Origin of the sequence: Nocardioides marmoribigeumensis, from assembly GCF_031458325.1 — a bacterium.
Lineage (GTDB): Bacteria > Actinomycetota > Actinomycetes > Propionibacteriales > Nocardioidaceae > Marmoricola_A > Marmoricola_A marmoribigeumensis.
Genome location: NZ_JAVDYG010000001.1, coordinates 57,672 through 170,389 on the forward strand (window position 1 = coordinate 57,672; position 112,718 = coordinate 170,389).

Annotated in this window: 109 protein-coding genes and 1 riboswitch (1 of these 110 only partly in view); of the genes, 48 read left to right on the top strand and 61 right to left on the bottom strand. The window is 71.2% G+C overall.

What is annotated here, in order from left to right; translation table 11 throughout:
• Positions 1-62: 62 nt before the first annotated feature.
• Genes miaB through J2S63_RS00240 form a run of 3 tightly spaced genes read right to left on the bottom strand, consistent with a single transcriptional unit; the run spans position 63 to position 3,628 of the window.
• The gene (miaB, locus tag J2S63_RS00230) at positions 63-1,541 is read right to left on the bottom strand and encodes a tRNA (N6-isopentenyl adenosine(37)-C2)-methylthiotransferase MiaB (protein WP_310297022.1); all 1,479 of its coding nucleotides are present in this window, start codon (positions 1,539-1,541) and stop codon (positions 63-65) included.
• A 24-nt stretch (positions 1,542-1,565) separates the two neighbouring features.
• Positions 1,566-2,093, bottom strand: a complete 528-nt coding sequence (locus J2S63_RS00235) for a hypothetical protein (RefSeq protein ID WP_310297025.1) — start codon at positions 2,091-2,093, stop codon at positions 1,566-1,568.
• Positions 2,094-2,149: 56 nt separating this feature from the next.
• Positions 2,150-3,628: a flavin-containing monooxygenase gene (locus tag J2S63_RS00240; RefSeq protein ID WP_310297026.1), complete on the bottom strand. Its 1,479-nt coding sequence runs from the start codon at positions 3,626-3,628 to the stop codon at positions 2,150-2,152.
• 46 nt (positions 3,629-3,674) lie between these two features.
• On the opposite strand from J2S63_RS00240, the gene J2S63_RS00245 reads away from it, so the two are divergent.
• Positions 3,675-4,061: a pyridoxamine 5'-phosphate oxidase family protein gene (locus tag J2S63_RS00245; protein ID WP_310297029.1), complete on the top strand. Its 387-nt coding sequence runs from the start codon at positions 3,675-3,677 to the stop codon at positions 4,059-4,061.
• A 175-nt stretch (positions 4,062-4,236) separates the two neighbouring features.
• Here the strand turns inward: J2S63_RS00245 and J2S63_RS00250 are convergent, their stop codons facing one another.
• From J2S63_RS00250 to J2S63_RS00300, 11 genes are all read right to left on the bottom strand, one after another.
• Positions 4,237-4,659, bottom strand: a complete 423-nt coding sequence (locus J2S63_RS00250; RefSeq protein WP_310297031.1) for a hypothetical protein — start codon at positions 4,657-4,659, stop codon at positions 4,237-4,239.
• Between the two features lie 144 nt (positions 4,660-4,803).
• Positions 4,804-5,583 carry an SDR family NAD(P)-dependent oxidoreductase gene (locus J2S63_RS00255; RefSeq protein WP_310297033.1) on the bottom strand — a complete coding sequence of 260 codons (780 nt, stop codon included), beginning with the start codon at positions 5,581-5,583 and terminating at the stop codon, positions 4,804-4,806.
• A gap of 10 nt (positions 5,584-5,593) precedes the next feature.
• A complete protein-coding gene (locus J2S63_RS00260; protein ID WP_310297036.1) occupies positions 5,594-6,067 on the bottom strand; it encodes a hotdog fold domain-containing protein in 474 nt (157 codons plus the stop codon).
• Between the two features lie 46 nt (positions 6,068-6,113).
• The gene (locus tag J2S63_RS00265; protein WP_310297039.1) at positions 6,114-6,716 is read right to left on the bottom strand and encodes a regulatory protein RecX; all 603 of its coding nucleotides are present in this window, start codon (positions 6,714-6,716) and stop codon (positions 6,114-6,116) included.
• A 2-nt stretch (positions 6,717-6,718) separates the two neighbouring features.
• Positions 6,719-7,768: a recombinase RecA gene (gene recA / locus J2S63_RS00270; RefSeq protein WP_310297042.1), complete on the bottom strand. Its 1,050-nt coding sequence runs from the start codon at positions 7,766-7,768 to the stop codon at positions 6,719-6,721.
• 249 nt (positions 7,769-8,017) lie between these two features.
• A complete protein-coding gene (locus tag J2S63_RS00275; protein WP_310297045.1) occupies positions 8,018-8,824 on the bottom strand; it encodes an S-methyl-5'-thioadenosine phosphorylase in 807 nt (268 codons plus the stop codon).
• Positions 8,825-8,833: 9 nt separating this feature from the next.
• Positions 8,834-10,090, bottom strand: a complete 1,257-nt coding sequence (locus tag J2S63_RS00280; protein WP_310297048.1) for an MFS transporter — start codon at positions 10,088-10,090, stop codon at positions 8,834-8,836.
• Positions 10,087-10,281, bottom strand: coding sequence for a DUF3046 domain-containing protein (locus J2S63_RS00285; RefSeq protein WP_310297052.1), 195 nt, complete (start codon positions 10,279-10,281; stop codon positions 10,087-10,089). Before J2S63_RS00285 ends, J2S63_RS00280 begins: the two co-directional genes overlap by 4 nt.
• 22 nt (positions 10,282-10,303) lie before the next feature.
• Positions 10,304-11,092 (bottom strand): ABC transporter permease, encoded by a 789-nt coding sequence (locus J2S63_RS00290; protein ID WP_310297055.1) that lies wholly within the window; start codon positions 11,090-11,092, stop codon positions 10,304-10,306.
• Positions 11,092-11,937 carry an ABC transporter permease gene (locus J2S63_RS00295; RefSeq protein WP_310297057.1) on the bottom strand — a complete coding sequence of 282 codons (846 nt, stop codon included), beginning with the start codon at positions 11,935-11,937 and terminating at the stop codon, positions 11,092-11,094. Before J2S63_RS00295 ends, J2S63_RS00290 begins: the two co-directional genes overlap by 1 nt.
• Complete coding sequence (locus J2S63_RS00300) at positions 11,937-12,944, bottom strand: ABC transporter ATP-binding protein (protein WP_425573314.1); 1,008 nt, start codon at positions 12,942-12,944, stop codon at positions 11,937-11,939. Before J2S63_RS00300 ends, J2S63_RS00295 begins: the two co-directional genes overlap by 1 nt.
• 125 nt (positions 12,945-13,069) lie before the next feature.
• Here J2S63_RS00300 and J2S63_RS00305 point away from each other — a divergent pair, with 125 nt between their 5' ends.
• Both J2S63_RS00305 and J2S63_RS00310 read left to right on the top strand, forming a co-directional pair.
• On the top strand, positions 13,070-17,821 hold the full coding sequence (locus tag J2S63_RS00305) for an ATP-dependent helicase (protein ID WP_310297060.1): 4,752 nt from the start codon (positions 13,070-13,072) through the stop codon (positions 17,819-17,821).
• Between the two features lie 14 nt (positions 17,822-17,835).
• Positions 17,836-18,609: a DNA-formamidopyrimidine glycosylase family protein gene (locus J2S63_RS00310; RefSeq protein WP_310297062.1), complete on the top strand. Its 774-nt coding sequence runs from the start codon at positions 17,836-17,838 to the stop codon at positions 18,607-18,609.
• Positions 18,610-18,624: 15 nt separating this feature from the next.
• Here the strand turns inward: J2S63_RS00310 and J2S63_RS00315 are convergent, their stop codons facing one another.
• The 13 genes from J2S63_RS00315 to J2S63_RS00375 form a co-directional block, all read right to left on the bottom strand.
• Entirely contained in the window at positions 18,625-18,972 is a 348-nt protein-coding gene (locus J2S63_RS00315; RefSeq protein ID WP_310297065.1) for a helix-turn-helix domain-containing protein, read from the bottom strand.
• Positions 18,973-19,047: 75 nt separating this feature from the next.
• On the bottom strand, positions 19,048-19,545 hold the full coding sequence (locus J2S63_RS00320; protein WP_310297068.1) for a CinA family protein: 498 nt from the start codon (positions 19,543-19,545) through the stop codon (positions 19,048-19,050).
• Between the two features lies 1 nt (position 19,546).
• Complete coding sequence (pgsA, locus tag J2S63_RS00325) at positions 19,547-20,179, bottom strand: CDP-diacylglycerol--glycerol-3-phosphate 3-phosphatidyltransferase (protein ID WP_310297072.1); 633 nt, start codon at positions 20,177-20,179, stop codon at positions 19,547-19,549.
• Entirely contained in the window at positions 20,176-21,699 is a 1,524-nt protein-coding gene (rimO, locus tag J2S63_RS00330) for a 30S ribosomal protein S12 methylthiotransferase RimO (RefSeq protein ID WP_310297075.1), read from the bottom strand. Before rimO ends, pgsA begins: the two co-directional genes overlap by 4 nt.
• Before the next feature lie 33 nt (positions 21,700-21,732).
• Positions 21,733-23,217: a sunset domain-containing protein gene (locus tag J2S63_RS00335; protein WP_310297077.1), complete on the bottom strand. Its 1,485-nt coding sequence runs from the start codon at positions 23,215-23,217 to the stop codon at positions 21,733-21,735.
• The gene (locus J2S63_RS00340; RefSeq protein WP_310297080.1) at positions 23,214-23,462 is read right to left on the bottom strand and encodes a hypothetical protein; all 249 of its coding nucleotides are present in this window, start codon (positions 23,460-23,462) and stop codon (positions 23,214-23,216) included. The genes J2S63_RS00335 and J2S63_RS00340 overlap by 4 nt, the downstream gene beginning before the upstream one ends.
• Positions 23,463-23,468: 6 nt before the next feature.
• On the bottom strand, positions 23,469-24,221 hold the full coding sequence (locus J2S63_RS00345) for an OmpA family protein (protein ID WP_310297083.1): 753 nt from the start codon (positions 24,219-24,221) through the stop codon (positions 23,469-23,471).
• A 94-nt stretch (positions 24,222-24,315) separates the two neighbouring features.
• On the bottom strand, positions 24,316-26,097 hold the full coding sequence (locus tag J2S63_RS00350) for a helix-turn-helix domain-containing protein (RefSeq protein ID WP_310297086.1): 1,782 nt from the start codon (positions 26,095-26,097) through the stop codon (positions 24,316-24,318).
• Positions 26,098-26,116: 19 nt separating this feature from the next.
• The gene (locus J2S63_RS00355) at positions 26,117-28,714 is read right to left on the bottom strand and encodes a DNA translocase FtsK (RefSeq protein WP_310297089.1); all 2,598 of its coding nucleotides are present in this window, start codon (positions 28,712-28,714) and stop codon (positions 26,117-26,119) included.
• A gap of 72 nt (positions 28,715-28,786) precedes the next feature.
• A complete protein-coding gene (locus J2S63_RS00360; RefSeq protein WP_310297092.1) occupies positions 28,787-29,230 on the bottom strand; it encodes a response regulator transcription factor in 444 nt (147 codons plus the stop codon).
• Complete coding sequence (locus tag J2S63_RS00365; protein WP_310297095.1) at positions 29,220-29,852, bottom strand: nitrogen regulation protein NR(II); 633 nt, start codon at positions 29,850-29,852, stop codon at positions 29,220-29,222. The genes J2S63_RS00360 and J2S63_RS00365 overlap by 11 nt, the downstream gene beginning before the upstream one ends.
• Before the next feature lie 185 nt (positions 29,853-30,037).
• Positions 30,038-30,544, bottom strand: a complete 507-nt coding sequence (locus tag J2S63_RS00370) for a response regulator transcription factor (RefSeq protein WP_310297097.1) — start codon at positions 30,542-30,544, stop codon at positions 30,038-30,040.
• On the bottom strand, positions 30,541-31,311 hold the full coding sequence (locus J2S63_RS00375; protein ID WP_310297101.1) for a hypothetical protein: 771 nt from the start codon (positions 31,309-31,311) through the stop codon (positions 30,541-30,543). The genes J2S63_RS00370 and J2S63_RS00375 overlap by 4 nt, the downstream gene beginning before the upstream one ends.
• 543 nt (positions 31,312-31,854) lie before the next feature.
• On the opposite strand from J2S63_RS00375, the gene aroF reads away from it, so the two are divergent.
• The 4 genes from aroF to J2S63_RS00395 are packed head-to-tail and all read left to right on the top strand — an operon-like array spanning position 31,855 to position 35,429.
• Complete coding sequence (gene aroF / locus J2S63_RS00380) at positions 31,855-32,898, top strand: 3-deoxy-7-phosphoheptulonate synthase (RefSeq protein ID WP_310297104.1); 1,044 nt, start codon at positions 31,855-31,857, stop codon at positions 32,896-32,898.
• Positions 32,899-32,952: 54 nt separating this feature from the next.
• Positions 32,953-33,570 (top strand): hypothetical protein, encoded by a 618-nt coding sequence (locus J2S63_RS00385; protein ID WP_310297107.1) that lies wholly within the window; start codon positions 32,953-32,955, stop codon positions 33,568-33,570.
• A 15-nt stretch (positions 33,571-33,585) separates the two neighbouring features.
• The gene (locus tag J2S63_RS00390; protein ID WP_310297109.1) at positions 33,586-34,641 is read left to right on the top strand and encodes a hypothetical protein; all 1,056 of its coding nucleotides are present in this window, start codon (positions 33,586-33,588) and stop codon (positions 34,639-34,641) included.
• Positions 34,642-34,688: 47 nt separating this feature from the next.
• On the top strand, positions 34,689-35,429 hold the full coding sequence (locus J2S63_RS00395; RefSeq protein ID WP_310297111.1) for a YwaF family protein: 741 nt from the start codon (positions 34,689-34,691) through the stop codon (positions 35,427-35,429).
• Here the strand turns inward: J2S63_RS00395 and J2S63_RS00400 are convergent.
• Positions 35,401-36,756, bottom strand: coding sequence for a class II 3-deoxy-7-phosphoheptulonate synthase (locus J2S63_RS00400; protein WP_310297114.1), 1,356 nt, complete (start codon positions 36,754-36,756; stop codon positions 35,401-35,403). The two genes, J2S63_RS00395 and J2S63_RS00400, sit on opposite strands and share 29 nt — an antisense overlap.
• Positions 36,757-36,828: 72 nt before the next feature.
• Here J2S63_RS00400 and J2S63_RS00405 point away from each other — a divergent pair, with 72 nt between their 5' ends.
• Both J2S63_RS00405 and J2S63_RS00410 read left to right on the top strand, forming a co-directional pair.
• Positions 36,829-37,311, top strand: a complete 483-nt coding sequence (locus tag J2S63_RS00405; RefSeq protein ID WP_310297117.1) for a hypothetical protein — start codon at positions 36,829-36,831, stop codon at positions 37,309-37,311.
• Positions 37,289-38,581: a glycosyltransferase 87 family protein gene (locus J2S63_RS00410; protein ID WP_310297119.1), complete on the top strand. Its 1,293-nt coding sequence runs from the start codon at positions 37,289-37,291 to the stop codon at positions 38,579-38,581. Before J2S63_RS00405 ends, J2S63_RS00410 begins: the two co-directional genes overlap by 23 nt.
• Before the next feature lie 48 nt (positions 38,582-38,629).
• Here the strand turns inward: J2S63_RS00410 and J2S63_RS00415 are convergent, their stop codons facing one another.
• Positions 38,630-39,658 carry a 6-phosphofructokinase gene (locus J2S63_RS00415; RefSeq protein WP_310297120.1) on the bottom strand — a complete coding sequence of 343 codons (1,029 nt, stop codon included), beginning with the start codon at positions 39,656-39,658 and terminating at the stop codon, positions 38,630-38,632.
• Between the two features lie 75 nt (positions 39,659-39,733).
• Here J2S63_RS00415 and glpK point away from each other — a divergent pair, with 75 nt between their 5' ends.
• Complete coding sequence (gene glpK / locus J2S63_RS00420; RefSeq protein WP_310297123.1) at positions 39,734-41,218, top strand: glycerol kinase GlpK; 1,485 nt, start codon at positions 39,734-39,736, stop codon at positions 41,216-41,218.
• Here the strand turns inward: glpK and J2S63_RS00425 are convergent.
• The 4 genes from J2S63_RS00425 to J2S63_RS00440 all read right to left on the bottom strand — a co-directional run bounded on the left by J2S63_RS00425 (position 41,215) and on the right by J2S63_RS00440 (position 44,783).
• Entirely contained in the window at positions 41,215-42,078 is an 864-nt protein-coding gene (locus J2S63_RS00425) for a hypothetical protein (protein WP_310297126.1), read from the bottom strand. The two genes, glpK and J2S63_RS00425, sit on opposite strands and share 4 nt — an antisense overlap.
• The gene (locus J2S63_RS00430; protein ID WP_310306543.1) at positions 42,078-42,722 is read right to left on the bottom strand and encodes a response regulator; all 645 of its coding nucleotides are present in this window, start codon (positions 42,720-42,722) and stop codon (positions 42,078-42,080) included. The genes J2S63_RS00425 and J2S63_RS00430 overlap by 1 nt, the downstream gene beginning before the upstream one ends.
• A gap of 68 nt (positions 42,723-42,790) precedes the next feature.
• A complete protein-coding gene (gene macS, locus J2S63_RS00435; protein ID WP_310297128.1) occupies positions 42,791-44,032 on the bottom strand; it encodes a MacS family sensor histidine kinase in 1,242 nt (413 codons plus the stop codon).
• A 4-nt stretch (positions 44,033-44,036) separates the two neighbouring features.
• The gene (locus J2S63_RS00440) at positions 44,037-44,783 is read right to left on the bottom strand and encodes a lysophospholipid acyltransferase family protein (protein ID WP_310297131.1); all 747 of its coding nucleotides are present in this window, start codon (positions 44,781-44,783) and stop codon (positions 44,037-44,039) included.
• Between the two features lie 90 nt (positions 44,784-44,873).
• On the opposite strand from J2S63_RS00440, the gene J2S63_RS00445 reads away from it, so the two are divergent.
• The 4 genes from J2S63_RS00445 (at position 44,874) to J2S63_RS00460 (ending at position 48,594) form a co-directional block, all read left to right on the top strand.
• Complete coding sequence (locus tag J2S63_RS00445; RefSeq protein ID WP_310297133.1) at positions 44,874-45,629, top strand: alpha/beta hydrolase; 756 nt, start codon at positions 44,874-44,876, stop codon at positions 45,627-45,629.
• 13 nt (positions 45,630-45,642) lie between these two features.
• Complete coding sequence (locus J2S63_RS00450) at positions 45,643-46,131, top strand: hypothetical protein (protein WP_310297136.1); 489 nt, start codon at positions 45,643-45,645, stop codon at positions 46,129-46,131.
• Positions 46,132-46,369: 238 nt separating this feature from the next.
• Positions 46,370-46,762, top strand: a complete 393-nt coding sequence (locus J2S63_RS00455; RefSeq protein WP_310297139.1) for a TadE/TadG family type IV pilus assembly protein — start codon at positions 46,370-46,372, stop codon at positions 46,760-46,762.
• On the top strand, positions 46,759-48,594 hold the full coding sequence (locus tag J2S63_RS00460; protein WP_310297142.1) for a TadE/TadG family type IV pilus assembly protein: 1,836 nt from the start codon (positions 46,759-46,761) through the stop codon (positions 48,592-48,594). Before J2S63_RS00455 ends, J2S63_RS00460 begins: the two co-directional genes overlap by 4 nt.
• A gap of 10 nt (positions 48,595-48,604) precedes the next feature.
• On the opposite strand, the gene J2S63_RS00465 is transcribed toward J2S63_RS00460, so the two are convergent.
• The 3 genes from J2S63_RS00465 to J2S63_RS00475 are packed head-to-tail and all read right to left on the bottom strand — an operon-like array spanning position 48,605 to position 50,600.
• Positions 48,605-48,961 (bottom strand): hypothetical protein, encoded by a 357-nt coding sequence (locus J2S63_RS00465; RefSeq protein WP_310297146.1) that lies wholly within the window; start codon positions 48,959-48,961, stop codon positions 48,605-48,607.
• Positions 48,958-50,160 (bottom strand): ArsA family ATPase, encoded by a 1,203-nt coding sequence (locus J2S63_RS00470; RefSeq protein ID WP_310297149.1) that lies wholly within the window; start codon positions 50,158-50,160, stop codon positions 48,958-48,960. Before J2S63_RS00470 ends, J2S63_RS00465 begins: the two co-directional genes overlap by 4 nt.
• The gene (locus J2S63_RS00475) at positions 50,157-50,600 is read right to left on the bottom strand and encodes an SRPBCC family protein (RefSeq protein ID WP_310297152.1); all 444 of its coding nucleotides are present in this window, start codon (positions 50,598-50,600) and stop codon (positions 50,157-50,159) included. The genes J2S63_RS00470 and J2S63_RS00475 overlap by 4 nt, the downstream gene beginning before the upstream one ends.
• 114 nt (positions 50,601-50,714) lie before the next feature.
• On the opposite strand from J2S63_RS00475, the gene J2S63_RS00480 reads away from it, so the two are divergent.
• The 10 genes from J2S63_RS00480 to J2S63_RS00525 all read left to right on the top strand — a co-directional run bounded on the left by J2S63_RS00480 (position 50,715) and on the right by J2S63_RS00525 (position 61,848).
• Entirely contained in the window at positions 50,715-52,535 is a 1,821-nt protein-coding gene (locus J2S63_RS00480; protein ID WP_310297154.1) for an AMP-dependent synthetase/ligase, read from the top strand.
• A gap of 221 nt (positions 52,536-52,756) precedes the next feature.
• Positions 52,757-53,488 carry a Flp pilus assembly protein CpaB gene (gene cpaB, locus J2S63_RS00485; protein ID WP_310297159.1) on the top strand — a complete coding sequence of 244 codons (732 nt, stop codon included), beginning with the start codon at positions 52,757-52,759 and terminating at the stop codon, positions 53,486-53,488.
• Positions 53,489-53,492: 4 nt separating this feature from the next.
• Complete coding sequence (locus J2S63_RS00490) at positions 53,493-54,710, top strand: CpaE/TadZ family protein (RefSeq protein ID WP_310297162.1); 1,218 nt, start codon at positions 53,493-53,495, stop codon at positions 54,708-54,710.
• A gap of 3 nt (positions 54,711-54,713) precedes the next feature.
• Positions 54,714-56,108, top strand: coding sequence for a TadA family conjugal transfer-associated ATPase (locus J2S63_RS00495; RefSeq protein ID WP_310297166.1), 1,395 nt, complete (start codon positions 54,714-54,716; stop codon positions 56,106-56,108).
• Complete coding sequence (locus tag J2S63_RS00500) at positions 56,108-58,066, top strand: type II secretion system F family protein (RefSeq protein WP_310297169.1); 1,959 nt, start codon at positions 56,108-56,110, stop codon at positions 58,064-58,066. Before J2S63_RS00495 ends, J2S63_RS00500 begins: the two co-directional genes overlap by 1 nt.
• A 16-nt stretch (positions 58,067-58,082) precedes the next feature.
• Positions 58,083-59,009 carry a type II secretion system F family protein gene (locus J2S63_RS00505; protein WP_310297171.1) on the top strand — a complete coding sequence of 309 codons (927 nt, stop codon included), beginning with the start codon at positions 58,083-58,085 and terminating at the stop codon, positions 59,007-59,009.
• Entirely contained in the window at positions 59,006-60,556 is a 1,551-nt protein-coding gene (locus J2S63_RS00510) for a sensor histidine kinase (protein ID WP_310297175.1), read from the top strand. The genes J2S63_RS00505 and J2S63_RS00510 overlap by 4 nt, the downstream gene beginning before the upstream one ends.
• Before the next feature lie 20 nt (positions 60,557-60,576).
• Positions 60,577-61,224, top strand: a complete 648-nt coding sequence (locus J2S63_RS00515; protein ID WP_310297178.1) for a response regulator — start codon at positions 60,577-60,579, stop codon at positions 61,222-61,224.
• Between the two features lie 185 nt (positions 61,225-61,409).
• Positions 61,410-61,610 carry a Flp family type IVb pilin gene (locus J2S63_RS00520; protein WP_310297182.1) on the top strand — a complete coding sequence of 67 codons (201 nt, stop codon included), beginning with the start codon at positions 61,410-61,412 and terminating at the stop codon, positions 61,608-61,610.
• A gap of 34 nt (positions 61,611-61,644) precedes the next feature.
• The gene (locus J2S63_RS00525; RefSeq protein ID WP_310297185.1) at positions 61,645-61,848 is read left to right on the top strand and encodes a Flp family type IVb pilin; all 204 of its coding nucleotides are present in this window, start codon (positions 61,645-61,647) and stop codon (positions 61,846-61,848) included.
• Positions 61,849-61,895: 47 nt separating this feature from the next.
• On the opposite strand, the gene J2S63_RS00530 is transcribed toward J2S63_RS00525, so the two are convergent.
• The 4 genes from J2S63_RS00530 to J2S63_RS00545 form a co-directional block, all read right to left on the bottom strand.
• Entirely contained in the window at positions 61,896-62,882 is a 987-nt protein-coding gene (locus J2S63_RS00530) for a glycosyltransferase family 4 protein (RefSeq protein ID WP_310297188.1), read from the bottom strand.
• A complete protein-coding gene (locus J2S63_RS00535) occupies positions 62,879-64,123 on the bottom strand; it encodes a M48 family metalloprotease (protein WP_310297191.1) in 1,245 nt (414 codons plus the stop codon). The genes J2S63_RS00530 and J2S63_RS00535 overlap by 4 nt, the downstream gene beginning before the upstream one ends.
• A complete protein-coding gene (locus J2S63_RS00540; RefSeq protein ID WP_310297193.1) occupies positions 64,120-65,316 on the bottom strand; it encodes a gluzincin family metallopeptidase in 1,197 nt (398 codons plus the stop codon). Before J2S63_RS00540 ends, J2S63_RS00535 begins: the two co-directional genes overlap by 4 nt.
• Positions 65,317-65,447: 131 nt before the next feature.
• Complete coding sequence (locus J2S63_RS00545; RefSeq protein WP_310297196.1) at positions 65,448-66,437, bottom strand: C40 family peptidase; 990 nt, start codon at positions 66,435-66,437, stop codon at positions 65,448-65,450.
• A 7-nt stretch (positions 66,438-66,444) separates the two neighbouring features.
• Positions 66,445-66,583, bottom strand: a riboswitch (cyclic di-AMP (ydaO/yuaA leader).
• A 284-nt stretch (positions 66,584-66,867) separates the two neighbouring features.
• Here J2S63_RS00545 and J2S63_RS00550 point away from each other — a divergent pair.
• Positions 66,868-68,700 (top strand): LTA synthase family protein, encoded by a 1,833-nt coding sequence (locus tag J2S63_RS00550; protein WP_310297198.1) that lies wholly within the window; start codon positions 66,868-66,870, stop codon positions 68,698-68,700.
• Between the two features lie 284 nt (positions 68,701-68,984).
• On the opposite strand, the gene J2S63_RS00555 is transcribed toward J2S63_RS00550, so the two are convergent.
• Positions 68,985-69,233, bottom strand: coding sequence for a hypothetical protein (locus J2S63_RS00555; protein ID WP_310297201.1), 249 nt, complete (start codon positions 69,231-69,233; stop codon positions 68,985-68,987).
• Positions 69,234-69,361: 128 nt separating this feature from the next.
• On the opposite strand from J2S63_RS00555, the gene J2S63_RS00560 reads away from it, so the two are divergent.
• From J2S63_RS00560 to J2S63_RS00600, 9 genes are all read left to right on the top strand, one after another.
• Entirely contained in the window at positions 69,362-71,101 is a 1,740-nt protein-coding gene (locus J2S63_RS00560; RefSeq protein WP_310297204.1) for a DEDD exonuclease domain-containing protein, read from the top strand.
• A 40-nt stretch (positions 71,102-71,141) separates the two neighbouring features.
• Positions 71,142-71,420, top strand: coding sequence for an Lrp/AsnC family transcriptional regulator (locus tag J2S63_RS00565; RefSeq protein WP_310297207.1), 279 nt, complete (start codon positions 71,142-71,144; stop codon positions 71,418-71,420).
• A 291-nt stretch (positions 71,421-71,711) separates the two neighbouring features.
• The gene (locus J2S63_RS00570; RefSeq protein WP_310297210.1) at positions 71,712-75,059 is read left to right on the top strand and encodes an Ig-like domain-containing protein; all 3,348 of its coding nucleotides are present in this window, start codon (positions 71,712-71,714) and stop codon (positions 75,057-75,059) included.
• A 116-nt stretch (positions 75,060-75,175) separates the two neighbouring features.
• Positions 75,176-76,108, top strand: coding sequence for a glycosyltransferase family 2 protein (locus tag J2S63_RS00575; RefSeq protein WP_310297214.1), 933 nt, complete (start codon positions 75,176-75,178; stop codon positions 76,106-76,108).
• Positions 76,109-76,203: 95 nt separating this feature from the next.
• Positions 76,204-77,652, top strand: coding sequence for a DUF2142 domain-containing protein (locus tag J2S63_RS00580; RefSeq protein ID WP_310297216.1), 1,449 nt, complete (start codon positions 76,204-76,206; stop codon positions 77,650-77,652).
• On the top strand, positions 77,649-78,227 hold the full coding sequence (locus J2S63_RS00585) for an acyltransferase (RefSeq protein ID WP_310297219.1): 579 nt from the start codon (positions 77,649-77,651) through the stop codon (positions 78,225-78,227). The genes J2S63_RS00580 and J2S63_RS00585 overlap by 4 nt, the downstream gene beginning before the upstream one ends.
• Positions 78,228-78,250: 23 nt before the next feature.
• The gene (locus J2S63_RS00590) at positions 78,251-79,324 is read left to right on the top strand and encodes a DegT/DnrJ/EryC1/StrS family aminotransferase (RefSeq protein ID WP_310297222.1); all 1,074 of its coding nucleotides are present in this window, start codon (positions 78,251-78,253) and stop codon (positions 79,322-79,324) included.
• On the top strand, positions 79,317-80,303 hold the full coding sequence (locus tag J2S63_RS00595; RefSeq protein ID WP_310297224.1) for a Gfo/Idh/MocA family oxidoreductase: 987 nt from the start codon (positions 79,317-79,319) through the stop codon (positions 80,301-80,303). The genes J2S63_RS00590 and J2S63_RS00595 overlap by 8 nt, the downstream gene beginning before the upstream one ends.
• 12 nt (positions 80,304-80,315) lie before the next feature.
• Positions 80,316-81,296 (top strand): glycosyltransferase family 2 protein, encoded by a 981-nt coding sequence (locus J2S63_RS00600; protein WP_310297227.1) that lies wholly within the window; start codon positions 80,316-80,318, stop codon positions 81,294-81,296.
• A gap of 20 nt (positions 81,297-81,316) precedes the next feature.
• Here J2S63_RS00600 and J2S63_RS00605 read toward each other — a convergent pair whose 3' ends face one another.
• From J2S63_RS00605 to J2S63_RS00620, 4 genes are read right to left on the bottom strand one after another with little or no spacing between them, the layout of a single operon-like run.
• Complete coding sequence (locus J2S63_RS00605; RefSeq protein WP_310297230.1) at positions 81,317-83,089, bottom strand: hypothetical protein; 1,773 nt, start codon at positions 83,087-83,089, stop codon at positions 81,317-81,319.
• On the bottom strand, positions 83,086-84,126 hold the full coding sequence (trpD, locus tag J2S63_RS00610; protein ID WP_374725093.1) for an anthranilate phosphoribosyltransferase: 1,041 nt from the start codon (positions 84,124-84,126) through the stop codon (positions 83,086-83,088). The genes J2S63_RS00605 and trpD overlap by 4 nt, the downstream gene beginning before the upstream one ends.
• Before the next feature lie 19 nt (positions 84,127-84,145).
• The gene (locus tag J2S63_RS00615; protein ID WP_310297235.1) at positions 84,146-84,565 is read right to left on the bottom strand and encodes an Rv3143 family two-component system response regulator; all 420 of its coding nucleotides are present in this window, start codon (positions 84,563-84,565) and stop codon (positions 84,146-84,148) included.
• Between the two features lie 10 nt (positions 84,566-84,575).
• The gene (locus J2S63_RS00620) at positions 84,576-85,526 is read right to left on the bottom strand and encodes a cytochrome c oxidase assembly protein (RefSeq protein WP_310297238.1); all 951 of its coding nucleotides are present in this window, start codon (positions 85,524-85,526) and stop codon (positions 84,576-84,578) included.
• A gap of 98 nt (positions 85,527-85,624) precedes the next feature.
• On the opposite strand from J2S63_RS00620, the gene ctaE reads away from it, so the two are divergent.
• From ctaE to qcrB, 4 genes are read left to right on the top strand one after another with little or no spacing between them, the layout of a single operon-like run.
• Complete coding sequence (gene ctaE / locus J2S63_RS00625) at positions 85,625-86,275, top strand: aa3-type cytochrome oxidase subunit III (protein WP_310297241.1); 651 nt, start codon at positions 85,625-85,627, stop codon at positions 86,273-86,275.
• Between the two features lie 52 nt (positions 86,276-86,327).
• On the top strand, positions 86,328-87,203 hold the full coding sequence (gene qcrC / locus J2S63_RS00630; protein ID WP_445376097.1) for a cytochrome bc1 complex diheme cytochrome c subunit: 876 nt from the start codon (positions 86,328-86,330) through the stop codon (positions 87,201-87,203).
• Positions 87,200-88,255 (top strand): cytochrome bc1 complex Rieske iron-sulfur subunit, encoded by a 1,056-nt coding sequence (gene qcrA, locus J2S63_RS00635; RefSeq protein ID WP_310297244.1) that lies wholly within the window; start codon positions 87,200-87,202, stop codon positions 88,253-88,255. Before qcrC ends, qcrA begins: the two co-directional genes overlap by 4 nt.
• The gene (gene qcrB / locus J2S63_RS00640; RefSeq protein ID WP_374725094.1) at positions 88,255-89,997 is read left to right on the top strand and encodes a cytochrome bc1 complex cytochrome b subunit; all 1,743 of its coding nucleotides are present in this window, start codon (positions 88,255-88,257) and stop codon (positions 89,995-89,997) included. Before qcrA ends, qcrB begins: the two co-directional genes overlap by 1 nt.
• A 390-nt stretch (positions 89,998-90,387) precedes the next feature.
• Here qcrB and J2S63_RS00645 read toward each other — a convergent pair whose 3' ends face one another.
• The 4 genes from J2S63_RS00645 to ctaC all read right to left on the bottom strand — a co-directional run bounded on the left by J2S63_RS00645 (position 90,388) and on the right by ctaC (position 94,750).
• Positions 90,388-91,617: a L,D-transpeptidase gene (locus tag J2S63_RS00645; RefSeq protein ID WP_310297249.1), complete on the bottom strand. Its 1,230-nt coding sequence runs from the start codon at positions 91,615-91,617 to the stop codon at positions 90,388-90,390.
• Positions 91,618-91,820: 203 nt separating this feature from the next.
• Positions 91,821-92,231: a cytochrome c oxidase subunit 4 gene (locus J2S63_RS00650; RefSeq protein WP_310297251.1), complete on the bottom strand. Its 411-nt coding sequence runs from the start codon at positions 92,229-92,231 to the stop codon at positions 91,821-91,823.
• Entirely contained in the window at positions 92,232-93,899 is a 1,668-nt protein-coding gene (ctaD, locus tag J2S63_RS00655) for an aa3-type cytochrome oxidase subunit I (RefSeq protein WP_310306547.1), read from the bottom strand.
• 56 nt (positions 93,900-93,955) lie between these two features.
• Positions 93,956-94,750: an aa3-type cytochrome oxidase subunit II gene (gene ctaC / locus J2S63_RS00660; RefSeq protein ID WP_310297254.1), complete on the bottom strand. Its 795-nt coding sequence runs from the start codon at positions 94,748-94,750 to the stop codon at positions 93,956-93,958.
• A 217-nt stretch (positions 94,751-94,967) separates the two neighbouring features.
• Here ctaC and J2S63_RS00665 point away from each other — a divergent pair, with 217 nt between their 5' ends.
• Entirely contained in the window at positions 94,968-96,080 is a 1,113-nt protein-coding gene (locus tag J2S63_RS00665; RefSeq protein WP_310297255.1) for a cysteine desulfurase family protein, read from the top strand.
• Positions 96,077-96,310, top strand: a complete 234-nt coding sequence (locus J2S63_RS00670; RefSeq protein ID WP_310297256.1) for a sulfurtransferase TusA family protein — start codon at positions 96,077-96,079, stop codon at positions 96,308-96,310. Before J2S63_RS00665 ends, J2S63_RS00670 begins: the two co-directional genes overlap by 4 nt.
• Before the next feature lie 40 nt (positions 96,311-96,350).
• Here J2S63_RS00670 and J2S63_RS00675 read toward each other — a convergent pair whose 3' ends face one another.
• Positions 96,351-97,337 carry a carbohydrate kinase family protein gene (locus J2S63_RS00675; protein ID WP_310297259.1) on the bottom strand — a complete coding sequence of 329 codons (987 nt, stop codon included), beginning with the start codon at positions 97,335-97,337 and terminating at the stop codon, positions 96,351-96,353.
• 75 nt (positions 97,338-97,412) lie between these two features.
• Here J2S63_RS00675 and J2S63_RS00680 point away from each other — a divergent pair, with 75 nt between their 5' ends.
• Together J2S63_RS00680 and J2S63_RS00685 are read left to right on the top strand one after the other, a co-directional pair.
• Positions 97,413-97,643, top strand: coding sequence for a hypothetical protein (locus tag J2S63_RS00680; protein WP_310297261.1), 231 nt, complete (start codon positions 97,413-97,415; stop codon positions 97,641-97,643).
• 75 nt (positions 97,644-97,718) lie between these two features.
• Positions 97,719-98,192, top strand: coding sequence for a hypothetical protein (locus J2S63_RS00685; RefSeq protein ID WP_310297264.1), 474 nt, complete (start codon positions 97,719-97,721; stop codon positions 98,190-98,192).
• A 62-nt stretch (positions 98,193-98,254) separates the two neighbouring features.
• Here J2S63_RS00685 and erpA read toward each other — a convergent pair whose 3' ends face one another.
• From erpA to J2S63_RS00700, 3 genes are all read right to left on the bottom strand, one after another.
• Positions 98,255-98,605, bottom strand: coding sequence for an iron-sulfur cluster insertion protein ErpA (erpA, locus tag J2S63_RS00690; protein WP_310297266.1), 351 nt, complete (start codon positions 98,603-98,605; stop codon positions 98,255-98,257).
• A 131-nt stretch (positions 98,606-98,736) separates the two neighbouring features.
• On the bottom strand, positions 98,737-99,834 hold the full coding sequence (locus J2S63_RS00695) for a glycerate kinase family protein (protein WP_310297268.1): 1,098 nt from the start codon (positions 99,832-99,834) through the stop codon (positions 98,737-98,739).
• A complete protein-coding gene (locus J2S63_RS00700; RefSeq protein WP_310297269.1) occupies positions 99,831-100,772 on the bottom strand; it encodes a 2-hydroxyacid dehydrogenase in 942 nt (313 codons plus the stop codon). The genes J2S63_RS00695 and J2S63_RS00700 overlap by 4 nt, the downstream gene beginning before the upstream one ends.
• 23 nt (positions 100,773-100,795) lie before the next feature.
• On the opposite strand from J2S63_RS00700, the gene nadA reads away from it, so the two are divergent.
• Complete coding sequence (gene nadA, locus J2S63_RS00705) at positions 100,796-101,977, top strand: quinolinate synthase NadA (protein ID WP_310297271.1); 1,182 nt, start codon at positions 100,796-100,798, stop codon at positions 101,975-101,977.
• Between the two features lie 20 nt (positions 101,978-101,997).
• Here the strand turns inward: nadA and pspAB are convergent, their stop codons facing one another.
• The 4 genes from pspAB to J2S63_RS00725 are packed head-to-tail and all read right to left on the bottom strand — an operon-like array spanning position 101,998 to position 104,634.
• Positions 101,998-102,558: a PspA-associated protein PspAB gene (pspAB, locus tag J2S63_RS00710; protein WP_310297274.1), complete on the bottom strand. Its 561-nt coding sequence runs from the start codon at positions 102,556-102,558 to the stop codon at positions 101,998-102,000.
• 2 nt (positions 102,559-102,560) lie between these two features.
• Entirely contained in the window at positions 102,561-103,541 is a 981-nt protein-coding gene (htpX, locus tag J2S63_RS00715) for a zinc metalloprotease HtpX (RefSeq protein WP_310297277.1), read from the bottom strand.
• Between the two features lie 14 nt (positions 103,542-103,555).
• Positions 103,556-103,834, bottom strand: a complete 279-nt coding sequence (pspAA, locus tag J2S63_RS00720; protein WP_310297280.1) for a PspA-associated protein PspAA — start codon at positions 103,832-103,834, stop codon at positions 103,556-103,558.
• Positions 103,831-104,634 carry a PspA/IM30 family protein gene (locus tag J2S63_RS00725; protein WP_310297283.1) on the bottom strand — a complete coding sequence of 268 codons (804 nt, stop codon included), beginning with the start codon at positions 104,632-104,634 and terminating at the stop codon, positions 103,831-103,833. Before J2S63_RS00725 ends, pspAA begins: the two co-directional genes overlap by 4 nt.
• Positions 104,635-104,794: 160 nt before the next feature.
• Between J2S63_RS00725 and J2S63_RS00730 the strand changes: the two genes are divergently transcribed.
• Entirely contained in the window at positions 104,795-105,379 is a 585-nt protein-coding gene (locus J2S63_RS00730; protein ID WP_310297286.1) for a DUF3043 domain-containing protein, read from the top strand.
• A gap of 13 nt (positions 105,380-105,392) precedes the next feature.
• On the opposite strand, the gene J2S63_RS00735 is transcribed toward J2S63_RS00730, so the two are convergent.
• Positions 105,393-105,644, bottom strand: coding sequence for a hypothetical protein (locus J2S63_RS00735; protein WP_310297288.1), 252 nt, complete (start codon positions 105,642-105,644; stop codon positions 105,393-105,395).
• A gap of 10 nt (positions 105,645-105,654) precedes the next feature.
• Positions 105,655-106,764, bottom strand: a complete 1,110-nt coding sequence (gene gcvT / locus J2S63_RS00740; RefSeq protein WP_310297291.1) for a glycine cleavage system aminomethyltransferase GcvT — start codon at positions 106,762-106,764, stop codon at positions 105,655-105,657.
• A gap of 42 nt (positions 106,765-106,806) precedes the next feature.
• On the opposite strand from gcvT, the gene J2S63_RS00745 reads away from it, so the two are divergent.
• The gene (locus J2S63_RS00745; RefSeq protein WP_310297295.1) at positions 106,807-108,357 is read left to right on the top strand and encodes a leucyl aminopeptidase; all 1,551 of its coding nucleotides are present in this window, start codon (positions 106,807-106,809) and stop codon (positions 108,355-108,357) included.
• Positions 108,358-108,607: 250 nt separating this feature from the next.
• Here J2S63_RS00745 and J2S63_RS00750 read toward each other — a convergent pair whose 3' ends face one another.
• On the bottom strand, positions 108,608-108,952 hold the full coding sequence (locus J2S63_RS00750) for a hypothetical protein (protein WP_310297299.1): 345 nt from the start codon (positions 108,950-108,952) through the stop codon (positions 108,608-108,610).
• Positions 108,953-109,167: 215 nt separating this feature from the next.
• Between J2S63_RS00750 and sucB the strand changes: the two genes are divergently transcribed.
• Positions 109,168-111,051 carry a 2-oxoglutarate dehydrogenase, E2 component, dihydrolipoamide succinyltransferase gene (gene sucB, locus J2S63_RS00755; protein ID WP_310297300.1) on the top strand — a complete coding sequence of 628 codons (1,884 nt, stop codon included), beginning with the start codon at positions 109,168-109,170 and terminating at the stop codon, positions 111,049-111,051.
• Between the two features lie 85 nt (positions 111,052-111,136).
• Complete coding sequence (locus tag J2S63_RS00760; RefSeq protein WP_310297303.1) at positions 111,137-112,048, top strand: TIGR01777 family oxidoreductase; 912 nt, start codon at positions 111,137-111,139, stop codon at positions 112,046-112,048.
• Here J2S63_RS00760 and J2S63_RS00765 read toward each other — a convergent pair.
• On the bottom strand, positions 112,008-112,577 hold the full coding sequence (locus J2S63_RS00765) for a hypothetical protein (RefSeq protein ID WP_310297306.1): 570 nt from the start codon (positions 112,575-112,577) through the stop codon (positions 112,008-112,010). The two genes, J2S63_RS00760 and J2S63_RS00765, sit on opposite strands and share 41 nt — an antisense overlap.
• A gap of 117 nt (positions 112,578-112,694) precedes the next feature.
• On the opposite strand from J2S63_RS00765, the gene lipB reads away from it, so the two are divergent.
• Positions 112,695-112,718 carry the 5' portion of a lipoyl(octanoyl) transferase LipB gene (gene lipB / locus J2S63_RS00770; RefSeq protein WP_310306550.1) on the top strand. Its footprint extends 654 nt past the window's final position, so only the first 24 of its 678 coding nucleotides appear in the window; it begins with the start codon at positions 112,695-112,697; its stop codon lies off the right edge, out of view.

Genomic DNA, 112,718 nt, shown 5'->3' on the forward strand with positions numbered 1-112,718 from the left:
GACGAGTCCTCGACGAGGCGGCTGTCCTGAAGATCCCCGACGCGGTCGAGGGCCCCCCCTGCCTAGCCGCAGCCGTTGACCGCCGAGAGCGGGGCCGGCACCCCGACGGTCGGCAGTCCCAGCAGGACGCCGGGCGCGGCCAGGCCCTCGCGGGCCCCCCACGCGTCGCCTGAGCGTGTCCGCCGCACGGACCGCACGGGGGCGTCGGAGACCAGGTGGTGCGGGGCGGCGTAGGTCACCTCGACCTCGACGACGTCGCCGGGGCGGACCTGCTCCTCCGGTGCCATGAAGTGCACCAGCCGGTTGTCCCGGGCGCGCCCACTGAGCCGTCGGGTCGCCGCGTCCTTGCGGCCCTCGCCCTCGGCGACCATGAGCTCGACGGTCCGGCCGACCCACTTCTTGTTCTCGGCCCACGCGATGTCCTCGACCAGTGCGACCAGCCGCTCGTACCTCTCCTGCACCACGGCCTTGGGCACCTGGTCCTCGAGGACGGCGGCGGGCGTGCCGGGGCGCTTGGAGTACTGGAAGGTGTAGGCCTGCGCGAAGCGAGCCTCCTCGACCACCCGCAGCGTCTCGGCGAAGTCCTCCTCGGTCTCGCCGGGGAAGCCGACGATGATGTCGGTGCTGATCGCGGCGTCGGGCATCGCGGCGCGGACGCGCTCGAGGATGCCGAGGTACTTCGACTGGCGGTAGGAGCGCCGCATCGCGCGCAGCACCTTGTCGGAGCCGGACTGCAGCGGCATGTGCAGCTGGTGCATCACGTTGGGGGTCTCGGCCATCGCCGCGATCACGTCGTCGGTGAACTCCGCCGGGTGCGGCGAGGTGAACCGCACCCGCTCGAGGCCCTCGACCTGCCCACACGCGCGCAGCAGCTTGCCGAACGCGAGCCGGTCACCGAACTCGACGCCGTAGGCGTTGACGTTCTGCCCCAGCAGCGTGACCTCGCTGACGCCGTCGGCGACGAGCGTCTCGATCTCGGCCAGGATCTCGCCGGGCCGGCGGTCCTTCTCCTTGCCGCGCAGGCTCGGGACGATGCAGAACGTGCAGGTGTTGTTGCAGCCGACGGAGACCGAGACCCACGCGGCGTACGCCGACTCGCGCTTGGTCGGCAGCGTCGACGGGAAGACCTCGAGCGACTCGAGGATCTCGACCTGGGCCTCCTCCTGCACGCGCGCCCGCTCCAGCAGCGTGGGCAGGGAGCCGATGTTGTGGGTGCCGAACACCACGTCGACCCACGGGGCGCGGCGGGTGATCTCGCTGCGGTCCTTCTGCGCCAGGCAGCCACCGACCGCGATCTGCATGCCCGGCCTGCCGGCCTTGACCGGGGCCAGGTGACCCAGGTTGCCGTAGAGCCGGTTGTCGGCGTTCTCCCGCACCGCGCAGGTGTTGAACACGACCACGTCGGCCTGCTCGCCGGCGGGGGTCGCGACGTAGCCGGCGTCCTCCAGCAGCCCGGTGAGGCGCTCGGAGTCGTGGACGTTCATCTGGCACCCGTAGGTGCGGACCTCGTAGGTGCGGGGCTGGGTCTGCGGGCTGCTCATGACCGCACCAGGGTACGTCGGTCATTAGTCGAGGGTCCGCTTGGGCATCGCGTCGTGCCGCGTGCCGAGCCGTGAGAACGTGTGGAGCTCGAAGGGTCGTGCGGCGGGCTGCGAGGCGCGCAGGCACGAGGCCGGCACGACCGCGCTCACCCGGTCGACCCGGGGGCGCCAGGAGACCTGCAACCCCGGGCACCGGGTGCGGGTGGCGACCGGCTTGTCGCTGTCCTCGAGGTCGTTGTCGACGAAGTAGACCCGGGCCACCGTCCGGCCGTCGACCCGCCTGATCGCGATGCGGTCCCAGGCGGAGGTCAGGGGCCAGATCTCGAAGGCGACGAAGGTGCGCGAGGTCAGCTCGCGCACGGTCGTGCTGAAGGTCGCGCGCTCGCGCGTGATCGAGTAGGTCGAGGCCTTCAGGTCGATCACCCTGGGCGCGTCACCCACCTTGTCGGTCACGGTGGCGCGGTTGGGGAGGTCCGCCTGGGCGGCAGGGAGCGTGGAGAGCGCGAGGCCGGCGCTGAGCAGGACGGCCGAGAGCGTGCGTGCTGGCGTCATGCGCGTGACGCTAGCCCGCCCGCAGGCCGCACCGGGCGGGACGGAGGTCCCGCGACTCAGGCGTAGTCGTAGGCGTCCAGCGGGAACCGGCCGGCCTCGCGCAGGGCGTTGAGCGTCGAGGTCGGGCGCAGCAGCGTCGCCTCGCCGTGCTGGTTGAAGTAGTAGCTGTGGGCGCCCTCGCAGGACCCGAGCGCGAACACCGTGTCGGCCACGCGGTCGGTCATCCGCTCGAGGAACTCGTCGTTGGCCTCCTGCGTCACCTCGAACACCGTCGCGCCGCGCTCGCGCATGCCGGTGAAGAGCCGCTCGACGTGCTTCATCTGGCTCTCGATGGTGGTGAAGTAGGACAGGCCGCTGTAGGAGTAGGGGCTGTTGAGCGAGACCAGGTTGGGGAACCCCGGCACGGTCACGCCCTCGTAGGCCTGGAAGCGGTGGTCGCGCCACCACTTCCCGAGGTTGCGCCCCTCGCGGCCGAGGACCTCGAACGCCGGGAAGTTCACGTCCCACAGGTTGAAGCCGGTCGCCAGCACCAGGGTGTCCACGTCGGTGCGCCGGCCGTCGGCCGTGACCAGCCCGCGCTCGTCGACCCGGGCGATCGGCTCGGTCTCGAGCGTGACGTCGGGGCGGGCCAACGTCGGGAACCACTCGTTGGAGAACGTCGGCCGCTTGCAGCCGAAGGAGTACGACGGCGTCAGCCGACGGCGCAGCTCGGGGTCGCGCACCTGGCGGGCCAGGTGGGCCCGGCACATCAGCTCGGCCGCGCGGTTGAACGCCGAGAGGTTCTTGTAGTGCAGGACCCCGCCGACCATGAGCGCCTCGAGCAGCGCGCTGCCGCCCCAGCGGACCAGCCGCTGGGTCAGCGGGAGTGCGGCGAAGACCCGACGGGCCACCGACGGGACGGGGTAGTCGGGCTTGGGCGCGACCCAGATCGGGGTGCGCTGGAAGACCGTGAGGTGCTCGGCGACGCGTGCCAGCTCAGGCACGAGCTGCACGGCGGTGGCGCCGGTGCCGATCACCGCCACCCGCTCCCCCGTCAGGTCGGCGCTGTCGTCCCAGTCGGCGGTGTGGACCAGGCGGCCGGCGAAGGACTCGATCCCCGCGATCTCGGGCAGCCTGGGCTGCGAGAGGAAGCCGGTGGCGGTGAACAGCCAGCGGCCGGAGTGGACCGACCCGTCGGAGGTCGAGACGTGCCAGCGCTGGGCGTCCTCGTCCCACACCGCGGCGCTCACCGAGGTGCCGAACACCATGTGCCGACGCAGGTCGTAGCGCTCGGCGACGTGCTCGGCGTACGCCTTGAGCTCCTTGCCCGGCGCGAAGAGCCGCGTCCAGTGCGGGTTGGGCTCGAAGGAGTAGGAGTACGTCGAGGACGGGATGTCGACCGCGAGTCCCGGGTAGTGGTTGACGTGCCAGGTGCCGCCGAGGTCGTCCTCGCGCTCGAGGATCACCAGGTCGTCGATGCCCAGGCGCTTGAGCTGGATCGCGGCGCCCATGCCGCCGAACCCGGCGCCGACGATGACCGCGTCGTGCATGTCCATGTGGGATACCCCCGGTATCTGAGTGGGCCCACCATAGGGTCTCCCCGTGCCACGCGTCCACGACCTCACCGACGAGATGCTCGCCTTCTGGGCCGAGCGCCACCTGTGCACCGTCACCACGCTGCGCGCCGACGGGCGGCCCCACGTCGTGCCGCTGGGGGTCGCCCTCGACCCGGTCGCGCACGTGGCCTGGGCGATCACCTCGCCCTCCAGCCAGAAGGTCGCCAACCTGCGCCGCGACCCTCGGATCGCGGCCTGCCAGGTGGACCGGGCGCGCTGGGCGACCCTCGAGGGGCGCGCTGAGGTGCGCACCGACGCCGCGTCGGTCGCCGAGGCGGTCGAGAGGTACGCCGGCCGCTACCGCCAGCCGCGGGACAACCCGGACCGCGTGGCCCTGCGCATCGAGCTGGACCGGGTCATCGGGAACGTGTGAGCCCGCGGCCTCCTGCACGTGGCCACGGGCTCACCTGCGCGAGTCCGGACCTACCGAGCTCGCGGATCGAGGATGCGACCCGCCCCGAGATGCGCGTCGCCACCAGACCTTGTGTACCCGGCGCCACAGGCGTGAACCTCACCCCCAGGGGTGCATCAGTGGGCCGGGCTCGACCTCACGCCTCGTCGCTGGAGGTGCTGTAGACGACCCGCTCCTCGACCTCGACGTGACCCTCGTCCTCCAGCGGCGCGAGGGGCTCAGCGGCCGAGGCGTCCGCGCGGAGCGCCTCGCCGACCACGTCGACGGGCGGCTCGACCTCCCGAGCGGGACGGTCGAGGGTGAGCACGACCTCGGGCTCGTGCGCCTGGGGCTCCTCCGCGAGGTCCGGCGCCGCTTGGTCGTGGGTGGGCTGGGCGGTCGGGCGCTCGTCGGCGGCCGCCTGATCCCGGTCGCCGTGCAGGTGCTCGACGACCTGGCGCGGGACCCAGGTGAGGGTCGAGACAGCCAGGTGGACGGGACCGGCGAGCGGACCGGGCAGGTGAGCGGTCACCGACGCCGTCACGGTGTCGGTGAGGTCGATGGCCTTGGACAGCAGCATGGTGCTCCTTCGCGCGGGGTGGACGGGCGCCTGCAACAAGCGGCCCCGTGCACCACGTACCCGTGCCCCGGTCCGGCAAGCCACCCGGAGGGGGGCAATGCCGGGCCGGGGCACGGGGCGGAGACGCTCAGGACAGCGACGGCGTCACTTGGGCTGCATGCGGATGCCGCCGTCGACGCGGATCGTCTCGGCGTTCATGTAGCTGTTGGTCACGACCTCGACCACCATCGAGGCGAGCTGCTCGGGGTCGCCGAGCTTCTTGGGGAACAGCACGCCCTTCTCCAGGTTGGCCTTGAACGCCTCGCTCGCCTCGCCCTCGCCGTAGATCGGGGTGTCGATGAGGCCGGGCGCCACGGTGTTGACCCGCACACCGATCGCCGACAGGTCGCGGGCGATCGGCAGCGTCATGCCGACGACACCGCCCTTGGACGCGGAGTAGGACGCCTGGCCGATCTGGCCGTCGAAGGCGGCGACCGAGGCGAGGTTGACGATCGCTCCGCGCTCGCCGGTATCGTCGAGCGGCTCGGTGCGGCTCATCGCGGTCGCGGCGAGCCGGATCGCGTCGAAGGAGCCGACCAGGTTGATCGCGATGACCTTCTTGAAGGCGTCGAGGTCGGCGGCAGAGTCGTAGCTGCCGTCCTTGCCGACGGTGCGCTGGGCCCACCCGATGCCGGCGCTGTTGACCAGCACCCGCACGGGGCCGAGCTCCTCGGCCTTGTCGACGGCTGCCTTGAGGTCGTCGGTCGAGGTCACGTCGACCTTGACGAACGCGCCGCCGATCTCCTCGGCGACCTTGCCGCCGAGCTCCTCGTTGAGGTCCGCGACGACGACCTTGGCCCCACGGGCGGCCAGCTGGCGGGCGCATGCGGCGCCGATGCCCGAGGCGCCGCCGGTGACGACTGCACTTGCTCCGGTGATGTCCATGGCGGGGAGGCTACTGGTCCCGGGCCGGCTTGGGGGTGACCCACAGCCGGATGACCCCCTCGATCACCACGGTGCCGTCCTGGCGGACGCCCTTGACCCGCACGGGCAGATCGGGGTCCTCGCTGTCCCACTGCTCCTGGTCGGTCTCGGCGATGCAGCGGATGTCGGTGGTCGCCTTGGCGGTGTAGGTGACCTCCATGCCCTTGGGGATCCATCGCTTGTCGCGCGGGATCGTCACCTCGGCCAGCGCCCCCATCGCGGCCTCGAGCCCGTTGCACAGCGCGATCGCGTGCACGGTGCCGAGGTGGTTGTGGACCGCACGGCGCTTGGGGATGACCAGCTCGGCGTAGTTGGGCCTCAGGTCGATGAAGCGCGGCTTGATCGTGGCGAAGTAGGGCGCCTTGCGGGCGAAGGCCAGCGAGAACAGCTGCTGGCCACGCGGCACCTTGGACAGGCCCTGGTACATCTCGAGGACGGACGGCATGCCGCGATGCTACTGGCGAGTAACTAGGCGCGCCAGAGCGCCTGCGTCACGTCCAGTCCTCGGGATCCGGCTCGTCGCCGGCCTGTGCCGCGCCCACCACCTCGCGCACCACCGCGAACGCCAGCCCCGGCGAGTAGCCCTTGCGCCCGAGCAGGCCGACCAGCCGGCGCACCTGGGTCTGTTCGTCGAGGGTGGACATCGAGCGCAGCTTGCGCTGCGCCAGGACACGGGCCGCCTCACGCTCGCTGTCGTCGCTGACGCCCTCGAGCGCCTCGTCGATGACGTCCTGGGCCACGCCCTTGCGCCGCAGCTCGACCCCGAGCGCCCGCCGGGCCAGCCCGCGGCTGGCGTGCCGGGACTGGGTCCACTCGCGGGCGAAGGAGGCATCGTCGACCAGCCCGACCTCCTCGAACCGGTCGAGCAGCGGCCCGGCCACCTCCTCGGGCACCTGGCGCTTGGCCAGCTTGCCGGCCAGCTCGGCGCGGCTGCGTGCCTGGCCGGTCAGCTGGTCGAGCAGGATCTTGCGGGCGACCGCCTCGTGGTCGGCCTCCGGCCCGCGCTCCTCGGCGTCGGCCGGGGCCTCGCGCGGCGGCGGGGTGAAGGGGCGCGAGCCGCGCGAACGGCCCGCTCCCCTGCCACGACCTGCCACGCTCAGAAGGTGACGTTGGTCGGCTCGCCCGGCACGTCGGCCACCTCGTCGGTGAGCTGGGGCCCGACTCCGAGCTTCTCGAGGATCTTCTTCTCCAGCTCGTTGGCCAGGTCGGGGTTGTCCTTGAGGAAGGTGCGGGCGTTCTCCTTGCCCTGGCCGAGCTGGTCGCCCTCGTAGGTGTACCAAGCGCCGGCCTTGCGGACCAGGCCCGCCTCGACACCCACGTCGATCAGGCCACCCTCGCGGCTGATGCCCTTGCCGTACATGATGTCGAACTCGGCCTGCTTGAAGGGCGGGGCGACCTTGTTCTTCACGACCTTGACCCGGGTGCGGTTGCCGACCATGTCGGTGCCGTCCTTGAGGGTCTCGATGCGACGCACGTCGAGGCGGACCGAGGAATAGAACTTCAGCGCCCGGCCACCGGTCGTGGTCTCGGGCGAGCCGAACATCACGCCGATCTTCTCGCGCAGCTGGTTGATGAAGATCGCGGTCGTGCCCGAGTTGTTGAGCGCACCGGTCATCTTGCGCAGCGCCTGGCTCATCAGTCGGGCCTGCAGGCCGACGTGGCTGTCGCCCATCTCGCCCTCGATCTCCGCGCGCGGCACGAGGGCGGCCACGGAGTCGATGACGATGAGCGACAGGGCGCCGGAGCGGATCAGCATGTCGGCGATCTCGAGCGCCTGCTCACCGGAGTCGGGCTGCGAGACCAGGAGGGCGTCGGTGTCGACACCGAGCGCCTGGGCGTAGTCGGGGTCGAGCGCGTGCTCGGCGTCGATGAAGGCGACGATGCCGCCGGCGGCCTGGGCGTTGGCCACCGCGTGGAGGGCGACCGTCGTCTTGCCGGAGGACTCCGGGCCGTAGATCTCCACCACTCGGCCGCGCGGCAGGCCACCGAGACCGAGGGCCACGTCGAGCGAGATCGCACCGGTCGGGATCACCTCCAGCGGCGCGCGGGTCTCGTCACCGAGGCGCATGACCGAGCCCTTGCCGAACTGCTTCTCGATGTTGGCCAGGGCCATGTCCAGGGCCTTGTCGCGGTCTCCCACTGCCATCGCTGTCATCCCGTCTGGAGGTCCGCGCGACCTGTGGCGCGGAGCTGGTGTGCTGTGTCGTGGTCGACCCTAGGAAGCCCCGCCGACAGATTCCGTCGGCGCTCGCGGCCTGGGGAGAAGTCGGGGGTCCCGCCCTCGGGTCGGTGACCTGTTCGCCACCCTAGCCCGAACACGTGTTCGACTCCGGCACCCGCCGATCGGCGTGTCGACGGCTCGGTGCAGGCGGCCGGAGCCCGGGTCGGTCCCGGGTCAGTCCCGGGTCAGTCCCCGGTCCGGGCGGTGCCGCGGGTCGACGGCGTCGAGCCACGCGACGCACCCGTCCGCAGCGGGCAGCGGCGCGCGTGCCACCGCGTCGGCCAGGACACCCTTGAGCCGCTCGAGGTGGGCGGCGAACGACGCGAACACCGCCGCCTGGTCGACCCCTCCCCCGGTCTCGACCCCCGCGTCGAGGTCGGTGACCAGCGCGACCGTGGCGTAGCAGAGTCCCAGCTCGCGGGCCAGGACGGCCTCGGGGTGCCCGGTCATGTTGACCAGCGACCACCCCTGCGCGGCGTAGGACCGCGACTCGGCGCGCGTGGAGAAGCGCGGCCCCTCGATGACCACCATCGTCCCTCCGTCGACGGCGCCGGGCGCCGCGTCGAGGAGGGCCGAGCGCAGCGTCGGGCAGTAGGGGTCGGCGAACGGCGCGTGGGCCGCGCCGCTCTCGACGAAGGTCTGGACCCGGCCGGAGGTGCGGTCGACCAGCTGGTCGGGCACGACCAGCGCCCCTGGTGGGGTGGTCTCCTGCAGGCCGCCGACCGCGCACGGGGCGAGCACCTGCCGGACTCCGAGCGAGGCCAGGGCCCAGAGGTTGGCGCGGTAGTTGATCCGGTGGGGCGGGAACGCGTGGCCGGCACCGTGGCGCGGGAGGAACGCGACCTCCCGGCCACCCACCGAGCCCAGGGCGAGCGGGGCCGACGGGGCGCCGTACGGCGTGTCGACCTCGACCTCGCGCGGCTCGTCGAGGAAGGAGTAGAAGCCGCTGCCGCCGATCACGGCCAGGGTCGGTGAGCTCACGCACGCACCCTAGGAGATCGGCGCGGGCACGGGCCGGACCCGGAGCCGGACCGCCGCGACCAGCACGCCGGCGACGAGCAGTGCGGCGAAGACGTTGAGGACGGCATAGCTGGTCAGGTCGACCACGACCCCGCCGGCCGCCCCGGCGACGGCCGCGCTGAGGTTCATCACCAGGTCGGCCGAGCCCTGCACCCGGGTGCGGTGGGCGATCGGCGTGGCGTCGGTGAGCAGCGTCGAGGCGGCGACCGTGCAGGCGGACCAGCCGACCCCCAGGAGCAGCAGCCCGACCCCGATGACCAGCGAGCCGCCCTCGGGCGACAGGCCGGCCAGCAGGCAGGCCACCAGGAGCAGCACGCCGCCCAGCCCGAGCAGCGGGGTGCGCCCGGCGTGGTCGGCGACCCAGCCCATCGCCGGGGAGAAGAAGTACATGCCGAGCACGTGCACGCTGATCACCAGTCCGATCAGCTCGAGCTCGGCACCGCCGTGGTCCATGTGGAGCGGGGTCATCACCATCACCGCGACCATCACCGCGTGCGAGGCGCTCATCGCCAGGACCGCCCACCCGATCGCCGGGGTGCGCCGGACCAGCTCGAGGAAGCCGGGGACCTCCCCGGCCGGCTCGTCACGCGTCGCCGCGTCCTCGGCCGCCAGGGCGAGCGCGGTCTGCAGCGGGTCGGGGCGCAGCAGGACCAGCCCGACCACGGCCGCCAGGCCGACCACGACCGCGGAGAGGAGGAACGCGCCGGTCAGGCGCGGGAGGCCCAGGTCGACCGCCGCCGCACCGGCAGGTCCGACCAGGTTGGGACCGAGGACCGCGCCGAAGGTGGTCGCCCACATCACGGTCGCCACCGCACGCGCACGGTGGTCGGGCTCGGCGAGGTCGGTCGCGGCGTAGCGGGTCTGGTAGTTGGTCGCACCCGTCGCCCCGAGCAGCAGGCCACCGAGGACGAGGACGGGGTAGGAGCCGACGGCACCTCCCAGCACGCAGGTCAACGCGCCCGCCCCGCCGATCGCGTAGCCCGTGACCATGCCGACCCGCCGGCCGTGGCGGCCCATGAGCCGGGCCAGGAGGTAGGACGCCAGGGCCGTGCCCACGACCTGCGCGGTCTGCACCAGGCCGGCCAGCGCCTCGGAGCCGGAGACGTCGCGGGCCAGGACGGCCGCGACGGCGATGCCGACCGAGATGCCCAGCCCGCCCAGGGCCTGCGAGGCGACCAGGACCCGCAGCGTGCGCCGCTGGAGCTGTGCGACCTCGGGAGGCGTCACCTCTCCGACTCGGGCAGCTCGAGCCGCTCGACCACGGCCCGCCAGACCTGCTTGGGGCTCAGGCCGTCGGCGAGCGCCTGGTCGACCGTGCGCCCGCCCAGCGAGGCCATCACCTGCTGGCTCGACCACACCGGGGCATAGCTCTCCCCCAGGGCGGCGGACATGCGGGCCCAGAACTCGGTGTGCCTCATGGGTCAAGCCTGCCGGAGGCCCTCACGGCCGCATGACCCGGTCGAGCCGGCGCGCGGCGATGCTGATGCCGATCGCGGCCATGACGAGGAGGTAGGCCACCGAGGCGAGGGAGGCCCAGCCCGGGGCCCCGGTCGACAGCTCGCGGACGAGTGCGACGGCGCGGTACATCGGGGTGAGCTCGACCACCCAGCGCAGGGCGTCGGGGTAGGTCGTGACCGGGAAGAAGATGCCCGAGAACAGCACCATCGGCATCATCACGAGCTGGATGTACTCGAAGTCCTGCCACGAGCGCATGAAGGTGGTGAGCGCGAAGCCGACCGCGCTGGTCGCCAGGCTGACCAGGATCGTGGCGGGCAGCGCGAGCACGACCCACCAGGACCCGGCGAGCCCGAGCACGCCCATCGCGGCCAGGAACACCGCGGAGTAGACCGCCCCGCGGGTCGTCGCCCAGGCCAGGTCGCCGCGCACGATGTCGCCGGTGGTCAGCGGGGTCGCGAGCATCGCGTCGTAGACGCGGTCGTACTTCAGCTTGAAGAACACGTTGAACGTGGAGTCGATGATCGCGCCGTTGAGGGCGGTGCTGGCCAGCAGTGCGGGGGCGACGAACTCGGCGTAGGACAGCTCGCGGCCACCGACCTCGAAGCCGCTGACCAGGGCGCCGACACCCACGCCGATGGACGCCAGCCACAGGAAGGGCTCGGCGAGACCCGCCACGAAGAGCTTCCAGATGCGGCGGAAGACGGTGAGGTTGCGCTCGAAGACGGCTGAGGGGCCGCCCGAGACGCGGGCCTGGGCGGTGGGCGTCGTCATCAGACCACCAGCCTGCGGCGCAGCCCGCTCACCGCGAGCAGGTAGCCGACGACCAGCAGCACGACCAGCACGAGCAGGTGGCCCCACAGCACCGGGTCGGCGACGTCGCGGGTGCCGAGGGCGAACCCGCGTGCGGCCTGCACGGCGTGCCAGAGCGGGGAGAGCTTGGCGATCCACTCCACGGCGTCGGGCAGGTTGGACACCGGGAAGAACGCGCCCGAGAACAGGAACAGCGGGAAGATGCCCAGCCGGAACATCAGCCCGAAGTTGCTCTCGCTGTGGACCCGCACGCTGTAGGCGAGGAACAGCGAGGTCGAGGTCGCCCCGGTGAGCACGCCGACGAGCAGCGTGGCGACCACGGCGCCGGTGTCGTCGAAGATGCCGAACGGCACGAGCACGGCGACGAAGACCGTGACCGAGAGCGCCGTGCGGGCGGTGACGTCGGCGATCGCGCCCGCGGCGATCTCGGCCACGCTGATCGGCGTCGCGACCATGGAGTGGTAGGTGCGGTCCCACTTGAGCGCCCCGAGCACGGGCCACAGCGACTCGGCCGCGGAGAACTGCATCGCCGCGGCGCACAGGAGCCCGGGCGCGACGTAGTGGAGGTAGGACTCCCCGCCGAGCCGCGCGGAGGCGCCGGCGCTGGCATCGACGTAGTCGCCGAGCAGCACGCCCATCGCGAGGAGGTAGAGGAAGGGCTGCAGGAACGCCGAGACCACCGACGCGCGCCAGGTGCGGCGGTAGCGGGTGAGGAAGTAGGTGCGCAGGCGCCACACCATGCGCGGGGAGGGCACCAGGCTCTCGCCGCGAGGTGGGGCGGCGGAGCGGGCGGCGGTGAGCGCCATCAGTCGACCAGCGTCCGGCCGGTGAGGCGGAGGAAGACGTCCTCGAGACTCGAGCGGCGCACCAGCGTCGCCGCGGGCTGGAGCCCGGCCTCGTGCACGCGTGCGAGGGTCGCCTCGCCGTCGTGGGTGTAGAGCAGCAGCCGGTCGGGCAGCACCTCGACGCGGTCCACCCCCTCGACACTGCCGGCCACCCGCTCGGCGATCGGCGCGTGGTCGCCGACCCCGAACCGCAGCTCGGCCACCTCGCGGGTGCTGTGCGCGCGGATCAGGGCGAGCGGCGCGCCCTCGGCCACGATCAGGCCGCCGTCCATCACCACGAGCCGGTCGCACAGCTGCTCGGCCTCGTCCATGTAGTGGGTGGTGAGCACGAGGGTGACGCCCTGCTCCTTGAGCCGGAACAGGCGCTCCCAGACCACGTGGCGCGCCTGCGGGTCGAGGCCGGTCGTGGGCTCGTCGAGGATCAGCAGGTCGGGTTTGTTGACCAGGGAGCGCGCGATCGAGAGCCGCCGCTTCATGCCGCCGGAGAGGTTGTCGACCTTGGCGTCGCGTCGGTCGGAGAGCTGGACGAAGTCGAGCAGCTCGCCCGCCCGCTCGGCGCAGGTGCGGCGCGAGAGGCCGAAGTAGCGGCCGTAGACGGTGAGGTTCTCCCAGACCGTGAGCTCGTTGTCGAGGGCGTCCTCCTGCGGGCAGACCCCGAGCCGCGCGCGCACCGCGGGACCGTGGGTGGTGGGGTCGAGGCCGAGCACCCGCAGGGTGCCGCCGGTGGGGTCGGAGACCGCGCAGACCATGCGCATCGTCGAGGACTTGCCCGCGCCGTTGGGACCGAGGAAGCCGAACGCCTCGCCCTGCTCGATGCGCACGTCGATGCCGCGCACCGCCTCGAACCCCTCCGCCCCGTCGGTGCCGGCGAACCTCTTGCGCAGCCCGACCGCCTCGACCATCGCGCTGCTGCCGGGAGGGGGCGCCGCGCCTGCGGGTGTGGCCGAGGTGCGGGTCAGGTCGGGCATGGGTCCGAACATAGCTGCGAGCACGGACAGTCCTCACCCCGGTTTCCCCATGTACGACGGCCGGGCCGGCCGGCGGCCGTCGTACGCCCCCGGGACTGTCGGTGCCCTCGGGCAGGATGGTCCCCATGCCGCCAGCCGCGCCCCCGGCCGCGTCCTCCGCCACGGTCACCGACCCGGCCTCGGTCCTCTCCGAGGCCGGCTTCAGCGACGCCACCCGGGCCTGGTTCGAGACCTCGTTCGCCGCCCCGACCCCGGCCCAGGACGGCGCGTGGCGGGCGATCGCGGCGGGTCACAACGCCCTCGTCGTGGCCCCGACCGGGTCCGGCAAGACGCTCAGCGCGTTCCTGTGGTCGATCGACCGGCTGGCCTCCTCGCCCCCGCCCGAGGACAAGCGGCTGCGGTGCCGGGTGCTCTACATCAGCCCGCTCAAGGCGCTGGCGGTCGACGTCGAGCGCAACCTGCGCGCCCCGCTCACCGGCATCCGCCACGCCTCGGCGCGGCTCGGGCTGCCGGAGCCCGACCTGACCGTCGGGGTCAGGTCCGGCGACACCACCGCGGCCGACCGGCGACGGCTCTCCACCACGCCGCCCGACATCCTCATCACCACGCCCGAGTCGCTGTTCCTCATGCTCACCTCCCAGGCGCGCGAGGCCCTGCGCGGCGTCGAGACGGTGGTGCTCGACGAGGTGCACGCGGTGGCCGGCACCAAGCGAGGCGCCCACCTGGCGCTGTCCCTGGAGCGGCTCGACGCCCTGCTCGACCGTCCCGCCCAGCGCATCGGTCTCTCGGCGACGGTCCGACCGATCGAGGAGGTCGCCCGCTTCCTCGGTGGCGGGCACCCGGTCGACATCGTCGCGCCGCCCTCGACCAAGGAGTGGGACCTGCGGGTCGTGGTGCCCGTCGAGGACATGGGCGAGCTGGGCTCGACCGGCGCGGTCGAGCTCGAGGGCTCCGCGGCGGGCTCCGAGCGCCGCACCTCGATCTGGCCCTACGTCGAGGAGCAGGTCGTCGACCTGATCGCCGACCACCGCTCCACCATCGTGTTCGCCAACTCCCGCCGCCTCGCCGAGCGCCTGACCGCGCGCTTCAACGAGATCGCCACCGAGCGTGCCGAGCTCGCCGAGCTCGCAGCGGCGCACGCGGACGAGGCCGGGGGCGCGGCCGTGGATGGGACTGGACCCCCTGGAGCGACGAAGGAGCGGAAGGGGTGGTTGGCCGCGCCGCCGGCCTCGGTAGCGGGCGCCTCCGGGACCACAGCGGGGGCCGAGGCGGTCATCGCCCGCGCCCACCACGGCTCGGTCTCCAAGGAGCAGCGGGCGATCATCGAGGAGGACCTCAAGGCCGGCCGGCTGCCCTGCGTCGTGGCCACGTCGAGCCTCGAGCTCGGCATCGACATGGGCGCGGTCGACCTCGTCGTCCAGATCGAGTCGCCGCCGAGCGTGGCCTCCGCGCTCCAGCGCGTCGGTCGCGCCGGGCACCAGGTCGGCGAGGTCTCCCGCGGCGTGCTCCTGCCCAAGCACCGCGCCGACCTCGTCCACACCGCGGTGGCGGTCGAGCGCATGCGCGCCGGCGCGATCGAGTCGCTGCACGTGCCCACCAACCCGCTCGACGTCCTGGCCCAGCAGGTGGTCGCCACCACGTCGGTCGAGGAGTGGTCGGCCGACGACCTGTTCGCGCTGTGCCGGCGCGCGGCGCCGTACTCCTCCCTGCCGCGGAGCGCCTTCGACGCGACCCTCGACCTGCTGTCGGGGCGCTACCCCTCCGACGAGTTCGCCGAGCTGCGGCCGCGCATCGTGTGGGACCGCGTGGCTGGCACCCTCAGCGCCCGCCCCGGGGCCCAGCGGCTGGCGGTGACCAGCGGCGGCACGATCCCCGACCGCGGCCTGTTCGGGGTCTTCCTCGTCGGCGAGCGAGCCAGCCGGGTGGGCGAGCTCGACGAGGAGATGGTCTACGAGTCCCGGGTCGGCGACGTGTTCGCCCTGGGTGCCTCCAGCTGGCGCATCGAGGACATCACCCACGACCGGGTGCTGGTCTCCCCCGCCCCCGGGGTGCCGGGGCGGCTGCCGTTCTGGAAGGGCGACCAGCTCGGGCGGCCCGCGGAGCTCGGTGCGGCGATCGGGGCGTTCACGCGTGAGCTCGGCGCGCTGGGCCGCGAGGAGGCGCTGCAGCGGTGCCGCGAGGCGGGGCTCGACGACTGGGCCGCGGACAACCTGGTCACGTTCCTCGACGAGCAGCGCGCGGCGACCAACGTGCTGCCCAGCGACCGCACGCTGCTGGTCGAGCGGTTCCGCGACGAGCTCGGCGACTGGCGCCTGGTGCTCCACTCCCCCTTCGGTGCGCAGGTCCACGCCCCGTGGGCGCTCGCGGTGGGGGCGCGACTGGTCGAGCGCTACGGCATCGACGCCCAGGCCCTGCCCTCCGACGACGGCATCGTGCTGCGCGTGCCCGAGACCGACCAGGACCCACCGGGCGCCGAGGTGTTCGCCTTCGACCCCGAGGAGCTCGACGACCTGGTCACCAGCGCGGTCGGTGGCTCGGCGCTGTTCGCCTCACGGTTCCGCGAGTGCGCGGCCCGCGCGCTGCTCCTGCCCCGCCGCAACCCCGGCCGGCGCTCGCCGCTGTGGCAGCAGCGCCAGCGCTCGGCGCAGCTGCTGACCGTCGCCTCGAAGTACCCGTCCTTCCCGATCGTGCTCGAGGCGGTGCGCGAGTGCCTCCAGGACGTCTATGACGTCCCCGCGCTGGTCGGGCTGATGCGCGACCTCGGCGCCCGCAAGGTCAAGGTCGTCGAGGTGGCGACCAGCCAGCCGTCGCCGTTCGCGCGGTCGCTGCTGTTCGGCTACGTCGCGGCCTTCATGTACGAGGGCGACAACCCGCTCGCCGAGCGGCGGGCCGCCGCGCTCTCGCTCGACCAGGGGCTGCTGGCCGAGCTGCTGGGCCGGGCCGAGCTGCGCGAGCTGCTCGACCCCGACGTGCTCGCCGAGCTCGAGCTCGAGCTGCAGCGGCTGGTCGAGGACCGCAAGGCCCGCGACGCCGAGGGCGTGGCCGACCTGCTGCGGCTGCTCGGCCCGCTGAGCACCGACGAGGTCGCGGCGCGCTCGACTGGCGACCCGCTCCCGTGGCTCCAGGCGCTGCGCGAGTCTCGCCGCGTGGTCGTGGTCCGCATGGCCGGCGAGGACCGCTGGGCCGGGGTCGAGGACGTCCCCCGGCTGCGTGACGCCCTGGGTGTGCCCGTGCCTCCCGGCACCCCCGACGCGTTCGTGGAGTCGGTGGCCGACCCGCTGGCCGACCTGGTCGCGCGCCACGCCCGCACCCACGGCCCGTTCACGACCACCGACGTGGCGACGCGCCTGGGCCTCGGTGTGGCCGTCGTGGCGCACACCCTGCAGCGGCTGGCTGCCCAGGGCCGGGTGCTCGAGGGCGAGTTCCGCCCCGCGGGCGCCGGGTCGGAGTGGTGCGACGCCGAGGTGCTGCGGCGGCTGCGGCGGCGCAGCCTCGCCGCGCTGCGCAAGGAGGTCGAGCCGGTCGAGCAGTCGGCCCTCGGCCGCTTCCTGCCGGCGTGGCAGCACGTCCTGTCCCAGTCCGCCCTGGCCGACGGCACCCGCCGGCGTGGCGACCTGCGCGGGGTCGACGGCGTGCTCAGCGTCGTCGACCAGCTGGCCGGCTGCGCCCTGCCCGCCAGCGCGCTGGAGTCGCTCGTGCTGCCCAGCCGCGTGGCCGACTACGCCCCCGCCCACCTCGACGAGCTGATGTCGACCGGCGAGGTCCTCTGGGCGGGTCACGGCACCCTGCCCGGCACCGACGGGTGGGTCTCGCTCCACCTCGCCGACTCCGCCCACCTCACGCTGCCCGACCACGCGGCGTACGACGAGACGCCGGTCCACCGGGCCGTCCTCGACGCGCTCGAGGGAGGCGGCGCCTACTTCTTCCGCCGGCTGGCCGACTCGGTCACCGCGACGCTCGGGGTCGAGGAGGGGCCCACCGACCAGGCCCTCGAGGCGGTGCTGTGGGACCTGTTGTGGGCGGGCCACCTGACCAACGACACCCTCGCCCCCCTCCGCATGCTGACCTCGGGGGGCCGCGGCGCCCACCGGGCCCGACGGCCCGCCCCGCGCGCCCGCACCACGCGACTGGGTGCCACGCGCGGCGGTGGTCCCCGCATGCCCAGCCGCACCGGCCCGCCGACGATGCAGGGCCGCTGGGCGCTGCTGCCCGACCTCGAGCCCGACGCCACCCGGCGGGCCCACGCCTCGGCCGAGGCGCTGCTCGAGCGGCACGGCGTGGTCACCCGGGGAGCCGTCCAGTCCGAGCGGGTGCCGGGCGGGTTCGCGGGCGTCTACAAGGTGCTCTCGGCCTTCGAGGACTCCGGCCGGTGCCGCCGGGGCTACTTCGTCGACGGGCTCGGTGCCGCGCAGTTCGGCGCCTCGGGCGCGGTCGACCGGCTTCGCTCCTTCACCCGCGTCGACGACGGCGAGGAGGCCCCGATCGTGGCCCTGGCCGCGACCGACCCGGCCAACCCCTACGGCGCTGCGCTCCCCTGGCCCGACCGGGCCGCCGACCCGGCCGACCCACGGGGCGGCGAGGGTGCCGGTCACCGGCCGGGCCGCAAGGCGGGCGCCCTGGTCGTGCTGGTCGGCGGGGCGCTCACGCTCTACGTCGAGCGGGGTGGCCGCACCCTGCTCACCTTCACCGACGAGGCCGCGGCGCTCACCGCAGCGGCCCGCGAGCTGGCCGCCGCCGTGCGCCGCGGGGCACTGGGCCGCCTGACCGTCGAGCGCGCCGACGGCGAGCACATCCTGGGCCGCAAGGACCCGCTGCGCGAGGCGCTGGAGGCAGCGGGGTTCATCGTCACGCCACGTGGGTTGCGGCTCCGTGGCTGAGCAGGAGCGCTCCCGTGCCCGAGGGTGACACCGTCTGGCGCACCGGCGTGCACCTCGACGAGGCGCTGACCGGCCGCGTGCTGACCGAGACCGACTTCCGGGTGCCGGCCTTCGCCACGCTCGACCTCTCCGGCCGTGTCGTGACGGGCACCCTCACCCGCGGCAAGCACCTGCTCACCCGCATCGGCGACGAGCACACCCTCCACACCCACCTCAAGATGGAGGGCTCGTGGCACCTCTACTCCCCCGACACCCGGTGGCGGCGTCCCGACCACCAGGCCCGGGTCGTGCTCCGCACCGCCGAGCGGGTGGCCGTCGGGTTCTCCCTCGGCATCACCGAGGTCATCCCGACCAGCGAGGAGCACACGGTCGTGGGGCATCTCGGGCCCGACCTGCTCGGTGACGACTGGGACGAGGACGAGGCGCTGCGGCGGCTGCTGGCCCGACCCGAGCGGCCGGTCGGCGAGGCGCTGCTGGACCAGGGCAACCTCGCCGGCATCGGCAACATGTACAAGTGCGAGATCTGCTTCCTCCAGGGCATCCACCCCCTGCTGCCGGTGGGCGAGGTGCCCGACCTGCCCCGCGTCGTACGCCGGTCCAAGGCAGTGCTGGAGGCCAACAAGCACCGCGCGGAGCAGACCACGACCGGTGACCTGCGCAAGGGCAGGCGGATGTGGGTCTACCGCCGTGAGCGCCAGCCGTGCCTGCGGTGCGGCACGCGCATCGAGGTGGCCGAGCTCGGCGGGCGGGTCACCCACTGGTGCCCGCGGTGCCAACCGGCACCGTGAGCGGGGCCCGGTCGGTCAGGCCGCGGAGGGGACGACGTCGTCGTCGGTGTGGCCGGTGAGGTTGCCCGACACCTCGGCCGACAGCTCGACCCCGGCGATCTCGTCGGCCAGGCGCAGGCCGATGCGGGTCTCCTCGAGGGCCACCGCGTCGGCGACCTCCGACAGGATCTCGGAGAGCGGGGCGTCGAGGGCCGCGCAGATCGAGGCCAGCAGCTCGCTGGAGGCCTCCTTCTGACCGCGCTCGATCTCGCTCATGTAGCCCAGGCTCACCGCGGCCTCGGCGCACAGGTCGCGCAGCGACCGGCCCTGGTCGAGGCGGCGGGCACGGAGCACCTCGCCGAGCAGACGGCGGAAGAGGACCATCGTGTGCCTCCCTCGGTGCTCGGTGGGTGGGTGCGGGGACCCGGCTGACCTGCTCGCCCGCGCAGGGGGGTAACGCTACTCCAGCCCGACAACTTCCCGCGGACGGTCCCGCAACGTCTCGTCCAGCAGCTGCAGGGCCACCCGCACCGTCGCGGCGCGGACCGTGGCGCGGTCCCCCTCGAGCCGGGGCGAGGAGACGATCGTGCCGGCCGGGCCCGCGATGGCCACGTGGACGGTGCCGGCGGGCTTGCCCTCCTGCAGGTCGGGCCCGGCGACCCCGGTGGTGCTGAGGGCGAGGTCGGCGCCGAGGAGCCGGCGCACGCCCTCGGCCATCTGCACCGCGCAGGCCTCGGAGACCACGCCGTCGGTCTCCACGACCTGCCGGGAGACCCCGAGCACGTCGACCTTGACCCGGGTGGCGTAGGAGACGACCCCGCCGACGTACACCGCGGAGGAGCCGGAGACCTCGGTGATCGTCGCGCCGAGCATCCCGCCGGTCAGCGACTCCGCGGTCGCGACGGTGAGACCGGCCTCGACGAGCCGGCGTACGACGTGCTCCGCCGGCGAGGTCATCTCAGGCGGGCTGCTGCTCGCGCCGGGCGCGCACGGTGTCGCGGACGTAGTCGAGCCCCGTGCCGACGGTGAGGAGCACCGCGGCTCCCATCGCCACCACACCGACCCACCAGCCGATGTCGCCGACGAGGTCCCAGCCTCCGTCGAGCATCTTGAGCGGCATGATCAGCAGGCCGAGGGCCAGGGTCTGCACCAGCGTCTTGAGCTTGCCGCCGCGGCCCGCGGGCAGCACGACGCCCTCGCGGATCAGCCAGAAGCGCATCAGCGTGATGCCCCACTCGCGCACCAGCACGACGATCGTGACGGCCCACCACAGCTCGCCGACGATGCTGAGGCCGACGAACGCCATCCCGGTGAGCGCCTTGTCGGCGATGGGGTCGGCGATCTTGCCGAAGTTGGTGACCAGGTCGTGCTTGCGGGCCAGGTCGCCGTCGACCTTGTCGGTGATCATCGCGACGGCGAACAGCCCGTAGGCGACCCACCGCCACCCGGCGGAGCCACCGTCGTCGACCAGCAGCGCCCAGCCGAAGAACGGCACCATCAGGATGCGCAGGGTGGTCAGCGCGTTGGGGACGTTCCAGTTGCTCGCGGAGCTGCCCGTCGTGGCGTCCACGGTGGCACCGTTCTGGCTCATCGGGGTCCCTCCGTCGGGTTCGGGCCCGCCACCCGGGCGACGAGGTCGACCCCATCGTGACCCACGGCGACCGCATCGACCAGGTCACCCACGGCGAGTCCTTCGATGTCGCCGAGGATCGTGGTGGTGCCGTCGACCTCAGGGCCCTGGTGCTCGGCGCGGCCCTCGACCAGCGGCTCGCCGTCCTCGTCGGTGCCGACGTGCTCCAGGAGCACCTGCAGGGTCTCCCCCACCCGGTCCTCGGCCCGCTGGGAGGTGAGCTCCTCGACCAGGTCGGTCAGGTGCTCCACGCGCTCGCGGATCTCGGCGGCGTCGAGCTTGTCCTCGAAGGTCTCGGCCTCGGTGCCGTCCTCGTCGGAGTAGCCGAAGACCCCGACCACGTCGAGGCGGGCCTCGGTCAGGAAGTCGCACAGGGTGGCGAAGTCCTCCTCGCTCTCCCCCGGGAAGCCCACGATGAAGTTGGACCGCACCCCGGCGAGCGGGCTCTGCGCCCGGACGCGGGCGAGCAGGTCGAGGAAGCTGTCGGGGTCCCCGAAACGCCGCATCCGTCGCAGCACGCGCCCGGAGGCGTGCTGGAACGACAGGTCGAAGTAGTCGGCCACCTCGGGCGTCCCGGTGATGGCCTGGATCAGGCCCGGCCGCGTCTCGGCCGGCTGGAGGTAGGACACCCGCACGCGCGCCACCCCGGGCACGGCGGCCAGCTCGGGCAGCAGCGTGTCGAGCAGCGCGAGGTCACCGAGGTCCTTGCCGTAGGACGTGGAGTTCTCGCTGACCAGGAAGAGCTCCCGCACGCCCTGCTCGGCCAGCCAGTGCGCCTCGGCCACCACGTCGGTGGGCCGCCGGGAGACGAACGACCCGCGGAACGACGGGATCGCGCAGAACGAGCAGCGCCGGTCGCAGCCGGAGGCCAGCTTGAGCGGAGCGGTCGGTCCCCCGTCCAGCCGCCGGCGTACGGCGCGTGGTCCGGTCTGCGGGGCCGCGTCGGCCGGGAGGTCGGGGGCGGCGATGGTGTGGCCCGGCACGACGACCGCGCCGGCGGCGGCTCCTCGCTCGGACGGGCTGATCGGCAGCAGCTTGCGGCGGTCGTGCGGCACGTGGGCGGCCGGTGCCGCACCGGCCAGCACCTCACGCAGTCGGGCCGCGATGTCCGGGTAGTGGTCGAACCCCAGCACCGCGTCGGCCTCGGGCAGCGACGAGGCGAGGTCCTCGCCGTACCTCTCGGCCAGGCAGCCGACGGCCACGACGGCCTGCGCCTGGCCGGTCTCCTTGAGGTCGGCGGCGGCGAGGAGGGTGTCGACCGAGTCCTTCTTGGCCACGTCGACGAAGCCGCACGTGTTGACCAGGACGGCGGTGGCGTCCTCGGGCTCGTCGACCAGGCGGAAGCCGCCCGCCTCGAGCAGGCCGGCCAGCTCCTCGCTGTCGACCTCGTTGCGGGCGCAGCCGAGGGTCACCACCGCGACCGGCGTCGGCTCGGTGGTGGTCGGCGGGACGGCGGGTGCGGGGAAGGTGGAGGAAGTCATGCCCTCACGAGGATAGGGCCGACCCGGCCGATCTCAGTCCTCGGCGTTGGGCCGGATGACGTGAGCGGCCGACCCGCGGCGGTCCCATCGCGTGAATCCGGCGTGCTCAGCGGCCTCGGCTGTGTCGAAGTACACGTCGGCCACGACGTGGGTGTAGAACTTCGCGCCCTTCGGGAAGTAGAGCATCGTCGAGGCCTGGCCCTTGATCGGGTAGTTCTTGGGGACCGACCCGTCGATCGGGGCGTACATCGAGCCCGGCCCGGCCGGCCCGTGGATCACCGGCGGCACGTAGGGCTCCTCGTCCTCCGGCTCGGGCTCCGGCTCGGGCTCCGGGGCCTTCGCTGCCACGGGCTCGGGCTCGGGCTCGTATGCCGGGAACACGTCCGCGACCGGCTCCGGCTCGGGGGCAGGCTCCGGCTCGGGCTCGGGAGCGGGCGCCGGCTCGTACGTCGGGAACACGTCCGCGACCGGCTCCGGCCTGCGCGAGGGCTCGGGAGCGGGCGCCGGTTCCGGCTCCGGGAACAGCTCGACGGCCGGCTCGGGCTCCTGGCGCAGCTCGCTGCGACGTCGGCGCACGAAGCCGCCCGATGCGCTGTCGAAGGGGCTGTGCTCGACCCGGGGCGGGGCCGGCTGCTCCTCCGGCTCCGGCGGGGCGACCGCCTCGACATACTCCGGTTCGACGACCGGCTCCGGCTCCGGCTCCGGCTCGGCAACCGGCTCGGGCTCCCGCTCGACGACCGGCTCCGGCTCCGGGTCGGGGAACACCGCGTCGGGGAAGACCTGCTCCTCCTCGGCGTGCGCGGTGCGGTCGGCGGCGAAGAGATCGGCGTCGGAGGCCGGGCTCGGCGGCGGGACCACGACGTCGTCGACCGACGTCAGCGGCGCGCGAGCGCCCCGGTCGTCCCAGGCCTCGGGTCCCCCGTCGGCGGCGCGGTCGGCGGCGAAGAGGTCGTGGTCGGAGCGACTCCCGGAGGCAGGTGCCTCGTCTCCGCGGCGCAGGGCCGTCGGGAACGGGTCCGGCTCCGCCGACGACGGCTCCGCCGACGAGCGCGCGGGCGAGGACGGCGGCGCAGGGGCGGCCCCGGCGACCCGGCGGCCGCCACCGGGCAGCGGCTCCCGGGGCTCCGGCTCGTCGGTGGCGGACGCCTCGCGACCGGCGGCCTCGTCGGCCCAGGTGCGCCAGTTGGCCGCGGCGTCGTCCCACTCGTCCTTGTGGGCCGAGGACTGGGTGCTGGCGCGGACCGGCCTGACCGGACGCGACCACGCCTCCTCCTGCTCCCAGGCGCCGTCCTCGAGGGTCGGGAAGACCGGCTCCTCCGGCGCGGTCCCCGTCTCGACGACCGGCGTGGCCGGGGTGGTGTCCTCCTCCGCGGTCTCCGGCTCGGGGGCGGGGGGCAGCGGCACCTCGACCCACTTCTCGACGCTCACGCGCGTGAGCGAGAGCGCGGCCCCGGCGACGACCCCGAGCACGAAGGCGAGCACCAGCCACGGAGCCAGCTCCTGCGCGACCCAGGTCATGCCGCACCCCCGGTCGGCGCGCCGGCAGCCGGCTCAGCGCCCCCGACAGCGTCGGCGGACTCGGCGGTGGTCGACCCCTTGCGCGAGCGCTTCGACCCCTTGGGGGCCTTGGGCTGCTTGACCTTGGGCGCGCGGGCCGGGGCGACACGGCGTACGCCGACGCGCACGGCGACCAGCCCGACGACGACGCCGAGGGTGAAGGCGACGAGCACGAAGAGGTAGGCCTCGACGACGAACAACCACATCGCCGGTCACTGACCTTCCACGGTGATCGAGCCGCGCTCGTTCTTGGCCCGAGCGGCGGGGGTGCCGCTCTTGTCGATCTCGTACTGCGCGCCGTAGCCGCGGGGCACGAGGCGGTCGGCCGGGGCGCCGGCCTTGCGCATGACGCGGATCATCGCTTGGGCCCGGCGCAGGGTGAGGGTCGGACCGTTGGAGGTCGCCTCGTCGGTGTGGCCGCCGACGTAGACCACGGCGGAGCCGCAGGCGGCGACGAGGCGGCCCGCCTGCCGCACCATCGTCACGCCGGCGGGGGTCAGCCGGTCGGTGCGGCCGACGAACGGGACGCGCTGCTGACGGGTCGCGCGGTTGAGCTTGGCCTCGAGGTTGGTGCAGGCGCGCTCCTCGCGCTTGCTGGCGAAGACCTGCTCGACGGTGACCGCGGCGACCCCGTCGACCTCGGTGAGGAGGTCGCGCACCCGGTCGGCGTCGACGGACGTCGGCACCTTGGCGGTGACGAAGACGCCGTCGGCCTGGAGCTCGACCTTCCTGATCTTCGCGGCCTGAAGGGCGCTCTGGCCCTGCGCCTCGAGGTCGCGCTCGACGCCGGGACCGCCGAGGAACCCGGCTCCGGCGGCGACCAGCGCGGGCACCAGCACGAAGCTCCAGCCGAGCCGGCTGCCGGCGGGGTGACGGGCGAGCTTGCGCTCGGTCACCTTGGACATGGTGTGGCCGGGCGACGCGCCGCCGTGCGGCTCGTCGGCACTCTGCGCACCGGGGTCCATGGGGGGCTCCTGAACGTGGCTCGACCCGCCGGTCAGGGCGACCGGCGGGTCGAAAATACCGCCTGGGTGGGGCGAGTGTGGCGAAAGTGGCGAGTCAGCGGCGGGAGCGCGCCGGCTGGTCGCTCTGGAAGGTGCGCGTCACCGGCTCCTCGGCCGTGCCGAGCATGCCCTGGTCCTTGCCGGCCAGCCGCACCGACACCGCCGACCCGTTGTCGCTGGTGACCGTCACCGGCGGCATGGCCCGCACGTGCTTGGACTGGCCGATGACCAGGTCGCCCTCGAAGACCAGGTTGCCGTCACCGTCACGGACCTCGACGTGCGCCCCGGCGCTGACCGCGGTCACGGTGGTGCCGACCCGCTGGGGACCCGAGGGGGGCACCGGTTGGTCGAAGGAGTTGCGCTGGCTGAGGCCGGCCGACCCGTTGAGGACCGGCGGGGCCTCGGTGAACTCCGTCGGGCCGCTGCCGGCGAACAGGCGGACCATCGCCCAGACCAGCACGAGGACGAGGACGGTGGCGATGAGACCGGTCCAGCTGGCACCGCCGTAGGGGCGCCGCATCTGGCCCCCCATGCCCGTGGCCAGCTCGGCCTCGAAGACCTTGCGGGCGTTGATCGGCGCCTTGGCGTAGCGGGCGTCGAAGACCTCGAGCATCGGCACCGGGTCCTTGCCGAGCACCCGCGCGAGCGTGCGGATGTGACCCCGGGCGTAGAAGTCGCCACCGCACGGCGTGAAGTCGTCGACCTCGATCGACTCGATCACGTGGGGACGGATGCGCGTGCGCTCGGCGAGCTCGTCGACCGAGAGACCCACCCGGGTGCGGGAGGCGGCCAGCTCGGGCCCGATGACGGGGTCGTACGCCGGCTCGGGGACGTAGTCGTCGATCACCAGCGGGCCGACGGGGTCGCCGAGCTTGGCGATCGCGCGGACCTGGGAGCCTGGCTGCTCGACCGGTGTGACGGCCTCGATCACCGAGCGGATCGCGTCGTGGTGACGGGCCTGGCGCAGCGGCGCGACGTCGGCGCGGCCGGGCTCGCGCTCGAGTGCGCGGTCGAGGAAGTCGGTCTCGGTCAGCGCCACGGGCTCGCCGAACTCGGGGTCCTCCTCGAGGGCCTCGGGCTCCGTGTCGGTCTCGGGCTCGACGTGGCGCCGACGACCCCAGCGACGGCCCTCGCGGGCGGCGGTGCCCGACGGCGCCGACGGCTCGGTCGCGGGCTCGGGCTCCTGGACGACGGGGGCGCTCCCCTCGACCGGGATCACCGGGGTCTCGGGGGTGTCGACGACGGTGAGGACCTCGGCACGGTCCTGGGCCAGCGCCGCGATGCGGTCGGGCAGCTCGGCCAGGTGGCTGCCCTCGAGACGGGTCGCGACGCCGAGCGGCACGGCCAGCGCCGCGCCGTACACCTTGCGGTTGAGGACCGCGTGGCGGCGGGCCCGCCCGTCGAGGCCCTCGATGGTGCGCGTGACGTGGACCAGGCTGATCAGGACGCGCCCGTCGCGCAGCAGGCCCTTGCGGGGGTGGACGACGACCCGGTCGATCGCCTCCCACGGAAGGCCGCGCCACTGCGAGCCCAGGCGCAGGCGCACGCCCATCTCGTCGGCGACGAGCAGGGGCGTGCGGGAGTCGAGCAGGCTGTGCAGGAAGACCGCGGCGAAGCCGGCCATCACCAGGCAGAGCAGCCAGTCGAGGGCGTTGCCCCCGGCCCCGGCGCGCCAGAGGTAGGCGATCGCGACCGCGGAGGCCGCGGCGCCGAGCACGGCGGACAGGGCGGCGTTGCGACGGACCTCGACGACCTCGGGGACGTGGGCGGTCTCGGGCGTGCCCGGGCCCTCGTCGCGGGTGAGGTCCTCGGTCTCCTCGACCGGCTGCGCGCTCACTGCTGGCCTCCCAGAGTGCTCATTGCTCTCCCTGCAACGTTGCGATGACCTCGTCGAGGTCGTCCGGCTTGATCAGGACGTCGCGTGCCTTGCTGCCTTCGCTCGGGCCGACCACGCCGCGGCTCTCGAGGATGTCCATCAGGCGACCGGCCTTGGCGAACCCGACCCGCAGCTTGCGCTGCAGCATCGAGGTCGAGCCGAACTGGGTGGACACGACCAGCTCGACGGCTTGGATCACCAGTTCCAGATCATCGCCGATGTCGTCGTCCAGATCGCGCTTCGACGCGGCCGGAGCGGTGACGTCTTCGCGGTAGCTCGGCTCGAGCTGGTCCTTGCAGTGCTTGACCAGGGCGTGGATCTCCGCCTCGGTCACCCAGGAGCCCTGGACGCGCACCGGCTTGGAGGCGCCCATGGGGAGGAAGAGGCCGTCGCCCTGGCCGACCAGCTTCTCCGCGCCGGGCTGGTCGAGGATGACCCGGCTGTCGGCGAGGCTGGACGTGGCGAACGCCAGGCGCGACGGCACGTTGGCCTTGATCAGGCCGGTCACCACGTCGACGCTCGGTCGCTGCGTGGCGAGCACCAGGTGGATGCCCGCGGCGCGCGCGAGCTGGGTGATGCGGACGACCGCGTCCTCCACGTCGCGCGGGGCGACCATCATCAGGTCGGCGAGCTCGTCGACGACCACGAGCAGGTAGGGGTACGGCGACAGCACGCGCTCGCTGCCCGGCGGCACCTGCACCTTGCCCGCACGGACCGCCTTGTTGAAGTCGTCGACGTGACGGAAGCCGAAGTGGGCCAGGTCGTCGTACCTCAGGTCCATCTCGCGGACCACCCAGGCGAGGGCCTCGGCGGCCTTCTTGGGGTTGGTGATGATCGGGGTGATCAGGTGCGGGATGCCTTCGTAGGCGTTGAGCTCGACGCGCTTGGGGTCGACCATGATCATCCGCACCTCGTCGGGCGTGGAGCGCATGAGGATCGAGCTGATCATCGAGTTGATGAAGCTCGACTTGCCGGATCCCGTGGCGCCGGCGACGAGCAGGTGCGGCATCTTGGCGAGGTTGGCCACGACGAAGCCGCCCTCGACGTCCTTGCCGAGCCCCACGATCATCGGGTGGTGGTCGTTGCGGGCGTTGTTGGACCGCAGCACGTCGCCGAGGGAGACGATCTCCTTGTCCACGTTGGGGATCTCGATGCCGATCGCGGACTTGCCCGGGATCGGCGAGAGGATCCGCACGTCGGCGCTGGCCACGGCGTAGGCGATGTTCTTGCCGAGCGCGGTGACCTTCTCGACCTTGACCGCGGGGCCGAGCTCGACCTCGTAGCGCGTGACCGTCGGGCCACGGGTGTAGCCGGTGACCTGGGCGTCGATGTCGAACTGCTCGAGCACCTCGGTGAGCCGACCGACGACCGCGTCGGAGGCCTTCGAGCGGGCCTTGTGGACCGACCCGGGCTTGAGCATCTCGTTGGCCGGGAGGCTGTAGGTGATGTCACCGGAGAGCTCCAGCTGCTCCACGCGGGGAGGCAGCGGCGAGTGGGGAGGTGCGACGACCTCGGCCTCGGCGGCCTTCTCGCCGTCCGCCTCGGGCTCGGCCACGGCGCCCTTGCGGCGGCGCTTGCCGAGCTCGCGGTCGGCGCCGTCGATGAGGACCGGGGAGTCGTAGGGCGCGTCGCCCTCGGGGGCGTCGTCGGCGTCCTCGCTCATCGCGCCGACCCGGCGGCGCGGCCGGCGACGCTGCAGCGGGACGGCCTCGGTGTCCTCGGTGGCCTCGACCTCGGGCTCGGCGTCGGCGTGGCGGCCCAGCGCCAGGTCGCGCAGGTGCGCCAGGCGCGTCGGGATGAGGTAGACCGGCGTCGCGGTCACCACGAGCAGGCCGAACGTGGTCAGCAGCCCCAGGATCGGCACCACCACGAAGGTCGACTGCAGCAGGTCGGTGGCCAGCGAGCCGACCACGAACCCGATCGCTCCCCCGGCGCCCTGCAGGGCCGCGGTGTCGGTGCCCTCCGGGCTGCCGTTGGCCAGGTGCACCAGCCCGAGCAGGCCGAGCACGAGCGCCGACCAGCCGACCACCTGGCGCCCCGCGGGCCCGGTGGCCTCGGGGTTGCGCATGACGACCATGCCCATCACGACCAGCACCAGCGGCACGAACCAGCCCAGCAGGCCGACCGAGCCGTTGACCACGGTGCGCGTGGTGTCCCCCACCTGGCCGGGCAGCCGCCACCAGACCGAGGCGGCGACCACGACCGCGAGCGCCATGAGGAACAGTCCCGCGCCGTCGCGGCGGTGCTCCGGCTCGAGCTCGCGCGCGGAGTGCCCCACCCGTCGTACGACGAGACCGACGGCCTGGGCGAGACCCATCCAGCAGCTGCTCAGCGCGTGCCAGAGGGCGACGAAGATCCGGAAGACCGGGCCGGGTCCGGTGCGGACCGCACGAGGGGGCACGCGCGAGGGGGTGCCGCGGCCCTTGGCGGGGGCCTTGGCGGAGGACCTCGGCGCCGGCTTGCGGGTGGTGCCCTTGGCGGAGGACTTGGCGCCGGAGCGCGTGCGGCCGCCCGAGCCGCTCGGCTTGCGGGAGCCGGAGGAGCGCGAGGCCGGAGGGGAAGACGTGCGGGTGGCCATGGTGGGCACGCTACGGGATCGCCTCACCCGTCACAGGGATCCCACGCCGCCCCAGGCGCCACGTGGCGGGGCTCAGGCGGGGGTCGACCGGCTCGCGCTCAGGTCACGAGCGGCGCGTGCGTGCGTCTGGCCCGGCAGCCGGCGCAGGTCGACGAGCCGGCGCAGCGACGGCACGAGCTCCTCGACGAGGTTCATCTTGTCCAGGCATGCGTCGGCGCCCGCCTCGTCGGCCGCGGACTCGAGCGTGCCGCGGGGGAACGCGGTGAGCATCACCAGGAGGGCGTCGGGCAGGACGGCCCGCAGCCGAGGGAGCGTCTCCAGCCCGTCCATCACGGGCATGGCCGCGTCGACGAGCACCAGGTGCGGGTCGAGCCGGCCCGCCTGGTCGACCGCGTCGGCCCCGTCGCCGGCCTCGCCGACGATGACCCAGCTCGGCTCCTCCTCCAGCACCAGCGAGATGAGGAACCTCAGGTCGGCGGCGTCGTCGACCACGAGCACGCGGAGCTCATCGATCACTCGCATCGCCCTGTCTGCCGACCTGTGCTCCCCCGGTGGCCTGGGGTACGACGTGGTCGGGCTGGTCTGGTGGCGGCCTGGACGGGCCCTCTCGGCGTACGGCGCCCGGCCGGGCACCGCCGGAGGCGACGAGCTGCTGACCGATCCAGGCCCGCGACGCTCGGGACGCCTCGGCCACGAGACTACGACCAAGAGCGGTCCTGCCGAGGTCAAGCGCGGTCTCGGCGGCGACGAGTGTCTGCACGACGGCGTCGTTGATCTCCAGCGCGGCCTGGGCCTCGCGACGGGCCAGCCGCTCCTGGGTGGTGACGTCGTGCACCACCACCATCAGCCGCTCGGGCCCGAGACGGACCACCTGGATGCTCGCCCAGGTGTCGGCCACGGGCATGGTGCAGGCGACCTCCCGCCCGACCTCGCCCGGCGGAGCGTCGGCCAGCATCGCGGCAGCCAGGTCGGGCACCAGCCGGCACAGCACGGGGCCGAGGTCGCGGAAGTCGGGGAGCGGCATCGCCGGGGCGAGCAGGCGGACCGCCGCCGGGTTGATCTCGTGCACCACCCCGTGGCGGTCGGTCTCGGCCAGACCCACCGGACAGACGTGGAAGAACTGCTGGAGGTCGTCCACCTGATCGCCTCGCCTCCCGAGTCGTGCGGTCCCGCACCTGGTCGGTGAGGGAACCGCACCGCCCGGCGCACCGAGAGCACCGGGCCCGCGGCTCACCGTAGACCCGGGCGTCGCGCCCGGACGGCCGCTGCACCGGGCTCGGCCCAACGTGACCCGATGGGACCGGTCGGCCTGGTCCGGGGCGACTACGGCCTGGGACCCAGGGCATGGCCCGGCTGCGCACCCGGGCCGCGCGCCTGCTGCCGCTCGGCGTGCAGCCGGAGCAGGGCCGGCACGAGCGTGGTGGCCATGTCGACCTTGTCCAGACAGGCGTCCGCGCCGCAGCCCACGGCCACCTCGCGCACCTCGGCGACCGGGAAGGCCGTGACCAGCACGATGAGCGCCTGGGGCAGCACCCGACGCAGGTGCGGGAGCGCCTCGAGGCCGTCCATCACCGGCATGCTCATGTCGAGCAGCACCACGTCGGGCCGGGTCTGCTCGGCGCGCACGATCGCCTCGGCGCCGTCCCGTGCCTCGCCGACGACGGTCCACCCGGCCTCGTCCTCGACCAGGAGGCCGATCAGCCACCGCACCTCGCCGGCGTCGTCGACCAGCATCACCCGCACCGGCGGCTCGCAGCCCTGCTGACTGCCCTGCTGGTCGTGCGCCCGCCCGGCGCCACGCCCCTGCTCGGGGACCGAGGGCCCGCTCACCGCTCGTCCATGGTGGAGACGTCGTCCGGACCGCCCTGCCGGCGTACGACGCCCGGCGCGAGGCCGCCCGAGCGGCGGACGTGCTCGCCGATCCGGGTCTGCACCAGGGCACGTGCCTCGGCGACGAGCCGCCGGCCGAACTCGTCGCGGCCCAGGTCGAGCGCCGTCTCGGCGGTGACCAGGCGCTGCGCGAGGGTGTCGGCCAGCTCCCAGCCGATCGCCGCCTCCGAGGTGCCGGCCGACCCGACCTCGGGGGCGGGGTCGCGCTCGACGGAGGTCACGTCGACGAGGGTGACCAGGAAGCGGTTGCCCGAGCGCCGGTAGCCGTCGATGCGCACCAGGCGCCGTCCCCGTGAGGAGGGGCAGCTGACCACCCGGCTCGGCCCCAGCGGGCCGGCAGGCCCGGAGGAGGACCTCTGCGGGCCGCGGCCCTCGCGCCGGATCGTCTCGGCCATGGCGGGGGCGTAGGTCGCGAGCAGCTCGGTCAGGTCGCCGCGCACGCTGAGCGGGCCGCGGGCGCGCCGGTCGCGCAGCAGGGCCGGGCGCGGGGCCTCGGCGGTCACTGCGGCCGCGGCGCTCCCCTCGCCGTCGTGGCCCGCGACGCCCTCGCGGAGCAGCTGGAGCAGCTCGCGAGCGGCGTCGTTCATCAGGGCGGTCGTCCCGTGCCCGTCGAGGTCGACCAGACCCACCCTGGAGTCGCCGACGACGTCGGTCCAGGTCAGCGGCCGTCCCGCGTCGTGCGCGGGGACGCCGACGTCCTCACTCATCGCCCACACCCCTGGGGCGGTCCCCGCTGGTCACTGCACTCCCCCTCCGGCCGGCTCCGAGCGCCGGACGTCGTTGCGGTCTGTCGTCCCGTCGACCCCGGTCGGACCCCACCGTCCGGGTGACGTCCCGGCTGAGCGGGGGCACAAGGGCCAGGACATCTGTCAGCAAGTCAACGACTTCCACGGCAAAATGTCACGAGGGGACACCTGTTCCCTGTGTGCGATCGTCCACACCCCACTGATTCCGTCGTCTCCCGTGTCGCCTGCGTCACGGCGGCCCCAGCCGACCCAGCCGACCCAGCACCGGGCCGCGCCGCATCGTGGACGGGCGACCGGCCGGCGTCACCGTGTGGCTAGCCTCGGCTCGTGCACGCCTGGACCTATTCCTTCGCCACCTGCCCGGGGCTCCCGAGCAGCCGGCAACGGTAGGTCACTGCCTGCGCCGCGCCGCCCACCAACGCCCCTGGTTCCCGCAGGGGCGTTTCGCATGTCGCCGGTTGCGCGGACCCTGCCAGGACCGGGGCCTACCCACAGGAGGAACCCATGGTCGTCGTCATGACGCCCGACGCCACCGACGAGGACGTCCAGCGCGTCGTCGACAAGGTCACAGCCGTCGGCGGTGAGGCCTTCGTCAGCAAGGGCCTGACGCGCACGATCATCGGCCTGGTCGGCGACATCGACTCCTTCCACGGCCTCAACCTGCGCACGCTGCCCGGGGTCGGGGACGTGCAGCGCATCTCCGACCCGTTCAAGCTGGTCAGCCGCCAGCACCACCCCGAGCGCAGCACCGTCTGGGTCGGCGCCCCGGGGCAGCAGGTCCCGATCGGGCCCGACACGTTCACCTTCATCGCCGGCCCGTGCGCCGTCGAGTCGGCCCAGCAGACCCTCGAGGCGGTCGAGATGGCCCGCGCCGCGGGTGCGGTGATGATGCGCGGCGGGGCCTACAAGCCCCGCACCTCGCCATACGCCTTCCAGGGCCTGGGGGTGAAGGGCCTGGAGATCCTCGCGTCGGTCCGCGAGGCCACCGGGATGCCCGTGGTCACCGAGGTGGTCGACGCCCGCGACGTCGCCGTCGTCGCCGAGCACGCCGACATGCTGCAGATCGGCACGCGCAACATGGCCAACTTCGGGCTGCTGCAGGCGGTCGGGCAGGCCGGCAAGCCGGTCCTCCTCAAGCGCGGCATGACCGCGACGATCGAGGAGTGGCTGATGGCGGCGGAGTACATCGCCCAGCGCGGCAACCTCGACGTCGTCCTCTGCGAGCGCGGCATCCGCACCTTCGAGCCCGCGACCCGCAACACCCTCGACATCAGCGCGGTCCCGATCGTGCAGTCCAAGAGCCACCTGCCGGTGATCGTCGACCCGTCCCACGCCGCCGGTGTCAAGGACCTGGTCGTCCCCCTGTCGCGGGCCGCGATCGCGGTCGGGGCCGACGGCGTGATCGTCGACGTCCACCCCCACCCGGAGGAGGCGCTGTGCGACGGGCCCCAGGCGCTCCTCGGCGCCGACCTGCGCAGCCTCGCCCAGGCGGTCCGTCAGCTCCCCCCGACGGTGGGTCGCGTCGACGCCGGGACCGCCCGCCGTTAGCCGCCCGCCCGCCCTCCAGCTGTAGATCGGGGGGCGCGTGGGCACCCTGCGCCCATGAGGCTTCCCAAGCTGTACGCCGACGACCAGGTCCGCGCCGGCCGCCAGATCGCCGGCGACGTCCTGCTGGTGGTCTGGGTGGTCACGTGGTGGCGCATCGCGCAGTCGGTGCACGACGCGACCCTCCAGCTGGCCGGGCCCGGCCGCCAGATGCGCGAGTCCGGCACCGGTCTGGCCGGCAGGATGCGCGACGCCGCGTCGGCCGTCGACGGGACGCCCTTGATCGGCGACAAGCTGCGGGCGCCGTTCGACGGGGCGGGTTCGGCGGCCGACCAGCTGGCGCGGGCGGGCACGGCCCAGGTCCACGCGGTGCAGGACCTCGCCTTCTGGCTGCAGCTGGCGGTGGCGCTGGTCCCGATCCTGCTGGCCTGCGCGTTCTACCTGCCCCTCCGGGTCCGGTTCGTACGACGAGCAGGTGCGGCCCAGCGCTTCGTCGACGCGGCCGAGGACCTCGACCTGTTCGCGCTGCGCGCCCTCGCCAAGCAGCCCATGCACCGGCTGGCGCGGATCAGCGACGACCCGGCCGGGGCGTGGCGCCGTCGTGACGAGGCCGTCGTACGACGACTGGCGGAGCTCGAGCTGAGGACGGTCGGCCTGAAGCCACCACCCGCGTGAGGGCATGATCACCGCATGCGCCTCCTCCTCGGGATCCTGGTCTGCTGCGGCCTCGTCGCGTGCGGGAGCGAGGAGCCGCCGGCCCGCGCCGAGCTGGGCGACCCCGTCGCCCTCTCGGCCGATGTGCGGCTCCTGTGGGAGTCGCCCCACCGGGTCTTCGCCGAGCACCGGACGGCCGACGGGTGGTCGGACCCGGAGGTCGTGCTCGACGACGGCAGTCGCGAGTGCGGCAAGGTGCGTTCGGTCGGGACCGGGTCGGTCGTGGCGGCGACCTTGCTGTGCGACGAGCACTACGCCGAGGACCAGGCGCCGACCGCCAGCGTCGCGCTGCTCTACGACGGGTCCGAGTGGCACCACCATGACCTGCGGGGCGAGGCCTACCTCGCCCCCGGCCTCTCGCCGGACGGGTCGCACGCCGTGTGGGTCCAGGACGACGAGCTGCTGACCTGGTCGGGCGGCGACTTCGGCACGCGCGCCCTCCCCGACGAGCCGACCCAGGTGGTCACGGTCGAGGACGACGGCGGGCTCGTGCTGGTCTCCCCCGGGCACGCCGAGGGCCGCTGCACCGTGGAGCTCACCACCGAGGGGGCCCGCGCGACCGTCCCGGTCGCGGACGCCGACCTCCTGCTGTGCGACGAGGTGGGCCTCTCGCTCGAGTCCCCGACCGAGCTCCAGGGCGACGTCTCCGGCCAGCCCGGCACGGAGTTCGTCGTACGACGGCAGGGAGGCACGTGGACCCTGGCGGCTCCCCCGCCGGTCACCGCGCCGGGGCTCGAGGTCTACCCCGACGACCCGTCCCGCGCGGTGTGGAACCAGGTCACCGAGAACACCGGCGGCGACCTGGTCGCCGTCGGGTCCCCGGACCGGCAGCACGTGACGGCGCAGCGCTACGACCCGTCCCGACAGCGCTGGACCCGACCGGAGGTCGTGCACGACGCGGGCGCCCCGGTCTGCCGGCGGGACGACCTCGACTCGGGGATCGTGCAGGGCGCCTCGTTCGAGCTGCGCGTGTTCTGCGACGGGAAGCCGGTCGTGCTGCGCAGCCGCACGGGCGAGTCCTGGACCAGCTGAGTCGTCGTGCTCATGCGCGGTCGCCCGGCCCCGGCCGACACTGAGGCATGGCCGTCCCCCTCGCCACGCGCTTCGAGGCCTTCACCCCCGAGCACCTCGGGCTGGTCGTCGGCTTCCTGGTCGGCTGCGTGGTCCTCGCCGTCGTGGGTCGCGCGCATCGCGGCACCCCTGCCGAGCTGCGCTTCCGGCGTACCTTCGCCCTGGTCGTCCCCTGCTTCACGGTGCCGATGCAGGTGCTGCAGCTGCTGCCCGGCGACTTCGACCTGGGCACGTCCCTTCCGCTGCAGCTGTGCGACCTCGCCTGGATGGCGGCGATCGTCGCGCTGTGGACGCGTCACTGGGCGGCGACCGCGCTGGTCTACTTCTGGGGCCTGACCCTGACGGTGCAGGGCATCGTCACGCCGTCGCTGGGCGAGGTCTTCCCGGACCCGCGCTACTTCATGTTCTGGGGCATGCACCTCGCGACCGTGTGGGCGGCGGTCTACCTGACCTTCGGCCTGGGCGTGCGGGTCGACTGGCGCAGCTACCGCCTCGCGGTGGGCGTCACCCTGGTCTGGGCCGTGGGCGTCATCGCGTTCAACGCCGCGACCGGCACCAACTACGGCTACCTCAACCGCAAGCCGGCGGTCGGCAGCCTCCTCGACCTGCTCGGCCCGTGGCCGGGGTACGTCGTCGCGGAGGTCTGCGTCGTCGCAGCCGTCTGGGCGCTGATGACCTTGCCGTGGGTCCGGGCCGAGCGCGCCGACCGGCCCGCGGCCCTCAGAGCTCGGGCTCGGCGACCTGGCTGAGCATGTCAGCGACCAGGAAGGCCAGCTCGAGGGACTGGACGCGGTTGAGCCGCGGGTCGCACACCGACTCGTAGCGGTGGGACAGGTCCTCCTCGAGCAGCGACTCCCCTCCCCCGACGCACTCGGTGACGTTGTCGCCGGTGAGCTCGACGTGCAGCCCGCCGGGCCAGGTGCCGAGCTCGCGGTGGACGTCGAAGAAGCCCTGCACCTCCTCCATCACGTCCTCGAAGCGACGGGTCTTGTAGCCCGAGGACGCCTCGAAGGTGTTGCCGTGCATCGGGTCGCAGACCCAGGCGACCTGGACCCCGGCGGCGGTGACCTTCTCGACCAGCTCGGGCAGGACGGTGCGGATGCGCCCGGCGCCCATGCGCGTGATGAAGGTCAGCCGGCCGGGCTCGTTGAGCGGGTTGAGCCGCTGGGCGAGCGCGATGGCGTCGTCGGGGGTGGTGGTCGGGCCGAGCTTGACCCCGATCGGGTTCTGGATGCGGCTCATCAGCTCCACGTGGGCGCCACCGAGCTGGCGGGTCCGCTCGCCGATCCACAGGAAGTGCGCCGAGACGTCGTAGGGCAGCTCGGTGCGGCTGTCGATGCGGGTCAGGGCGTGCTCGTACTCCAGCACGAGCGCCTCGTGGCTGGAGTGGAAGTCGACCCGGTGGAACTCCTCGGGGTCGGCGCCGATCGCCTTCATGAAGGTCAGCGCGCGGTCGATGTCGCCGGCCATGCGCTCGTAGCGCTTGCCGACCGGCGAGGAGCGCACGAAGTCGGTGTTCCAGGTGTGCACCTGGCGCAGGTCGGCGTAGCCGCCGGTGACGAACGCGCGCACCAGGTTGAGGGTCGCGGCCGAGGAGTTGTAGACGTCGAGCAGGCGCTGGGGGTCGGGCACGCGCGACTCGGTGGTGAAGTCGTAGCCGTTGACCGCGTCGCCGCGGTAGGCCGGCAGCGTGACGCCCTCACGGGTCTCCATGTCGGAGGAGCGCGGCTTGGCGTACTGCCCGGCCAGCCGGCCCACCTTGACCACCGGCACCGACGCGGCGTAGGTGAGGACGACGGCCATCTGCAGCAGCACGCGCAGCTTGGCGCGGACGTTGTCGGCGGTGGCGCCCTCGAGGGTCTCGGCGCAGTCGCCGCCCTGCAGCAGGAAGGCCTCGCCACGGGTCACCGCGGCGAGCTTGGCCTTGAGGTCGTCGCACTCGCCGGCGAAGACCAGCGGCGGGTTGCGACGCAGCCGGTCGACCACGCGGTCGACCTCCGAGGCGTCCGGCCAGGTGGGCTGCTGGGCGGCGCCGAGGTCGTACAGGTCGCGCAGGGAGGGAAGTTCCACGGCCATCAGCGTACTTCGGGGCAAAGGGCGCGTGGACATGGGGACATTTCCGGCACGGGTCACGTAGATTACGGCCGCATGGGGTTGCTGGAGCGCTTCCGCGCCACGGGGGACGAGCAGATCGAGCAGGTCGACTGGACACCGCCGGCGTACGGCGCGTGCCAGTGCGACGGGCACGTCGAGGACGTCCTGGAGCTGCGCATCCCCCTCGCCGACGGCACCGGTGACGTGGCCGTCTGGGCCCTGCTCACCTCCGGCGCGCTGGCCACCGTGCCGGTCGAGCCCGACCTCCAGCAGCTCAGCGACGGCCTCACCCCCCAGGGTCGCGGGCCGTTCCAGTGGCTGCTCACCGCCGGTGAGCGGCTGATGCCCTTCATCGCCGAGGGCGCGACCAGCAAGCTCGAGGACGCGCTGTTCGTCCAGGAGGGCGTCGAGCGCGCGATGTGGCAGCACCGCCGCAAGGAGCTCGCCGTCGGCGCGCCCCGGATGTGCATCAACGGGGTCCAGTGCGCCGTCGTCATGGCGCTGATGAACCTTCGTGCTGCCCACCCGCCGGCCTGAAGAACGCCTCCAGCAGATGCCTCGAGCAGTCGAGCACGAGATTCGACGTGGCATGGGCCCGGCGGGGGCGAGAGCGTGGCGTTCGGACGACCCCGAATCTTCAAGGCGCGCATCCTCTGCAAACAAGCCCTGGTATTACCTGTCCGTCGCCGCTATCAGCCTGGCCCTCGGCCTTCTTTTCAGCCGGATCCCCTTCAACGCCTTTGATCTGCAGATCTATTGGCGGGTCGGAGAGGTCTTCCGTCACGGACCAAACGAAATCTACTCTTTCAGCTATTACGGCCTCGGGCTGACCTATCCCCCATTCGCCGCATTGGTCTTCGCAGGCCTTTCCTACATTCCTTTCGCCGTCGTGACGGTCGCGGCGAAAGTCGTCCAATTTGCGCTATTGGCTGCATGCCTGCACATCTGCGTCCGAGCGACCAGTTGGTCGGTGTGGTGGGTACTTCCGCTCACTCTGGCGGCATCAGCACTCGAACCCATCTACTCCGGCATCATCCTTGGCCAGATCAATCTGCTCCTCCTGGTCCTGATCCTCTGGGACTTGACCCGCCCCAAGGAAACAGCGTGGGCAGGGATTCTTCTGGGATTAGCAATTGGCATCAAGTTGACGCCCGCCATCTTCCTGTTGTACCTCGTCGCCCACCGCGACTACCGCACGGCGATGCGCGCCCTGCTCACCTTCGCGACGACCGTTGTCATCGGATTCGTCGTCGCGCCAGGACCAGCAAACGCGTATTGGACCAAGTACTTGTTCGACACGGAGAGAATCGGTCCCTCCAAAGACACCGACAACCAGTCCATCCGGGGGATGCTCGACCGTCTGGAAGTCGCACATGCCGGGTTGATCTGGGTTCTGGCATGCGGCGCGCTGTGTGCGCTGTACCTCTGGTGGAGCCAAAGGCCGCGACAACGCGCAGACATGCTCCTCGAGATCTCCGGCGTCGGTCTCCTCGGCTGCCTCGTGTCTCCACTTAGCTGGAGTCACCATTGGGCCTGGATCGTCCCTGCAGCGGTGGCCTTCGTGGGCTCGCCGCAATCTCGCGAATCGCAGGTACGTCGCCTGGCCATCGCGAGCGCGGCTTGGCTCCTGTTCCTGCTGCCAGTCGCAAGGTACCGCGCACACATGCCGCAAGACGTGCCAGTGGCGTGGCTGGTCCTGATGGAGAACCTTTACGTGCTGGGGACTTTGATCGCGGTGACCGTATGGGGCGTCATGCGGACGCTGCGACGTCGGCACTGGCTCGCCACGCAAAGGCGAGTCAACTGACCTGCCGAGGTCGCGTCGACCAGACGTCGGCGAGATCCGCCAGCGGGATCAGCCGAAGAACACCTCGGCCTCGGCGTACTCCTCCGGCGAGACGACCTTGAGCTCGCCGGTGCCCTCGATCAGCGGGACGCGCACGATGTCCTTGCCGCGCAGCGCGACCATCGTGCCGAAGTCCTTCTCGGCGACCGCCGTGATCGCGTGGAGCCCGAAGCGGGTGGCCAGCCAGCGGTCGAACGCCGTCGGGGTGCCGCCCCGCTGGACGTGACCGAGCACGACCGCGCGGGCCTCCTTGCCGGTGCGCTGCTCGATCTCGCTGGCCAGTCGGTCGCCGATGCCGCCGAGTCGCACGTGGCCGAAGGCGTCGGTCTCGCCGCTCTGCAGGGTCATGTCGCCGCCGTCGACGGGGACCGCGCCCTCGGAGACGACCACGATCGGGGCGTAGGACTTCTTGAAGCGCTCCTCGACGTAGGCGCAGACCTTGTCGATGTCGAAGGGCTTCTCGGGGATCAGCACGATGTTGGCGCCGCCGGCCATGCCGGCGTGCAGGGCGATCCAGCCGGCGTGGCGGCCCATCACCTCGACGACCAGGACGCGGTGGTGGGACTCGGCGGTGGTGTGGAGGCGGTCGATCGCCTCCATCGCGATGTTGACCGCGGTGTCGAAGCCGAAGGTGAAGTCGGTGCCCGACAGGTCGTTGTCGATCGTCTTGGGGACGCCGACGACGTTGACGCCGAGGTCGGAGAGCTTGGTGGCGACGCCGAGGGTGTCCTCGCCGCCGATCGCCACGAGCGCGTCGACGTGGTTGTCGGCGAGGTTCTGCTTGATCCGCTCGACCCCGCCCTCGACCTTGAACGGGTTGGTCCGCGAGGAGCCGAGCACCGTGCCGCCGCGCGGCAGGATCCCGCGGACCTCGGCCACGCCGAGGGGGCAGGTGACGTTCTCGAGCGGACCGCGCCACCCGTCGCGGAACCCGACGAAGTCGAAGTCGTAGACCTCGACGCCCTTGCGGACCACGGCGCGGATGACGGCGTTGAGGCCGGGGCAGTCCCCGCCTCCGGTGAGTACTCCAACTCGCATGTGGCTCACCGTAGACCCCGGAGGTTGGAACGATCCAGCCCAACCGGGCGGTAACTCTTCACTAGGGTCGCGCCCATGAGCGTTCTCGCCATCGACGCCGGGACGACCGGCGTGACCGCCGTCGTCGTGACCCCCGAAGGCACCATCGCGGCCCGCGGCTACCAGGAGTTCTCCCAGCACTTCCCCCGGCCCGGGTGGGTCGAGCACGCGCCGGAGGAGATCTGGCAGGCGACGATCGAGGCCACGCGCGCCGCGCTCTCGGCGTACGACGAGACGGGCGGTCCGGCGCTCAAGGCGGTCGGCATCACCAACCAGCGCGAGACCGTGGTCCTCTGGGACCGCGAGACGCTCAACGCGCCCCGCCGCGCGATCGTGTGGCAGGACCGGCGCACCGCCGACATCTGCACCCGGCTCAAGGACGAGGGGCACGAGGAGCGGGTCGCGGAGCTGACCGGGCTGCGGCTCGACCCCTACTTCTCCGGCACCAAGTTCCTCTGGCTGGCCGAGCACGAGAAGCACACCTGGGGCATGGTCGAGGACGGCCGCTACGCGGTCGGCACGGTCGACTCCTACCTGATCGCGCGGATGACCCGCGGCACCTGGCACGTCACGGACGTCTCCAACGCCTCGCGGACGCTGCTGTTCGACCTCGAGGCCGGCGACTGGTCCGACGAGCTGACCGACCTGTTCGGCGTGCCCCGCGAGGCGCTGCCCGAGATCGTCCCGTCCTGGGGCGACATCGCGACCACCGACCCCAAGGCGTTCTGCGGGCTGGAGCTCCCGATCGCCGGCATCGCCGGCGACCAGCAGTCGGCGCTGTTCGGCCAGACCTGCTTCGCGGTCGGCGACACCAAGTGCACCTACGGCACCGGGTCGTTCATCCTCACCAACACCGGCACCGAGGTGGTGCGCTCCGACGCGGGCCTGCTCTCGACGGCGGCGTGGAAGTCACCGGAGGGCGAGCTGACCTACGCCCTCGAGGGCGCGATCTTCGTGACCGGCGCGGCCGTGCAGTGGCTGCGCGACGGGCTCCAGATCGTGGGGTCCGCCGCCGAGACCGCCGCCGTCGCCGGCACCGTCGACTCCACCGAGGGCGTCGTCTTCGTGCCCGCCCTGACCGGTCTCGGCGCTCCCGACTGGGACCCGCGCGCCCGGGGCATGATCATCGGCCTCACCCGGGGTACGACGCGTGCGCACCTCGTGCGCGCGACCCTCGAGGCGATCACCTTCGAGGTGCGCGACGTGATCGAGACCCTGCCCGACGACGCGCCGCTCACGAGTCTGACCGTCGACGGCGGCGCGGCGGCCAACGACCTGCTCTGCCAGCTCCAGGCCGACCAGCTCGGGGTCACCGTCGAGCGGCCCGAGATCGTGGAGACGACCGCGCTCGGGGCGGCGTTCCTCGCGGGCCTCGGCACCGGGGTGTGGTCCTCGACCGACGACCTGCGCGAGACCTGGAAGCTCGACCGGGCCTTCGAGCCCGGCGGTGACCGCGAGGCCTCCGACGCCGCCCACCGGCAGTGGCGCGAGGCGGTCGAGCGGGCCAAGGGCTGGGCCTAGTCGTCCAGCCCGGCGAGCTTCTCCCGCGCCTCGTCCAGCTTCTCCCTGGCCGCGTCGACCAGCTCCTCGGTCTCCTCGACCTCCCCCTCGAGCTCGTCGACCCGCGTGGCGGTCTGCTCGGCCTCGGTCTCGACCTCGGCCAGCTGCCGGCGCAGCTCCTCCAGCCGGGACTCCAGGTGGAGCTGCTCGGCCTGGGCGGAGCGGTGGTCCTCCTGCGCGGCCTCGTGCCGCTTGGTCGCCTGCTTGAGCGCCTTCTCGGCCTGCTTGACCCGCTTCTCGGCCTTCTTGCGCTTCTTGGGGTCGACCGGCTCGGGCTGCTTGCTGCGGATGTCGGTGACGGTCGCGCGGGTGCCTTTGGCCGGGGCCGGACGGTCACCCACCCCGCCGAACGACGCCACCCCCGTCGACGTCAGTGGCTGTGCCAGGCACCCGGCGAGCACCTGCTCCGCCGCCTCGGGGTCGGCCAGCGCGGCCTGGAGCGTCGCCGCCACCTGGTCCGCCACGGCGTCGGTCAGTCGGACGCCCTCGTCGTCGGCGAGCTCCCGCGTCTGGGTGACCACAGCCGCGACCACCTGCCGCCGCTGCTTTGACAGCTCGCGCAGCGCGTCGCCCTCGGCGCCGGCCTGGGCCTCGCGCAGGGAGTCGCCGATCGAGAGCACCTGGCGCACGAGGTCCTCGCGCTGCCGCACGAGCTGGTTGACCGCCCACGCCGCGACGGTCGGCCTGCGCAGCGCCTTGACCGAGTCGGCGAGCGGCCGGTCCGAGCCGCGCAGCTCCTTGACCCGGGCGTCGCGCGCAGCGGTGAACTCCTCCACGGGCAGCGCGTAGAGGGCGGTCGCCTCGTCGTCCAGGGCGCCCATCAGAGCTCGTCGTCGAGGCCCTGCTCGATCGCGTAGCGCACGAGCTGGACCCGGTTGTGCAGCTGCAGCTTGCGCAGGGTGTTCTGCACGTGGTTCTGGACGGTGCGGTGCGACAGCACGAGCCGGTCGGCGATCTGCTTGTAGGACAAGCCCTTGGCCACGAGCCGCAGCACCTCGGTCTCCCGGTCGGTCAGGCGCGGCAGGTCGGTGTCGTCGTCCTTGGCCGACCCGCCCTCGGCGAGCCGGCGGTACTCCCCCAGCACGAGGCCGGCCAGCCCCGGGGTGAACACGCTGCCCCCGGCGGCGACCCGGCGTACGGCGTCGATCAGCTCGGCCTTGGACGCCGACTTGACCAGGTAGCCGCTCGCGCCCGCCTTGACCGCCTCGAGCACGTCGCTCTGCTCACCGGAGGCGGAGAGCACGAGGATGCGCACGGTCGGGTCCTCCGCCACGAGCGTCGCGGTGACGTCGACGCCGTTGGGCTCGGGGATGTTGAGGTCGAGCACCACGACCGACGGCCGGGTCGCCCGGGCACGGTTGATCGCCTCGCTGCCGGTGGCCGCGGTGGCGACGATGCTGAGGCCGGCCGCGCTCAGGTCGCGCTCGACCGCGTCGCGCCACATCGGGTGGTCGTCGACCACCATGACCCGCGGCGTCGCCGAGCCGGTGTCGGCGCTCGTGACGTCGTCCGAGGGTGCGCCTTCGGGAACGGTCATCGGTGTCCTCCTGGTCGGTCCGAGTCCTGACGGGGTATGACGAGCTCCCACTCCGTGCCCAGCGACGGCCCGGTCGTGAGCTCGGCACGGCCACCGAGGTCGCGCAGCCGGCCGGCGATCGACTCCGTCACGCCGAGGCGCCCCTGCCCGCGGGCCTCGTCGAGGCGGCCCTCGGGGATGCCGGGTCCGGCGTCACGCACGGTGACGACCACCTCGTGCCCGAGATCCTCGAGCAGCACCCAGGCCGGGGCGTCGGGGCCGACGTGGGCGGCGGTGTTGTCGAGGCAGGCGCGAGCTGCCGAGACGACCTCGTCGACGACGGAGGCGGGCAGCACGACCGGGGTGCCCGGCCCGGTGAAGGTGACCCGTGGGCCGACCGCGGCGGCGAGGGCCTCGCCGAGGTCGACAGGGCCGCTCCGCACGTCCCAGGCGCCGACCCGGACCCCGTCGCCCGCGAGACGGGCGGTCTCCTCGGCGACGGTGCGGGCGTCGTACTGCACGAGGCGGCGGAGCGCCACCTCCTGCTCCCCCGCGAGCCGGCCGAGCTCGGCCATCTCGCCGCCGGCCTCGAGACCGGTCCGCTGGACCAGCGCAAGCACCTGGAGCACCCCGTCGTGGACGACCCGCGCCAGCCGGGCCCGCTCGGTGAGGACGGCGGCGGTGCGCTCGGCCTCGGCGCGGAGCGTGGCGGCCTGACGGACCAGGTCGGCGGCGAAGCCGACGACGACCGCGGCGAGCAGGAGCAGGAAGATGTTGCCCCACGTCGCGCCGCTGGACACGGTGCGGACCGACAGGTCGGCGGCGGAGACCACGAGCGCCACCAGACCGCCCTGCCACCAGCCCCGCCCGACCGACCAGGCGAGCACCGAGGTCATCACCCAGAAGGTCGGCAGGGTCGAGGCGTGGCGCGCGAGCATCGCCTCGGACTGGACGAGCGGGGTCAGGAGCAGCAGCCCGACCGCGACGGCCAGGTCGACGGCGTACCACCGCCAGGTGCGGCGCGCCGGGGTGAGGTAGGCCCAGGAGGCGACCACCGACCAGACGGTCATCACCGCGAGGGCGACCCCGGCGAGCACCGGACGGGAGAACTCGTCGAAGCGCCCCAGGTTGAGGGCGACGGCGTAGGCGAGCACGATCGCGCGCAGCACGACCAGGGCTCGGAAGAGGTTGGCCTCGACGACCGACGCGGCCGACGGGCCCCCGATGCGGACGCTCAGCGCCGGACCCTGCTGGGCCATGGCGTCAGGACACCTTGCGGGCGGAGTCCTCGGAGCCCCCGGCGGTCGACCCCTTCCCGGCGGTCGCGGCCCTCTCCTTGTCGAGCGCCTTGGCGCGGGAGGCGTACATGTCGACGTACTCCTGGCCGGAGAGGTTCATGATCTCGTACATGATCTCGTCGGTCGCCGAGCGCAGGATGAAGCGGTCGTTCTCGAGGCCTTGGTAGCGGCTGAAGTCCAGCGGCTTGCCGAACCGCACCCGCGGGCGCGTCCAGTGGCCGAACTTCTTGCCGGGCGGCGCGACGATGTCGGTGCCGACGACCGCGACCGGGACGACCGGCACGCCGGTCTCGATGGCCAGGCGGGCCACGCCGGTCTTGCCGCGGTAGAGCTTGCCGTCGTGCGAGCGGGTGCCCTCGGGGTAGATGCCGAACATGTCCCCGCCGTGCAGCACGCGCTTGGCCGTGGTCAGGGCGCCGGAGGCGGCGTCACCGCTGGTGCGGTCGATCGGGACCTGGCCGGCGCCGGTGAAGAACATCTTCTGCAGCCAGCCCTTGAAGCCGGGCGTCGTGAAGTACTCCGCCTTCGCCACGAAGGTGACCTTGCGGTCCAGCGTGAGCGGCATGAACAGCCAGTCGGCGTAGGAGAGGTGGTTGCTGGCCAGGATGACCGGCCCCTCCTCGGGGACGTTCTCGATGCCCTCGACCTGCGGTCGGAAGACCAGCTTGAGCACCGGACCCAAGGCGATCCACTTCAGGAACCAGTAGAACAACCCACGCTCCTGTCTGACTCCGTGCTGACACCTCTCGGCCGGGACGGTTCACCCTAGCCTGCCTCTGGGGTGCGTGCGACGATGGCGGGCGTGACCTCACCGTCCTCTCCCACCGCACCGTTCCACGCCTCCGTGCCCGGTGCCGGCGTCGGCGTCCTGCTGGTCCACGGGTTCACCGGCAGCCCGGCCGCGATGCGGCCGTGGGCCGAGGACCTCCACGCCCGCGGCTACTCCGTCTCCCTGCCCCAGCTGCCCGGTCACGGCACGCGGTGGCAGGACCTCCAGGCGACGACGTACGACGACTGGTACGCCGAGGCGGGCACCGCGTTCGCCAAGCTCAAGGCCGAGCACGAGCACGTCGTGCTCTGCGGGCTGTCGATGGGCGGGCTGCTGAGCCTCGCGCTCGCGCAGGAGCACGGCCGCGACATCGCCGGCCTGGTCCTGGTCAACCCCGCGGTCGACAGCAACCGCAAGGACGTCAAGCTCCTGCCGGTGCTCAAGCACGTCGTGCCCGCCTTCCCGGCGATCGGCAACGACATCAAGAAGCCCGGCCAAGAGGAGCAGGCCTACCCGCGCACCCCGCTCAAGGCGGCCGCCTCGCTGTTCAAGGAGATGCCGCGGGTGCGCGAGCGGCTGGCCGAGATCACCCAGCCGCTGCTGATGTTCCGCTCCCGGGTCGACCACGTGCTCGACCCGTCGTCGGGTCGGGCGATCATGTCGCGCGTCTCCTCGCGCGACCTCGAGGAGGTCGTGCTCGAGGAGAGCTACCACGTGGCCACCCTCGACAACGACGCGCCGATGATCTTCGACCGCGCCTCCTCGTTCATCGCCCGCGTGACCTCTTGAGGCCCAGCCCGTGATGCCCGACAACCCCGCCGACCGTGACCCGGACGAGCCCGACGCCCCCCGCGAGGAGCCGGAGCTCGACTTCGAGGCCGAGTTCTCCCGCCTGATCGCCGACTGGGGACCGACCCCCGACGTCGAGGAGGTCCGCAAGGAGGCCCGCCCCTCTCCGCCGCCCGCCTCCTCCGACGACAGCCTCAAGCGACTGCTGCGCCAGGCGTGGCCCGACGAGCAGCCGACCCGTCCGGCCGCCGAGGACGAGGCCCACTTCGAGCCGCCGCCCCCGCCGCCGATCCCCCGTCCCGAGCCCCGCCGGCTCGCCGCCTGGATCGCCCTCTTCGGGGCCCCGATCCTGGGCCTGCTGCTCCTGATCAGCCCGCTCGCCATGCCGTCGTACGTCGGCTATGGGCTGTTCGTGTCGTTCGTCGGCGGCTTCGGCTACCTCGTCTGGACGATGGGCGCCGGCCGTGGCCACGACGGCTGGGACGACGGCGCGCGCCTCTGATCCGCCCCGCGGGGGCGGTCGGTAGTCCAAACTGAGGGGGCCTTATGTCCTCACCTCGGGGGATGTTCGCCCAAATCTGGACAAACGACCTTCTGGTCGAGTAGACGCTGGCCTAGCATTGCCACACTGGGGCCGGAGTATGCGCACTCCGCCCGCTGAATTTTCCTGGGGAGCCCGCATGTCGCCTCGCACCGTCACCGCGTGGCGCCCCCGTGTGCGGCGGGGTGAGCGTGGGGCCGTGGCGGTGGAGTTCGCCCTGGTCGTCCCCCTGCTCCTGCTGATCGTCTTCGGGATCATCCAGTACGGCTTGTACTTCTTCTCGATGCAGGGCGGTTCGGCAGCAGCCCGCGACGCAGCACGCGCGGCTTCCGTCGGCAAGATGGCCACGTGCGCTGAGTTCGTGCCGTGGGTCAAGGCGCGCGTAGGGTCGGCCAACTTCGGCGACGTCATCGACGTCAAGCGGGAGTACCCGGACGGGACGGGGATCGGCAAGCTGGTCAAGGTCACGGTGAGCTTCGACAGCCTCAACCTCCACTTCCCGTTGATCCCGGTCCCAGGGGATGGCGAGGTCTCCACGGTGGCGGACACGCGTGTCGAGTTCGAACCGACCACTCCCGAGGAGTGTTCATGAGGATTCGCTTCCAGCGTCATCGCGAGGACCGAGGAGCCATCGCCGTCATCGTGGCGATCAGCGCCACCCTCCTGTTCGTGCTGGCCGCGATGTCCGTGGACCTCGGCAACGCCTGGGCCCGTGCCCGGCAGTCCCAGAGCCAAGCGGACCTGGCAGCCCTGGCCGGCGGGCAGGAGCTGCCCGCGGGCGACTCAGCACACCAGCTGCAGATCGCACAGGTCGTGGCGGACTACCTCAACGACAACCGCATCAGCAGCGACCAGCCCAACGTCACCGCCAGCGCGCTGCAGGACGGGAACGACGCCAACGGCGAGATCTCCTTCCCCAAGGACACGCAGCTGAAGGTGGTGCCGCCGTTGTCGCAGGTGAACTTCGGCTTCGCCAGCGTGATCGGCGCGAACAACGTCAGCGTGGCGCGCACCGGCACGGTGGAGAAGCGGGCTCTGACCCCGAAGCCCGACAAGATCCTGCCGATGTGGCTGCCGGCCAGCTGTGTCTATGGCCCCGTCGAGGGCGACACCGACCCGCACACCTCACCCTCGGCGAGTCCGACCTACTCCCCTGCCTCGCAGGGCTTCACGGTCAGCACCCGGTTCCACGTCACGAACATCTCGGTGAACACGACCCCCTACGGCACGACCACAGGATCGATCGACGTCACGTTCTCGAACGAGAACACCGTCGCGCAGGGCACACCCGCCGCCCCGCTGAAGGGCGCCGTGATCTTCACCTTCGGTGCCCCCACGGCCTGGGCCGGCAACCCGACCGTCTACCCCGTCAACCTCGCCATCCCGGGCAAGGTCGGCTCCACGCCGGGCACCCAGACCGTGACGATCCCCGGCGTCGGTCCCGAGGTGACCTCGACCGTCGGCAAGTGGGAGGTGTGGGGCGCCCGCAACATCGTCGCCGGCACGCCCGTCCCCGGCACCACCGTCTTCAGCGCTGACCCCGGCCCGGCCTCGGCAACCGTGGGCAGCCAGAGCGAGCCGCTGGTCTTCGAGGTCACAGGTGGAGGTGGCGAGGTCGGCTGTGACGACTCGGAGCGTGGCAACTTCGGCCAGATCGACAGTCCTCGGACGGGTATGACCGCGATGAACAAGGCGTACGGCTACAACATCGCGCTGGGCCTGGACCACAAGCTCAAGGAGTTCGAGCCCAGCCTGGCCCTTCCCGGCGTCGACATCACCCTCAATCCGGAGTGCTACAGCGACGGCAATCCTGGTGGCGCCAAGATCGACAACACGGTGAGAGACGGCAACAACTGCATCTATGTCGAGGCCGGCAACGATCCGCCTTACCTGACCAACGGCCTCCTGTCAGGCATGACCGGAGGACCCGACGGGACGGTCAAGGGTCGCCTCTTCAGCGCGGACACAAGCCCGCTGTGCACGGCCAACGGAGACAAGCGGGCGCCTGCCAAGGCCGACGACGGCCACTTCCAGTGGTCCAAGATCAACCGGGACACCCTCTCCTGTTACCTCAAGCCCGGGGTCACCCTGGCCGACATCGCCAAGGACGGATCCGACTTCGACCTGCTGGACAAGTCGATCGAGGACTCGCCCCGGTTCTTCTACGTCCCGATCGTCTATGCCACCGATCGAACGGACAAGAAGTACATCGCGATCAAGCAGTTCGCCCCGGTCTTCCTCACCGACGAGACCCTGACCAGCGGCGCCACCGCGGACAACGGCGTCCAGATGAACACCGGCGGCACCCAGGTCTTCGCCGTCCAGGTCTTCGCCTTCAACTACAACGCCATCCCGGTCGACCCTGACGGGGAGGACGTGGAGTGGTTCGACGGTGGGCGAGCTGTCGTCCGGCTCGTCGACTGAGGCCCGCCGCTCAGTCGTCGTCGAGGTCGATGTGCTGCGGCTCCGCCGACCGTGGCGTGCTGCCCTGCGAGGAGGCACTGAGATAGAGACTGACTGCCTGGGCAAGTGAGCCGGCGGCAGTCGCCAGGTGCTGCTTGATCTCGGGGCTGGTCTCACGGAAGACGCGGATCGCCTGGCACACGGGGCAGTAGCGGCAGTCCTCCCCGTGGGCGAGGTGCGCGCCGAGGTCACGCACCTGCGCCCCCAGGTCGTCCGCGACCCCGCCGGCGTGCGCCGCGCCGGTGTCGCGGGCCCAGTCCTGCAGCGCCCCGAGGAGCTTGGCTGCCTCCTCGCCGACGGACCCGACCTCGTCGCGATCGTCGCTCATCCCGCCGCTCCCTCAGCGGGACGCAGGCGCACCCGGAGAGAGCCGTCCCGCAGCCGCGCCCCCGCGACCTCGGCGCCGCGGAGGGCGGTCGGGAGCGTCAGCACCCGGCGATAGGAGCCGACCGTGACGATCAGGTCGTCCGCGTGGCGCGCGAGGTCGATGTCGGACCGCGCGGTCAGCGGGAGTGACAGGACGAGCTCGGCGTCCGTCCCGTCGCGCTCGAGGCGGAACGGCTCGGGACCTGTCGGCAGCGCCAACGGGTCGTCGTCGCCGTAGACGTCGTCGCCGAGAGCGAGCAGCGCGGGGACTCCGGTGGGCTCCTCGGCCCGGTAGGCGGAGCGCCACACCGGCAGGTCGGCGAAGGACTCCTCGACCTCCTGGAGGACCACGCGCTGGGCGCGCACCCAGCCCTCGAGCCAGCCGTCCCCCTCCTCACCCGGGAAGACGCGGTTGGCGACGACCCCGTCGACGGCATAGCCGAACAGCGCGAGGGAGGTGTAGGTCCGCCGCGCCTCGGCGAGCACGACGCGTTCGGGGGTCAGCACCAGCCGGACGCTCGCGTTCTTGCCGGTCAGGAGGTCGTGCAGGTCAGCCAGGTCCCGGTGCAGCGCGGCGACCGCCTCGAACACCGCGTCCTGGGGCATGGGGACGCCGGCTGCCCGGCTCAGGACGGGCCGGAGCGCCGAGACCAGCCGTCGGTTGGCCGGGAAGATCCGGTCCATGTACCAGTTGAGGGCCTCGGGCAGCGCCAGGAGCCGCAGAGTCTCGGCCGTGGGCGCGCAGTCGACCACGACCACGTCGTACTCCCCCGACCTGACCTGCCGACGGAGCTCGAGCAGCGCCAGGACCTCCTCGGCGCCGGGCAGGACGGTCAGCTCCTCGGCGCTCATCGGGTCCACCCCGGCGGCATCGAGGACCGAGCGCAGGTAGCCCTGGACCGTCAGCCAGGACTCCTCGAACCGCTGCTGGGTGCTCACGTGCTGCACCCACAGGAGCTCTGCCACCGGGGTCGGGGCGGTGCCGACCGCCACGCCGAAGGCATCGCCCAGGGAGTGGGCGTGGTCGGTGGAGATCACCAGGGTCCGCAACCCACGACGTGCCGCGCCGGCGGCCGTGGCCGCGGCCAGGGTCGTCTTGCCGACGCCCCCCTTGCCGGTGAGGAGGAGGACGCGGACGTCGGCGCCCTGCTGCTCGCTCACGCGGCGGGCAACGACTCGACGCGCTTCTTCAGACCCTTGAGCGCGGTGTCGATGATGACCTTCTCGGCCTTGCGCCGCAGCATGCCGATCATCGGGATGCTCAGGTCGACGGCCAGCTGGTAGGTCACCTTGGTGCCGCTCCCCTGCGGCTCCAGGATGTAGGAGCCGTCGAGGCCGCGCAGCATCTTGCCATCGACCAGCGTCCAGTCGACCCGCTTGTCGCCGTGCCAGTCGTACTTGAGGCTGTAGGCGTCCTTGATCGGGGTGGCCTCGATCTCGAAGTAGACGACCTCGGCCCGACCGTCGGGGAAGGACGAGCGCACCTGCGCCACGTGCATCCCCTGCGCCCACTGCGGATAGGCGGGGAAGTCGGCGATGACGTCCATGATCTGCTCGGCCGGAGCGCCGATGACGATGCTGGAACTGGTCTTGTCGGCCATGGACCGGGACTCCTCGAGCGGTGCTGTGTGGGGCTGGCGAGCGGCCAGCCTACCGAGTGGCGTCGACCGGCCAGTCGCTGCGCTCGCTGCTCGACCACCGTACGATCGCCGACGATGCGTGAGTACTCCTCCCCGCCGCTCGACCGGCCCTACGCGGTGCACGGCCACGAGTCGCTCAACCTGGTCGACGACGTGCTGCGTCGTGCCCAGGAGAGCCCGGACACGGTCGTGGCGTGCCGCCGCGCCGGACGCGGCTGGGAGCCGGTCACGGCACGCGAGCTGGCCGAGGACGTGGAGACCTGGGGGCGGCGCTTCCTGGCGGCGGGGCTCGAGGCGGGTGATCGCGTCGCCCTGCTCTCGCGCACGCGCTACGAGTGGACCGTCGCCGACTTCGCGCTCTGGCTCGTCGGCTGCGTCGGGGTGCCCCTCTACGAGACCTCCTCGGCCGAGCAGATCGCCTATGTCCTGCGCGACAGCGGTGCGCGCACGGTCCTCGTCGAGACCCCGGCCCACGCGGACCTCGTGAGGTCCGCACGCCCCGACCTCCCGGCACTCGAGCACGTCTGGTCCCTCACCCAGGACGCCTCCACGTCGGAGGCCACCGACCCCCTGCCCTCCGTGTCGGCGGTCGAGGCGACTGAAGTCGAGCGCAGACGCGCCGCTGTCGACCACTCGTCCCCCGCGACACTCGTCTACACCTCCGGGAGCACCGGCACCCCGCAGGGCTGCCGCCTCGACCACGGTCAGCTCATCTTCGGCTCGTCGGCGACGGCCGAGGTCCTCCGACCCGTCCTCGAGCGGGACGACGCCTCGACGCTGCTCTTCCTCCCGCTCGCGCACGTGCTCGCGCGGCTGGTGCAGGTCACCGCGATCCGCACGGGCGTTCGGCTCGGTTACGCGACCGACATGCGGACCCTGGTCGACGACCTGGCCGAGTTCCGGCCCACCTTCCTGGTCGGTGTCCCTCGGGTCTTCGAGAAGATCTTCACCGTCTACAGCCAGCGCGCCGCCGCCGACGGCCGCGGGGCGCTGTTCGACCGGGCGACGGACACGGCCATCGCCTACAGCCAGGCGCTGGAGACTCCTCGCGGACCGGGCCGCGTGCTGCGCGCCCGTCACGCCGTCCTCGACCGACTCGTCTACCGCCCGATGCGGGAGGCGCTCGGCGGGCGACTCACCCACGCGATCGCCGGTGGTGCTCCGCTCGGGGACCGGTTGGGCCACGTCTTCCGGGGTGCCGGGATCCCGGTCCTGGAGGGCTACGGACTCACCGAGACGACCGGTGGCACCACGGCAACCGCGCCCGGCGACCACAAGGTGGGCAGGGTCGGCCGCCCGCTTCCCGGGACGTCGGTCAGGGTGAGTGGCGAGGGGGAGCTCCTGGTCCGTGGACCTCACCTCTTCTCCGGCTACTGGCACCAGCAGGAGTCGACCCCGGACCCGATGACCGCGGAGGGGTGGCTGCGGACCGGTGACCTCGGCGAGATCGACGACGAGGGCTTCGTCCGGGTCACCGGCCGCCTGCGCGAGATCCTCGTGACCGCCGGCGGCAAGAACGTCTCCCCTGGCCCCATGGAGGACGCGATCCGTGCGCATCCGCTGGTCGACCACTGCCTCGTGGTCGGGGACGCGAGGCCGTTCGTGGCCGCCCTGGTCACCCTCGACCGCGAGGCGGCCACCGCCTGGGCGCGGTCCCACGGCCGCTCGACCGATCTCGCCTCCCTCGCCGTCGACGACGAACTGCTGTCCGAGCTGCAGGTGGCGGTCGACCGGGCCAACGAGCGGGTCAGCCAGGCGGAGTCGATCCGGCGCTGGGCGGTCGTCCCGGAGACCTGGACCGAGGAGTCCGGGGAGCTGACCCCGAGCCTGAAGCTGAGGCGCCACGTCGTCGTACGCCGCCATCGTGCGGTCGTCGACGACCTCTACCTGCCCTGACGCTGCGACCGAGTGGCCGGTCGGCCGGCTCAGCATCCCCCACGCTGTGCCGTGCGACACGGACCATCGTCCCTACGCCCGGAGGTCACATCCGTATCAATATTCTCATTCGGGTGGCAGGCGCCCGTTCCATGCGGAATTCTGTGGTCTGCGCATCAGGGGGAAACCAGAGCTCCCATGTCCGCTGCACCGGGCATGGCTGACTTGAAGGATCGTGACGTATGGGACGTCGGACCGTCATCTTGATCGTGGCACTCCTCATCGCAGTGGTGGGGAGCGCGATGGTCTTCATCTACGTCCAGGGGGCGGACAAGCGGGCCGAGCAGAAGCAGGACCCGGTCAAGGTCCTCAAGGCCGTGGCCCAGATCGAGCCCGGCGAGTCGCTCGCGAAGGCTCAGGCGGCGGGCAAGCTCAACATCGACACGGTGCCGCGCGAGGACTTCCTCGAGGGCGCCATCACCAGCGTCGGCGACAACGGCACGCTGGTCGCCCTGTCCAGGGTGTTCCCGGGCGAACAGATCACGTTGTCGAAGTTCGGCGCGGTCGGAGAGCAGGACCCTCTGGCGATGCCAGAGGGCCAGTTCGCGATCTCGGTCAACCTGTCGGACACCGGGCGGGTTGCGGGCTTCGTCTCGCCCGGCTCCAACGTGGCAGTCTTCATGAACGGTCCGATCGGTGCGCAGGGTCAGGACGGCACTCGCCTTCTGCTGCCCAAGGTGCAGGTGATCGCGGTCGGAGCCACCACGGTCACGACGTCGACCACGACCGCCGAGTCCGGAACCCAGACGACGGAGACCCTGCCGCGTACGCTGTTCACGCTCGCTGTCGACCAGAAGAAGGCGGAGAAGTTGATGTACGCCTCCACCCACGGAGAGCTGTCCTTCGGCCTCCTGACCGACAAGTCCAAGGTGAGTCCGGACTCGGGCACCACCCAGGCGAACCTCTTCCGGTGATCTGATGCCCATCGTCGTCGAACCCAACGACTCCAACGCCGAGCTGGTGATGACCGTCGCCGGCGTCGGCACCAAGGTCGTCCCCAACCTCGACGAGCTCAAGCGTGCCTTGGCGGAGTCCCCGGAGGAGCACGCCGTCGTGATCGGACCGACGGTCGACCTCGAGGCCGCCGCGTCGCTCGCGGACAACCTCCGAGTCACTCGCCCGGCCGTGAGCGTCATCCTGATGCGCCGGCGGGTGGACACCAGTGTCCTGGCCGAGGCACTCCGCTCCGGCATGCGCGAGGTCGTGGAGGAGCGCGACCTGAGCGGCCTGGGTGAAGCGATCAAGCGCGCCCACCAGGTCTACCGAGCCGTGACTGGTCCCGCCCACAGCGCGTTGGACACCCCCACCGGCAAGCTGGTGACGGTCTTCTCCCCCAAGGGGGGCGTCGGCAAGACGACGATCGCGGCCAACATGGCGGTCGCGCTGACCGCTCGGGACCTGCACGTCTGCCTCGTCGACCTCGACCTGGGCTTCGGTGACATCGCCATCACGCTCCAGCTGTTCCCCGCACGGACGATCGCGGACGCGGTCGCCCTGGAGGACGGGCTGGACTTCGCCGTCCTCGAGCCGCTGCTGACCCCGCATCGGCGCGGCTTCACCACGCTCGTGGCGCCCGTGCAGCCCGATGCCAAGGACTCGATCCCGCCCTCGCTGATCAACAAGATCCTGTCGATCCTCAAGCAGAACTTCGACTGGGTGGTCGTCGACACCTCGCCGGCCTTCGACGAGCACGTCCTGCAGGCCTTCGACGAGACCGACGAGCTGCTCCTCGTCACCACTCTCGACGTGCCCACGCTCAAGAACGTCAAGATCGCCTCCGAGACGCTGGACCTGCTCAACTTCCCCAAGCCGAGGCGGCACCTGGTGCTCAACCGCGCGGACGACAAGGTCGGGCTCTCCTCGGACAAGGTCGAGGCGACCCTCGACATGAAGATCGCCCAAGCGATCCCCACGTCGCCGGAGGTCGCCAACGCCACCAACGCCGGCGAGCCGATCACCGCCTCACAGCCCAAGCACGTCGTCAGCCAGGCGATCAACCGACTGGCCGACGTGATCACCGGCGTCAGCGCCGGCAAGCAGCCCAGCGAGTCCGGCCGACAGGGGTCGGACGGCAAGGGCGACCCCTCGCGCACCGCGACGCCGAAGCGGGGGCTTCTGCGCCGTCAAGGAAGGTAGTCCATGAGCAGTCTCGCCGACCGGCTCGCCGCGGCCTCACGCGACCGGGCCTCCAACGCGCCCAAGAAGAACGACGCGCTCCCTGAAGGCGGAAGCCGGGCAGGCCGTGCCAAGCGGGAGGACACCGACGCCTTCCGCGAGCTGAAGCACACCGTGCACAACCGGCTGCTCACCCAGCTCGGGCCCAAGCTCTACGACGCCGACCTCACCCAGGGTGAGCTCGAGCGCATGGTCCGCGGGGCGCTGCAGGAGGCCATGCAGGACGAGGACATCATCCTCACCCCGGCCGACCGCACCCGCATCGCCCAGGAGATCGCCGACGACATCCTCGGCTACGGCCCGATCGAGCCGTTCCTCCGCGATCCAGACCTGACCGAGGTCATGGTCAACGGCTGCGACGACATCTGGATCGAGCGCGGCGGCCGCCTCCAGCGCGTCGAAGGGCGCTTCAGCGACGAGCAGCACCTGCGCCGCACGATCGACAAGATCGTCTCGCGCATCGGCCGACGCGTCGACGAGTCCAGCCCGATGGTCGACGCTCGCCTCCCCGACGGCTCGCGGGTCAACGCCGTCATCCCTCCGCTGGCGATCGACGGCTCGCTGCTCACCATCCGGAAGTTCTCGGCAGACCCCTACCAGTCCGACGACCTGGTGGCGTTCGGCACCTACACCCAGCGCACGGCCGAGTTCCTGTCGGCCTGCGTCCGCGGCAAGCTCAACATCATCGTGTCGGGCAGCACGGGTGCGGGGAAGACCACGACGCTCAACGTGCTCTCGTCGTTCATCCCCAGCGACGAGCGCATCATCACCATCGAGGACGCCGCCGAGCTCCAGCTGCACCAGGACCACGTCCTCCGGCTCGAGTCGCGCCCGGCCAACATCGAAGGCCGCGGTGCGGTGGACATCCGCGACCTGGTGAAGAACTCACTGCGCATGAGGCCCGACCGGATCGTCGTCGGTGAGGTCCGCGACGCCTCCGCGCTCGACATGCTCCAGGCGATGAACACGGGTCACGACGGCTCGATCTGCACGGTCCACTCCAACGGGCCGCGCGACACGCTCGCACGCGTCGAGACCATGGTGCTGATGGCGGGCATGGACCTGCCGATCAAGGCGATCCGCGAGCAGACCGCTTCCGCGGTCGACCTCATCGTCCACCAAGCGCGACTTCGTGACGGCTCGCGTCGCATCACCCACGTGACCGAGGTGGAGCGGATGGAAGGCGACATCATCACGCTCCAGGACATCTTCCTCTTCGACCACTCGATGGGCCACGACGAGAACGGCCGGAGTCGCGGCTCGCTCAAGGCGACCGGCCTCCGACCCAAGTTCCTCGAGAAGCTGTCCCACCACAACGTGCACGTCGACCCGATGATCTTCGCCCGGGACGGTGGCTGATGTCGCGGAGAGCCACGAGGACCGCGCTCCGATCGGTCCTCGCGGCCGGCGCCGCAGGCGCCCTCCTGCTGCTGGCCGGAGCCCCTGCTCTGGCGGCGACGAGCAGCATCGACTACATCGAGCCGAAGGATGGCGGCCTGCGGGTCGTGGTGTCGCTCGACGACGTGCCGGCGGGGACGACCCCGGACCTCGCCACGGTGACAGCCACTCTCGACGGCGACCCGGTCACGGCGTCGGCCGAGTCGCTCTCCAAAGCGGCCGACAAGGTCGAGCGGACCACGGTGCTCGCCCTCGACGTCAGCGACAGCATGGCCCGGGGCGGACGCTTCGACCAGGCCAAGGCCGCGGCCAAAGCGTTCCTGGCGAACGTCCCCGACGACGTCAATGTCGGGCTCGTGACCTTTGCCGACACTGTGAAGGTCGTCGCCGAGCCCACCACTGACACCGCCACCCTCGACGACGCCATCGACGGCCTGACCCTCTCCCGCGGCACCAGCCTCTATGACGGGGTGATCCAAGCGGTGAAAACCGCCGGATCGAAGGGTTCGCGCAGCGTCCTGCTTCTCTCCGACGGCAACAACACCAACAAGACTCCTCTTGGCGCCGCCACCGCCGCCGCCAAGAAGTCGAAGGTCGTCGTGGACGTCGTCGCGCTGGCACAAGGAGCCGGCACGCCGTTCCTCGAGGAGATCGCGTCCGCTGGTGGCGGTCGCCAGATCGCAGCTGACGACCCCGCAGCCCTGCAGGGGCTCTTCGAGGACCAGGCCAACGCTCTTGCGAGCCAGGTCCTCGTGACGATCAAGGGCGACAAGGCGCTGGCTGGCAAGGAAGGCACCCTCGCAGTCACCCTGCAGGTGGACGGTTCTCCCGTCACGGACGATGCGTTCGTCAGCTTCCCGAAGCCCGAGGTCAAGCCTGGCGGGGGGGAGGCAGCCAGCAAGATCGTGCCGGCCGACACTGGTTTTCTCATCCCCGCCGAAGCCATGTATGCCGGCCTTGCGGCTGCGGCAGTTGCCTTTGCGTTCATCGTCCTCCTCGCCTCCGGAGCGGTCGGTGCCAACAAGCAGCAGGACGCTGTCGACCGGAGCATCGAGGCCTACACGCGCAAGGGCGCGAAGAAGCTCGCCGCCGCCGCCAAGGAGCCTGAGAACCAGTCGGTGACCCAGCAGGCCGTCGCCGGCGTCGAGAAGGCGCTGGAGGGTCAGAAGGGCCTCGAGTCCGCACTCGGCGACCGCCTCGAGGCCGCGGGGATGAGCCTCAAGCCGGCCGAGTGGCTGCTCATGCACATGGGGGTCGCCGTGCTGCTCGCCCTGATCGGGCTCCTGATGACAGGGGGCAACGCGATCTTCATGCTGCTCGGCCTGTTCTTCGGCATCGCAGGCCCATGGTTCTATCTCTCGTTCGCCCGACGTCGCCGGCTCAAGAAGTTCAAGAGCCAGCTGGCCGACACCCTGCAGCTCATGTCAGGTGCACTGTCAGCGGGACTGTCGCTCGCCCAAGGGGTCGACACCGTGGTCCGCGAGGGCAGCGACCCGGTCGCAGGCGAGTTCCGGCGCGCCCTCATGGAGACCCGGCTCGGCGTGGAGATAGAGGACGCCCTCATGGGTGTCGCCGATCGCATGCAGAGCGTCGACTTCGAGTGGGTCGTCATGGCGATCCGGATCCAGCGCGAGGTCGGCGGCAACTTGGCCGAGCTGCTCAACAAGGTGGCTGAGACCATCCGCGAGCGGGAGTACCTCGAGCGACAGGTCCTCACCCTCTCGGCTGAGGGCAGGCTGTCGGTCTGGATCCTGGGTGGCCTCCCCCCTGGCTTCATGGCCTATCTCGCCCTCGCCAACCCGCGGTATCTCAAGCCGATGTACACCAACCCCCTCGGCTGGGCCATGCTCGTCGTGATGAGCGTCCTGCTCACGGCCGGGATCTTCTGGATGCGCAAGCTCGTCAAGGTGGAGGTCTGACGTGGCAACGATTCTCATGATCGCCGGGCTCGTCGCCATCTTCGTCGCCATCTTCCTGAGCCTGACCGCGATCGGCGTGTTCACCAACGAAGCACGAGGCGTGAGCAAGTCGCTCACCGTGATCGAGGCGTTCTCCGCTGCACCGCAGGAGATGCAACGGCAGTTCGAGCCCTCCTTCCAGGACCGTGTCATGGGACCGCTGGTGGACAGGGCCCTGGGCATCGGCAAGAAGCTCACCCCGTCCGACCACAACGACCGCATCCGCCAGAAGCTCGAGATCGCCGGCAACCCGCCGGGGTGGACCGTCGACCGGGTCACCTCGCTGAAATTCATCGGCTTTGTCGCCATGCTGGTGCTGAGCCTGATCATCTCGCTGCTCTTCGGCTTCGGACTGGGCCTCATGCTCGTGTTCTGCATCGGCTTCGCGGTCATCGGCTACATGGGACCGAACATGTACCTCTACCAGAAGGGGTACGACCGGACGAACGCGATGCAACGCGCCATCCCTGACGCCATCGACCTGCTCACCATCTCGGTCGAGTCTGGTCTCGGCTTCGACGCAGCGCTGTCGCAGGTCGCTCGCAACACCGACGGCCCCTTGGCTCAGGAGTTCGCCCGCGTGCTGCAGGAGATGCAGATCGGCATGGGGCGAGGTGCCGCTCTTCGCGCCCTCGGGGAACGAACCAACGTGGAAGAGATCAAGGGGTTCGTCTCGTCGATGGTCCAGGCTGATGCTCTCGGCATCCCGATCGCACAGGTCCTTCGGGTCCAGTCCCGCGAGATCCGGACCAAGCGTCGGCAACGAGCGGAGGAGAAGGCGCAGAAGGTAGCGGTGAAGATCCTGGTCCCCCTGATCTTCTGCATCCTTCCCTGTCTCTTCATCGCGGTCCTCGGACCGGCTGGCATCTCCATGGTCGAGGCGTTCTCGGGTCGCGTCGGGTGACCTCTCTGGGTCGCCTTGGGTTGACCTCGAGGGTCTTCTGCCTCGCCACGATCCTCGGCCTCACCCTGGCGTTTGGCGAGGGTCAGGCCATCCAGGGGACTCTGCTCCTTGCCGTCGTCGGCGGCGCGGCCATCGGCTGTACGCGCTTCACCTGGCTGAGCCCCACCTGGTTGTGCACCTTCGAGTCGACTCTTGCAGGGATTGTCATCGGGCTGACGTTGCCAAATGGGGCCCTTCTCCTGCCTTACATGGCCATCCCGTCGCTCCTCGTCGGCGTGTACGCAGAACGGCGCGCCGTTGTCGTGACCTCCGGCATGGCCACGGCGGGGATGCTGATCACGCTCGTGCTCGGCGACGCAGCGACAACGACCCGGCAAGGGATCGAGGTATCCGCCCCCTGGGTGCTCGCCAGTCTCGGCGTCGGACTTCTGGCCAACTGGATCTACCGTCTTCGTGGAGAATCCACGGCCGACGAGGAGTCCTACGCCTCTGCGCGCCGCCTGCTGAGCCAGCTGCGGACTGTGACACGACGCCTCTCGTCCGGACTCGACCCCGTCTCCATCAGTCAGCAGATGTTGGATGGGTTCGAAGAAGAGCTCGGAGCGGCTCGGTCTGCTGTCTTCATCCTGACCGAAGGTGGCGTGATGTCTCCCCTCGCCTATCGCGGGCACGGAGCGAAGGACGCTATCCGGTCAGACAGCCCCTTGGTTGAGCAAGCCGCCAGGACGCGTCGCCCGGCCGCCGGCGCGCAGGAGTCAGGCATGGCCACTTGCCGGCACCGGTCGGCGCTACCCCTGAGGCTGGGTGATCGCCTGGTCGGGGTAGCCGTAGCGGATGCGTCCGAGGCTCCTACCGAAGACCTCACTGCCCGGCTCATGGCGAGCTTCGACGAGCTGGCTCTCCGACTCGACACTGCACTCGTGTGGGACGAGCTGCGGTCGTTGGCGACGCAGGAGGAGCGTCAGAGACTGGCGCGCGAGATCCATGACGGCGTCGCGCAGGAATTGGCTTCTCTGGGTTACGTGGTCGATGATCTCGCGGCCACAGCGACCAACGACGGTCAGCGAACCCGCCTGCACGGTCTGCGGTCGGAGATCACACGTGTGGTGAACGAGCTTCGGCTGTCGATCTTCGACCTGAGGAGCGAGATCAGCACCTCTGGGGGCCTTGGATCGACGCTCTCGGACTACGTCCGCGCCGTCGGGGCAAGATCCGGCATGACCGTCCACCTGACCCTCGACGAAGGTCCCACCCGCCTTCGCGGAGATGTTGAGGCCGAGCTGCTGCGCATCGCGCAGGAGGCCATCACCAACGCCCGCAAGCACAGCCGGGGCGGCAACCTGTGGGTGGACTGCAGGATCCATCCACCGACGGCCCGCATCACCGTGCAGGACGACGGCGGCGGCCTCGGAGCCGCTCGCCCCGACTCCTACGGCTTGATGATCATGCGGGAGCGGGCCGAGCGAGTCGGGGCTCGGCTCGACATCGGCGAGGAAGTCGCAGAGACGGGCGACAAGGGCACTAGAGTCTCAGTGACGATCGACTGACCCGCTCGGAGGGGGATGACATGACCGAGGACCGTCTCACGGTGCTGCTCGTGGACGACCACGAGCTGATCCGGCAGGGGCTGGCCCGGGCCTTTGAAAGGTCCCCGGACTTCTCCGTCGCCGGCGAAGCAGGCAACGTGGCCGAGGGTCTACGGCTCGCGCGCACCCTTAACCCGAGCGTGATCGTGACTGACGTGCGCATGCCGGACGGCACCGGCCTCGACCTGACCAAGGCGATCCGCGCGGACAATCAGGAGGTCGGCATCGTCGTCCTCACTATGTATGCCGGCGACGAGCAGTTGTTCGGTGCGCTCGAGGCCGGGGCCTCGGCCTTCGTCTCCAAGGACAGTCCGTCCGACGACGTGATCGCGGCAGCTCGCCACGCGAGTGTCTCGCCCCGCAGCTTTGCGGCGGCCGACCTCGCCAGCGCCATGCAGCGCCGGCTTGCGCCCAGCGGTCCTCAGCTCTCTCAGCGCGAGTCCGAGGTCTTGACACTCTTGGCCGAGGGGCTCGGTGTGTCGGGGATCGCCCGCAAGCTCTTCGTGTCGGAGTCGACGGCCAAGACCCACATCTCGAAGATCTACGAGAAGCTCGGGGCCGCCAACCGCGCCCAGGCGATCATGATCGCGGTGCGATCGGGATTGTTGTCCGACCAGATGGGCGATTAGACCCGATCTGCCCGTGCCTCCGAAGGGACCTTGGGTCGTAGCCCGAACGGACTAGGGGCCCACTGGTGGTTCGTCCATTTAGGTAGGGCACTCCACACATTCCGCCGATGCTCTGCTCCCCAGCATGCTGCAATCTAGACCTACCCGTCACCGGGCACGTCACAACTCACACTGGGAGATCCACCATGCTGCAGCACCTCCAGCGCCTCGTGAACCGCAAGGACGAGCAGGGCGCCTCCGCCGTCGAGTACGGCCTCCTCGTCGCCGCCATCGCGGCCCTCATCGTCCTCATCGTGTTCGCCCTCGGCGGGGTGGTGAAGGAAGTCTTCACCAACACGTGCACCTCCATCCAGGCGAGCGCCAACACGACCGCTGCATGCAGCTGAGCCAACTAACGTCACAGCGTCGGTGAGACCACTCATGATCAGTCGCGCTCGTCGACGGCTCGTCGGCCTTGAGCGCGACGAGGCCGGTGCCAGTGCAGTCGAGTACGGGTTGCTCGCAGTCGCTATCGCCGCGCTGATCGTGATCATCGTCTTCGCTCTCGGAGGAGTGGTGCAGGACCTGTTCGACAAGACCTGCAACAGCATCCAGGGAAGCGCGCAGACCGACGCTACGTGCTGAAGCTGAGCCCAAGGAGAACTGATGGGGACGCCCCGAGGGCGTCCCCATCAGCGCTTTTGCGAACATCTTGCTTCGTGAGTTCCACCGCTCATCGAGCCACCTAGCGCCAGGCCCATCGCCGCCGCCTCGGCGTAGACGATGCCGAAGGCCTCGACCTCCAGCCCCCACCAGCGCGCCCTCGACGGCGAGGCGAACACGTCCGCCGCCGCGAGATAGGGCACGACGTCCGGCACCTCTCCGAGCAGATGGACCGAGACACCGAGGACGCGTCGGCGCACCATCCGCTCCAACTTGGCTCGGTCTGGCCCCTCCCCCACGATCACCAGGTGCGAGCCCGGATAGCGTCTCAGGACCTCCGGCCACACGCGCACGAGGTCGACCTGCCCCTTGCGTCGGACCAGCCTGCCCACGCTGGCCACGACGAGAGCGTCCGCCGGAATGCCGAGGACACGACGCACCTCGGAGCCGTCCTGGCCAGGGTGGAACCGCGAGCGGTCCACCTCGGGAGACAGCCGGATGAACTTCTCTCGTGTTGACGCCGGCAGCGCGGGCGCGATCCGACCACGCGTGTACTCGCTGACGTGCGTGAGCACGTCCACGTCGGCCGCGATCCGGCGCAAGGCTGCGCGGGTTCCGGGCAGGGCGGCCCACCACACCTCGTGACCGTGCGTGATTGCGACCTGACGGTGCGCGCCGGCCGAACGCAGGGTGCGAGCCATGAGGCCAAGCGGAGCCGCGGCCCCGTAGACGACCTGGGAGCAACCGTGCTCGCGCAGCGTCGCCACGACCCGTCGGGTCGCGGCCGGTGTCGGCAGCAGCATCGAGCTCGGGTCTCGCACGATGGCGAAGGACTGCTCGGCGTCGTACGCCGACGCGTCCGGGTGCGCGGAGGCATGCACCACCACGCGGTCGGGGGGCAGCTCCCCCACCAGCTGCCGCACGAACGTCTGGATGCCACCCACCCGCGGCGGGAAGTCGTTGGTGACGACCAGGACCTTCCCCTCAGGGTGCAGGAGGTCCGTGAAGGCAGTCACTCGCCGGCTCGCGCGAGGGACGCCGGCAGGCCGAGCCGCTGGAGCACGGTCGGGTGTGTCCCCCACCAGAGCTGCGCCGGCTCCCACGGCGTCGGGTCCGCCACCGAACGCAGAGCCAGTCGCTTCTGCAACGCCTCGAACGCAGGCGCGTCGTGGGTCGCGGCCAGTGACTCGCGGTCGGCGCGCGCCTCGACGGCGCGGCTGGCAGCGTTCTGGAGCGGGCTGGCCACGAACGTCCCCCAGGCCAGCGCTGCGACGAGGGCGAACGCCGCCGACGCGTCGCCGAGGTCGGTCGCGCCTCGTCGGCGCCGGGTGTCCCACACGAGCGCCAGTGCGGCCACCGCCGCCATGGCCCCCACGGCCCCGAGACCTGTCCCCACGAGGACGTCGTGGTTCTTGGCATGGCCGATCTCGTGGGCGACCACAGCCTCCACCTCGTCGGCCGGGGCAGCCTTCAACAGGTTGTCGTAGACGACGAGGCGCTTGCTGCTGCCGATGCCGCTGACGTAGGCGTTGAGCGTCGTCGTACGACGGGACGCGTCCGCGACCAGGACGTCGCCCACCGCAACCCCTTCCCTGCGCGCCAGGTCGAGCAGCGCGGTCCTCTCGGGCCCGGCCGGCATCGGGGTGAAGTGGTTGAACAGCGGCTCCACCACCAGCGGCGTGACGAACGACCCCAGGACGACCAGGGCCGCCGCTCCCAGTCCGGCCGGGACGAACCACCGCCGTGGCCACCTCCGTGCGCACCCGATCAGGAGGAGCACGACGATGGTCAGCCCCACCCACGACACCGCGGTCGAGGTCAGGCGGTCAGCCCACCAGCCCCCGGCCGACTGGGTCGTCAGGCCGTCGGCGAGGGCGCGCCCGCGCAGCTGCCAGGCGATCGGGGTGGTCAGGGCGGTCCGGAGCACCGTGTAGGTCAGCGTCGCGGCGGCGACCCCGAGGACCCACCGCCGTCGCGGCCAGCGATCCCGCAGGCGACGCCCGACCGGTCCGGCCGCGAGCGCGAGCGCCAGCGCCAGGGACAGCCCGGTCGCCAGCAGCGACCGCGGCAGGACGTAGTCGGCGCGGGCCTGGGCTCGTGCCACCTGGGCGCGGGTGAACGCCTCCGACTCCTTCACCGGGCGCAGCGTCCCGTGAGGCACCCAGTGCCACGGCACGAGCACGACCAGGCCGATCACGAGCAGGGCGACAGCTCCCCCGAGCACGAGCCACGCGGCACGACGGTCGAGACGGGTCATGCCAGGGACACCAGGTAGGAGCGCCAGTCCCGGACGAAGGCGCCCTCGCTGGTCCCGAGCACCTGGGAGAAGGCACGGTCGGCGCTGCCGGCGCGCTCGGTGGCGCGGTAGAACCGCAGCAGGTCCTCGGCACCGTAGGTGTCGGCCAGTCGCTTGACGGCGAGCCAGGCGGCTTCGTACCACGCGCCGATCCGCTTGTCCGAGCCGTCGAAGGCGGACGGACCCGGCAGCGTGCGCGGGCCGCCGTTCTCCCTGACCCAGCCGAGGACCTGGCTGGCCAGCCGATCCATCGGGACCGTCGAGCGGCGCAGGGCGATCCAGTCGGCTGTCCCCTCCGAGAGCCACAGCGGCATCTGCGAGGTCGCGGCGCCGAGCGCGACGTGGGCCGACTCGTGACTGATCACGATCTGGCGCCCGTCGTCGGCCAACGGGTCGTAGAGCCGCGGGTTGACGTAGACCTGACCACGCGCGTCGGGGTCACCCGAGCCGTCCGGGGTCGTGGTGACCGCGGCGACCGCACGCGCCTGCTCCGCGGGCAGGCCGGCCGCGAGCTGGAAGACCCGCTGGCTGGGCGCCTCCTGCACCAGCAGCCTGCTGCGCCACTGGGGCAGCGTCTGGCGGACGGTGGTGACAGCCTGCTCGGCGAGGGCCGACAGCCGGCGTGCCGCCGCCTGGGTGGGGGCGGCCACCACCGTGCGCTCCCGGCGTACGACGGCCAGCCGGGTCAGCAGCCACAGCGGCACGTGCTCGGAGCCCACGGTGGTGAACGAGGCGAACTCCTGGTCCTCGCCCTCCCCGGTGAGCACCATCGGGACGGTGAGGAGCGCGTCGCGGCGGTCGACCCCTGGCTGCCGCCAGGACACCTGGACGTCGGCGAGCCACGCGGCCGCGCCGAAGCGGGCCTCCTCGGGCCCTGAGATCGTCGTGCTCGAGGGGGCGAGGTAGCGGAGCCCGACGTCGCGGAGGCCCAGGGCACGCACGTTGGCCGCGGCGGCGACCAGCTCGGCGCGTGCGCTGCCACTGGCACTCGCCACCCGATCGACGGCGGCGGGACGGCTCATCGCCTGCTCGAGGTCGGCGACCAGGTCAGCTGCGCCGTCGTCCCGCAGGTCCTCGGGAGCGACGGACGCGGGCGGCTTGCCCAGGTCGGCCTGGTGCTCAGGTGTGCACCCGACCGTGAGCGGTGCGGTCACGGCAACCAGGACGACGACGGCGCGAGTGCGTCGCGACCGGGGGTGAGGTGGCACGGTTCCCATTGTCGTGGGCACGAGCAAGCCCCCGGCGCGGACGACGCGCCGGGGGCTCGATCTCGTGCTGGAAGGTCTCAGCCGGGGCGGACCGCACCCGCGATCGGCATGGAGCTCACCGAGGTGACCTGCACGCCGGTGCTGGGGTTGGCGGCGTGCACGAGCTGGCCGTTGCCGATGTACATGCCGACGTGGCTGACCGGGCTGTAGTAGAACACCAGGTCACCGGGCTGGAGGGCCTCGATCGACACCGGGGTGCCCGAGCCCATCTGCGCGCTCGACGAGTGCGGCAGCGCCACGCCCGCCTGCGCCCACGCAGCCATCGTCAGGCCGCTGCAGTCGAACGCGTCCGGACCGGCGGCGCCGTACACGTAGGCGTCGCCGACCTGGGCCATCGCGTAGGCGACGGCAGCGGCGGCGCCGCTCGACGCAGCGGGGGCGGCCGGAGCCTGTGCCTCGGCCTCGGCCTCGGCCGCGGCGGCCTCGTCCTTGGCGTCCTTCAGAGCGGCGTACGCGCGGGACAGCGAGGCCTTGACGTCGGCCAGGTGGCGGTTGGTCCGCTGGACCCGCGTGGTGAGGACCCGGACGCGGGTCTCCTGCCTGGTCGAGGCGGCACGCAGCTCCACGAGACGGTCCTGGAGGGAGTCCTCGGTCTCGGGCGCCTCGGCGTCCTCGGTCATCTCGGCCTGCACGTCGTCCAGGGCCTCGGCCGGGTCCGGCGCCGTGGTGACCTCGGAGGCGGCGCTCAGGGCGCGCCCGATCGACGAGCCCTCCTCGTCCTGCATCGCCTGGACGCGGTCCTGCACCTCGACCAGAGCCATGCGGTAGGAGCGGAGCTCCGCGCGGGTGACGGACAGGCTCAAGCGAGCCTTGTACAGAGCCCTGTGGTTCTGCTGGGCGGTCCGTGCCACGGCCTTGCGGTCGTGGCTGATGTGCTCGACCTTGGCTTGCGCCTGGTCGACGTCGTCGGCGAGAGCGGGGGCTGCGGTGAGAATGGTGGCGCCCGTCGCGCCGAGGCAGATCGCCGTCAGGGCGCGGGCAGCGTGATTTCTGCTGGCGTGAGCCACGTCAGCTGTCTCCTTTGTCTGACGCCTACCGGGTTAGCTGACGGGTTCGGGCGGCAAAGAAACCCTACGGAGCAAGCTCCGATTCACCCCAAGGACGTGGGTCCCCGGCTCCGCTCGCACGCTGCCGGGATGGGCGGCGCGCTGCGCGGACTAAGCGCGGCTCCCGCGCCGACGGGTCGTCGACTGGGACAGAAGCCGACAAGCAACATAGGTAAGTCACGTGACCGAGTCCAATCGGCCACGTCACACGTGTCGTGTGTTCCTGCTCACCGTGTGTCATGAACAATGCACTCAGGAGACACCCGTCGGACCAGTCCATGACTCCCGACCGACCCCTTGGACACCCGTGACCCTCACTGACACGGAGGTGGAGAGCCCGCCTTCACCCGATCCTGAGCCGCGCCCGACGCGTCGTTGGATCCTCCAGATCGTGGCCGCGGTCTCGTTCGCAGCTGTCTGGACCATGGCGTGCAACGTCCTGCTGAACTACTGGCGGACCGACGCCTCCTTCCAGCAGCTCGTGGAACGACACGACGTCCAGCGCGTCTTCCTGCTGTCCTCGGTCGTGCTGGGGGCGCTCCTCGCGGTGCTGACCGCGCTGACCAACCGCTTGCTCGCCAGCTGCGGCGTGCTGCTGGCGCTCTGCCTGATCGTCGCCGCGGCCGACCACGCCAAGCTCGAGCTCCGGCGCGAGCCGGTCTACCCCTCCGACGTGGCGTTCCTGCGCGAGCCCGGCTTCCTCACCGAGATGGTGAGTCCCCAGTACGTCGCCGTGGGCCTGCTGGGGGCCGCCGGCGTCGTCGTGGGGGCCGCCCTGCTCGGGCGACTCCTCCGGCGATGGTTCCCCCACCCCGACCGGACCCAGCGGCGCCTGTGGCTCGGCTGGCACGCCTCACGCGTCGTGGTCGGTGCCGTCGCCCTCTCGTTCCTCGTCTCCCTGCACGGCTTCAACCACGCGGGCAGCTTCGCCCGTGGCGCCTACGAGAAGGCGGGCGTCCACTGGAAGCCGTGGGCCCAGAGCGCCAACTACAAGCAGAACGGCTTCGTGGCCGGCTTCCTCTACAACATGCCGGTGCCGGCGATGAGGGAGCCGAAGGGATACTCCGCGGCCACGATGCGCGAGATCGCCGCCCGCTACGCGGCGCCGACAGCGTCGGAGTCGGCGGGCGGGTCGACGGTCACCCCCAACGTGGTCGTCGTGCTGAGCGAGGCCTTCTCCGACCCCACCCGGCTCCATCGCGTCCATCTCGAGCGCGATCCCATCCCCTACACGAGGGCCCTGATGGGCCGCACGACCTCCGGCAACATGCTCGCGCAGCTCCTGGGCGGCGGCACGGCCAACATGGAGTTCGAGACGCTGACGGGTCAGTCGCTCTCGCAGTTCCTGCCCCAGATGAACACGCCCTACCAGATGCTCGTGGACAAGATGAAGTCCTACCCGTCGGCGGTGGGCTACGCCAAGCAGCAGGGCCACCCCACGGTCGGCGTGCACCCCTTCATCCCGACGATGTACCGGCGCGACGCGGTCTATCCCGTCCTCGGCTTCGATCGGTTCGTGTCCAAGGACAAGATGGTCCACCGCCGGAGGATCGAGCCGACCAGTCGCTTCATCTCCGACGGAGCGGCGTTCGACGAGGTGCTGGACCAGCTGCGGGACGCCGACGGCCCGGCGTTGGTCAACCTCGTGACGATGCAGAACCACTACCCGATGAAGGGGCAGTATCCCGACCCGATGCCGGTCACCGGCATCACCGGCACGCGCAAGGACCAGCTCGCCAACTACGCCCGCGGGCTGGAGTACTCCGACCGCGCGATGAAGAACTTCCTGGCATCGCTGCGCCAGCTCGACGAGCCGACGACCGTGGTGTTCTTCGGCGACCACCTGCCGTCGTTCTGGGCCGGCTCCAAGGCGATGGCCGAGGAGGGGCTGACCCTTCGGCAGACGCCGTACTTCCTGTGGTCCAACGGCAAGCGGCTGCCGGCTCGCCACGAGGACCTGACCAGCCCGATCTACTTCCTCCCGCTCCTGTGGCAGGAGCTGGGACTCCCGCTGCCGCCGTACTACCGCCTCTTGCTCGAGCTGCACGAGCAGATCCCGGCCATGGAGCAGGGTGAGTACTACCTGCCTGACGGACGGCGCGTCACCGAGAGCGGTCTCCCGCCGGAGGCCAAGCGGCTCCTTCGGGACTACCGCCTGGTGCAGTACGACTTCTCGATCGGGCACCGCTACGCCGTCGACCAGATGTTCCCGCAGACGCACTGAGCGAAGGTCTCACCCGCACGCGGTCTCAGGGCCGGAGGTGGGCGTGACCATTCGCAGACGCGGGACCAGGCCGGACTCAGCGAGGACCGCCAGCGCTCGGCTCTCGTCGTCGTCGAACCCTGCCTCGGGCGGGGGGCCCAGCAAGGCCGTCACCACGCAGTCGTGGCATGCGAGACCGCGCACCACGCACCGGTCACAGTCGATGTGCACCGCCATGTCGGGCTCCTTTCGTCGAGCGAGCACGACGATGACGGGACCCACCGACAAAACGTGGAGAGCGGTGGTCAGGACTCCTGACGCGCGGCCGTGGTCGCCTCGGCTCGGGACACCAGCTCGACCGCGTCGTCCCGACCACACCAGCGGCAGGTGACGCTCTCCACGACCTCGGTGTTGACCTCGGTGTCCTCGATGGCGTGGTCACCGGAGAGGTCGAAGTGCCAGAACTCCGTCGTACGCCGGCTGCGCACGACGTCGAACCGGGTCAGGTTGCCGCACCCGCCACAGCGCCAGCGGCTGGTCGAGTCGGGAAGCATCGGAGGCATCGAGTCTCACTCTTCACGTCGGGGGCGAGGCCGCGCGCCAGCCTACGCGTCGTCGGGTTCGCGATGATCACCCGCGTGGTGGAACGGTTTTGTCGGCCGTCCGACCTACCTTCACAGCCATGACCACGACAGCGGAGCCGACGCCTCAGGGCAGTCGAGGGTGGGAGCGGCAGCTCTCCTTCGACGAGCTAGGCCGGCCGCTGCGCGACGTGACGTTCTGCGTGGTCGACCTCGAGACCACCGGCGCGTCGGTCAAGGCCGGTTGCCGCATCACCGAGATCGGTGCCGTCAAGGTGCGCGGCGGAGAGGTCCTGGGCGAGTTCCAGACCCTGGTCAACCCGGCCGAACCGATCCCGGCGTTCATCTCGGTGCTGACCGGCATCACCGACTCGATGGTGGCCACCAGCCCGCGCATCGAGCAGGTCCTCCCCCAGTTCCTCGAGTTCGCTGCCGGCTGCGTGATGGTCGCCCACAACGCGCCGTTCGACATGGGGTTCCTCCAGCACGCCTGCGCTGAGCAGCAGCGCCCGTGGCCCAAGTTCGAGGTGGTCGACACCGCCGTGCTGGCGCGCCGGATCGTCCGGCGCGACGAGGCACCCAACTGCAAGCTCTCCTCGCTGGCCGTCGTCTTCGGAGCCACGACGACGCCCAACCACCGCGCCCTCTCGGATGCTCGCGCCACGGTCGACGTCCTCCACGGACTGATCGGGCGACTGGGCAACCTCGGGGTCCACACCGTCGAGGAGCTGCGCACCTACACCTCCCGGGTGACCACTGCCCAGCGCCGCAAGCGTCACCTCGCCGAGCACCTCCAGGACGGCCCCGGCGTCTACCTCTTCCGGGACGCGCGCGACCGGGTCCTCTACGTCGGCACCTCCAAGCACGTCCGCACCCGCGTTCGCGGCTACTTCACCGCCTCGGAGACCCGCTCGCGCATGGGCCAGATGGTCAACCTCGCCGAGCGCGTCGAGGGCATCCCCTGCGCCACCCCGCTCGAGGCCCACGTGCGCGAGATCCGCCTCATCGGGCTGCACAAGCCGTCGTTCAACCGCCGCTCACGGCACCCTGAGCGCGTCACCTGGCTCAAGCTCACCAACGAGCCGTGGCCGCGGCTCTCGCTGGTCAAGCGCGTGCTCGACGACGACGCCGACTACCTCGGGCCCTTCCGCTCGCGTCGAGCCGCCGAGGAGGCACTCGACGCGCTCCACGAGGCGTTCCCGCTCCGCCAGTGCACGGGTCGGATGGCGAAGAGGCCCAGCCTTTCCCCTTGTGTGCTGGCCGAGATGGGCAAGTGTCTGTCCCCCTGCGACCGGAGCGTGGACGAGGCGACCTATGCCGAGACCGTCGAAGCGGTTCGCGACACCCTGCGTGCGTGCCCGTCTGCTGTCATCGAGCCGCTGGACGAACGGATGCGGCTGCTGTCGGCCCAGGAGCGGTTCGAGGAGGCCTCCCGCTTCCGCGACCGTCTGACCGCGTTCCTGCGGGGCGCCACTCGATCGCAACGCCTGCACGCCCTGACGCGCTGTCCCGAGATCGTCGCCGCTCGGAGGGAGGACGGCGAGTGGCGGGTGCACGTCATCCGGCACGGTCGACTGGCTGCCGCCGGAGTGATCCCGCGCGGCGCAGATGCCTCCCTCTGGGTCACCCAGCTGTCCGCCTCGGCCGAGACCGTGCTGCCCGGTTTCGGGCCCCTGCCGGCCGCCTCGGCGGAGGAGGCGGAGACGCTCCTGCGGTGGCTGGAGTCCGACGGCGTCCGACTCGTGCACGTCGACGGCGACTGGTCATGCCCCGTGCGTGGCGCCGAGCGCCACACCGCCTCCTACTCCCCCGCGGCTGTGGACCTCGACCCGTTCGGCTGAGTGGTGCCCCGCCCGCGCCGTCATCGCCTACGGTGGCCCTGTGATCACCGCGATCGTCTTCGTCAACGCCGAGGTCAACCGGATCCCCGAGGTGGCCGCCGAGCTGGCCGCTCTCGAGGGCGTGAGTGAGGTCTACTCCGTCACCGGGCAGATCGACCTCATCGTCATGGTGCGCGTCCGCAACCACGAGGACATCGCCAACGTGGTGGCCGACCAGGTCAACAAGGTGCCTGGCGTCACGGCCACCGAGACGCACATCGCCTTCCGGACCTACTCCAGCCACGACCTCGAAGCGGCTTTCTCCCTCGGTCTCGACTGACCCTCCACACGGCTCATTTTCGGCGGACCAACGTCCCTTTTTCCGCCTGATTGTCCGTAAGTTCACTTATCGTGGGTGCGACTCTCACCCCTGTCCTGTCGGGGTGCTTTCTTTGGGGGGCTCGTGAAGCTTCGTGTGACTTCTGCTCTTGCTGCTGGCGTCGTAGCAAGTCTCGCCCTCACCGGGCTGAGCACCGTGAGCGCAGCTGCAGCAACGCCGGGATCTCCCACGGGCTTGAAGCCTTCCGCAGGGGCCAAAGTGGGAGGCTCGCCGACGCTGTCGTGGACTCGCGTGTCTGGCGCCAAAACCTATGAGGTGAAGGTCGCAACCAATGAGTCCTTCACCAGCTCCAGCGTCAAGTACTCCACCACGACGGTGAACCGTCAAGTCGTGCCAAATGTGGCCCTGCCCGTGGGCACGATCTTCTGGGAGGTGCGAGCCAGGAACAGCGACGGCACAAGTGAGTGGAGCACCAATTACTTCGACCACAGCCGCTCAAGTGGTCCAACTCTGATCTCTCCGGCTGATGGCGCCGTTTTGGATCAGCCGGACGACCCGGTGGTCCTCAGCTGGACACCGACCCCTGGCGCTACGAGGTACAGCGTCGAGATCTCGACCGACGAGGCCTTCAGCACCATCCTGAAGACATATACCCCCACGACCTCGTCTGTGCTAGCGGATGCACCAGGTCTCCAGAACACGTATTACTGGCGTGTTCGGGCGGATCTCGGCTCGGGCATCTACACGGAGTTCTCGCCCTATCGTCGTTACGGCACCACCGGCATGGATGCGCCCGAGCTGGTCTCCCCCGGGGCGAGCGGGCTCGAGACCGTGCAGGACGTCGTCCTGGACTGGAAGCCCGTCAAGGGTGCGAAGTCGTACAACCTGCAGGTGAGCACCGACCAGAACTTCAACACGTTCGACCTCCAGGTCCCCAACATCGTCGGTACCAAGTACTCGCCCCCGACAACGCTGGACAACGACCAGTACTACTGGCGGGTGCAACCGGTCAACGCCGCCAACCAGACTCTCGACTGGTCTTCTGTGCCAACGGGCACCTTCCGGCGCAACTGGCCCGACCAGCCGACGTTGGAGTACCCCGGTAGGAGCTTCCAAGCCGGCACCCCGCCGGTGGTCAGGGACCCGATCTACTTCCAGTGGACACCGATGGCTCACGCAAGTCGATACCGGCTCGAGATCGACACCGACACGGACTTCCAGAATCTCTTCGACTCGTGCATCACGCAGACCACGACCTTCGTTCCCAGCGAGCTCAACGACTGTTTCCCTGCGGCAGCAGGGACCTACTACTGGCGCGTGGTCGGCCTCGACGACCCGCGCACCCCCAGCGTCCAGTCGGAGGCGATCTTCTCGCCGATCTGGACGTTCTCCTACGACCCGGACCGTGTCGACATGAGCACGGTCATCCCGCGCGGCGGTGAGTCCGTCACCTTTCCTACGCTGAAGTGGGATCCCGTGAGAGGAGCAGCTTCTTATCGGGTCTACGTGTACAGGACCTCGGACAACGTGGCTGTGGTGAATGGCGCCACGACCTACGCCACGTCCTACACTCCGCGGAAGGCCCTTGAGGCTGGAAAGACCTACCGGTGGTACGCGAAGCCAGTGTCCGTCTCGGGTCGTGTCGGTGCAGGCCTTCTCCCCGCGGCGATGGCCACCTTCAACCTCGTCGACCCAGATGCAGCAACGGCTACGACACCCGAGCCGACGGGACCTGTCGACGGCACCGAGTTCAAGCGATTCCCGACCCTGTCATGGACCCCCGTCGCGGGGGCCGCCACCTACCGGATCGGCGTCCGACTGGCCAATGGAATCTCGGGATTCGCTGATCTCGGCGAGACCTTCGCCTACCCCGAGGGGCAAGACGACTCGACCACCTATCTGCCTTCTGCGACCTACCAGTGGTCCGTGACGGCGTACGACATCGACAACAACGAGTTGACGAGCACGCTGAACCCGCGCACCTTCAAGATCGTCGAGTTCCCCGCGACGCAGGACCAACGCGTGGCGATGAGTGGCCTGGCATCCAACGACAATGCCACGTCCTGTACTGCGGTGCTGGACCAACGGTGCGAGAACACCCGTCAGACGCCGGTGCTGCGCTGGTCTCCGGTCACTGACGCGGGCTTCTACCGAGTGCAGCTCTGGCACGACCGGAACCGAACAAACGCGGTCGCGAACTCAGTTCTGGTCGACCAGCCGATGTACATGCGACCCGCGGAGCTTCCGGACTCACAGGCATCGGATGCCTACTACTGGACAGTCGAGGCCTGCCGCGGTTCGAAGTCCTTCCCCGTCTGTCGGTCCACCGTGCAGTCGCCTGCCCGCTGGGCCTTCAACAAGCTGAGCAATCCGGTCGAAGGCCTGGCTCCGGGTGTGCCAGTCAACGCGACGGGGACACCTGTTGATGCGACCGCGACGGTGCCGACGATCCCTGACGAGATCAACTTCTCCTGGAAGGACTACAAGGCCACGAACTGGGACGACCCTTCCGCATCCGAGATGGACAGCGTCGACGAGAAGGGCCGTCTTGAGGCGAGGACCTATCGAGTCGAGGTGTCGACGACACCGAACTTCTCGACAGTGGTTGAGACTCGTGACGTCGACCAGACCACCTTCACAGCGTTCGCCAGGGCCTACCCCGACGGAGTGCTCTACTGGCGAGTGCGCGCGGTCGACGCTGCCGGCAACCTATTGGCCCCGAGCCCTACCTACAAGGTGATCAAGAAATCGCCAGCACCGATGCTGACCGTCATGCCGAACGGGCGGGCAGTGTCCGGTTCGGAGCCGTTCCGATGGCAGCCGCTCGACTACGCAGCGGGTTACGACATCGAGATCTACAAGAACGACGACACGCTGGGCCAGCCGGCGAACCGCGTCGTCTCGGTGTCGAGCTCGCAGGCCGCACTGGTGCTCAGCACCAACCCCCTGCCAGTGAGCACCTCGCCCTACCGCTGGCGAGTCCGGAAGTACGACGCGAGCGGCAACCGCGCTGCTTGGTCCTCGCTGTCAACATCCGCTGCCCAGTTCACCATCGTCGGCGCCAAGCCGACTCTCCTGAGCCCGTCTGCCAGCGCCTATGTGGCTCCGACGAACAGCTACTTCACCTGGGGAGCCGTGGCTCGGGCGACGAAGTACCGGTTCGAGCGCAGGGCACCCGGTGCCAGCAGCAACGCCGAGAGTGTCACTACTCCTGCCCTCGCCTGGGCTCCCAGTCAGGCGCTCGCTCAGGGAAGTTGGCAGTGGCGAGTTGTCGCCTTGGACGCATCCGGGGCCCAGCTCGGAGCCTCCAGCTGGAGATCCTTCTCGGTCGACACCGTCAGACCGACGGTGACGAGCAAGACGCCGACCGGGAACGTGGCGGTCACGACGAACTTCACGGCGAGGTTCAGCGAGAAGGTCACCAAGGTGTCGACCTCGACCTTCCGGCTCTACCGCAGCGGCACTCCCGACCCGCTGCCGGCGGTCGTGACCCTCAACAGCACGGGCACATCCGCCGTACTGAACCCGTCGGCCAACCTCCGGAAGGGCAAGACCTACTACGTCCGTCTTACTACGGGCATCAAGGACCCCGCTGGCAACAGCCTGGTCGCGACGTCCTGGAAGGTCCTCGGCAAGTAGCCACGACATCACGGGCGGCACACCCACGGGGTGTCCCGCCCGTGCTCGTGCGTCCCCAGCAATACCGTGAGCCAAGACGCGAGACAGCGGCTCGATCACAAGTGGGAGGCGGACACATGTACCGCGACATGCGGGTAGCGGTCGTCGTACCGGCGCACAACGAAGAGCGCCTGATCGGCAAGGTCATCACGACGATGCCGAGCATCGTCGACCACATCGTCATCATCGACGACGCCAGCCCCGACGGAACCTCCGACGCGGTGCGGGCCGTGCACGACCCTCGGGTCGAGCTGATCACCTTGAGGGAGAACCAGGGTGTCGGCGGCGCCATCCTCACCGGCCACACGCGTGCCCTCGACCTGGGAGCGGACGTCGTGGCGATCATGGCCGGCGATGCACAGATGGACCCCGACTTCCTGCCTGCCCTGCTCGACCCCATCGCTGACGGCGAGGCCCAGTTCACCAAAGCCAACCGGTTCTACGGGCCCGGCTCGTTCAAGGGCATGCCGCGCCACCGGATCTTCGGCAACGTGGTGCTGTCGTTCCTGACCAAGGCGGCTTCGGGCTACTGGAACCTGTTCGATCCACAGAACGGCTACACAGCGATCCACCGCAGAGCGCTGGAACGGCTTCCGTTCGAGCGCATCGCGCGGCGCTACGAGTTTGAGAACGACATCTTGATCCAGCTCAACATCCTGAGAGTGCCGGCCCGTGACGTGCCGATCCCCGCGATCTATGGGGAGGAGGTCTCAGGCATGAAGCTCAGCAAGGTGGCGCCCCGGATCCTCCGCCAGCTCTGGCGAGGGTTCTGGCACCGCATGTGGTGGAAGTACGTCCTGCAGTCCTTCTCACCCGTCGCGCTGATGTTCTTCTCCGGGCTCGCGGCCATACTCTTCGGGCTCGCCGTCGGCGTCTTCGTGGTGGTGAACACCCTTGGCCCTCCGGTGGCGAGCCCCGGCACCGTAGTCCTGAGCGTGGTGCCGTTCTTCACCGGCGTCCACCTGCTCATCATGTCCCTCTATCTCGACATCCAGGAGGGCAGCCGGTGAGACCACCCCCGGCAGGAGTCCTGCATCTCAGCCGTCGCGTCCTGGCGATCGGGACGACGGAGCGTCCACTCCGCCGACTCGGCCTCGCTCTCCTCGTGATCCAGGTCTGCTGGCTGTTCGCCGTGCCGCCGTTCGCCGGGGTCGATGAGTTCGACCACACCTATCGGGCTGCTGCCGTGGCGCGGGGAGAGTGGTGGGCGAAACCCAGCGACGCCACGCGGGGCACCGGAGCCCTGGTCAGCACTCCTCGTGACATCGTCGAAGCCGCACACGACGAGTGTGAGCGGCTGCCGTACACCAAGGCCGCCGAATGCCGGCCTTCCTCGGACGCCGACATGGTGCGGATGCCCAGCGGCGCGGGCCGCTACAACCCGATCTTCTACTTCCTGGTCGGCACCGCGGCCCTGCCCTTCAACGGCGTCACCGCTCACTACGTCATGCGCGCTGCCGACCTGGTGCTCTGCTGGCTCGTCGTCATGACTGCGTTCTGGGTGGCGAGCCGCGCCCGCGACCGCTGGCAGCGAGGTTGGCTCTTGCTCGGGGGTGTCCTGGCGATGACCCCGGTCGCCCTCTTCAGCACCGCGATGGTCGCACCCAACGGGCTGGAGATCGCGTGTGGGTTGGCGTTCTGGGTGGCGGTGCTCGACCTCCTCCGTCGCGATGACTCGGAGGCATTGCCCTCCATCGTCCTGGCGGCCTACGCCGTCACCGGCTCGATGCTCCTGCTGCTGCGGTCACTGGGGCCGCTGTGGGCGCTGCTGATCGTGTTGGTGTCCCTCGTCGCGACCCGCCCTCCGCGCGCCCGGCTCAGGAGAGTCATTTGGGGCTCGGCGCCCGCGGCGACCGCGACGGCGGTGCTCGCCCTGAGCGGCCTGGCTTCGGTGGCCTGGACCCGCACACAGGGCTCCTTGACCATTGGCTCGGAGGACGTGGACCCGATCGGACGTCTCGAGCTCTTGGCCCTCGTGCTGAAAGCCAACATCGTCTGGGTGTTCCAAGCCATCGCCGCCTTCCCCACCCGAGTCAACCTCGCGCCGATGCCTGTGTACGTGGCCGGGCTAGGCCTACTTTTCGCCCTGCTCATCCTGATGCGACGCGGTGCGAACCCCCACGTGCGTCGAGCGACGTGGGTGGCGGTGTGGCTCAGCATCCTCGTCCCGTCGGTCATCACCTATCGCACGTACGCCGACTACAGCATCGCGTGGCAGGGTCGCTACACCCTCCCGTTTGCGATCGGGATTGTCCTGCTGGCCGCGTCCACGATGGCCAGCGCCCGCCGCCGGATCCGTCCGGACGCGGCGTTCATCGGACTGATGCTCTTCGTGCTCATGCAGACGCTGGGGCTCAGCACGATGATGGCGCGCGAGCGTCGACTGAGCCCGGGGGTAGCCGACGGCGCCTGGGTGCTGGTGCCGGTCTGGATCGTCACCCTTCTGGTGGCGATCGGGTCGGCCGTGCTGTGGGCCACGGCTGCCGGCCAGGTCCCTGCCTATCGGGAGATCACTGAGGAGCGGCCGCGAGAGCCGCAGGGGGCTGACACGTGATCGCTGCAGATGCGGTGGTGGCCGACTCGGCCACCATCGGCAAGGGCACCAAGGTCTGGGGCCTCGCGCAGGTCCGGGAGGACGCCGTGCTGGGCCGAGACTGCATCGTCGGCCGTGGGGCGTACGTCGGCACGGGCGTCCGCATCGGCGACCGGGTCAAGATCCAGAACCTCGCGCTGGTCTACGAGCCGGCCGAGCTCGAGGACGGCGTGTTCATCGGCCCGGCCGTGGTGCTGACCAACGACGAGTTCCCCCGTGCGGTCTCCCCCGACGGCCGCGCCAAGAGCGCCTCGGACTGGACCGCCGTGGGCGTCACGATCCGTGAGGGCGCCTCGATCGGGGCCCGCTCGGTCTGCGTGGCTCCGGTCACGATCGGCCGATGGGCGATGGTCGGCGCGGGCTCCACCGTGACCAGGGACGTCCCGGACTACGCTCTGGTGGTCGGCTCCCCCGCCCGCCGCATCGGCTGGGTCGGTCCCGCCGGCCGCCGCCTCGAGCAGGAGGACGGCGAGTGGGTCTGCCCGGCGACGGGTGCCCGCTTCGTCGAGCAGGACGGGACGCTGCGCCCGGCCTGACCGGAACGAGAGGTCACCACCTGATGAGCAGGGTCGACGCAGTCCGCGTCGTGATGGGTCCCGACGAGATCGCCGCCGTCACCGCGGTCCTGGAGAGCGGACGGATCGTGGGTGGCCCCGAGGTGGCCGCCTTCGAGCAGGAGTTCGCCGAGGTTGTCGGCGGCCGCACGTGCGTCGCGGTCAACTCCGGCACCAGCGCGCTTCACCTCGGTCTCCTCGCGAGCGGCATCGGACCGGGAGACGAGGTCGTCGTCCCCTCGTTCACGTTCGCCGCCACCGCCAACTCGGTCGCGATGACGGGGGCCACGCCGGTCTTCGCCGACATCGGCCCCGACACGTTCTGCCTCGACCCCGCCTCGGCCGAGAAGGCCGTGACCGAGCGCACCCGCGCGATCATGCCGGTGCACCTCTACGGCCAGACCGCCGAGTGGGACGCGTTCGAGGCCGTCGCCGAGCGTCACGGGCTCCTGCTGCTGGAGGACGCCGCCCAGGCCCACGGCTCGACGTACGACGGGAGGCCGGCCGGCAGCCTCGGCCACGTCGCCGCGTTCAGCTTCTACGCCACCAAGAACATGACCACCGGCGAGGGCGGCATGGTCGTCTGCGCCGACGAGGAGACCGCCCGCAAGGTCCGGCTGCTGCGCAACCAGGGCATGGAGCGCCGCTACGAGAACGAGATCGCCGGCCTCAACAACCGGATGACCGACATCGCCGGCGCAATCGGGCGGGTGCAGCTGCGCAGCCTGGCGGCATGGAACGACCGCCGCCGCGAGATCGCCGCCCGCTACTCCGCCGAGCTCCAGGGCGTGACCGTCCCCTTCGTCCGACCTGGGAGCGACCACGTCTTCCACCAGTACACCCTGCGCGTCGAGCGTCGTGATGACGTCCTGGCCACCCTCCAGGCCGACGGGATCGGGGCCGACGTCTACTACCCGATCCCCAACCACCAGCTCCCGGCCTACGCCACCGACGACGACCTGCCCGAGACGGCCCGGGCGGCGCGTGAGGTGCTGTCCCTGCCGATCCACCCGCGCTTGACCGACGACGAGGTCCAGCGCGTGATCGACTCGGTCAACCAGGCGGTGGCCCGTGGCTGAGCTCCGAGCGGGCCTCATCGGCCTGGGCCAGATGGGCCGGCACCACAGCCGAGTGCTGCGCCAGCTGGCCGGCGTCGACCTCGTCGCGATCGTCGACCCCCACGTGCCGGCCGACCAGCGGCCCGACGACGTCCGGTTCTGCGACAGCATCGAGGAGATGCTCGAGGTCGGCGTCGACCTGTGCGTCGTCGCCACCCCCACCCAGACCCACCTCAGGGTCGGCCTGCAGCTCGCCGCCGCAGGCGTCCACACCATGGTCGAGAAGCCCGTCGCAGCGGACGTCGACGCTGCCGCCACGCTCGCCAAGGCGTTCGCCGACCGCGGACTGGTCGGGTGCGTCGGCCACATCGAGCGGTTCAACCCCTCGCTGCAGGAGCTGCGCAAGCGACTGGCCCACGGCGAGCTCGGCGAGCTCTACCAGGTGGCGACCCGCCGCCAGGGCCCGTTCCCGGCCCGCATCGCCGACGTCGGGGTCATCCTCGACCTCGCGACCCACGACATCGACTCGACCGCGTGGGTGACCGGCCGCTCCTACACCTCCGTCGCCGCCCGCACGGCCCACCGGTCCGGCCGCGAGCACGAGGACCTCGTCGCGGCCGTCGCCGGGCTCGAGGGTGGCGTGGTCGCCAACCACATCGTCAACTGGCTCTCGCCCCTCAAGGAGCGGGTCACGGTCGTCAGCGGCGAGCGCGGCAGCTTCGTCGCCGACACCGTCAGCGCCGACCTGACCTTCTTCGCCAACGGCGTCCAGCCCGTCGCCTGGGACACGATGCAGTCCTTCCAGGGTGTCGTGCAGGGCGACATGATCCGCTACGCCATCGCCAAGCCCGAGCCGCTCGTGGTCGAGCTCCAGGCGTTCCGCGACGCGGTCCTCGGCGAGCGCAACGACGTCGTCACGATGCAGGAGGCCAGCGACGTGGTGCTGGTGGCCACGGCCATGAAGGAGTCCGCACGCATCGGTACTACCCAACAGCTGTAGAGGTGCGGACAAGTGCCGATCCCGGAGGATGACCGAGACGCCGCAGCGACGCGAGTCGTCGCTTTCGTGCTTCCCGTCTTCAACGAGGTGGCAAGTATCGGAGCGTTCCACCTCGCGCTCACCCGCGCTACCGACCGACGCAAAGACCTTCGTTACGAGTTTGTCTACATCGATGACGGGAGCACAGACAGCTCTCTCGCCCACCTGGGAGACATCGCTCGTCGGGACCCGCGAGTCACTGCTGTCTCGCTGTCGCGGAACTTCGGGCATCAGATCGCCATCACGGCAGGGCTGGACATGTGCCAGGACGCCGACGCCGTGGTCATCATGGACACCGATCTACAGGACCCACCCTCTGTTGCGATGCGCCTGATCGAGCGCTGGGAGGCCGGTGCCGAGGTCGTCTACGCCGAGCGGGCCTCCCGTAAGGACGGCGCGATCAAGCGCGCGACCGCCTACGGCTTCTATTGGACGTTGGACCATCTCTCCGAGACCAAGATCCCCCGAAACGTGGGCGACTTCAGACTGATCGACCAACGGGTACTGCAGGAAGTACTCCGCTACCAGGAACGCAACCGCTTTCTACGCGGGATCGTGGCGCAAGTCGGCTTTCGACAAGAAGCAGTCACCTTTGACAGAGATCCCCGTCACGGTGGCCGGACGGGCTATCCCCTGCGCAAGATGTTGCGTCTAGCGGCCGACGGGGTGACCGGCTTCTCGACGGTGCCGCTGCGGCTGATCACTCGCTTGGGCTTCCTCATCTCCCTGCTCAGTCTTATCGGTGCCGTCTACATCCTGGGAGTCAAACTGCTGACGCCCGAGCGGGCCGTGCCCGGATGGGCATTTCTCGGGGTCGGCATCTTCATGCTCGGAGGCATTCAGATCATCATGATGGGGGTCATCGGCAGCTACTTGGGTCGGGTCTACACAGAGGTCCAACAGCGTCCGCTGTATTCCGTCGCTCGGGTCATTCGCGCCGACGTGCCGGAGTAAGCAGGTCTTCCGCGCCGTCGTCAATGAGGGACGTAGACCCTCAACACGGGGGACCACCCGGAGACTGACTTTTGTAGATAGTTCCGACGAAGGTCGATGTCGCAAGCCGCCAGTCCCTGAAGATCCTGGCGAGTGGGGGTGCGCGAAAAGATGATGACTGGCTGTCGCGTTCCCCACGGGTTTCCGTTCTGACAGGCCGAGGCGACTGCGGCCGCTGAACGTCGAGGATTGTCAGAGCCGAACCATGCCTCCCCCACTGGCTCGCCTCCGAGGAGCCAGGTCAGGCCCGCAAGCTCGTCATAGACGATCATCGGGCGACCAGCCACATCGATGCCGTCAAGTGCCTCACGCACGCGGTGCACCCTCGCCGCTTCGGCAGCGCTCACCCGCAGACCCTCGGCCGGGCCCTCGCCTGCGATAGAGGTGTCTGCCTCTGCGAAGCCCGCGGTCCGGTACGGCGCAAGCATGGTCCCCAATGCTCCGGCGACTGCAGCAACTGTCACGGCCCAACCCAGAGCAGAGGCCGCCAGGGTCCACGCGAGCGCTCGTTCCCGCGATCGCGCAAGTTGCAGGGCCAGGCAGGCCACCCAGAAGGGAAAGCCGGCCAGAGCCACGTACAAGACCGGGTTGTTCGACCCAGCTGCCTGCGCAAGCGGGAGCCCACACAGCGCCCAGAGGATCACCGAGTCCTCGAGCCTCATCGGCTGGAAGTCCTGGAGACGGACCGCCATACGACGCGAACGTCTGAGGCTGACGGTTCCAACGGCTGCTACCGCGCACAAGGCCGCCAGCGCCGAGATGAGCGTGTCCAGGCCCGTGGCACCGACCCCCGGGACACCGGCAGTCGAAGGGAAGCAGAGCACCAGCGTCGCGGGTACGCCTAGGAGCGCGATCGCCAGTCCCATCCGTGGTGCACGCTTCGAAGTCGCTCGTTGGAGCCCACCGACGACGATGAGCGGAAGGGCGATCAGCGCCCCCACTGCGCACTGCCGCGCTGCAGTTTGAACATAGAGACCGAGTAACGACAGCGGCGAGTAGTTCTCGCCGGCCAGCATTCTGTTGACCTCGAGCATGGGAGGCACCGCCTCGCCCAAGTGAATGACAGCCACATGTAGTGCTCCCAAGGAAGTGAGAAGCCCTGCGAAGAACCCGAAGGCCACCCGCCGCGTCGCGGCTCGCCGGCCCGCCCTGAGCGAGACGATCACGCACGAGGCGAGCCAGACCACTGCCACGATTCCCGCGGTCCACTTTGCCAATATCAGTACGAGCGCTGCGACTCCGCACGCGACAGCTGGCCACAACCTCACGCGCTCTCCGGGTCCGACACTGACCATGTGCAGGATCGATGCAGCGATGACAGCGGACGCCACGATCGCTGTGTCGTTGTAGCCCGGGCTGAGAGGGGACCAGGCATAGGTCGCGCCTGCGCTTGCCACCACCCACACAGCGACGTTGACCCTGCCAAGTCGTGACAGCTGACAGAGCTCGCGGCAATCTGCCCAGCGGACGAATGCCCAGGCGAACCACGAAAAGGAGGCCAGGACCGACACCAGTCGAAAGCCACGGAGAGCCGGCACGCTTTCGTGCAGCGCATTGAAGATCGGTCCGAGCACGTACTGGTTCCCACTGTGCGTCCTGGTCAGACTTCGCCAGTGCTCATATGACAGCAGGTAGTACCCCTCGTCACTGAGGTCGAAGCCACGGTCGAGCATCGCTAGGACAGCCGCGACCCAGACGCAGATCAGACCCGCACCAACGCCCAGCGCGATGAGATTCGCGCGGCGGCCCGTCATTGCGCTGACGAGGACGCCTCGACCCACCGGTCGAGGGCGTCGGCGGCGGCGCCGGAGTCGATGGCCGCCGCAGCGCGGCGGGCTCCCGCGGTCAACGCCTCGAGCGGGTCACCCCCACCCCCTGCGTGTACGGCGAGCGCGGCGCCGGCGTTGAGGACGACCGCGTCGCGCACGGGGCCCTGCTCCCCCGCCAGCACCCGGCGTACGACGGCCGCGTTGTGCTCGGCGTCCCCGCCGCGCAGGTCCGACGGCGTGGAGCGGGGCAGACCGAGCACCGCCGCATCGACGACGTGCTCGGTGACCTGGCCACCGGACACGGCCCAGAGGCGCGAGGTGGTCGTCGTGGTGAGCTCGTCGAGCCCGTCGTCGCCGCGGAACACCCAGGCGTCGACGCCCCGGTCGGCGAAGACGCCGGCCATGATCGGCGCCATGCGCAGGTCGGCGCAGCCGATCGCCTGGGCGGCGGGTGAGCCGGGGTTGGCCAGCGGGCCGAGGAAGTTGAAGACCGTGGCGACGGCCAGCTCGCGTCGCGCCACGCCGGCGTGGCGCAGGGCCGGGTGGAAGGCGGGGGCGAAGCAGAACGAGATGCCGGCCTGCTCCGCGACGGACCGGACCTGCTCGGGCGAGAGGTCGAGCCGCACCCCGAGCACCTCGAGCACGTCGGCCGCACCGGCCTTCGACGACGCCGACCGGTTGCCGTGCTTGATCACGGGCGCGCCGGCCCCGGCGGCCACGACCGCCGACATGGTGGAGATGTTGACCGACATCGACCGGTCACCACCGGTGCCGACCACGTCGAGCCAGCGCCCCGGCAGCGACAGCGTCACCGCGTGCTCGTAGAGCGACTCCACCAGCCCCGCGATCTCGTCGACGGTCTCGCCCTTGGCACGCAGGGCGACCACGAAGCCCGCCACCTGCACCGGGGTCGCCTCGCCGGAGAGGATCTCGTTCATCGCCCAACCGGTCTGCGCGCGGGTCAGGTCGGACCCGCCGATCAGAGCGGTGATCAGGTCGGGCCAGGACGTGCCGGGCTCCACGGTCGACAACCCGGCGGAATCAGCCGGCAGCCACGCCGGCGCGCGCCCGGAGGAGCCGGACCACGACGTCGGCGAGCCGCAGCGGGTCGATCGGGTGAGGCACCGCTGCCTCGGCCCGGGACCAGGTCGCCAGCCAGGCGTCCTCGACGCGGCCGGTCAGCACGAGCACCGGCGGGCAGTTGTAGATCTCGTCCTTGAGCTGGCGGGCGATGCCCATGCCGCCGGCGGGCACGGCCTCGCCGTCGAGGATGGCCAGGTCGATCGACCCGCCGTCCATGTGCTCGATGACCATCGGCTCGGTCGCCACCTCGACGTACTCCACCTTGGGCAGGTCGGGGTGGGGCCGCGGCCCGAGCGCGAGCACGACCTGGCTGCGCGTGTTGACGTCGTCGCTGTAGACGAGGACCTTCAGCGTCGGGCTGGATGCGGTCTGGCTCACGCGGGCGATGCTACCGGTCGCTCGACGCGGGTTGGTCTCGACTGGGCTCGACCACCGGCGAGTCCCTGCGCGCCCTCGCCTCCAGCAGGTCGAGGCGCCGGTCCTCGCGCTCCGCCTCCTTCATCGAGCTCCGCACCCACTGGGTGAACAGCACGATGAAGAACGCCAGGCCGACCAGGTCGCCGCTGCCCCACAGGATCCCGCCGGCCAGGTGCTGGTCGGCGTACGGCGAGGGGAGCCACGGCAGGTCGAGGGAGGGGTACCAGTCGCCTCCGAGCAGCGTCGTCTGGTCCATGATCGTCACCCCGAGGAAGGCGTGGAACGGCAGCGTCATCACCATCAGCAGCATCCGGAACGGGTACGCCACACGCCCCGGCACCGGGTCGACCCCGACCAGCGGCCACAGGAACAGCGAGCCGACCAGCACGAGGTGGATGTGCATCATCTCGTGGAGGTACTCCGAGCGCAGCGTCGCGTCGTACCACCCGGAGAAGTAGAGGACCCACGGCGACAGCACGAACAGCGCGAAGGTCAGGGGCGGGAACGACAGCACGCGTACGACGCGCGAGTGCAGCACCGCGAGCAGGGCGCGACGGGGCCGGCCGCGCAGCACCCGGAGGGCCAGCGTGACGGGGGCGCCCAGCGCGAGCATCAGCGGCACCAGCATCGAGAGCAGCATGTGCTGCACCATGTGGGCGCTCAGCAGCGTCGTGTCGTAGGCCGCCAGGCCCGACGAGGTGGCGAAGTAGAAGGTCCCCATGCCGCCGCCCACGAACGCGAGGGTCCGTCCGACGGGCCAGGCGTCGCCCCGCTGGTGCAGGTGCCGCACCCCCAGGAGGTAGGCGCCCGCCACCCAGACCGTGACAATCGTGAGGAACGGGGCGATTCCCCACTCGGTGAACACCGCGCCGAGCCCGAACGGGGGCAGCGAGGGGGTCGACGCGGTGTGGGTCAGCAGCACGGTTCCAGCCTAGGTCGCGCGCCCTGGCTCACCTGTGTGAAGAAGATGACCCTCCGAGCATGGGGGTCGTGGTGCTTTGAGGGGCTGTTGTCGACATAATGGCCCCCGTGGCGACATCAACTGCTGTGATTCCCGCGTCCCGTCTCCACGGTCATCACGACCGTCCGAGCATGGTGAGCGTGGGCACCATCATCTGGCTGGCCTCCGAGCTGATGTTCTTCGCGGCGCTCTTCGCGGCGTACTTCACGATCCGGTCGGTGTCGCCCGAGCTGTGGAGCCAGGAGACGGCCAAGCTCAACGTGCCGTTCTCCTCGGTCAACACCACGATCCTGGTGCTGTCCTCCCTCACCTGCCAGCTGGGCGTCTTCGCCGCCGAGCGCGGCCAGGTCGGGCGCAAGGGCAAGGTCTTCAACGTCCGCGGCTGGGGCCTGCGTGAGTGGTTCATCCTCACCTACTGCATGGGCGCGGTCTTCATCGGCGGCCAGGCGCTGGAGTACACCGAGCTCATCCACGAGGGCGTCACCATCCCGTCCTCGGCCTACGGCTCGCTGTTCTACCTCGCCACCGGCTTCCACGGCCTCCACGTGACCGGCGGCCTCATCGCCTTCCTCTACGTCCTCGGGCGGACGTACCTCGCCAAGAAGTTCACCCACGAGCAGGCGGTCACCGCGATCGTCGTCTCGTACTACTGGCACTTCGTCGACGTGGTGTGGATCGGGCTGTTCGCCACGGTCTACATCCTCAAGTAGACCCAGCACCATCCACCCGAGCCCCTCCGCAGACGGACAAAGGAAGCCTCTCGTGCGACGACTTTCAGCGCGACTCTCGGCCACCAGGCGCAGCAGGTACGCCGCGCCGGTGGTCCTGCTGCTGGCCCTCATGGCCACCGGCCTGGTCTACAGCGTGGTCGACAGCAGCCTGTCCACGCCCGCCCAGGCCGAGCAGTCCTCCTACGACCAGGACACCGTCGCGGCAGGTCGCGCGCTGTTCCTGGTCGGCTGCTCCTCCTGCCACGGGATGAACGGCGAGGGCGTGCCGACCAAGAACGGCAAGCAGTACGGCCCCTCCCTGGTCGGCGTCGGCGCCGCCGCGGTCGACTTCCAGGTCGGCACCGGCCGCATGCCGATGGCCGCCCCCGGCGCCCAGGCCCAGCGCAAGCCCAAGGTCTACTCCCCGCAGGAGGTCGAGCAGCTCGCGGCCTACGTCGCCTCGCTCGGCCCCGGCCCGTCGGTCCCCGACAAGGAGATGTACGACCCGGAGACCATCCCCGAGGACCAGCGCGCCGAGGCCGTCGTCCGCGGCGGCGAGTTCTTCCGCACCAACTGCACGGCGTGCCACAACTTCGCCGCCTCCGGTGGTGCGCTCCCGGGTGGCAAGTACGCCCCCACGCTCATCGGAGTCGAGCCGCGCCACATCTACGAGGCGCTCATCACCGGCCCGCAGCAGATGCCGGTCTTCTCCGACGAGGTGATCACCCCCGAGCAGAAGCGCGACGTGATCGCCTACATCCAGAGCATCGAGGAGACCCCGCGCTACGGCGGGTTCTCCATGGGCTCCCTCGGTCCGGTCAGTGAAGGCATGTTCGCCTGGATCGCGGGGATCGGTGGATTGGTCGGGTTCGCCATCTGGATCGCCTCGCACACCGCCCGCACCACCCGGAAGGGAGCCTCCCTGTGACCGACCTCGTCCCGGGGCACGGGCCGACGGACTCCGACCTGGCCACCACCGGTGACCCGATCGTCGACCCCGGCCTCCCCGAGCACCTCCCCCGCCCCACCGACGTCGACCCGCACGCCGAGAAGCGCGCGGAGCGCCAGGTGGCCGGGTTCTTCGGGGGCAGCATCGTCCTGGTCCTGCTGTTCGTCGTCTCCTACTTCGCCTTCGACGTCGGCGACAACCCCGACACGTTCCTGGGGATCGGCTCCTCGACGCTGTTCCTCGGTCTGACCCTGGGCGGTGCGCTGCTGTTCATCGGCATCGGCGCCATCCAGTGGTCGCGCAAGCTGATGAACGACCAGGAGATCGTCGAGCAGCGCCACCCGGCTCGTTCCTCCGAGGAGGACCGCGAGGTGACCCTGGCGGCTCTCCAGGCCGGCATCGACGACTCGGGCATCGCCCGTCGCCCCCTCATCCGCAACACGCTGCTCGGCGCCCTGGGCGCGCTCGGCCTGGTGGCGATCGTCCCCCTGCGCGACCTGGGTCCGCTGCCGGGCAGGACGCTCTACAAGACCGTCTGGCGCGAGGGCATGCGGGTCTGCAACGACGTCTCCGGCGCCCCGCTCAAGCCCGAGTGGATCGAGATCGGCCAGCTGGTCAACGCCGAGCCCGAGATCTTCTACAACGGCGAGCCCTACGGCCAGGAGACCATCACCGGCCACGAGCAGCTGGTCGCGAAGACCAAGGCCGCGATCATCGTGGTCCGCATGGAGCCCGGCGACATCACCCCGGCCAAGGGCCGCGAGGACTGGGGCGTCGACGGGATCCTGGCCTACAGCAAGATCTGCACCCACGTGGGCTGCCCGATCTCGCTCTGGGAGCAGCAGACGCACCACCTGCTGTGCCCGTGCCACCAGTCGACTTTTGCACTTGCGGATAATGGCAAGGTGATCTTCGGGCCGGCGGCCCGAGCGTTGCCCCAGCTTCCGCTCGCGGTGGATGATGAGGGCTACCTGATCGCCACGAGCGACTTCACCGAACCGGTCGGGCCGAGTTTCTGGGAGCGTGGATGATGAGCCAGGCCAGCACGACCGCCAAGACCGCGGCCAAGCCGTCGAAGCCCAGCAAGGTCGGCGCAGCCGCCACCTGGGCCGACGACCGTCTGGGCCTCGCCGGGCTCGGCAAGAAGCAGCTCCGCAAGGTCTTCCCCGACCACTGGTCGTTCATGCTGGGCGAGATCGCGCTGTGGAGCTTCGTGATCCTCCTGCTGACCGGCGTGTTCCTCACGTTCTGGTTCAAGCCGAGCATGGGCGAGGTCGTCTACAACGGCTCCTACCCCCAGCTGCGCGGCATCGAGATGTCCGAGGCCTACGCCTCGACGCTGCACATCTCCTTCGACGTGCGCGGCGGCCTGCTGATGCGTCAGATGCACCACTGGGCGGCCATGCTCTTCGTCGCGGCGATGTTCGTGCACCTGATGCGCGTCTTCCTCACCGGCGCCTTCCGCAAGCCCCGCGAGCTCAACTGGCTGATCGGTGGCGTGCTGCTGCTGCTCGGCATCCTCGAGGGCTTCGCCGGCTACTCCCTGCCTGACGACCTGCTCTCCGGCACGGGCCTGCGCATCGCCGACGGCATCGTGAAGGCGACCCCGGTGCTCGGCACCTACATGTCGTTCTTCCTCTTCGGCGGCGAGTTCCCCGGAGACGTGATCATCCCGCGCCTCTACGCCGTGCACATCCTGCTGATCCCGGGCCTCATCCTGGCGCTCATCGGGGCCCACATGATGCTGCTCGTCTACCACAAGCACACGCAGTGGCCTGGCCCCGGCCGGACCAACGAGAACGTCGTGGGCTACCCCCTCATGCCGATCTACATGGCCAAGGCCGGTGGCTTCTTCTTCATCGTCTTCGGCGTCACCGCCCTCATGGGTGGCCTGCTGTCGATCAACCCGGTCTGGCGCTACGGCCCCTACAACCCGGCCGAGGTCACCGCGGGCTCCCAGCCCGACTGGTACATGGGTGTCGCCGAGGGTCTGCTGCGCATCTTCCCCGGCATCGAGACGCACATCCTGGGCGTCACGATCTCGTGGAACATCATGCTGCCGGCCCAGATCCTGCCCTTCGTGATCTTCGGTGGAGTGCTCCTCTACCCCTTCATCGAGGCCTGGATCACCGGTGACAAGACCGAGCACCACCTGCTCGAGCGCCCGCGCAACGCGCCCAACCGCACGGCCTTCCTGGTCATGTTCATGACCGCCTACGGCCTGCTCTGGGCCGCCGGCGGCAACGACATCCTGGCCGTGCTGTTCCACCTGGACCTCAACCAGATCACCTACTTCATGCGGGTGGCCGTGTTCGTCCTGCCTCCGCTGGCGTTCATCGCGACGCGTCGCTGGTGCATCTCGCTCCAGCGCGCCGACGAGGCCCGCCTGCTCCACGGCTACGAGACCGGCGTCATCATGCGGTCGGTCGACGGTGGCTACACCGAGCGCCACGCTCCGATCACGCTCGACGAGGCCTACACGCTCACCGCGCGGCCCCGAGAGCAGATCTACGCCGGCTCCCCCGAGACCGATGCCAACGGCGTGCGGGCCAAGGGCGCCCGGACGTTGGACAAGGTCCGGGCCCGCCTCTCGAAGTACTGGTTCGGCGACAACGTCCAGAAGCCGACCCTGCAGGAGCTCGAGGACGCGCACCACCACGCCGAGCTGGAGCCCGGCTGGGGCGAGCCCGACAAGGCACTCGTCGCCGCCGACGGCCACCAGTACGACGGCCGTCACGAGATGGGCGACGACGAGCTCCGCAAGGGGCACTGACCCGCTCGACACGCACCGACACGAAGGCCGCCCGGGGCAACCCGGGCGGCCTTCGTCGTCGTACGCCGGCCAGCGGCGCCGGGCGCGCTCAGCGCCGGTGAGTGCGTCCTGCGTTGAACGCCCACAGCGTGTGGGCGTCGAGGCGGCGGACGATCCCGCGCAGGGACCAGGACGAGGTGCGGATGGGGGGCAGGGGCAGCATGGCGTCCTCCAGGAGGTCACGTGATGCGGTCAGTTCGTGGTGACGGACCACGGTGTCCGTCACCTGTCCCAACGACGGGCGGACCGCACACCTGCCCCGCTCGGCCATGATCCGAGTCACGTGCTGCCCGCTGACGTGACGAGGGCCGCCCGGGAGTCCGGACGGCCCTCGTGTCGTGTGCTGTGGGCTCAGTGGAGCGCGCTGCCCTGGCGGTAGTCCTGCCACGTCGCGTTCCAGTCGCCGTAGCCGTTGGTCAGGTCCATCGGGCGGTCGCTGCCGGTGACCTCGACCGGGTCGCCGACCTTGGTCTGGCCGAACAGCCACTCGGCGTTGGAGGTGCTCATGCCGACGCAGCCGTGGGAGACGTTGGCGTAGCCCTGCGAGCCCACCGACCACGGCGCCGCGTGCAGGAACTCACCGGAGTAGGTGACGCGCTGGGCGAACTTCACGTCGCTCAGGTTGTAGTACTCCGGGTTGTCCGGGTTGATCCCGGTCGTCGCCGCGTCCATGCGCTTGCTGGTGAACTTCTCGATGATCACCTTGGTGCCCGACCGGGTGGTGAAGCCCGGCTTGCCGCCGGTGATCGGGATCGTCCGCAGCAGCTCGCCGTTGCGCGTGACCTTCATCTGGTGCGAGGCGAGGTTGATCTTCATCCGCAGCGCGTCACCGATCGTGAACGAGCTGGTGCGGTCCTCCTGGCCGTAGACGCCGTTGCCGGCGTCGACGCTGTTGATCGCCGCCGTGACGTCGACCTTGGTGCCGGGCTTCCAGTAGTGCCGCGGGCGCCAGTGGACCTCGGTGTCGGACATCCAGTGCCACGAGCCCGGCTGGGCGGGGGTCGTCCGCACCGACAGGTGACGCTCGAAGGCCGCCTTGTGCTCGACCGGGACGTCGAAGCGCAGGATGACCGGCATCGCCACCCCGACCGTGTCGCCGTCAGCCGGCACCAGGGACGGGTAGGTCTGCTCGTCCAGCGACAGGTCGTCGGTCTTGAACGTGCGGGCGAACTGCTTGCTCAGGCCGTCCTCGTCCTGGGCGGTCGCCTGGATGCGGTAGGTCATGCCGGGCTCGAGCAGACCCGAGGCCTGCCAGCTCGTGCCGTCCTGGGCGAGCGTGCCGGGCACTCGGGTCTTGCCGTTGGCGCTGCGCACCACGACCTTGTCGAGCGTGCCCTGGGTGGCGGTGACCTTCACGAGGTGGTCGACGTGCACCGGCTTGCGGGGCCTGACGTTGGCCTGGACCTGGACCTGGGGCACCTGGGGCGTCGCGCTGGACTCGTCGGAGAACGGGTTGCCGAGGGCCTGGTCGCCGTCGAGCTCGGCGTTGCACGCGCTCAGGGACCCGACGGTCAGCACGCTCAGGCCCACGACGGCGGCAGCGCGGAGCCGTCGCCGGTCGGAGATGGGCTTGCAGGACATCACGGATCCCCCCTCGGGACTGGTGACTGGGATCTCTACTGAGTTCTCAACTGTAACAACCAGGTGCCCGACGACACGCCTCGCGATGCGGTGGCGATGCTCACGATTCGGCACCCGTCCGGGTGGGCCGGTGCCGCCGGCCGGGACGTACGACGGCGCCGGCCCCCGGTGCGGGGGACGGCGCCGTCGAGGCTCGGGCGGGCTCAGTGAGCGTGCACGCCGCGGTAGTACTCGAAGACCCAGCCGCTCAGGGCGGCCGCGCCGATCACGATGCCGATGACGAACAGCCACCACGCCTGCATGGCCACGCCGAAGACGATCACGCCGAGCGTCGCGCCGCACCACAGCGGCCACCAGGAGTAGGGCGGGAAGAAGCCCAGCTCGCCGGCGCCGTCGGCGATCTCGGCGTCCTTGCGGTCCTCGGGGCGCGGGGTGCCCAGCTGGCTCATCCGGCGGGCGTGGAAGCCCAGGTAGAACGTGATCAGCAGGGTCAGCAGCGACGTCATCACCAACGCGGTGGTGCCGGTCGGGTCACCGGACATGAACCAATAGAGGGGCGCGACGAACACGAAGAAGATCGTGCAGGCGCCGAAGATCCAGGCTTCGACCTTCATCTAGAGAACCCTTCCCTGGTCGGCACCGACCCGCGGGTCGTCCGGGTCGTTGTCGGCGAGCTCGAGCGCGGCGATCTCCGGGTGGTGGAGGTCGAAGGCCGGGGACTCCGAGCGGATGCGCGGCAGCGTGTGGAAGTTGTGCCGCGGCGGCGGGCAGCTGGTCGCCCACTCGAGCGAACGGCCCCAGCCCCACGGGTCGTCGACGAGGACGTCGGGCGACTTGGAGGTCTTGTAGACGTTCCACATGAACGGCAGCATCGAGGCGGCCAGGATGAACGCGCCCACCGTGGACACCTGGTTGAGGAAGGTGAACCCCTCGTCGGGCAGGTAGTCGGCGTAGCGACGCGGCATGCCCTCGACACCCAGCCAGTGCTGCACCAGGAACGTGGTGTGGAAGCCGACGAACAGCATCCAGAAGTGCACCTTGCCGAGACGCTCGTCGAGCATCTTGCCGAACATCTTGGGCCACCAGAAGTAGAACCCGGCGAACATCGCGAACACCACGGTGCCGAACACCACGTAGTGGAAGTGGGCCACCACGAAGTAGCTGTCGGAGACGTGGAAGTCCAGCGGCGGTGCCGCCAGGATCACGCCGGTCAGTCCACCGAAGAGGAACGTCACCAGGAAGCCGAGCGACCACAGCATGGGCGTCTCGAACGTCAGGGACCCGTTCCACATCGTGCCGATCCAGTTGAAGAACTTCACCCCCGTGGGCACCGCGATCAGCATCGTCATGCCGGAGAAGAACGCCAGGTCGACCGAGCCGGTGACGAACATGTGGTGGGCCCACACCGCCATCGACAGGATCGCGATCGACAGGGTCGCGCCGACCAGGCCGACGTAGCCGAAGATCGGCTTGCGGCTGAAGACCGGCAGGACCTCGGTGATGATGCCGAAGAACGGCAACGCGATGATGTAGACCTCTGGATGGCCGAAGAACCAGAACAGGTGCTGCCACAGGATCGGGCCACCGTGCACCGGGTCGAAGACGTGGGCGCCGAAGGCCCGGTCGGCCTCGAGGGTGAGCAGGGCGGCCGCGAAGATCGGGAAGACCATCAGCACGAGCATGCTGGTGATGAGGGTGTTCCAGGTGAAGATCGGCATCCGGAACATCGTGAGGCCCGGCGCCCGCATGCAGATGATCGTCGTGGTGAAGTTGACCGCGCCGAGGATCGTGCCCAGGCCGCTCATCCACAGGCCCATCACCCACAGGTCACCGCCGACGCCCGGGCTGTTGATGCCGTCGGACAGCGGGACGTAGGCGAACCAGCCGAAGGCCGCCGCGCCGCCCGGGGTCAGGAACCCGGCGGCCACGATGAGGCCACCGAAGAGGTAGAGCCAGTAGCTGAACATGTTGAGCCGCGGGAACGCCACGTCGGGCGCTCCGATCTGCAGCGGCATGATCGCGTTGCCGAAGGCGAAGAACAGGGGCGTCGCGAACAGCAGCAGCATGATCGTGCCGTGCATCGTGAACAGCTCGTTGTAGCGCTGGTCGCTCACGACCTGCTGGCCGGGGTAGGCCAGCTCGGAGCGGATGATCAGCGCCATGATGCCGCCGAGGATGAACCAGGCGAACGAGGTGCCGAAGTAGAGCTTGCCGATCAGCTTGTGGTCGGTGGTGGTGAGCACGCGCACCACCTGCTGACCGATCGTCGGCTTGGGGCCGATGTGCGGGCCGTGCCCGCCGTGGCCGGCGGTGCCTGCGTGCGGGTCTGCGGTGGTGGTCACTCCGCGCCTCCCTGGGTCTCGAGCCCGGCCTGGGTGCGGGCGTAGTCGGCGCCCTCGAAGAGCCCGACGTGGTCGGGGTTCTGGCTCAGCGTCTTGAGGTAGGCGTCGTACTCGTCCGCGGAGACGATCTTGACGTTGAACAGCATCCGCGAGTGGTAGACGCCGCACAGCTCCGCGCACTTGCCGCGGTAGTCACCCTTGCGGGTGGGCGTGAGCGTGAACGTGTTGGTCTTGCCGGGGATGACGTCTTCCTTGTAGTGGAAGCCGGCCACCCAGAAGGAGTGGATGACGTCGGGCGAGTCGAGGTCGAAGCGCACGACCTCGTCGACCGGCAGCACCAGCGTCGGCGGGTCGGCCGGGGTGCCGACGACGTTGACGGTCTGGCCGCCGATCGCGTCGTCCTTGTAGTAGTTGAAGCTCCACGACCACTTCTGGCCGACGACCTTGATGATGTGGTCGGGCTCGGGCGCGGCCTTGACCTCGTCCTGGACCTTGACGACGTAGTCGAAGAGCACCAGCACCACGATGACCGGGGCGACCGTGTAGAGGATCTCCATCGGCAGGTTGTAGCGCGTCTGCAGCGGGACCTCGTCGTCGCTGCGGCGGCGGAACTTGATGACGGAGTAGAAGATCAGGCCCCAGACCAGGACGCCGACCACCAGGGCGGCGACCCACGTCCATTGCCAGAACTCGATCATCACGTTGGACCGGTCGGACGCGGCCTCGGGCATGGCGCCGCGCTTCCACTCGTCCTGCTGGGCCTGCGAGCAGGAGGCCAGGAGGAGGAGCACGGGAATCAGGGCGACCCCGGTAAGGCGGCGTGCGCGCTTGGGGAGCTGCAGACCCACAGACAGGCCTCTCTCTTCACATCACGACGGACACCGGAAACCCTACTACTGCGGGTGCCCGCAGTGGCCTCCCGGCGTCGGATCGGCGCCGGATGTGATCCTTCCGACGCCTGGCGCGACCGCGACGGGCGGGTCGGGCACCCTGCCGCACAATGATCACGTGCCCGGCTACCTCGACTCCGCGTCGTCCGAGCCGCTGTCCGCACGGGCCCGCGAGACGCTCCTGGCGGCGTACGACGCGGGGTGGGCCGACCCGCTCCGGCTGCACGACCCCGCCCGGCGGGCGCGCCTGCTCCTCGACAACGCCCGCGCCGCGACGGCCGAGGCGCTGGGCGTGCGTGACGACGAGGTGAGCCTCACTCCGTCGGGGACCCAGGCGGTCCACCTGGGCGTCCTCGGCCTCCTCCGCGGCCGCCGCGAGGTGGCGACACGCGTGGTGCACTCCGCCGTCGAGCACTCGGCGGTGTTCGCGGCGGTCCGCTGGGCGGAGGTCGGCTCCACCGCGGTGGGGGTCGACCCCTCCGGACGGGTGGAGCTCGACGCCCTGCGGGCGGCCCTGGCCGAGCCGGCGGCACTGGTCGCCGTCCAGCAGGCCAACCCCGAGGTGGGCACGCTCCAGCCGCTGGACGACGTGGCCGACGCCGCAGCAGGCGTGCCGCTCCTGGTGGACGCGTGCGCCACGGGAACCCGGCTCCCGCTCCCCCGGCACTGGGACGTCGCGGCGCTGTCGGCGCACAAGTGGGGCGGACCAGCCGGCGTCGGCGTCCTCCTCGTGCGCCGCGGCGCGCGCTGGCGCCCCCCGTGGCCCACCGACGACCGGGTCGACCACCGCGTCGCCGGCTTCGAGAACGTCCCGGCCGCGCTGGCCGCCGCGGCCGCGCTCCAGGAGCGCGTCGCGGAGCGCGACTCGCTCGCCCAGCGCCACGCGCGGCTCGCCGAGCGCCTGCGCGGCCACCTCGCCGGGTTCGAGGACGTCGACGTCCACGGGCCGGCCGACCCGGGGCTGCGGCTCCCCCACCTGGTCTCGTTCTCGTTCCTGTACGTCGACGGGGAGGCCCTGGTGCAGGCGCTGGCCGAGCGGGGCTGGTCGGTGGCCAGCGGCTCGGCCTGCACGTCCTCGGCGATGGAGCCCTCCCACGTGCTCGTCGCCATGGGCGCACTGACCCACGGCAACGCCCGGGTCTCCTTCGCCGCCGACACGACCGAGGACGACGTCGACCGGCTCGCGGCCGACCTCCGCGCGGTCGTCGACGACCTCAGGGCGCGGCTGTGAGCGCCGCCCCGGTCGAGCTGGACTGCCGGGGGCTGCGCTGCCCGGCGCCGGTCATCCGCCTCGCGAAGCTGTCCGCGACCCTGCCCTCGGGCACCACCGTCGAGGTGGCCTGCGACGACCCGGCCGCGCTGACCGACGTCCCGGCGTGGTGCCGCCTGCGGGGTCACGAGTACGCCGGCCGCCGCGACGCCGAGGACGGCGTGGCGGTGCTCAGCGTGCGGCTCGCGTGACCCCGACGAGCTCCGTCGAGCTCGTCGAGCTCGACCACCGTCAGGGGCGGGCGGTCCTCACGTGGGGCGCGATCTCCTCACGCGCCTCCTCGCCGTACGCCGCGGCCAGGCGGTCGAGGAACACCGCCCGGTGGAGGGTGTACTCCTGCGTGCCGACGCGCTCGACGACGTAGACCGCGAGCAGGCAGCCGAGCTGCGCGGCCCGCTCCGAGGTGAGGCCCCAGCTGAGCGCGGCGAGGAACCCGGCGCGGAACGCGTCGCCCACGCCGGTCGGCTCGACCTTGGCGACCTCGGGGACCGCCTTGACCGAGATCGACTGCTCGCCCTTGCGGTCGAGCCGCACACCCTCGGCCCCGAGGGTGACCACCCAGGTGCCGACCCGGTCGAGCACCTCTGCGGCGGTCCAGCCGGTCTTCTGGCAGAGCAGCGCGGCCTCGTACTCGTTGGTGAACAGCAGGTCGGCGCCCTCGACGAGGTCGCGGATCATCTCGCCGTCGCCGAAGGCCAGCTGCTGGGACGGGTCGGCGACGAAGCGGTAGCCCCGGTCGCGGCACTCCTGCGTGTGTCGCAGCATCGCCTGCGGGTCGTTGGGGCCGACGTGGACGTAGTCGACGTGACCCAGCCGGTCGACGATCGGGCGCAGCTCGATCTCGCGCGCCTCGGACATCGCGCCGGCGTAGAACGAGGCGATCTGGGCCATCGTCTCGTCGTTGGTGCAGACGAAGCGCGCGGTGTGCTTCTCGCTGGAGACGTGGACGGAGTCGCAGTCCACGTTGTGGCGCTCGAGCCACGACCGGTAGTCGACGAAGTCGGAGCCGACGGCGCCGGCCAGGACCGGCCGCAGGCCGAGGCTGCCCAGCCCGAAGGTGATGTTGGCCGCGCACCCTCCGCGCCGGATCTCGAGGTCCTCCACGAGGAAGGAGAGCGCGATCTTGTCGAGCTGGTCGACGACGAGGGAGTCGGAGAACCGGCCCGGGAAGGACATCAGGTGGTCGGTCGCGATGGAGCCGGTGACGATGAGGGACACCCCTGGAATGTACCCGCGGACACTACTGATCAGTACGCGTAGGTCGACCCGTGAGTAACCCCTAGCGTCGATCACATGAGCTACGAACGCCTCCCCTACGCCGACGCCGAAACCCCCCGCGCGATGAGCACCGACTGCCTCGAGGCGGGCACCAACCTGCACCTGCCGGGCCAGCGCGCCGTGGAGACCACCGGCGGTGACCTGTTCGACGAGGCCGTGGCCGGGCACCCGACCTTCGCCTCCTCGGTCGCCGTCCCCGACAGCCTCGCCCGCCTCGCCGGCGAGATGGCGCTGCACTTCGACTGAGCACGCCGCCTCCGGCCTGCGGCCCGGTCACCCGTCACGGGTGGCCGGGCTTGCTCGTCCGCGGATACTTCCAGCGTGCGTGAGCGTCGAGGTGTGGGGTCCGGTCTGGCCGGCTTCGCGATCCTGGTGGCGATGCTCCTCGCCTGGTGGCTGGCCAGCGGCAACGGTCCGGGCGGGCCGCCGGGCTCCGCCTCGCGCCTGAACCAGCCGGGCGCCGCGACGGCGCCGGTCACCACCGCGCCGTCCGCCCCGCCCCGCACGGTCCCCCGGGGGCTCCCCCTGGTCACGTGGGAGCAGGAGGGCACCACGCTGCGGCTGACCTACCGCCGCGGCGACGACGACTGCTTCGGCGGCCTCGACACCCCGCGCGTGCGGGAGACCGACGTCGCCGTCGAGATCACGCTCCTGCGCCGCTCGGGCGCGCCCGCCTCGTGCCCCTTCACCACGACCGACACCGCGCTGGTCGACCTCGACGGCCCGGTGGGCGACCGCTCGGTGCTCGACGGGGCGTACGTCGACCGGCGGGTCCGCGTGCGGCCGGCCTCCTGAGCGATCGGGCCGGAAAAAGACCGAAGCCCCGGCGAACCGGGGCTCAGGGTCCAGCAGTCAGCTCAGTGGAAGCTGTCGCCGCAGGCGCAGGAGCCGGAGGCGTTGGGGTTGTCGATGGTGAACCCCTGCTTCTCGATGGTGTCGACGAAGTCGATCGTCGCGCCGTTGAGGTAGGGCTTGCTCATGCGGTCCACGACCACGCCGACGCCGTCGAAGTCGGTGATGACGTCACCGTCGAGGTCGCGCTCGTCGAAGAACAGCTGGTAGCGCAGCCCCGAGCAGCCACCCGGCTGCACGGCGATGCGGAGCTTGAGGTCGTCGCGGCCCTCCTGGGAGAGGAGGCTGCGCACCTTGTCGGCGGCGGCCGTCGACAGGTTGATCTGGTCCTGGCGGGTCTCGACCTGCTCGGTCATGGAGGCGACTCCCTGGGGCTAGGCGTGTGGGTCGGGGGCGTGGTGACGACCCCTCGTCAGGTCCAATCGTCGCACACGCACGGTTATTCCTGGTGTCGCGTCGGTCTCGTCCCAGCCGGTCGCTCGCCCGGTCACCGGGACGGCGACCAGGTGCGGGCCACCCGCTCCGCCAGGTCGGCCAGGGCGCCGGCCGGGTCGGCGAAGGCACGCTCCTCCCCGACCAGGTCGACCACGGCGTACGCCGACTCGACGCCCAGCGCCCGCATCTCGCGGGAGCCCACCAGCACCTGGCCGGCCAGGGCCACGCAGGGCTGGAGGGCGCGCTGGGCCACCGACGCGACGCCGTAGGGCACCTTGCCCGAGCGCGAGGAGAAGTCGAAGGCACCCTCGCCGGTCACGACCAGGTCGGCCCGGGCGGCGCGCTCGGGGAGCCCGACGGCCTCGGCCACCAGCTCGACGCCGGGCTGCCGGGTCGCGCCGAGCAGCAGCAGCGCGAAGCCGAGACCGCCGGCGGCGCCGGCCCCCGGGCTGAGGGAGGTGCGCCGGTCGGTCGCGGCGACCAGCCGCTCGAGCGTCCCCTCGACCCAGGTGAGCCGCTCGGCGGTGACGCCCTTCTGGGGCCCGTAGGTGTTGGTCGCCCCACGCAGCCCGAGGAGCTGGTTGTCGACGTCGCTCGCCGCCACCAGCTCGACCCCGGCGAGGCGCTCACGAGCCGGTGCGAGGTCGACCGAGTCCACGGTCGCCAGGCCGGCAGGTCCGCGGTCGAGGGCGCCCACCGGCTCGGAGGTGGCCCCGAGGGCGGACAGCAGGCCCGCTCCCCCGTCGTTGGTGCCCGTGCCCCCGAGCCCGACGACCACGCGGGTCGCTCCGCCGTCGACGGCCGCGGCGAGGAGCGCTCCGACACCGCGGGTGTGGGCGGTCTCGGGGTCGCGGTCGTCGGCCAGGTGCAGGCCGCACGCCTGCGCGGCCTCGACGTACGCCGTCGTGCCGACCCGCAGCACCGCCGCGGGGACCTCGCCGCCGAAGGCCCTGGGCACCACGACCGCCTCCAGCTCGCCACCGAGCGCGTGGTGGAGCACGTCGAGGAAGCCCGGGCCGCCGTCGGCCATCGGCACCAGGTCGAGCTCGTCCCCCGGCGCCTGCCGGGCCCAGCCCTCGGCGATGGCCCGGGCTGCCTCGACGGCGGTGAGCGTGCCGGCGAACTTGTCGGGCGCGACCAGCACCCTCATCCGCGGTCGCCCCCGAGCTCCTCCGCGACGTGGCGGGCCGCGGTCCGGGCCATCGCCTCACGGGTCTGCGGGGTCGCGCTGCCCAGGTGCGGCAGCAGGGTCAGACGAGGGGTGGCCAGCAGCCGCGCGGGGACGTGCGGCTCGTCGTCGTACACGTCGAGGCCGGCGGCGAGGAGACGCCCGTCGTCGAGCCGGTCGCAGAGCGCCTCGGCGTCGAGGACGGGCCCGCGGGCGGTGTTGACCACGATCGCGCCGGGCGGCAGGAGGTCCAGCTCGCGCGGACCGACCAGCCCGCGCGTCTCCTCGGTGAGGGGGACGTGGAGGCTGAGCACGTCGCTGGCCCGGAGCAGGTCGTCGAGGTGCTCGACGTGCCCCGGCTCGTCGCACGAGGAGCGGTGGGTGTGCCGCACCCGCATTCCCAGCGCTCGGGCAGCCGCGCCCAGACGCTGGGCGATGTGACCGAAGCCGACCAGGCCCAGCGTCGCGCCCTCGAGGTCGCGCCCCGACACCTCGTCGAAGGGCAGACCGGTCCACTTCCCCGCCCGGACCATCGCCTGGGCGGCGTCGACCTGGCGGGCCGCCATGAGCACCAGGGCCAGGGCCAGCTCGGCCGTCGCGACCGCGGTCGGCGCCGGGGCGTTGCGCAGCACGACGCCGTGCCGCTCGAGGGCAGCGAGGTCCATGCCGTCGGTCCCCGCCCCGGCGACCGAGACCACCTTCAGCGACCGCAGCCGCTCGAGGTCGTGCTCGGTGAGCCGCTGCTGGGCGTTGCAGACCAGCGCGACGGCCTCGCCTGCCTCGGGGTGCTCCAGCAGCCCCGCGGCCCCGACCACGCGGACGTCGCAGCCGGGCAGGTCGACGGTGAGGTCGACCGGGAGCCCCGAGCCGGGGCCGACGGGCAGGGTGACCAGGACGACGGGACGCGCGTGAGGAGGCACGTGGGACTGAATAGCATGCGCGCATGACGACCACCCCCGTGGACCTCCCGCTGCTCACCCTGGGTCGGGGCCGCGACCCGCAGTCCGAGCGGGGCGTGGACTGCCCCGGCGACCTCCCGGCGGCCTCCGACCCCGGCCTGGTCGAGCGTGCCCGGGCGGCCAAGGCGGCGCTCGGCGACCGGGTGTTCGTGCTGGGCCACCACTACCAGCGCGACGAGGTCATCCAGTTCGCCGACGTGACCGGGGACTCCTTCAAGCTCGCGCGGGAGGCCGCCGCACGGCCGGCCGCGGAGTACATCGTCTTCTGCGGCGTCCACTTCATGGCCGAGTCGGCCGACATCCTCACCGCCGACCACCAGAAGGTCGTGCTGCCCGACCTCGCGGCCGGCTGCTCGATGGCCGACATGGCGCGGATCGCCCAGGTCGAGGACGCCTGGGACGCGCTCGAGCGGGCCGGGGTGGCGGCGACGACGGTGCCGGTGACCTACATGAACTCCTCGGCCGACATCAAGGCGTTCTGCGGCCGCCACGGCGGCACGGTCTGCACCTCCAGCAACGCCGAGGTCGCGCTGGACTGGGCGTTCGACCAGCACGGCCCCGACACCAAGGTGCTCTTCCTGCCCGACCAGCACCTCGGACGCAACACCGCGGTCCTTCAGCTGGGGCTCTCGCTCGAGGACTGCGTGGTCTGGGACCCGCTGCGCGCCCACGGTGGCCTGACCCCCGAGCAGCTGGCCGACGCCCGGATGATCCTGTGGAAGGGCCACTGCTCGGTGCACGGCCGCTTCTCCCCCGACTGCGTCGACGAGGTCCGCGAGCGCGTGCCCGGCGTCACCGTGCTGGTCCACCCCGAGTGCACCCACGAGGTCGTGACCAAGGCCGACCTGGTCGGGTCGACCGAGTTCATCATCACGACCATCGCCGCCGCGCCCGCCGGGTCGGCGTGGGCGGTCGGCACCGAGCTCAACCTCGTGCAGCGCCTGGCCACCGAGCACCCCGACAAGACCGTGGTCTTCCTCGACCGGACGGTCTGCTACTGCGCCACGATGAACCGGATCGACCTGCCTCACCTGGTCTGGGCCCTGGAGAGCCTGGTCGCCGGACAGGAGGTCAACGTGATCGAGGTCGACCCCGAGACCGAGCACTTCGCCCAGGTCGCGCTGCAGCAGATGCTCGACCTGCCGGGCCGGTCCCCCCGCGGCTGAGGCTCCCGCGCGGGTGCGGGCTACAGCCCGGGCGCGCCCCACAGGGCCATCCAGCGCGAGAGGTCGCGCTCGACCGGCAGGTCCTTGGCCAGCAGGTCGCGGACCTGGATCTCGAGCAGGTTGTCGCGCTGCTGCGGCCCGGTCGGCGCGAAGGGGTAGAACGTGCCCTGCTTGTAGAGGTAGACCAGCCCGAGCGTGCGCCCCGCGGGGTCACGGAACGAGACCACCGAGCACAGCAGCCCCTCGGCGAAGCCTTGGAGCTCCAGCGAGGTGTTGATCGCGTGCAGGTCGGTCACGAGCGCGCTCATGTCCTCCTGGCGGGCCAGCAGCCAGGTGAACCCGAAGGCGTCGGTCGACCGCTCCAGGTCGGGGTCGTCGTCGTTGTCGAGCAGCTCGACCAGGTCGGCGAGGGCCTCGCGGAAGGCCGGGCCGTCGGCGCCGCGGAAGCAGACCGCGCCCTGGCCCGTCATGCGCAGGTCCATCGCCGACTGCAGCGTCAGTGCCGCGTCGGGCAGGGCGAACAGCGCGTCCAGGTCGGGCTTGGCCGGCTTGGACAGGCCCAGGATGTCGCGCAGGCCCATGCTCAGCGGCCCCGCAGGTCGGGCCCGGCGGGCGGCGGGCCGTCGTCGAAGGACCCGTCGAGGGGCCGGCTCAGCTCGGCCTGGACCTTGGCCAGCTGCTGCAGCCGCTGCTCGAGCGAGGGGTGGGTCGAGGTGAGGGTCTTCATCGAGACCCCGCTCAGCGCGGGGGCGATGAAGAACGCGTTCATCGACGAGGCGGCCCGCAGGTCCTTCTGCGGGATCGAGGAGATGTCGCCGGTGATCTTCACCAGGGCGTCGGCCAGGGCGGACGGCCGGCCGGTGAGGTACGCCCCCGCCCGGTCGGCGCTCAGCTCGCGGTAGCGCGACAGCAGCCGGGTGGCGAGGAACGAGATGGCGTAGACGACCAGGCTGGCCACCAGGATCAGCAGCCAGACGGGCACCCCGCTGTTGCGGTCGTCGCGACGTCCGCCGCCGAACCCGCCGAACATGCCGCCGTACTGCGCGCCGCGCATCGTCATCCCGGCGATGATCCCGGCCGACGAGGCGAGCGTCATGACGAGCACGTCGCGGTGGGCCACGTGGGACAGCTCGTGGGCGAGCACGCCCTCGAGCTCCTCGCGGGTGAGCCGGTCGAGGATGCCGGTCGTCACGCAGACCGCTGCGCGGCTGGGCGAGCGGCCCGTGGCGAAGGCGTTGGGCAGGTCGGTGTAGGCGATCGCCACCTTGGGCTTGGGCATGTCGGCCAGCGCGCACAGGCGGTCGATCATGTCGTGCAGCTCGGGGGCCTCCTGCGGGCTGACCTCACGGGCCCGCATCGCCTTGAGGGCGAGGGAGTCGGAGTTGTACCACTGGAACCAGAGGATCCCGAGCGCGACGACCCCGATGACGAAGCCCCACCCGGGCGGGGCGATGGTGATGAGGCCGACGACGACGGCGACGAACAGCCCACCGAGAAGGAACATGGTCGCCGTCATCCGGGCGGTGAGCCCGGCGTCGCCGACGAAGCGGGTGCTAGTAGCCATCGGGTCCTCTCATGTCAGTCCGGGATCAGTCCCTCGTCGCCGAGGAGCGCCCGCACCTCCTCCAGCGTCGCGTCGGACGGGGGCAGGATCAGGTCGGACTCCTCCAGGGAGTCGTCGTCGACCCGGTCGCCCTGCTGGCGCACGGCGTCCAGCAGCGCGGTCATCTCCACCTTGAAGGCCCGCTCGTCGCCGGTGAGGACCGCGCGCTCCAGGGCCTCGTCGAGGGCGTTGAGCGCGGACAGGTGGTCGTCGGGGACGTCCCACTGCCCCTCGGACATGATGCGGACGATCACCGCTCCTCCACCTCCGACTCGGGGCGCGCCAGCAGCTCGGTGGAGGCCACGTCGCCGGCCTCGATGCTGCCCTGGGGCTGGTCGCCGGCGGTCAGTGCGCCGCCGGTCCGGGCCTTGAGCTCGGCGAGCTCGCGGTCGACGTCGGACTGCGAGGACATCGACTCCAGCTCGCGGGCGATGTCGTCGCCGCGGTTGATCGAGGTCGCGTCGTCGAGCGCCCCCGAGCTGATCAGCTCGTCGATCGCGCCGGCGCGGGCCTGCATCTGGGCCGTCTTGTCCTCGGCCCGCTGGATCGCCATGCCGACGTCGCCCATCTCCTCGGAGATGCCGGAGAACGCCTCGTTGATGCGCGTCTGGGCCTGGGCGGCGGTGTAGGTCGCCTTGATCGTCTCCTTGCGCGTGCGGAAGGACTCGACCTTGGCCTGCAGCCGCTGGGAGGCGAGGGTGAGCTTCTCCTCCTCGCCCTGCAGCTGCGCGTGCTGTGCCTCGAGGTCGGAGATCTGCCCGGTCAGGGCGCTCTTGCGGGTCAGCGCCTCGCGGGCGAGGTCCTCGCGACCCATCGACAGCGCCTTCTGGGCCTGCTCGGTCAGCTTGGCGGCCTGCTGCTGGAGCTGGGTCATCTGCAGCTCGATGCGCTTGCGGCTCGTGGCCACGTCGGCGACACCCTTGCGCACCTTCTGCAGCAGCTCGAGCTGCTTCTGGTAGCTGTAGTCGAGCGTCTCGCGCGGGTCCTCGGCGCGGTCGACCGCCTTCTGCGCCTTGGCCTTGAAGATCATCATGATGCGCTGCATGAGGCCCATCTACGTGCCCCTTTCGAATGAGGTCAGGCTCGTCACCGGTGGACGCTCCCCACCCTAGGGGGAGAACGGGCGGGGACCCCAGGAGGTTCCCTGGGGGTCCGGCCCACCCGGATACCCTGGGCCCAGTCCCCGCCGCTCCCGAGACCTGCACGAGGCCCCGTTGTTCCGTCGTACGAAGTCCGCCGTCGAGGCTCAGCCCGAGCCTGCCGCTCCCAAGGCCGGGGGCAAGGGGCGCCCGACCCCGACCCGCAAGGAGGCCGAGGCCGCGGCGCGCGCCCGCGCCAAGGCGGCACGCAACCCCAAGGCCGCCAAGGGCCAGTCCCGCGCGATGCGGTCCGAGCGCAGCCAGGAGATCCGCGCCGGGATGCGGGCGGGCGAGGAGAAGTACCTCCTGCCGCGCGACCAGGGACCCGTACGCCGCTTCGTGCGCGACTACGTCGACTCCCGCCTCAACATGGCCGAGTTCGCGATGCCGCTGCTGATCGTGAGCCTGCTGGCACAGGTGGGCGGGGCGCTCAACCTCGGCGCCGGCATCATGAACGCCACCCTCGTGGTCGTCGTGCTCGACGCGGCGTGGCTGCGGTTCCGGCTCCGCCGCCAGCTGCGCGAGCGGTTCGGCAAGGAGCACCTCAAGGGCACCACCTTCTACGCCCTGATGCGGGCCCTGCAGATGCGCTTCATGCGCATCCCCAAGCCGCAGGTGCGCATCGGGCAGGAGCTCACCGGGCGCTACCCCAAGCCGTAGTCCCCGGCGGCGGTCAGGTGGAGAGGCTCATCGGGCCGTAGACCTCACGGTCGCCCTCGAGCAGCACGACGGACTCGACGCCCTCCTCGCGCAGGTCGCGCCAGACCTCGCCGACCCAGGTCTCGGCGTCCCCCTGGGAGGGGAAGCGCGGGTCGTCGGCGCGCTCGACCTCGGAGCCGGCCTCGTCGAGGCAGCGCCAGTGCCAGACCAGCTGCTCGGAGGTGCTGGAGCCGCCGAAGTGGGACTCGGTGCCGGACGGGATCATCAGGACCTCCTCAGGACTCGCGCACGCCGGGCGTGACGAACGGGGGCTTGGTCACCACGAAGACCTCGCGACGACCACGGACGTCGACCGAGACCTCGGCGCCGTCGGTGACCTGGCTGTCGACCAGGGCGAGCCCGACCCCCTTGCGCAGCGAGGGCGAGAACGTCCCGGAGGTGATCTCGCCGACCGGCACGTCGGCCGCCAGCAGCACGCGCATGCCCGGTCGCGGGATGCCGCGCCCGTCGGCGACCAGCCCGCGCAGCACGCGCGCCGGTCCGGTGGCCTTCTCGGCGGCGAGCACGTCCTTGCCCCAGAACGCGGGCTTGGACCAGCCGACGGCCCACCCGAGCCGGGCCTGGACGGGGGTGACGGACAGGGAGATGTCCTGGCCGTGCAGCGGGTAGCCCATCTCGGTGCGCAGGGTGTCGCGCGCCCCGAGGCCGCACGGGGTGACGCCGCCGGCGGCCTCCTCCGCGGCGGCGAAGATCGCGTCCCAGACCTCGCCGGCCGCGCCGACCGGCACCACCAGCTCGTAGCCACGCTCGCCGGTGTAGCCGGTGCGGCACACGATCACGTCGGCGCCGGCGAAGGGAGCGACGGCGAACGACATGTAGTCGTGGCCGACGGGCAGCCCCATCGCGCCGAGCACCTCGTCGGAGAGGGTCCCCTGCACCGCGAGGACCGCGTGGTCGCGGTGCTCGTCGGAGATCGTGACACCTTCGGGCGCGGCCTCGCCCAGGCGGCGGGCGACCTCGGCGGAGTTGGCGGCGTTGGGGATCAGCAGCACGTCGTCGTCGGCGACGAGGTAGGCGATCAGGTCGTCCACCACACCGCCGGTCGCGTCGTCGCAGCACAGGGTGTACTGCGCCTGGCCGGGCCCGATGCGTCCCAGGTCGTTGCTCAGCGTCGCGTTGACGAAGTCGGCAGCGCCCGGACCGGTCACGCGGACCTTGCCGAGGTGGCTCACGTCGAAGACCCCGACCGCCTCGCGGACGGCGGCGTGCTCCTTGAGGACGCCGGTGGGGTACTCCAGCGGCATCTCCCAGCCGCCGAACTCGGCGAGCTTGGCGCCGAGGGCGAGATGCCGGTCGTGCAGCGGGGAGCGGAGGAGGTCGGCCACGCGGGAAACGTACCCCAAGAACCCGCCGCTACCATCTGCCCGGTGACGACCTACACCCTTCGCACCGGCTCCCCCGAACGCACCGGCACCGACGCGGTGGTCGTCGGTCTCGTCGCCACCCGCAAGGGTCCTCGCGTGGTCGCGGACGCGCAGGGCGTCGCTGAGGCCTACGGCCGCAAGTTCGGTCCGATGCTCAGCCTCCTCGGCTTCGAGGCCAAGCGCGACCAGGTCGTCGCGGTCCCCACCGGCGGCACCATCAAGGCCCCCGTGCTCGTGCTCGTCGGTCTCGGCGAGGCGGACGGCTCCACGGCCGGCAGTGGCGTGCAGGCCTCGGAGGTGCGCCGGGCGGCCGGCAACGCGGCGCGCGCGGTGAAGAACGCCGCCTCCGTCGCCCTCTGCCTCCCGGCCGACGGCCCGGAGCACGTGCGGGCCGCTCTCGAGGGCTATCTCCTCGGCGCCTACCGCTTCGACGACTACCGCACCACGTCCTCCGACGACGTGCCCAACGAGGTCGTCGTCCTCAGCGCCGGCGCGCGCCGGCAGGAGCAGCAGGACGCGTTCGCCCGCGCCGAGGTGCTCGTCCGCGCGGTGAGCCGCACACGCGACTGGGTCAACACCCCGCCCGGCGACCTCGTGCCCGCCCGCTTCGCCGAGGCGATCCTCGAGCGCGTCGCCGAGGCCGGCAAGGCGGCGCCCGCCAAGGGCCGCACGACCTCCCGCAGCCCCAAGGTGGCCGTCGAGGTCTTCGACGAGGACGCCCTGCGCGAGAAGCGCTGCGGGGGTCTGATCGCCGTCGGCCAGGGCTCGGTCAGCCCGCCGCGGCTCGTGCGCCTGACCTACTCCCCCGCCGGCGCCACGGCCCACCTGGCGCTGGTCGGCAAGGGCATCACCTTCGACTCCGGTGGTCTCTCGCTCAAGCCCGCCGGGTCCATGGGCACGATGAAGATGGACATGGCCGGTGCCGCAGCCGTCGTCAACGCGATCACCGCGATCGCCTCGCTCGACCTGCCGGTCAAGGTCACGGCGTACGCCGCGCTGGCTGAGAACATGCCCTCCGGCTCCGCCCAGCGGCCCGGCGACGTCATCACGATCTACGGCGGCCGCACGGTCGAGGTGCTCAACACCGACGCCGAGGGGCGGCTCGTGCTCGCCGACGCGCTGGTCCACGCCGTCGAGGACGCCCCCGACGCGATCGTCGACGTCGCCACCCTCACCGGCGCCTGCATGGTCGCCCTCGGCGACCGGGTCAGCGGCCTCTTCGGCAACGACGACGCGCTCGTCGCGCGGGTCTCGGAGGCAGCGGGCGAGGCCGGCGAGCAGCTGTGGCACATGCCCATCCCCGAGGAGATGACCGAGAAGGTCCGCGGCAACTCCAAGATCGCCGACCTCGCCCAGCACAACTCCGAGCGGTGGGGCGGGGCGTCCTACGCCGCGGCGTTCCTGCGCGAGTTCGTCGGCGAGACCCCGTGGGTGCACCTCGACATCGCCGGCCCGGCGTTCAACGAGCGCCCGGCCTACGGCCACGTCACCCCCGGCGGCACCGGCGTCGCGGTCACCACGCTCGTCGAGCTCGCGAGCTCGCTGGGCAGCTAACCCGGCTGGGCGGCCGGCGGCCGGCGGCCGGCGGGCGGCCGGGCGGCGGGCGGCCGGGCGGCCGGCGGCCGGGCGGCCGGGCCGGCGGGCGGCCGCGCGGCGTACTCCGACGTACGCGCGGTCGATGTCCAAAATGTCCCACGCGTACGTCGGAGTACGCGGGGGTTGGGCGGGACGCGGGGGTTGGGCGGGACGCGGGGGTTGGGCGAGGCGCGAGGCGCGGGGGGCTGGCGGGCGGGGGCGCTTGCGGCTAGAGCTCGCCGGCCTTCTTGCGGCGGTTGTACTCCCGCATGCGGGCGGGGTAGCCGACCACCGCGGCGTCGTAGGCCCCGATGCGGTGCTTGTCGGCGAACTTGTGCGCCCACTCGGTGGAGGGGACGCGCCGGCGGGTCCACTCCCCGTCGTTGGCCACGAGCAGCACGGTGACGTCGCTGACCGCCGTGCGTGGCTCGAGGTAGGCCTCGACGCCCTGGCGCGTGGCCACGAACTCCTCGAGGTGAGCAGCGTCCGCGGAGTCGGCGGTGCGGACGGTGGTGTAGCCGCCCGAGGTGCGCCGCATGCTGCGGCGTCCCCGCAGCCGGTCGAAGAGCCCCATGGGGCACATCCTCCCCCACGTGCGGAGTGAGGATCGCGTCCCGGGGGTAGGACGTGGCCGCGGGACCTACTGACGAGTTGGGCGGCCCCGCTGGACTCATCGGGGTTTGGTGCAAGGATGGAGCCCGTCCTGGGCGGTCGTCCTGACCACCCGGTTCCCCGATCGGCACGCAGCGCGGCTGGCGACACAGCCGTCCGAAGGAGCGAACAGACCGTATGGCGACCTCAGTCACTCTTCCGGCACTCGGCGAGTCCGTCACCGAGGGAACGATCACCCGCTGGCTCAAGCAGCCCGGCGACCAGGTCGAGGTCGACGAGCCCCTGCTCGAGGTCTCCACCGACAAGGTCGACACCGAGATCCCCTCGCCCGTCGCCGGCACCCTGCTCGAGATCAAGGCCGACGAGGACGAGACCGTCGAGATCGGCGCCGAGCTCGCGGTCATCGGTGACGAGGGCGAGGGCGGGTCGAGCGACTCCGGGTCGGACGACGCCGAGGACGACTCCGAGGACGACTCCGAGGACGCCGCCGAGGACGCCGCCGACGAGGCGGACGACTCCGCCGAGCAGGAGCCCGAGGACGACTCCGACGACGACACCGAGGACGACACCGAGGACGAGGACACCGGCAGCAGCGACCAGGCCGACGAGGAGTCCCCCGACGACCACGACAAGCCCGCCTCCGGTGGCACCAAGAGCAGCGGCAAGGGCACCGCGGTGACCCTGCCCGCGCTCGGCGAGTCCGTCACCGAGGGCACGATCACCAAGTGGCTCAAGTCGGTCGGTGACAGCGTCGAGGTCGACGAGCCGCTGCTCGAGGTCTCCACCGACAAGGTCGACACCGAGATCCCCTCCCCCGTCGCCGGCACCCTGCTCGAGATCAAGGCAGACGAGGACGAGACCGTCGAGGTCGGCGCCGAGCTCGCGATCGTCGGTGACGCCGACGCCTCGGGCGGCGACGACATCGCTGACGACGCTGACGACGCTGACGACTCCGCCGACGAGCCGGAGCCGGAGCCGGAGCCCGAGCCGGAGCCCGAGCCCGAGCCCGAGCCCGAGCCGAAGGCCTCCCCCAAGGAGGAGGCGAAGAAGGCCACGGAGCCCACCAAGGAGCCCCAGCAGGAGGGCGGGTCCGACTCCGCGTCGACGGGCTCCAGCGACAGCCGTGGCTACGTCACCCCGCTCGTCCGCAAGCTGGCCGCGGAGCACGGCGTCGACCTCGAGGGCATCGAGGGCACCGGCGTCGGCGGACGCATCCGCAAGCAGGACGTGCTCGAGGCGGCCAAGGCCAAGGAGTCCGCTCCGGCCGCCGCCCCGGCGGGCCAGGGCACGGACCAGGGTGCGGGTGCCGCACCGGCGGCGGCCGGAGCGCCCAGCGCCGAGCCGAGCCCGCTGCGCGGCAAGACCGAGCCGCTGTCGCGCCTGCGCAAGGTGATCGCCAAGCGCATGGTCGAGTCGCTGCAGACCTCCGCCCAGCTGACCACCGTGGTCGAGGTCGACGTCACCGCGATCGCGCGGCTGCGGGACTCCCGCAAGGCCGACTTCCTCGCTCGCGAGGGGGTCAAGCTGTCGTTCATGCCGTTCTTCGCCAAGGCGACGATCGACACGCTCAAGACGCACCCGTCGCTCAACGCCGCGATCGACACCGACAAGGGCGAGGTCACCTACTTCGACCACGAGAACGTCGCGATCGCGGTCGACACCGAGAAGGGCCTGCTCACCCCGGTGATCAAGAACGCCGGCGACCTCAACGTCGCCGGCCTGGCCCGCAAGATCGCCGACATCGCCGACCGCACCCGGTCCAACAAGATCGGGCCCGACGACCTCAGCGGTGGCACCTTCACGATCACCAACACCGGCAGCCGCGGGGCACTGTTCGACACCCCGATCATCAACCAGCCCCAGGTCGCCATCCTGGGCACCGGCTCGGTGGTCAAGCGCGCGGTGGTCATCGACGACCCCAACCTCGGCGAGACGATCGCGGTCCGGCAGATGGTCTACCTGGCTCTGACCTACGACCACCGCCTGGTCGACGGGGCCGACGCGGCCCGCTTCCTGTCCGACCTCAAGGCACGGCTGGAGTCCGGCAGCTTCGAGGTCTGACCGGCCCGCACCCAGCCGTCCGACGGCCGACGGACCCGCCTTGAGGGGCACGCTCGCCCCTCGGGTGGGTCCGTAGGCTGACGGCATGCGGTTCCTCCTCGCCGGCGCCTCCGGCTTCCTCGGTCGCGCCTGGGCGTCGTACCTCACCTCCCACGACCACGAGGTCGTCCGTCTGGTCCGCTCCGAGCCGTCGTCCGCTGAGGAGGCCCGCTGGGACCCCTACGCCGGCACCCTCGACCGCGGGCTGGTGGAGTCCGCCGACGTCGTGGCCAACCTGGCCGGCGCCCCGCTGGCGCACTGGCCGTGGACCGAGAGCTACAAGCGCACCTTCCTCGACAGCCGGGTGGTCACGACCCGGGTGCTGGCCGAGGCGGTCGCCTCCAGTGACCGCAAGCCGGTGCTCCTGGCGCAGAACGGCGTCGCCGGCTACGGCGACCGCGGCGCCGAGGTGATCACCGAGGACACCCCCTTCGACGGCGACACCTTCATCGCCGACGTCTCACGCCGCTGGCAGGCCGCGGCCGACCCGGCGGTCGAGGCCGGGGCGCGCGTGGTCGTCCTGCGCACCGGCGTCGTGCTCGACCGCAGCGGCGGCGCCCTCAAGGCGATGCTGCCGGCGTTCAAGGCCGGGGTCGGCGGGCCGATCGGCAACGGCAAGCAGTACTTCGCCACGATCTCGCTGGAGGACTGGCTGCACGCCGCCTCGAGCCTCGCCCACGACGACTCCGCCTCCGGTGCCTACAACCTCGTCGGCCCCGACACCTCCACCAACGCGGAGTACACCCGCGAGCTCGGGCGGGCGCTGCACCGCCCCACGTTCTTCCGCGTCCCCGCGGCGCCCCTGCGGGCCGCCGGCGGCGTCGCCGGTGGCGAGCTGCTCTCCTCGGCGAGGGTCGAGCCGCGCCGCCTGCTGGACTCGGGCTTCGCCTTCGCCCACGCCGACGTCGCCGACCGCGTCAGGGCGGCTCTCGAGGGCTTCCGGGCCGGGCGCTCCTGAGCCGCCAGGTCCTCCCGACCCGCACCAGCTCGAGCTCGCGCGACGCCCCCGACGCGGGGAGCGCCCGGGTCCGGCCGGAGAGGTGGGCCAGCAGGCGGACCGCCGCGTGCTGCCGCACGACGACGCGCCGGGGTCGCGACACCAGCACCGCCAGCCGGTCGGAGCGGGTGCGCAGCTCCACGCGCAGCCCGCGAGCGAGGTAGGCCGCGAGCAGGGCAGCGTCCCGGCGGCCGGCCTCGCTCCCCGGAAGGTAGAGCCGGCGCAGCCCGGCGAGGTCGCCCACGGCCCACGCCCGCTCACGCGCGGCCTGCCACTGCTCGAGCACCCGCACCGCTCGCAACGAGCCGGGCTCGGGCCACGACGGGGCGGGCACCCGGGCAGCGGTCGTCGACGCGCCCGGCGGGGACGCCGCCGCGTCCCCGCCGGTCGTCAGGCGTGCGACGGCCAGCAGGACCACGGTGAGTGCCGCGACGACGGCCACCGAGCCGAGCAGGCGCGAGGACGTGGCCAGGGGGCGCGGGAGGGTCATGGCGGCATCCTGCGCCGGACCGCCGACGGACCTCGTCCGTTCTCCACAGCCTCGACCGCGAACGGTGGCTAGGCTGGTGCGGTGAGCCACAGCTACCCCTGCACCGACGTGGTGACCATGGACTACCAGGAGGCGTGGGAC

What these genes read in the sequence shown, in the direction of transcription:
- J2S63_RS00490 (WP_310297162.1), top strand. Translation starts at nt 53,493, where the DNA reads ATGCCCATCGTCGTCGAACCCAACGACTCCAACGCCGAGCTGGTGATG.
- J2S63_RS00240 (WP_310297026.1), bottom strand. Translation starts at nt 3,628, where the DNA reads ATGGACATGCACGACGCGGTCATCGTCGGCGCCGGGTTCGGCGGCATG.
- pspAB (WP_310297274.1), bottom strand. Translation starts at nt 102,558, where the DNA reads ATGGGCCTGCGCGACATCCTGGGCCTGTCCAAGCCGGCCAAGCCCGAC.
- J2S63_RS00335 (WP_310297077.1), bottom strand. Translation starts at nt 23,217, where the DNA reads ATGACCTGGGTCGCGCAGGAGCTGGCTCCGTGGCTGGTGCTCGCCTTC.
- htpX (WP_310297277.1), bottom strand. Translation starts at nt 103,541, where the DNA reads ATGGCTACTAGCACCCGCTTCGTCGGCGACGCCGGGCTCACCGCCCGG.
- J2S63_RS00405 (WP_310297117.1), top strand. Translation starts at nt 36,829, where the DNA reads ATGGGGTTGCTGGAGCGCTTCCGCGCCACGGGGGACGAGCAGATCGAG.
- J2S63_RS00680 (WP_310297261.1), top strand. Translation starts at nt 97,413, where the DNA reads ATGAGCTACGAACGCCTCCCCTACGCCGACGCCGAAACCCCCCGCGCG.
- J2S63_RS00395 (WP_310297111.1), top strand. Translation starts at nt 34,689, where the DNA reads ATGGCCGTCCCCCTCGCCACGCGCTTCGAGGCCTTCACCCCCGAGCAC.
- erpA (WP_310297266.1), bottom strand. Translation starts at nt 98,605, where the DNA reads ATGACCGAGCAGGTCGAGACCCGCCAGGACCAGATCAACCTGTCGACG.
- J2S63_RS00355 (WP_310297089.1), bottom strand. Translation starts at nt 28,714, where the DNA reads ATGGCCACCCGCACGTCTTCCCCTCCGGCCTCGCGCTCCTCCGGCTCC.
- J2S63_RS00500 (WP_310297169.1), top strand. Translation starts at nt 56,108, where the DNA reads ATGTCGCGGAGAGCCACGAGGACCGCGCTCCGATCGGTCCTCGCGGCC.
- rimO (WP_310297075.1), bottom strand. Translation starts at nt 21,699, where the DNA reads ATGACTTCCTCCACCTTCCCCGCACCCGCCGTCCCGCCGACCACCACC.
- J2S63_RS00590 (WP_310297222.1), top strand. Translation starts at nt 78,251, where the DNA reads ATGAGCAGGGTCGACGCAGTCCGCGTCGTGATGGGTCCCGACGAGATC.
- J2S63_RS00290 (WP_310297055.1), bottom strand. Translation starts at nt 11,092, where the DNA reads ATGACGACGCCCACCGCCCAGGCCCGCGTCTCGGGCGGCCCCTCAGCC.
- recA (WP_310297042.1), bottom strand. Translation starts at nt 7,768, where the DNA reads ATGGCAGTGGGAGACCGCGACAAGGCCCTGGACATGGCCCTGGCCAAC.
- J2S63_RS00385 (WP_310297107.1), top strand. Translation starts at nt 32,953, where the DNA reads ATGAGGCTTCCCAAGCTGTACGCCGACGACCAGGTCCGCGCCGGCCGC.
- J2S63_RS00575 (WP_310297214.1), top strand. Translation starts at nt 75,176, where the DNA reads ATGTACCGCGACATGCGGGTAGCGGTCGTCGTACCGGCGCACAACGAA.
- J2S63_RS00750 (WP_310297299.1), bottom strand. Translation starts at nt 108,952, where the DNA reads ATGGGGCTCTTCGACCGGCTGCGGGGACGCCGCAGCATGCGGCGCACC.
- J2S63_RS00760 (WP_310297303.1), top strand. Translation starts at nt 111,137, where the DNA reads ATGCGGTTCCTCCTCGCCGGCGCCTCCGGCTTCCTCGGTCGCGCCTGG.
- J2S63_RS00560 (WP_310297204.1), top strand. Translation starts at nt 69,362, where the DNA reads ATGACCACGACAGCGGAGCCGACGCCTCAGGGCAGTCGAGGGTGGGAG.
- J2S63_RS00605 (WP_310297230.1), bottom strand. Translation starts at nt 83,089, where the DNA reads ATGACGGGCCGCCGCGCGAATCTCATCGCGCTGGGCGTTGGTGCGGGT.
- J2S63_RS00300 (WP_425573314.1), bottom strand. Translation starts at nt 12,944, where the DNA reads ATGCCCGACCTGACCCGCACCTCGGCCACACCCGCAGGCGCGGCGCCC.
- J2S63_RS00555 (WP_310297201.1), bottom strand. Translation starts at nt 69,233, where the DNA reads ATGCTTCCCGACTCGACCAGCCGCTGGCGCTGTGGCGGGTGCGGCAAC.
- J2S63_RS00450 (WP_310297136.1), top strand. Translation starts at nt 45,643, where the DNA reads ATGCCCGACAACCCCGCCGACCGTGACCCGGACGAGCCCGACGCCCCC.
- J2S63_RS00725 (WP_310297283.1), bottom strand. Translation starts at nt 104,634, where the DNA reads ATGGGCCTCATGCAGCGCATCATGATGATCTTCAAGGCCAAGGCGCAG.
- J2S63_RS00260 (WP_310297036.1), bottom strand. Translation starts at nt 6,067, where the DNA reads ATGCCGTCCGTCCTCGAGATGTACCAGGGCCTGTCCAAGGTGCCGCGT.
- J2S63_RS00295 (WP_310297057.1), bottom strand. Translation starts at nt 11,937, where the DNA reads ATGGCGCTCACCGCCGCCCGCTCCGCCGCCCCACCTCGCGGCGAGAGC.
- J2S63_RS00505 (WP_310297171.1), top strand. Translation starts at nt 58,083, where the DNA reads ATGATCGCCGGGCTCGTCGCCATCTTCGTCGCCATCTTCCTGAGCCTG.
- J2S63_RS00320 (WP_310297068.1), bottom strand. Translation starts at nt 19,545, where the DNA reads ATGACCTCGCCGGCGGAGCACGTCGTACGCCGGCTCGTCGAGGCCGGT.
- J2S63_RS00535 (WP_310297191.1), bottom strand. Translation starts at nt 64,123, where the DNA reads ATGACCCGTCTCGACCGTCGTGCCGCGTGGCTCGTGCTCGGGGGAGCT.
- J2S63_RS00695 (WP_310297268.1), bottom strand. Translation starts at nt 99,834, where the DNA reads ATGAGGGTGCTGGTCGCGCCCGACAAGTTCGCCGGCACGCTCACCGCC.
- J2S63_RS00525 (WP_310297185.1), top strand. Translation starts at nt 61,645, where the DNA reads ATGATCAGTCGCGCTCGTCGACGGCTCGTCGGCCTTGAGCGCGACGAG.
- J2S63_RS00495 (WP_310297166.1), top strand. Translation starts at nt 54,714, where the DNA reads ATGAGCAGTCTCGCCGACCGGCTCGCCGCGGCCTCACGCGACCGGGCC.
- J2S63_RS00460 (WP_310297142.1), top strand. Translation starts at nt 46,759, where the DNA reads ATGAGGATTCGCTTCCAGCGTCATCGCGAGGACCGAGGAGCCATCGCC.
- J2S63_RS00430 (WP_310306543.1), bottom strand. Translation starts at nt 42,722, where the DNA reads ATGGTGGTCGACGACCACCCGATGTGGCGCGACGCGGTCGAGCGCGAC.
- J2S63_RS00480 (WP_310297154.1), top strand. Translation starts at nt 50,715, where the DNA reads ATGCGTGAGTACTCCTCCCCGCCGCTCGACCGGCCCTACGCGGTGCAC.
- nadA (WP_310297271.1), top strand. Translation starts at nt 100,796, where the DNA reads ATGACGACCACCCCCGTGGACCTCCCGCTGCTCACCCTGGGTCGGGGC.
- J2S63_RS00250 (WP_310297031.1), bottom strand. Translation starts at nt 4,659, where the DNA reads ATGCTGCTGTCCAAGGCCATCGACCTCACCGACACCGTGACGGCGTCG.
- J2S63_RS00305 (WP_310297060.1), top strand. Translation starts at nt 13,070, where the DNA reads ATGCCGCCAGCCGCGCCCCCGGCCGCGTCCTCCGCCACGGTCACCGAC.
- J2S63_RS00765 (WP_310297306.1), bottom strand. Translation starts at nt 112,577, where the DNA reads ATGACCCTCCCGCGCCCCCTGGCCACGTCCTCGCGCCTGCTCGGCTCG.
- J2S63_RS00465 (WP_310297146.1), bottom strand. Translation starts at nt 48,961, where the DNA reads ATGAGCGACGATCGCGACGAGGTCGGGTCCGTCGGCGAGGAGGCAGCC.
- J2S63_RS00400 (WP_310297114.1), bottom strand. Translation starts at nt 36,756, where the DNA reads ATGGCCGTGGAACTTCCCTCCCTGCGCGACCTGTACGACCTCGGCGCC.
- J2S63_RS00515 (WP_310297178.1), top strand. Translation starts at nt 60,577, where the DNA reads ATGACCGAGGACCGTCTCACGGTGCTGCTCGTGGACGACCACGAGCTG.
- cpaB (WP_310297159.1), top strand. Translation starts at nt 52,757, where the DNA reads ATGGGACGTCGGACCGTCATCTTGATCGTGGCACTCCTCATCGCAGTG.
- macS (WP_310297128.1), bottom strand. Translation starts at nt 44,032, where the DNA reads ATGGCCCAGCAGGGTCCGGCGCTGAGCGTCCGCATCGGGGGCCCGTCG.
- J2S63_RS00645 (WP_310297249.1), bottom strand. Translation starts at nt 91,617, where the DNA reads ATGTCCTGCAAGCCCATCTCCGACCGGCGACGGCTCCGCGCTGCCGCC.
- J2S63_RS00415 (WP_310297120.1), bottom strand. Translation starts at nt 39,658, where the DNA reads ATGCGAGTTGGAGTACTCACCGGAGGCGGGGACTGCCCCGGCCTCAAC.
- J2S63_RS00650 (WP_310297251.1), bottom strand. Translation starts at nt 92,231, where the DNA reads ATGAAGGTCGAAGCCTGGATCTTCGGCGCCTGCACGATCTTCTTCGTG.
- qcrB (WP_374725094.1), top strand. Translation starts at nt 88,255, where the DNA reads ATGAGCCAGGCCAGCACGACCGCCAAGACCGCGGCCAAGCCGTCGAAG.
- J2S63_RS00255 (WP_310297033.1), bottom strand. Translation starts at nt 5,583, where the DNA reads ATGGACATCACCGGAGCAAGTGCAGTCGTCACCGGCGGCGCCTCGGGC.
- J2S63_RS00475 (WP_310297152.1), bottom strand. Translation starts at nt 50,600, where the DNA reads ATGGCCGACAAGACCAGTTCCAGCATCGTCATCGGCGCTCCGGCCGAG.
- ctaE (WP_310297241.1), top strand. Translation starts at nt 85,625, where the DNA reads ATGGCCCCCGTGGCGACATCAACTGCTGTGATTCCCGCGTCCCGTCTC.
- pgsA (WP_310297072.1), bottom strand. Translation starts at nt 20,179, where the DNA reads ATGAGCCAGAACGGTGCCACCGTGGACGCCACGACGGGCAGCTCCGCG.
- sucB (WP_310297300.1), top strand. Translation starts at nt 109,168, where the DNA reads ATGGCGACCTCAGTCACTCTTCCGGCACTCGGCGAGTCCGTCACCGAG.
- J2S63_RS00375 (WP_310297101.1), bottom strand. Translation starts at nt 31,311, where the DNA reads ATGAGTGAGGACGTCGGCGTCCCCGCGCACGACGCGGGACGGCCGCTG.
- J2S63_RS00520 (WP_310297182.1), top strand. Translation starts at nt 61,410, where the DNA reads ATGCTGCAGCACCTCCAGCGCCTCGTGAACCGCAAGGACGAGCAGGGC.
- J2S63_RS00340 (WP_310297080.1), bottom strand. Translation starts at nt 23,462, where the DNA reads ATGTGGTTGTTCGTCGTCGAGGCCTACCTCTTCGTGCTCGTCGCCTTC.
- miaB (WP_310297022.1), bottom strand. Translation starts at nt 1,541, where the DNA reads ATGAGCAGCCCGCAGACCCAGCCCCGCACCTACGAGGTCCGCACCTAC.
- J2S63_RS00235 (WP_310297025.1), bottom strand. Translation starts at nt 2,093, where the DNA reads ATGACGCCAGCACGCACGCTCTCGGCCGTCCTGCTCAGCGCCGGCCTC.
- J2S63_RS00285 (WP_310297052.1), bottom strand. Translation starts at nt 10,281, where the DNA reads ATGAGGCACACCGAGTTCTGGGCCCGCATGTCCGCCGCCCTGGGGGAG.
- J2S63_RS00345 (WP_310297083.1), bottom strand. Translation starts at nt 24,221, where the DNA reads ATGGACCCCGGTGCGCAGAGTGCCGACGAGCCGCACGGCGGCGCGTCG.
- glpK (WP_310297123.1), top strand. Translation starts at nt 39,734, where the DNA reads ATGAGCGTTCTCGCCATCGACGCCGGGACGACCGGCGTGACCGCCGTC.
- J2S63_RS00735 (WP_310297288.1), bottom strand. Translation starts at nt 105,644, where the DNA reads ATGATCCCGTCCGGCACCGAGTCCCACTTCGGCGGCTCCAGCACCTCC.
- aroF (WP_310297104.1), top strand. Translation starts at nt 31,855, where the DNA reads ATGGTCGTCGTCATGACGCCCGACGCCACCGACGAGGACGTCCAGCGC.
- J2S63_RS00390 (WP_310297109.1), top strand. Translation starts at nt 33,586, where the DNA reads ATGCGCCTCCTCCTCGGGATCCTGGTCTGCTGCGGCCTCGTCGCGTGC.
- J2S63_RS00425 (WP_310297126.1), bottom strand. Translation starts at nt 42,078, where the DNA reads ATGGGCGCCCTGGACGACGAGGCGACCGCCCTCTACGCGCTGCCCGTG.
- J2S63_RS00315 (WP_310297065.1), bottom strand. Translation starts at nt 18,972, where the DNA reads ATGGTCCTCTTCCGCCGTCTGCTCGGCGAGGTGCTCCGTGCCCGCCGC.